The organism is Deltaproteobacteria bacterium, from assembly GCA_016933965.1.
In the GTDB taxonomy this organism is placed as follows: domain Bacteria; phylum Desulfobacterota; class Syntrophia; order Syntrophales; family UBA2210; genus JAFGTS01.
Genome location: JAFGTS010000042.1, coordinates 1 through 114,832, shown reverse-complemented (window position 1 = coordinate 114,832; position 114,832 = coordinate 1). Strand labels below are relative to the sequence as shown.

The window sequence follows — 114,832 nt, the reverse complement described above, 5'->3', positions numbered from 1 at the left end:
CGCTCCCGCATCCGCCACCGGCGGCTCGTTGACCCAGGATACCGTTATGACACACTCATCCCGATCGGTGGCACCGCCGTCATCGGTAACCGTCAAACGGAAGGTAAGAAGCTCTCCATCGGGTCCCACGGCGGGTGCCGTGAAAGATGGCTGAAGGCTATGCTCATCAGCAAGCAGTATCTCCGACCCCTGAGAGGCTTCGACACATTCCCAGAAGCTTGAGACAATCGTTCCGTCCGGGTCGTATGAACCGGAACCATCGAGGGTCACTTGCGTGCCTTCGGGAACCGTTTCATCATCTCCCGCGTCCGCTACAGGCGCGAGATTGTCAAAATCGACATGAATAGTATGGTTCGCGGATACAGAGGCAAAGGTATAGGTTGTTCCCGTACCTGCCGATATACCGTCGACAAGAACATCGGAAATATGAAATCCCTCATCGGGCGTCATGGTAAAGACCCTGTCCGAACCATGTTCAACGGGAACGATGCCGCTCGGGCTGATGCCCCCTCCCGCACCGGCCGATGCCGTAATAGTATAGACGTTAACGGCAAAGGTCGCCTCAATGGTATGATCCTCCGTCACGTTCACGAAGGTATGGGACGTCACGGGCCCCACCGACGCACCGTCGACCACTACATCGTCGATGTGATACCCCGTTTCGGGCGTGATCGAAAAGCTCTGATCAGAGCCGGTTGTTACGATGACATGCCCTTCGGGGCTGATGCTGCCGCCGGAACCGGCGCTTGCCTCGATCATGAACGTCTGAAGGGCGAAGAAGGCATAGACAGTATGAGTACCGGTAACGCTTTCAAAGGTATAGGATGTCACGGGCCCCAGAGAACCGCCGTCCACGATCACATCCGAAACCTCGTAGCCTTCATTGGCCGCAATCGTAAAGGTTTGATCGGTCCCTTCTGCAAGAGAGACCATGCCGGCGGGTTCTATGGAACCTCCCGTGCCCGCCTCGGCCTGGATGACGGCTGCATCAGGCATGATATTCGTGACTATTACCTGAGTACTTGCATCCCAGGTATAGGACCCTGTCGTAAAGTTGTATGTCACGTCATAAAAACCGTCATAGGATCCCGACCAACCGAGGTTTATATGAATCCTGTTGGTATCGCCGATCTGATAGCCATCAGCGACCACTTCATGACCACCCCTGCCCGGACGGGCCACCCAGATGGACAGGACCACAACCCGGGGCGGAACGGCATCGAACTCAGTCCTGTAAAGGTTGAAAAAGGAGGCGGCATCATAATCGTCCCGGTAATGACGGTTTGTTGCCGCGGTAATTTCCTGATACCTGAAATATTCGTCGAAGACTTCATCGCCATAGGCATAACTTCCTGAACTGGAACAGCCGTAATCCATGTCGGCGGCAATGCCCACGTCTGCGATAAGACGGGCCACGGCCTCCTTTTCGATGTCTGAACTGTCGACCGTCAGATGGTCCGGCATCTGCTCCCAGTCATAGGTACGCGCTGAAAAATCCGCCGAGAGCTCTGTATCCGGTTGTCCATCATAATTCGAATCCCACAGGTATGAATGACTTCCCTCTCCCCTGTCGGGCCAGTTCCAGTATTTCAGGACCTGCGACTGGGCAGTGGCGACACATCCCGTGATGCACTGGCACCCATTGGCATCGATGGGGCAGAAGATATTATAGGGATAATCCTGGTCCCAGGCGGTGCTCAACAGTGGCCCTACCTGTATCAACGTATCTGCTTTCTCTCCATTGGTCTCTTCGTCGGAAATATATTCAGTAACCTTGTCCAGTCGACCCCATGCCCGCGCCACTCTGGTCCGGCGGTAATCGATGGTCTTATCGATCTCCTGTCGCTTTCCTTGCATATCCCGGTAAGCGGCATACAATTCCGGGATGATCCATGATTCTATGGAACGGGGATCCGATACCCGTTCCGGGTCGAATTCCGATGTGGTCGAATAGAGCAGGACGGGGCTGAATTCATCCCAGCGGGGAACAAGTATATGTCCCCGGGGAGAGGTCCTGAAATTATAGGCTACAAGAAGATCCTGGCAGGTTATTTCCTCACAGAGGTAGATCCTCCCGGCCGGTGCTTCACCCCAGGAGCCATACTGTTTATGATGGTCGGCAAGAAATTCTTCGGCCACAAGCAGGGCCCGCTGCCGCGATACAGGAGCTGAAAGGCAGCTCGCGTCGAGAATGAAAAAAATAAGAAATACTATCGAAAAACCGGCCAGATATATCCTGGTTCCCAGCCGGAAATCACCCGTACACCTCATATGGTTATCCGCCCGATAATACCGTGCTGCGTGCGTTCCTGTCAGTTTTTACGGCCTGCCGTTCGAAGAAGTTCCGGCAAAGTACCTTCCACTCTATATATCATAAAGCGGACCCTCGTCGGAACACTTAATAATCAGGCCCGTTCATCTTTTCCCGAAGAGAACCCAACATACCATTATTCTTCCGGAAACGGCCCGATTTATGTATTGACATTCCCCGGCAATTCTGATTATCTCCCACAACTTGACGACTTCGTAAAAATCCGGATGCTTCTTCATGTTTCATTCCTCGTTGTTGCGAGGCATATTCGGGGAGATCAGAGCAACCTCGGTGTTTTCGCCTTGCGCTTCAAGTTTTTTACAGAGCCGTCCCAACCTCTTCGGTCTTACGGCTGCGACGGAGGCATCAAAGGTACCCATGAAAACAGACAGTTTTTATTACGAACTACCCGATTCACTGATAGCTCAGCATCCCGCGGCCGAGCGGGCCCATTCACGGATGATGGTCATAAACAGGAGTGAAGGAACGGTAACATGCCGTCATTTTTATGATATTGTAGAATATTTCGGCAATGACGATACGCTTGTCATCAATGATTCCCGCGTGATCCCTGCACGATTGACGGGAACGAAGGAAACGGGGGCCTCGATAGAGATCCTGCTTCTCACGAAACTGGAGACACCTGAAACATGGGAGGTCCTGCTCAAACCAGCGAAACGGGTCAGACCGGGAACAAGGATCAATTTTGAAGGGGGGCCCTGGGCGGAAGTTCGTGACCGCGTCTCAGAGAAGAAATGGACGGTCGCCTTTCAGGGGGTAACCGATTTTCCGCATTTCATCGAACGGCATGGACGAACGCCACTTCCCCCCTATATAAGACGGCGAAAGGGCGAATCCCTGTTCGAGGGGGGTGACCGCGAACGCTACCAGACCGTCTATGCACAGCGACCGGGTTCGGTGGCGGCACCCACGGCGGGACTCCATTTCACCGAGGATCTCCTCGCCGCGCTCAGGGATGGAGGCACCGGCATCGTTCCCGTTACATTGCATGTGGGATACGGGACCTTTCTTCCCATCACATCCGAGCGGATAGAAGAGCACCGGATGGAACGGGAGTATTTCGAACTCTCTGAAGAGGCGGCCCGGCGGATCAGCGACGCCCACCGCCTGACGGCCGCGGGGACCACATCGACCAGGGTGATCGAAACCTGTGCTGGCGGGAACGGCAGGCTCCGGGCTTCCCGGGGATATACGGACCTGTTCATTTATCCGGGATATCGGTTCAAGCGGGTCGACCGTCTCCTGACGAACTTTCACCTCCCCCGGTCATCGCTCTTTCTGCTGGTCTGCGCCTTCGCCGGGACGGAGCTGATCCGCAAGGCCTATACCATCGCCGTGGAAGAGCGGTTCAGGTTCTACAGTTACGGTGACTGCATGCTCATTATATGAAACATGGAGGATTTTGAGTTCATAAGTTATTAAGTGGCACGGAAACGAAGGATATGTGAATGATAATGCATTCCACTTCCCGCAGTTTATGTTCCATGTTTCCCACTCTGTCGCTTTGTCGCTTTGCCACTTTTTTTAACTGGAAATGAAACGGTATGACCTTCGACCTCATAAAAGATGACCCCACCTCCCTGGCCCGTCGGGGAAGGATAATGACACCTCATGGCACAGTGGAAACCCCCGTCTTCATGCCCGTGGGGACCCAGGGAACGGTGAAATCCCTGACGCCGGAACGTGTCCGGGAACTGGGGGCGGAGATGATCCTCTGCAACACGTACCACCTCTATCTCAGGCCCGGTCATGCCCTGATCCGGGACCTGGGGGGGCTGCATCATTTCATGAACTGGCGTGGGCCGATCCTGACCGACAGCGGTGGATTTCAGATATACAGCCTCAGCACGCTGCGAAAAATGACCGAGGAGGGTGCCGAATTCCAGTCACACATAGACGGATCGCTTCATTTTCTGAGCCCCGAGAAATGCATTGAAATACAGGAGGCCATCGGGTCGGACATCATGATGTGTCTCGACGAATGTCTTCCCTACCCCGCGGACCATGCCCATGCCCGGCGGTCGCTTGAGCTGACCCTTCGCTGGGCCCGCCGCTGCCGGGAAACGCAGAAGAACTCCGACCAGGCGCTCTTCGGGATAATCCAGGGCGGCATGTATGACGACCTGCGCCGAAATGCCCTCGACGAACTGCAGGAGATCGGGTTCGACGGTTACGCCCTCGGTGGATTGAGTGTGGGGGAACCGAAAGAGGTCATGCGTTCCGTCGTGGCCGATACGGCGCCCCTGATGCCCGCCGACAGGCCACGGTATCTCATGGGAGTGGGAACGCCGGAGGATATCGTGGAAAGCGTCGCCCGGGGCGTCGATATGTTCGACTGTGTGCTGCCGACGCGAAACGCAAGAAACGGAATGTTATTTACAAATCAGGGAAAGATTGCTATAAGAAATGCCCGTTACCGCACGGACGATGCGCCGCTTGACGGGGATTGTGATTGCTATACCTGCAAACATTATTCACGGGCCTATTTACGGCACCTGTATATCGCCAGGGAGATCCTGGCGATTATTTTGAATACGATCCACAATGTCCGTCACTTCATGCGCCTCATGGAACAGATCAGAGAGGCCATCGAGGGTAACCGGTATGAGCGTTTCCGGCAGGAATTCGGGGAACGCGTACAAGACCAGGAACCGGTGCGGGAATAATACTGTACAGACCGGTACACTCCGGGAAGGAGGATCGATATGATGACAAGCCTGGCTTTTGCAATGGGAAGCGCCGGACAGGGCGGTGCGGGGAACCAGGGTGCCGATGTCCACTTTATCATTGTGATGGTGGCCATCTTCGCCATATTCTATTTTCTTCTCATCCGCCCGCAGCAGAAACGGCAAAAGCAGTTGAAGGAAATGATAGACACTCTCACGCATGGAGATATGGTCGTCACCACGGGCGGTCTTCACGGGAAGATCACCGGCATCACCGAGCAGGTCGTCACGCTCGAAATAGCCGACAAGGTCCGTGTCAAGGTATCACGGGGCAATATTGCCGCCGTCACGCAGAAAGCGGCGAAAGAATAGCCTTTCGAAAGGGGTATCACGATCCATGTTTGACAAGAACATTCAATGGAGGGTCATCATCACGATAGTCATCGTGGTGGTATCGTTTTTCTATCTGACACCCTCGTTCGTTGACAGCCTGCCGTCCTTCTGGAAGAACAATCTTCCCTCCGACAAGATCCACCTCGGCCTTGACCTTCAGGGAGGCATGCACCTGGTCCTGGAAGTGGAAACGGATAAGGCCGTCGAAAGTGCAACGGAGCGGGTGGGCAACGATCTGAAGGAAGTTCTGATGAAAAAACGGGTGAAGTTCAGAAATTTCGACCGCGTTAACGGGACGACCATAACCCTTGAAGTCCCCGATAAGGAGGCGAGCGACCTTTTCATTTCCGTCCTGGACAGCAGCTTTCCGGCATTGACGGTGATCTCCTCCGAGGCGCATGACGGAAGAGAGACCTTTTCCCTGAAGATCAACGACAAGCAGGCTGAATCCATAAAAAAATTCGCCGTCGATCAGAGCCTTGAAACCATCAGAAACCGCGTTGACCAGTTCGGGGTGACCGAACCGGAGATCATACCTCAGGGCAAAGATCGCATCCTGATCCAGCTCCCCGGCATCAGCGACCCCGAGCGTGCCATCAACCTCATCGGGAAGACGGCCCTTCTGGAATTCAAGCTGGTCGACGACGAGCACAGCCTCGACGAGGCCCTGCGGGGCAATATCCCCCCGGGAAGCGAGATCGTTTACGGGTATCGGATCAACAGCGACACCGGCCGGCGCACGAAGACGCCTTACCTCTTGAAGCAGAAGACCCTTCTCACCGGCGCGGCCCTTGAAGACGCGAAGGTGGCCATCAGCAACAGGTTCGGCGAACCCTACGTGGCCATCAAGTTCGACTCTCAGGGAGCACGTGATTTTGACCGGATAACGGCGGAAAACGTCAAGAAACGGCTTGCCATCGTCCTCGATGACGTGGTGCATTCAGCCCCGGTCATCCAGGAACGGATACCGAGCGGGAACGCTCAGATAACCGGGATATTTACTATGGAGGAAGCCCGGGACCTGGCCATCGTACTGCGGGCCGGCGCACTCCCCGCGCCTGTTTCGATCCTCGAGGAACGGACGGTGGGTCCCTCGCTGGGCCAGGATTCCATCGACAAGGGATTTCTGTCGATCATCATCGGTTCCATACTGGTCGTCATTTTCATGGTCATCTATTATAACTACTCCGGAATCGTGGCGAATGTCGCGCTGATCCTCAACATCGTTCTTATTCTGGGCGCTCTTGCGGCATTCAAGGCCACGCTGACCCTTCCCGGCATTGCCGGTATCGTCCTGACCATCGGCATGGCCGTTGACGCGAACGTTCTCATCTTCGAGCGCATCCGGGAGGAACTGCGACTGGGGAAATCGCCCCGGGCCGCCATCGACAGCGGGTATTCGAAGGCACTCATCACCATTATCGACGCGAACGTGACGACACTGATCGCCGCGCTGGTCCTGTTCCAGTTCGGAACGGGTCCCGTCAAGGGCTTCGCCGTCACCCTGAGCATCGGTATTATCTGCAGCATGTTCACGGCCATATTCGTGACCCGCATCATATACGACTACTTCATCTGGTACAGAAAGATCAGAACTGTAAGCATATAGGAGATATCGATGGAATTGATCAAACCGGGAACCACCATCAATTTCGTAGGAGTAATAAAGGTCGCCTTTCTGGCATCCCTGGCGGCCATCATCATCAGTATCGCTTCCCTTGTCCTCCATGGCGGGCCGAACCTTGGTATCGATTTCGCCGGCGGAACCATGGTCCAGGTCAAGTTCAAGGACAAGGTCACCGTTGACGAAATCCGGAAGGCCCTCGCGACAGTGGAACTCGGGAAAAGCGTCATCCAGCAGTTCGGATATGCGGCGGACAGAGAATTTCTGATCAAGACGGACCGTTCCAGTTCGGAGATCAAGGGGTTGACCGGTTCCATAAACGAGGCGCTCGGCGAACGATTCGGCGATGGGAATTATGAGATCCGCCGGGTGGAGGTCGTGGGCCCGAAAGTGGGGGAAGACCTGCGGAAAAAAGGCTTTCTCGCCATATGCTACGCCATGATCGGGATACTCATTTACATCACCTGGAGATTTGAGTTGCGCTATGCCCTTGGAGCCATTATCGCCCTTGTTCACGATGTCACCATAACCGTGGGAATATTTTCCCTTTTGAGCAAGGAATTCACGCTTCCGATTATTGCGGCGCTCCTGACAATCATCGGATACTCATTGAACGATACCATCGTCGTCTTCGACCGGATCAGGGAGAACGTCAAGAAAGTGAAACGGCAGAGTCTCCGGGAAATCGTGAATGCCAGCATTAATGAAACCCTCAGCAGAACCCTTCTCACGGCGGGGACGACATTGCTCGTCGTGGCGGCCCTCTTTTTCCTGGGCGGCGCCGTCATTCACGACTTCGCTTTCGCCCTGCTGATCGGAATCATTGTCGGAACATACTCGTCCATATACATAGCGAGCCCGACGATTCTGACATGGGAACGGATATGGCCGTCGAAGACCAAGAGGAAGGGGTAGTGTGACGACTGTTGCGAGTGCGGGATTGAAAGTTCTCATCTTTCTGATCTTTGCCGGAACCTTTTCCGCCATCTTCAGCTTTCCGGGCACACTCCTGATATTTTTCCCCGTCCTGGTGTATGCATGGACAACGGGATTTGAGATAATCACGGTACCCGCTGTTCTTGTCCTGGCAGGGATAACCGTCGCGGCCGAGGTCGGCGACTTCCTGCTGGGATTGAAAGGGGTGAAACAATTCGATCTGTCCGTCCGGGGAATTGCGGCCGCCTTTGCGGGCGGCCTGATCGGCGCCGTGCTCATGACGCCCCTTTTTTTCGGCCTCGGCATGCTGAGCGGGCTCTTTCTCGGCGGTATGGTCGGAGTTGCCATCATGGACATGAATGAACAACAGAAACTGAAACCGTCACGCAGGATGGGGTATCGTGATCTGCTGGCACGAAGCGGCAGAGTGCTGCTGAAGGGGTTTCTCATCATTACCATGGCCTGCATCACTATGTCGGCCATCTATTCCTGAGGATCAAGCATAATGGAAACCGGCAAGAAGAGCCTCGTCAAGGAGTATGCTGAAACAATCATCATAGCGATTCTCATAGCGCTTTTTATCAGGACCTTCATCGTACAGGCCTTTAAGATCCCATCGGGGTCCATGAAGGAAACCCTTCTGGTGGGAGATCACATTCTGGTCAATAAGTTCATATACGGCGTCAAGATACCCTTTCTCAGGAAGACCATCGTCCCTCTAAATGACCCACAGCGGGGTGATATCGTTGTCTTTATTTATCCCATGGACCGCTCGAAGGACTTCATCAAGCGTGTCATTGCCGTTGGAGGCGACACCATAGAGATCCGGGACAAAAGGATCTATATCAATAGTGAACCCTATCAGGACGGCCACGGCTGTTATCAGGACAACCTGATCATCCCCCGTTCGATACAGCCCCGTGACAACTTTGGACCCGTTACCGTACCGGAGGGGTCCCTGTTCGTCATGGGAGACAATCGGGACCAGAGCCTCGACAGCAGGTTCTGGGGATTCGTGGAGCTGAAGGATGTCCTCGGCAAGGCCTTTATCATATATTTTTCCTGGAATCCCGACACTCACAATATCCGCTGGAGCCGATTCGGAGATATCCTGCACTGAGATCGGAACACGTGAACCGGAGAATTGAGATCCGGGATTCGGGAACATTAATCCGTAATCCGTAATCCGCTTAATCCGTAATCCCCTAATCTCTGTTCCACATTATCCCCTTGACACCCGGAATCGACGCTGGTAAATAACACCCATGTGTGCGCTCAGAGAAACAAAAACGATTATGACCGTTTCCGAGGGCTTGTAAAACCTTCTCATATCGTGGGAAGGTTTTTTTTTGCGTGGACAATCAACAGGTGGGACGGGAACAGGTAATGAAGGGCAAAAAGGTCGTCATGGATGCCGAGGGAATCGACCGGTCCCTCACCCGCATCGCTTATGAAATACTGGAAGTGAACCAGGGCAGCAAGGACCTTATCCTGGTCGGGATCCAGAAAGGCGGCGTCGCCCTCGCCAGACGCCTGGGCGACAAGATAGCGGAAAAGGAAACCGTTCAAATTCCACTTGGAATTCTCGACATTACCCTTTACCGCGACGACGTGATGTCGGGGAACAAAAAACCGAAAATGGGTAAGACAGATATTCCCGTCAGCTTGAACAACAAAAAGGTTATTCTCGTCGATGACGTCCTTTTTACGGGAAGAACCATCAGGGCAGCGATGGATGCCCTCATGGATTTCGGACGGCCGAAGCTTATCCAGGTCGCCGTTCTCATAGACCGGGGTCATCGTGAACTCCCCATCATGGCCAATTACGTGGGCAACTCGCTCCCTTCTTCCCTGTGGGAGAAAATCAGCGTCAACCTCCTTGAAAATTCGGGGATTGATGAAGTCATAATCGAAGAAAGCTAATCCGGGGCGGAAAAATGGTGAAATTACCGAGAAAGGACGTACTGGGTCTGAAGGGCATATCGCGCGACGAAATCACGAACATTCTCGATACGGCTGAATCGTTCAAGGAAATATCAACCCGGGCGATCAAAAAAGTCCCCACCCTGCGGGGCAAGACGGTTATCAATCTTTTTTACGAACCGAGCACGCGGACACGGACCTCCTTTGAGATCGCCGCGAAACGGCTCAGCGCAGATGCGATCAATATCTCCACTTCAACCAGCAGTGTCGTGAAGGGAGAAACCCTCATCGACACGGCCAGAACGCTGGAATTCATGAATCCCGACATTATCGTGATCCGTCACGGAGCGGCCGGTGCCCCCCATATTCTCGCCCGCCTGTTGCCCCAGTCCATAATCAATGCCGGCGACGGCGCCCATGAACACCCGACACAGGCGCTTCTCGACATGCTGACGATCAGGGAAAAGAAAGGGGGCATTGAAGGACTGAAGGTCGCCATCGTGGGCGACATCGCCCACAGCCGGGTGGCCCGTTCCAACATTTACGGGCTTACCACAATGGGTGCCCGTGTTCATATCTGCGGTCCATCGATGATGATGCCCCGCGATATCCACCTCATGGGAGCGGTTGTCTCAAACTCCATGATAGAGACGCTTCGGGACACCGACATCGTCATGATGCTGCGCATTCAGCTTGAGCGGCAGAAGACAGATCAGTTCCCCTCCACAAGGGAATACGCGAAGTATTACGGACTCAACAGCGACAATATACGATACGCCAAGGATGACGTGCTGGTCATGCATCCGGGTCCCATCAACCGCGGAATAGAGATCTCACCGGACGTGGCCGATGGCCGCTATTCCGTCATTCTTGACCAGGTCGCGAACGGTGTGGCCGTGCGCATGGCCCTTCTTTACCTTCTTTCGGGAGAACAGGAATGAAACTCATACTCAGAGGCGGACGCATTATTGATCCCTCGCAGAATCTGGATATGGAAGCGGACCTCGTCATCATCGACGAAAAGGTGTCGGCGATCGAACAAAACCGGTCCGGGGACAAAGCGGATGATTCAACCACCCTTATCGACGTAAGTGGCATGGTCGTCTCGCCGGGGCTCATTGACATGCACACTCACCTCCGTGAGCCGGGGTTCGAATACAAAGAAACGATACAGACGGGAAGCAACGCGGCCCTCGCCGGCGGGTTCACCGCCTTGGCCTGCATGGCAAATACCGATCCGGTCAATGACAGCCGATCCGTTACGGAGTTCATTCTCCGGCAGGCGGCCCTCGCCGGCGGCACCCGGATCTACCCGGTGGCCGCCGTAAGCAAAGGACAGAACGGAAAGATCCTGACCGAATTCGGTGACCTTCGAGAAGCCGGTGTCGTCGCCTTCTCCGACGACGGCAGGCCCGTCACCGACAGCGGTCTCATGAGGAGCGCCCTGGAGTATGCCTTCTCCCTGGGGATTCCCGTCATATCCCACTGTGAAGATATGGGTCTTGCCGAGGGAGGACAAATGAACGAGGGGTTCCCCTCGACGGAACTGGGACTTCAGGGAATTCCATCGATCGCCGAAGACATCATGGTCCTGCGGGACATCGCCCTGGCCGAATATACGGGAACAAAAATCCATATTGCTCATGTCAGCACCGCCGGGAGCATCCGTGCCGTCGCGGACGCAAAAAAGCGGGGGGTGCCGGTTACGGCGGAAACGGCCCCGCATTACGCGACGCTGACAGATGAAGCGCTCAGAGATTATTCCACGCACTGCAAGGTCTACCCGCCCCTGAGAAACTCGGAAGACATGGCGGCGGTCAGGGAAGCGCTCCGGGACGGCACCCTGGACGTGATCGCCAGCGACCATGCTCCCCATTCGTCGATCGAGAAGGATGTCGAGTTCGAATACGCTCTACCGGGGATCATCGGGCTGGAGACCTCCCTGGCGGTCTGTCTCTCTCTGGTCCATGACGGCGTTTTGACGCTGCCGCAGCTGATAGAGAAAATGAGCACCAACCCGGCGAAGATTCTCGGAATTGCCGGGGGGGGGCTGGCGACCGGCGTCACCGCGGACGTGACGGTCATCGATCCCCTTGCTGAATGGACCGTTGATACGGCAACCTTCCGGTCAAAAAGCCGGAACTGCCCCTTTCAGGGATGGACACTCCGGGGAAAGGCAGTGATGACCATCGTGGGAGGGGTCATCAAGTTCGACACACGTTCCTGAGGAAGCACCCGTTCACATGTGTCACGAATAGGCAACGGAGTTCCACCTGTTCCTGCGGGCAGCCTTCCAGAAACACCTTTATTGAAGTATCTCTTGAGAAATTTCCCTTAAAATGATAGGTTACGACACTTTACTTTATCAACCGGGTGCATCATGAATACGGGGCGGCGGGAAGAGATCCGGCATCTGCGGGAGTTGAAGGCATGGATCAAGGAAAACAGGGAGTTCGATATCATCGATCTCTTTTCCTCGCTCCATCCTGCCGATATCGCGGACCTGATCGACAACCTCGACGAGGAAGAGCAATACCGGCTCTTCTCCCTTCTTGATGTCGAGAAAGCCTCCGACGTCATTCTTGAAATCAGTGATGAATCACGCGAACGGATCATAGAGGAACTTTCCGATGAGCAGCTGACGGAAATCATCGACGAAATGGAATCGGACGATGCCGCTGATTTCATCGCCGAGCTTCCCCGGAAACAGGCACAGGCCGTTCTGGACGGAATAGAACCGGAAGAATCTGAGGGAGTCAAGGAGCTGCTCAAGTATGAGGAGGATACCGCCGGAGGCCTCATGCAGTCGGAACTTGTTTCCGTCCGGTCGGAAGCCTCCATCAGTGAAGCCCTTCAGGCCGTCGCGCAGGCATCGGAAGATATTGATCACATATACAATATTTTTGTCGTCGACACGGAAGACAGGCTGATCGGGACCGTTCCTCTCCAGAAGCTTATTACCACAAGGCGGGGAAACCCCGTTGTCGATTCGATCGACCCGGTCATACCGAGCGTGACGGTTCATATCGACCAGGAAGAAGTGGCCAGGATGTTCGAAAAATACGACCTGGTATCGCTTCCCGTTGTCGACGACGATAACAGACTGCTGGGTCGGATCACCATCGACGACATTATCGACGTCATGGAAGAGGAGACGTCCGAGGACCTTTATCGTATCGCCGGCCTTGATGAGGATGACAGTATCTTCAATAATCCCATGCAATCAGTCAAGAAACGACTCCCCTGGCTGTATATAAACCTGCTCACGGCCCTTGTTTCCGCCCTCGTCATCGGATTCTTTGAGGACACGATAAAAGTGATGGTGACCCTGGCGATTTTCATGCCCGTCGTGGCGGGACTCGGCGGCAACGCCGGGAGCCAGACGCTGACACTTATCGTCCGCGGTCTTGCCCTGGGTGAGGTCACCTTTGAAAACTCAAAACGGGCCCTCTATCGGCAGATCCTGGTCGGCGTAGCGAACGGCGTCGCCGTCGGTATCGTTATCGGCGTCATTGCCTATTTATGGAAGGGAGATTCCCTGCTGGGCATCGTGCTGGGCCTTGCAATGATCATCAATATTTTTGTGGGAACACTGATCGGGACGCTCATACCTTTGAGCCTGAAGTGGATAAAATCCGATCCTGCTCTCGGCTCACATATTTTCGTAACGGCCTTTACCGACGCCTTCGGTTTTCTTTCGTTCCTCGGTCTGGCGACATTATTTTTAAAACTGATGACATGACCAGACGGCCCGTCCACGACACATCCGCTTTCGTACTTCGTTGCATGGATTATGGAGAATCCGACCGGATCGTCACCTTCTACACGGAGCGTTTCGGAAAACTGAAAGGGATCGCGAAGGGTGCGCGCCGCAGCAGGAAGCGATTCTCAAACGCCCTGGAACCCTATTCGCTTCTGAAAATTTCCTTTTCTTCGCGAAGCGGCGGTCTTTCCCTGATCGAAAACTGCGACGTCCTCAGCCATTATCCCGCTGTTCGTGAGGACCTCGAGCGGTCATTGACAGCGTCATATATCGTGGAACTGACGGAGCAGTTCTCCCTGGAAGGAAAGCGGGGGACCGCTCTTTTCAGGCTGCTTTCCCTGGCGCTCACATTGCTGGAGGAAGGGAACGGCACTGCAGAAACGGCACGGCTCTTCGAACTGCGCCTCCTCGGAACCGCCGGGTATGATCCCGTCCTCGACCGCTGCATCCGCTGTGGCCGTTCCATAGACGACATGACGTCCGCCGTCTTCAGCGTCGACGACGGGGGTATCTTCTGCGGGAATTGCAATCCCAGGGGACCCGAAACGATCACTGTCTCGGCGGGTACGGTCAAAACGCTCATCGCGGGGAAGACCGTTCAATTTTCAAAGATGAACCGGCTCGTCTTTTCCGAACGGGCCATGTCCGAAAGCCGGACGCTTCTCGGTCTCTTTATCCGCCACCTTCTGGGCAGGGAATTGAAATCGCTCAGGGTCCTCCGGGATGTGAAAAATTTGAACCTGCCATAGGTCCCTGAGGACTTTTCTCTTTCATCCCCTCCGCCTCAGGATAAAGACGTCGCCGTGAATGGGCCGGTCGTTCTCCATCCTGATCGTCTCGGCTTGTCGGACCACGACGTCAAAACCATGATCGCCGGCCGTCGTTTCGATATATGACGGAGCGTGGGCGAAGCGTCCCGTCTTCCGCAGGAGAAATCCCCCCTCGTCGGTCCGTTCCGTTGAAAAACCCAGCCAGGCGCCAGACAGAGAGGAGCGGTGGACCGCCGCGAAGAGGGGCGCCAGATCACCCGTATAAATGAGAACATCGGCGGCAAGAAAGAGGTCATATCGTTCGGTGGTCTCCTCCATGTGCGTGAGAAGGTCACCGACGAGCAGCATGTCGTATATCTCCCTCTTCCGTGCCTTGACTATCATGCCCGGCGAGATGTCGATACCGGTCAAACGGTCCGACAGGGGACGGAATTCCACACCGGCAAGACCTGTTCCGCACCCCAGGTCGATCGTGCTCGCAAACCGTCCATCGGCACCGGCGACGCGCCCAATCAGTTCTTTCAGAACAGAGGGTATCCGGTACCGCAGCGTTTCCGTCAGGTGCCGGTCGAATCCTTCGGCATACCGGTCATAGAGTTCACGAACATATTCAGGGGGTGCCGATCCTTTTCTTTCCCCCCTGAGCGCGGCAAGGAGATGTGGAACCATGACATTGCCGGGATCGAGCAGGAGGGTTTTCTCGAAACAGGTGACGGCCTCATCGTACCTGCCGGCATCCTTGTAAATATTTCCAAGACTGTAAAAGGCCCGGTGATCCGCAGGATCAAGCGCGGCTGAACGCCGGTATGATGCGATCGCCCCGGGGATATCGCCCGTTTCCCTGAGAAGCTTCCCCATGTTGAAATGGGCGGCGGCGTTGTTCTCATCATGTGTGATAGCCTGTCCGCAGCATTCGATGGCATCCCGCGTGTTTCCCTCTTCATGAAGGACATGGGCGAGGTTGATGAGGGCGCCGGCGTGTGATCCGTCAATGGCAATGACCCGCTGATAGCATTTTTTCGCTTCCCCGATGTCCTGCCTGTCACGGCAGAGATTGCCGAGATTGAACCAGGCACCCCGGTGCCGGGGATCTTTCCCGAGGACCTCCTCGAAGAGGGCGGCTGCCTCCCCCCCACGTCCCAGTTCCTTTACGACATTTGCAAGATTGAACAGGGCATGAATATGGCCGGGCTGCAGGTGCAGGGCCCGGCGAAGGATACCTTCAGCATCTTCAAGCTTCCCCTGTGCGCTGAGGGCCGCTCCCAGGTTGCAGTGAATATCCGCATCGTCGGGAACGGATGCGAGTATCCTTCGATACATAACCTCGGCCTTGTCGAATTTTCCCGTCCGTTGATATTCGACGGCCGAGCGAAGCGCGTCGTGCAGAGACCCGGGAGAAGAAGCTTTCTTCTTCTTTTTTTTAACGTCCGGCCTGCCTTTCCTCCCGGCACTCATCACAGCCTTCTCCTCACCACTCTTTACCCCGTAATCCGCTAATCCGTAATCCGCTAATCCGTTAATCCCTAATCCGTTAATCCGTAATCCGTTAATCCGTAATCCGTTAATCCCTAATCCGCCCCCCTCTATACCACAGTTGCGGCTGCCGGGACAATTCCCCCGCACAGCCGCCGCTGCCCCCTTTCCCTGAATTGACTTGACAGGGTGTGACCGTTCTGGTAGTTTCCCCGCGACCTTAGCAGGCATTTGATGATAGGAGGAGGAAGTTTTGTGACCTTTCAGGAACTGATTTTCGCCCTTGAAAAATACTGGTCCGGCCAGGGATGCATCATCCAGCAGCCCTATGATCTGGAAGTGGGCGCGGGCACGTTCAACCCGGCGACCTTTCTCCGGGCGCTCGGGCCGGAACCATGGAATGTTGCCTATGTGGAACCCTCCCGCAGGCCCACCGACGGACGGTACGGCGAAAACCCGAACCGTCTTCAGCACTACTATCAGTACCAGGTGATCATGAAGCCGTCACCGCTCGATATCCAGGACCTCTATCTCGACTCGCTGCGAAGTTTCGGTATCGACCCCCTCGATCACGATATCCGTTTCGTCGAGGACGACTGGGAATCACCTACACTCGGTGCCTGGGGTCTGGGATGGGAGGTCTGGCTCGACGGCATGGAAATAACCCAGTTCACCTATTTCCAGCAGGTGGGCGGCATTGACCTGCATCCCGTCTGCGTGGAGATAACTTATGGAATAGAGAGGATCTGCATGTACCTCCAGGAGATAGACAATGTCTATGACCTGGAGTGGGGAAGCGGCATCAAATACGGAGACGTCCACCACCGCGGTGAAGTTGAATTCTCGATCTACAACTTCGAGGAAGCTGACATGAACATGCTGCGAAGCCTGTTCGACAGCTATGAGGCGGAATCGATCCGAATGTCCGAGCGAGGTCTCGTGCTGCCGACCTATGATTACTGTCTCAAGTGTTCACATGTCTTCAACATTCTCGACGCCCGCGGAGCCATCAGTGTAACGGAACGAACAAGCTATATCGGAAGAGTTCGTAATCTGGCCCGGCTTTCCGCCGAGGGGTACCTGAAACAACGCGAAGAAATGGGATACCCGCTCATGGGGCGATGGAGCAAGAACAGATAACACCGCTCCCTTCGGCCCACCGGCAGGGGACCATCCCGGTCGGCGACGAGGGGACGGAAGAAACGATAGACATCCCGGGAGCTTCATATGGGTAAGGAACTGTTACTGGAGATCGGAACGGAGGAAATACCGGCGGCCTTCCTGCCGAAAGCGATAGCGGACATGGAACACATCATGGAAAGGGAACTTTCCGAATCGCGCATCGCACACGGCACCATACATGCCATGGCAACGCCGCGGCGACTTTTCATTTCCGTGGAAGATGTGGAGGAGCGGCAGGAAGATCAACTGGTTGAAAAGGTCGGGCCCGCCAAGAGGGCCGCTTTCGACGAGAGGGGAACCCCCACAAAGGCAGCCCTGGGTTTCGCCCGGGGACAGGGGATGGATATCGCCGATCTGATCACGGTGACCACCGATAAGGGAGAGTATCTCTGCGCACGGAAGACGATCACCGGCGGCGATACGGCGGATATCCTGACCGCCTTGCTCCCGCGGTTCATTTCCGCCATTCCCTTTCAGAAGTCCATGCGATGGATGAACCTGGATATCCGGTTCGCCCGCCCCATCCACTGGATACTGGCACTGTACGGCGGTGCCGTTGTTCCTTTCAGGGTGGAGAACATAGACAGCGGTTCGAGGAGCCGCGGTCACCGGTTCATGGCTCCTGAACTCTTCGAGGTCTCCGGCATATCCGATTACCGGGAACAACTGGAAAAGCGGTACGTCATCGTTGACCCCGAAGAACGCAGGAAACGCATCATCGATGAAGCGCGACGGGAGGCCGGCGCCGTATCGGGGACCGTGATGGAAAAGAAGGAGCTCCTCGAGGAGGTCATGTTCCTTGTCGAGTATCCCTCGACCGTCCGGGGAAGTTTTGAAGAGGAATACCTGAAGCTGCCGGCGGAAGTTCTGACAACGGCAATGATGAAACATCAGAAATACTTTCCCGTGGTGGATAACGACGGAAACCTGATGCCCTATTTCATAACCATCAACAACACGCAGGCCCGCGACCTGTCAGTCGTTGCCAGGGGCAACGAAAAGGTCATCAGGGCGCGCCTTGCCGACGCCCGGTTCTTCTTCGAGGAGGATCGTAAACTGCCTCTTGAAGAGCGGCTTGAATACCTCAGGAACGTGACATTTCACAGCCTCCTGGGCACATCATACGAAAAGGTCATGCAGTTCAAGGAACTTGCTCTCACCATCGCCGGGATGGTCAAGCCTTCCGTCTCCGCCGGGGTGGAACGAACCGCCCTGCTCTGCAAGGCCGACCTCGAATCACAGATGGTCTATGAATTTCCCGAACTTCAGGGCGTCATGGGACGTGAATACGCGCTGATCCAAGGAGAGGACCCGATCGTTGCACAGGCCATCTATGAACATTATCTCCCCACGGCGGCGGGTGGCGAACTGCCCGGGACGGACGAAGGAGCGATCGTCAGCATCGCCGACAAAGTAGACACCATCACGGGATGCTTCGGCGTGAACCTCATCCCCACGGGGACCGCCGATCCTTACGCCCTGCGAAGACAGGCCCTGGGAGTCATGAACATAATCATTGACCGGGGTTATGACCTTGACCTTGGTGATGTCATCGACAGGAGCCTGCAGATCCTGTCAAAGAAACTGAAGAGACCACCGGAAGATGTTAAGAAAGACGTTCTGGAATTCTTCAGGGGGCGGCTTGAAAATCAGCTCATTTCGCAGGGCCGCGCCTATGACGTCGTCGACGCCGTCCTCGTTTCCGGCCTGTCGAGTCCGGTCAGGACCCTGAAGAAGATAGAGGCCGTGGAGGAATTCAAGAAACACCCCGATTTTGAACCGCTCGTCATCGCCTTCAAGCGCGTCGTGAACATCCTCAAGAATTTCGAGGGAGGCACCGTTGATCCCTCCGATTTCGCGGAGGAAGAGGAGAGGCAACTTCACGAGGCATTCCTGTCCATCTGGGAAACGGCAGGGGCATTCATCGATGCCGATGATTACCCGTCGGCCCTGAGCGAGATCGCCCGTTTCAGAAAGCCGGTAGACGCCTTCTTTGAGACCGTCCTGGTCATGGCCGAGGATGAAAAGGTCCGCAGAAACCGGCTTTCGCTGCTGGAAGAGATATCTCGCCTCTTCTACCGGATCGCCGATTTTTCCCGGATCGTGACGGAGGGATAACGATTCAGCGGCCCCCCTGTTTTTTAAGGAGTCGCCCATAGAACTCAACGCGCCGGTCACCGAAGAGGTTGTTGTAGGGATTTAATTGTTTGTCGAGCGCCCGTTCCGGGTCGATGTCCACGACCCCCGCTTCGTCCGTATCTTCGCCGGCCGTATGAAGAACCTCCGTATCAGGGGCAATGATCCGGCTTCTGCCGGTGTAGGAAAGCGTCTGCCCCCCCCTGGTTTCGGTTCCCGTCCTGTTCGCCGTTATCGAGAAGACCCGGTTCTCCAGGCACCGCGTTTTCATGGACTCCTGACAATAGGGAAGGACCAGGTTCGCCGCATGACAGATGACCTGGGCCCCCATTAGAGACAATGTCCGCACCGATTCGGGGAAAATCCAGTCGAAACATATCATGATACCGATGGTGCATTCCCCGATGTCATAGACCCGGAACCCCCTGTTTCCCGGCTGAAACCATTTTTTTTCCTCTGAAAAAAGATGTATCTTCCGATAGGTGTCATGATACCCGTCCGGACCGGCAAGAACGGCGGAGTTGTAAAAGACGTCACTGTCCCGCTCCGCAAGACCGCCGATGATCCAGGCCTTTTTCCTGCGTGCCAGGTCACTGAGGGCTTCCGTTGTGCGACCGCCGGGAACCTCCTCGGACAGTTCCGCCACCTCATGGGGCGACGCAAAGAGATAACCCGTGTTGAAAAGCTCCGGAAGGACCAGCAGCTCCGCGTCGGCACTTTCCGCGAGTCCCAGCGCTTGTTCAATGTTTCCACTGATGTCGCCGAACCGTGGATTGAACTGAACGAACCCGACCTTCATCGCCTGCTCCTTTTATATGACCTTGATGTGCTGAACAACCATACTTTTCGAAGGTTGTCAAGAAACCGTTGTCCAATAACACCTCTTCATTGGTCCGGCGAAGATACAGGATCATCGCTCTGCCACTTTGTCGCTTTGTCGCTTTCCTCATATCTACGAGACGTACTTACCCGATCTCTCTCCAGACAAAGAAAGCCACGGCATTGCTGCCGTGGCTTTCTCGAACCGTCATAAACGGCAAATCTTACAGCATCTCAAAGATGCCGGCCGCGCCCATGCCGCCGCCGATACACATGGAAACGATACCGCGTTTCGCTTTCCTGCGCTTCATCTCGTGCAGCAGCTGCGCCGTCAGTTTCGCGCCGGTGCATCCCAGGGGATGGCCGATCGCGATGGCGCCGCCGTTGGGGTTGATGTCACCCTTCCAGTACCGGTCTTCGATGCCCAGCTCCCTGCAGCAATGGATCGCCTGGGAGGCAAAGGCTTCGTTGATCTCGAAAAGGTCGATGTCGTCAAGGGTCAATCCGGCGATCTTGAGAACCTTCGGAATGGCAACCTTGGGACCGACACCCATCTCATCAGGCTCGCAACCCGCCGCGGTATAGTGGGTCAGCTTCGCGATCGGTTTCAAACCCAGTTCCTTCGCCTTTTCCGGCGACATGAGAAGCGTGAAGGCGGCACCGTCGGTCATCTGTGATGAATTGGCCGCGGTCACCGAACCACCCTGTTTGAAGGGGGATTTCAGTTTCGCCATGTTCTCCAGCGATGCCGGCCAGCGCACACCGTCATCCATATCAAAGGTTTTGAACGTCCTGACCCACTGCCCGTTCTTGTCCTTTTTCATCTGCCAGGCCTCTATGGGAATGATTTCCTCTTTCCACAGGCCTTTCTGGATCGCCTCATGGGCCCTCCGGTTGCTCTCGAGACCGAACTTGTCCTGATCTTCACGGCTGACGTTATAGCGCATGGCCACGTTTTCCGCCGTGATGCCCATGGACACATAGGTCATGGGACGATCACCCCATTCGGGATGGGGACGGAATATCCACCCGCCCATGGGAATGTGGCTCATGGTCTCCACGCCGCCGCCGATCGCGATCTCCGACCATCCGGCTTTTATCTTCGCCGCGGCGTCGGCTATCGCCTGAAGCCCCGAGGAGCAGAAGCGATTTACGGTCACACCGGGAACCGACACGGGAAGTCCCGCACCCAGCGCTACAACACGGCCCAGGTTCATGCCCTGTTCCGCTTCGGGAAAGGAGCATCCGCAGACGAGGTCGTCAACATCTTCGGGCTTCAACTGGGGTACCCGGGCCATAAGACCCTTGAGCACCTGGATCCCTATTTCATCACCCCTGGTCTGGGCGAGTCCGCCCCTTCTGTACCGTCCTCCCGGGCTTCTCACTGATTCTACGATAACAGCATCACGCATAATAATCCTCCTTATCATTTAATGCCGCCCCGGCCGGTCGGCCGGGAACGGCAATAAACAGTTTTGTTCTTAGTTACGCAGCGGTTTCCCTTTGGTCAACATGTGCATGATACGATCCTGGGTCTTCTGTTCGCCGGCAAGGCTCAAGAAGGCTTCCCGCTCACGGTCGAGAATCGCATCCTCGGTAACGAAGGTGTTCTCGGGGCAATCGCCGCCCGAAAGGATCCACGCAATCTTCTTCGTCACGTGTTCATCATATTCGGACATGTAGTTACCATGCTTCATGTTGAACAGGACGGCATGGGCAATGCCTTCCAGGTTTTTCCCCATGACGGGGATCATGTCACGGGTCCTCTTCCGGTGGGTCTTTGCCATGGAGAGAACCAGTTCCTTGGCGTCCCATATCTGGTGGTCACGGTTAAGGCTGATGTTCTCGGTCTTCCTGATGTACCCGAGTTCCATGGCTTCCATGGCGCTGGTGGCCACTTTCGCCTGGGCGATGTTCATGAGGACCTTTTCATAAATGGGCTGCATGTTCATCCCGGCGTCGACGACACCATCGGGAATGCCTTCGGTGCAGCGGACCATCAGCTCCTTGCAGCCGCCGCCGGCGGGAATGACGCCGACACCCACTTCGACGAGACCCATGTAGGTTTCGCCGCAGGGCTGACAACGCTGTCCGTGGATGCTGACCTCGCAGCCGCCGCCGAGGGCCATGCCCGCGGGAGCGGTGACAACCGGTTTCTCAAGGTACTTCATCTTCATGTTGGCATACTGCAGGTCGTGCACCATCTTGTCCAGCATATCCCAATCACCCTGCTGCGCGGCAAGGAGCACCTGGAAGATGTTGGCACCCACGCAGAAATTCGTTGCCTGGTTCGCAACGACCATACCCACGAAATCCTTCATGACGATATCGCAGCTTTCATCGATCATGGAGATCATGTCGGGATCGATGGCGTTCATCTTGGTATGGAATTCGAGGCAGACGACGCCGTCACCGATATCGATAAGGCTGGCCGACACGTTTTCCTTCACGACTTTCTTTTTCTCCTTGAGATCCGCCAGGATGATGATCTTGGGATTATCCCCCATCTTGACGTAATCTTTCTTTTCGAAGTCGTAATAGTACAGGCCGTCTTCCTTCTTTGCATAGAATGATTCAAATCCGTTCTTCACCATCTCGGTGATCTTCTTGGGGACTTTCAGTTTCAGCTTCTTCATCACTTCCAGGGAATCCTTGAGACCTACGGCGTCCCACGTTTCGAAAGGTCCCTTCGCATGGTTGTATCCCCATTTCATGGTGTTGTCGACCTGATAGACGGTATCGCAGATCTCGGGAATACGGTTGGCCGAATAGATGAAGTTCTTGCAGAGATATTCCCTGACAATGTCTCCTGCCATGTCCTTATCCGAATAGAAGAGCGATTTCAGCTTATCATCGAAACCACCCTCGACCTTGGCCGCTTCGGAGACGGACTCGAACTTGGGTTTCTTGAAGGGAACATATTCCATGGTCTTGTAATCAAGGGCCAGTTTGACCTTTTTACCCTTTTCATCTTTTGTCTTCTTGTAGAAACCCTGTTTTGTCTTGTTGCCGAGCCACTTGTTCTGCACCATCTTGTCCATGAATTCCGGCGGTGAGAAGGTATCGATCATTTCATCATCAGGCACGGCCGCCACGAGGTTTTTCATGACGTGATAGCCGGTGTCGATGCCGACCAGGTCGATGGTCCCGCAGATGGCTGAGCCCGGCCTGCCAAGCACCTTGGCGATGATGGCATCCAGTTCCGGAATGGTGAGGTCGTGTTCCAGCATTGTCTTTACAGCGTTGGAAATATCGAAGACACCGATACGGTTGGCGATGAAGTTGGGAACGTCCTTGCAGATAACCACGCCCTTGCCGAGGACGTTTTCCAGGAAATAGGTCATGTAGTCGACGATTTCCTGCTTCGTTGTCTCGCCGGGGATCACTTCCACGAGCTTCATGTACCGGGGAGGATTAAAGAAGTGGATGCCCAGGAAACGCTCCTTGAACTTCGCGCTCATCGGGGCGGCGATGTCCTTGATCGGAAGGCCGGACGTATTCGTCCCGATGATGCAGTCCGGACGGACCACTTTTTCCAGTTTTGTGAAGAGGTCCTGCTTAATCTTCAGGTTTTCCACGACGACTTCCAGGAGAAAATCAACGTCTTTCAACATGTCCAGATCGTCTTCGAGGTTTCCGATGGAGATCAGGGAGGCATTCTTCTTTGAATAGAAACTTGCCGGTTTGGATTTCAGCGCACCGTTCAGCCCGTTTGATGCGAAGCTGTTACGCCATGCCTTGCTCTCCTTCTTGAGCCCCTTTGCCAGATCCTTCTCACTCGGATCGAAGGGAGGCACAATGTCAAGCATGACGCACTCGATTCCCGCATTGGTCATGTGAGCGGCGATCGTCGCGCCCATGACCCCTGCCCCTATGATGGCAGCTTTCTTGATTTCATACGACATATCACTCCTCCTTGATAGGCATACTTTAATCGCCTTGATTTACTGTAACCCGCAATAGAAATGCACCGGATCAGATGGTGAACGATTCCTCGAGCATTTCAATGGGGACCTTGCTCCCCAGCTGGATCGCCGTACACCTGCCGCCAAGGGTCGGAAGGATTGTGTCGGCAAAGTACTGCGCCGCGGCAATTTTTCCCTGGTAGAAGGCAACATCAACGTTTTCCCGTGCAAGGGCCCTCTGTTTGGCCTTGGAACCATCGGCGCCGGCTTTCGCGTACAGCTCATCCAGTTTCCCGGCCGCGATCACGGCACCCTCGACCAGCTTCCATCCCACCACAAGATCACCCAGGTTCATCAGATAGGGCCGGGCGTTCAGGACAGGAAGCAGGAAGCTCGAGCCCTTGCCCCAGTCCGCAAACTGCATGGTGAGACCGACCATCGCGTTGTAGGCTTCTTCGAGGCGGGTCCCCGCGGCGGCAAGGTCGCTTCTTCCCTTGGCCTTCTGGACCGTCCCGTTGATCTCACCGAAGAGGTTCATGGCATTCATGCCCTTGTTCTGACCCAGTTTCCTTCCCACCAGGTCGAGGGCCTGGATACCGTTCGTACCCTCATAGAGGGTGGCGATCTTGCAGTCTCTCAGGTACTGTTCCACAGGATATTCCTGGATGTAACCGTACCCGCCGTAAACGTCCATCGCGTAAGAACAGATCTCGACACCCTTGTCGGAACAGTAAGCCTTGCAGACCGGGGTCAGAAGTTCAACAAATCCCTGCCAGCGCTTCTTTTCCTCCGGCGTTGCGGCTATATGTTCCATGTCGATGCAGAAGGAAACCCAGTAGTTCAGGGCCCGCATTCCTTCCACGTGGGCCTTCATCCAGAGAAGCGTCCTGCGTACATCGGGATGCTGAATGATCGGGACCGCCGCCGCAAAGGGATCCTTCATGGCCCACACCGGCTTGCTCTGGACCCGCTCCTTCGCATACTGGACGGCATGTTCCAGGGCCGCCGTCGCATGTCCCAGGCCCTGCATTCCCACTTCGAGGCGAGCCTCGTTCATCATCTGGAACATGATCCTCATTCCCATCCGTTCCTCACCGAGAAGCTCACCCACGCAGTTTCCGTTCTCACCGAAGTTCAGTGTCGCCGTGGCGGAACCATTGATACCCATTTTGTGTTCCAGATTCCCGGTAACGACATCGTTCGACTCTCCCACCGACCCGTCTTCATTGACCTTGAACTTCGGAACGACGAAGATGGAAATACCGCCCGTCCCGGGGGGGTCTCCCTCGATCCTCGCCAGAACGGGATGAATGATGTTCTCCGTCAGATCATGATCACCCGAAGAAATGAAACTCTTTGTCCCCTCAATGTTGAAGAACCCGTCCGGACGCCGTTTGGCGACCGTCCTCGTGGCACCCACGTCACTTCCCGCACCCGGTTCAGTAAGGCACATGGTACCGCCCCATTCACCGGAGAGCATCTTGTACATGTACTTGTTCTTCTGCTCTTCCGTACCATAGTTCTGGACCAGTCCCGCGGCACCCAGTCCGAGACCCGGATACATCATGAAGGCGAAGTTCGCCGAATTGAAGAGCTCCATGCAGGCGCTCCACAGGGTGAGGGGCATGCCCTGACCGCCGATCTCGGGGTCTTTCGTTGCCATCAGCCAGCCGCCCTCGCAGAATTTCTTGTACGGTCCATGGTAACATTTGGGAGCATAGGCCACGCCGTCGGTGAGCACGGCCTTTTCCTTGTCACCGACATCATAGGTCGGCAGAATTTCCTCAATCGCTAATTTTTCTGCCTCATTCAACATCATGTCGACGAGGTCGGAGGAATAATCCGCATATTTTTCATATGCGAACAGTTTCTCAATACCGACTTGTTCATAGAGGACGAATTTCTGGTCTCTGGTATTGACTAATGAATTGCTCATGCCAAACCTCCTTCTTATAGGGATTTCTTTAATCCTTGGATGAAAATCTTCAGGCCCTCTTCGATGTTTGAACGTATCCGCTCTTCTCTCAAAGATTCCTTGCCGATATACAGGTGGAGCGAGAGCACTCCGTTCAGAAGCCCCCAGAGGGCATTTCTCGCTTTCCACATGTCTTCCTCTTTAATGAAAAACTCGCCCCTGTCTACCCCGTGCTGGAAAATCCTTTCCGTTACTGAAATGACCCTGTTCGTCTCCTGAATGACCCGCCAGTGTGTCTCTGACGTAAAATCGAGGTTATTTTCCCGGAGCATGAAATTCATCAGGATTCTGAAAAGTTCCCTGTCGGAGAGGAAAAAATTGATATATGTCGCTGAAAAGTCTTGAAGTATGTCGGAGGCGTTATCATTCTTGTCGAAAATGTCGCTTACCGCTATATGGAATTTCTCGATATCATCGAGAAGTAACTGCGCATAGATCTCCTCTTTGCTGCTGAAGTAGAGGTAGATGGCTCCCTTGCTCAACTGCGCCTTCTTGGCGATTTTTGCTACTGTTACGGGATGGCTTTCCTTTTTGAAAAAAAGTTTTCGGGCGGCTTTCAGGATCGCCCGCCTTCTCTGTTCTTTCTCTTTCTCTCTTCGCTTTCGAGGGCCTGACATCGTATCCCTTTCCCGATATTCTGACGTGTATCTGTTGTTCAACTTGAGAATAAGCGCACGCGCTTTTCTTAGGAGGACGGGTTTTCACAAACCGCGTTCATTTAACGGACATAGGTCATATTATGACTCCAGGTCACAACACGTCTAAACAAAAATGGCATCCCTTGTCAAGGAAAAAAACGTGGCCGTAACCATTCTATTTTTAAGGGATTCATAACAGATAAAACTATTGACATTCCGGGAACCTTGTGGTACGCAGAGGCGGTTTTTTTACAGCATGAATGGCAGAAGATTCTACCTAATCGTGCACCCTTGAATCGCGAAGGACAGAGCTGTGACCATCAGGGATATAGAAGAAATTTTGGATGCGGTGTTCCTGGCGGGTCACGATCAGGCCGACAGAAAAGTTGAAATTGCCGGCAGCGCCGATATGGTGAGCGAATTTCTCAAATTCGCCAGACCGGGAACCCTGATTCTCACCGGCCTCGCAAACATCCAGATCGTGCAATGCTCTCATGTCCTTGATGCTTCCGGTATCGTGGTTGTTCGCGGCAAAACACCCTCACAGGAAATGCTGGCACGAGCTGAAGGATTGAGAATCCCCGTTCTGGCAACGCGGTATACTCTCTTTGAAACGTCCGGGCGTCTTTATGCGAACGGAATCGTCGGTTGCGTCAACAAGTTGTAAAAAAACCTGATTCGGCATGAATTGAAGCGGATCCTGCCGTTATTCCCGGCGATCGGCGGCATTTTCAGCTGTTACAAAGGGGCGGTCAGGGACGAACGGAGCGGGCAGCCCGCTTCCGGTGTGTTTCAAATACGCCTTTTCACTGTGAACGGGGAGACAACCGTGACACTTCAGGAAGTTAAAGAAATACTGGATGCGGAAGTGCTGGTCGGCGGCGAGTATATGCACAGGGATGTAAAAACGGCATTCAGCGCCGACTTGATGAGCGACGTTCTCGCCTTTGCCAAACCCAAAAGCCTTCTCCTCACGGGCCTGACGAACCCGCAGGTGGTGCGGACGGCAAGCATCCTTGACACGGCAGCCATCATCATCGTGCGAGGCAAACGCCCCCCTGAAGACACATTGAAACTCGCCGAGGAACTCGATATTCCGGTGTTACTGACGCGATACATCCTCTTTGAAACCTCCGGACGGCTTTATGCGAACGGCATTGTCGGGTGCATCAAGAAACTGTAAGAGTCTCCGGGAACGGGGAGCATGAAACCCGCTCTTCATGAAGGAGCGGAGATAAAGAGCGGACGAAAATGAAAATATCAGCGCTTGTGGAGGCATTGGGTCTCACGGTTCATTGCGGTAACGACCAGCTCGACAGGGAGGTGACGGGCGGTTACGTCGGTGACCTCCTGAGTGACGTCATTGCGAACAGCAGGGGTGGTGATGTCTGGATCACCCGTCAGGGGCATCAGAATATCGTCGCCGTCGCGGTGCTGAAAGAGCATGCCTGCGTGATTCTCACCCTCGGTCAGGAACCGGAAAAGGACACCCTCGATAAGGCGTCAAAGGAAGGAATCCCCATACTGGTGACGAACCAGAACGGATTTGTGACCGCGGGAAAGATATACCATCTCCTCGGGAAATAACAGTGCCGAGCGTCAATGGGATCTGGCAGGACATCCGACCATGCACTCGAGGGGCGCGGAATCATGATACGGGGTTTCAAATGTGACCTGCATATTCATACCTGCCTTTCACCGTGTGCCGATCTTGACATGTATCCGACGGCCCTCGTTGAACAGGCGGTTTCGAAAGGTCTCGACATAATCGGGATATGCGATCACAACGCGTCGGAAAACGTTCCGTACGTTCTTCGAGCCGCCCGTGGAAGGGACATCACTGTTTTCCCGGGCATGGAAATAACAAGCAGGGAAGAAGTACACATCATCGGGCTCTTTGAAAAAATCGACGGGCTCCTCGCTTTGCAGGAACTGATATACACGTCTCTGAAAGGAATGAACCGGGAGGAACTCTTCGGCTGTCAGCCCATTGTGAATGAATTGAACGAAGTCGAAGGGTTCAACGAACGGCTGCTCATCGGAGCGACGGGCCTTTCACTCCAATCCGTCGTGAATAGGATACATGACCTTCGGGGGATCGCGATCGCCGCCCATATAGACCGGGAAAGCTTCAGCGTTCTCGGCCAACTCGGGTTCATTCCGCCCGATGCGGGCTTCGACGCCCTTGAAATATCCCGCAGGACAGGCATTGCGGAAGCCCGAAAACGCTTCCCTGAGCTGGCCCGTTTCCCCTTCATCGAATCATCGGACGCTCATTTCATAAAAGATATCGGAGGGGGATACACCACGGCATTCATGGAGAAACCGACACTGGACGAATTCATGATGGCGCTCAAGCGAATGGACGGACGATATATCAGGGAGTAAGGCATGCAGGAACTTTCCATGCACGTACTCGATATTGCCGAAAACTCGGTCCGGGCGGAAGCCGGGGTGATCCGGATAACACTCGTCGAAGACACGGGCACGGACACGCTGACGCTGGAAATCGACGACAATGGCTCCGGCATGGATGAAGAAACTCTCGGCAGAGCGCTTGATCCTTTCTTCACGACGAAGACCGTCAGAAAGATCGGTCTCGGACTTCCCCTGCTCGCCCATGCGGCTCATCTCGCCGGAGGAGACTTTTCCATTGAATCGCGGCGCGGACGAGGGACAAAGGTTCTCGCCCATTTCACGCTCAGTCACATCGACCGCCAGCCGGTGGGAAACATGGCGGAAACGATGATAACCCTGATAGCAGGACATCCGTCGGTTGATTTTCTTTATCGTCATGAAAAGGACGGTCGTGTATTCGTTCTTGACCCCCGAGAGATCAAGGAAGAACTCGAGGATATTCCCATAAATCATGCCGAGGTACTGGAATTCGTGAGAAGAACGATCATCGAGGGACTCCGGGAAATTGAATCCTGCGCATAACGGACATTCCCGTTATTTTATGCATAATTCGCTTCTATAAGGGAGGATTTGATAGATGGAATCTGAACACAATGAGTTGTTGAAGGACTTTACAGAGGAACAGATCACAAAGCTTGATGAGATAATTGAAAGATACAAGGGGAAACCGGGCGGGCTGATCCCCGTCCTCGAACAGGCGCAGGAAACGCTCGGATTCCTGCCGGTTCCCATTCAGAGAAGGGTCGGACGCGGTCTGAACATCCCCATCAGTCAGGTGTACGGCGTTGTCACCTTCTATTCCTTTTTCACCATGGCCCCCCGCGGCAAGCATACCGTCCGTGTCTGTCTGGGAACGGCCTGCTACGTCCGGGGTGGAAAGAAGATCGCTGAAAATCTTGAAAGGATCTTCGGCATCAAGGAAGGAGAGACCACCCCTGACCGTATGTTCACATACGAAACGGTCCGCTGCCTCGGCGCCTGTGGTCTCGGGCCGGTCGTGGTCGTCGATGAAGACGTCCACGGACGGGTCAAGCCCGAGAGGGTCAATGATATCTTAAAACAATACAACTGATGATAAAGGGGTACGGATATGCCGAAACTGAAGATTGAGGACTTAAAAAAGATCAAGGAGCGGATTCACGCAGAAAACGCCCTTCGGGAAGGGGAGCGGCGTGTAAAAGTGACGGTTCACATGGGTACCTGCGGCATCGCCGCCGGGGCCCGAGAGGTCATGAACTCCCTCATGAACGAAATCGAAGAATCCGGTGTTTCCGATGTTATCGTCACCACCTCGGGCTGCATGGGACTCTGCAGCAGGGAGCCGGAAGTGACCGTGGAAATTCTGGGTCAGGAACCGATCGTGTATGAATACATGAATGCAAACAAAATGAGACAGGTCTTCAAGCGACACATCCTCGAAGGAGAGGTCCAGACCCCCTTTGTGCTGGCGAGGGGAAGAGAAAAGAGAGACTGATGCGTTTCATTATTATATCTACTACCGACAAGGAGGTTTCCATCCGATGAAAGTTTTTCGGTCACATATACTGATCTGCGGGGGCACCGGCTGCCGCGCGACGGGAAGCATGGGTGTAAAACAGGCGCTGGCGGCGGAATTTGCCAAGCAGAAGCTTGCTGATGAGATACGCATCGTGGAAACGGGGTGCAACGGCTTTTGCGCCATGGGCCCCATCATGGTGGTCTACCCCGAGGGCATCATTTATATGATGGTTACGCCCGCGGATATACCCGAGTTGGTCGAAGAGCATTTTCTGAAGGGGCGGCCGCTGGAACGGCTCATGTACAAGGAGCCCTCCACTGAAATACGAATCCCCGAGATGCATGAAATTCCCTTTTTCGCCCACCAGGAATTGAGGGTTCTGAGGAACAAGGGTCTTATCGACCCCGAGGTCATCGACGAATACATCGCCCGCGACGGCTATGCGGGTATGGCCAAGGCCCTGACGGAAATGACACCGGAAGAGATCGTGCAGGAAGTCCTCGACTCGGGGCTTCGCGGCAGGGGTGGCGCGGGTTTCCCGACGGGGCTGAAGTGGCGGTTCGCCTCGCAGTCAAAGGGTGATGTAAAATACGTCCTCTGTAACGCCGACGAGGGAGACCCGGGGGCGTTCATGGACAGAAGCGTTCTGGAAGCCGACCCGCATGCGGTCCTTGAAGGGATGGTCATCGCCGCCCGGGCGATCGGCTCGCGCAAGGGCTACATTTACTGCCGTGCGGAATACCCCCTGGCACTCCGTCGTCTCGATATTGCCATCAAGCAGGCGAAAGAGTACGGGCTTCTCGGCGAGAACATTCTCGATACCGGATTCAGTTTTGACCTTGAAGTGTATCAGGGAGCCGGCGCCTTTGTCTGCGGAGAGGAAACGGCACTGATGACCTCTATCGAGGGGAAACGGGGGATGCCGCGACCGCGGCCGCCGTTCCCCGCCGTTGCGGGTCTCTGGCAGAAACCGAGCATCCTGAACAACGTGGAAACCTTCGCCAATGTGGCACAGATCATACTCCGCGGCAGCGGATGGTTCTCAAACGTGGGCAATCAGACCAGCAAGGGGACCAAGGTCTTCGCCCTGACCGGTGATGTAAACAATGTAGGGCTTGTTGAAGTTCCCATGGGAACCTCGCTCGGGACGATCGTCTATGATATTGGCGGCGGGATCCCCGACGGCAAGAAGTTCAAGGCGGCCCAGCTGGGCGGCCCTTCCGGCGGATGCATCCCCGTGGAACACCTCAACGCCCCGGTGGACTACGAGCATGTGGTGGAACTCGGTGCCATCATGGGTTCCGGCGGTCTCATCGTCATGAACGAAGACAAGTGCGCCGTCGACATGGCCCGGTTCTTCATGGACTTCTGCCAGGATGAATCCTGCGGAAAGTGCTCACCCTGCCGGGAAGGAACGAAACGGATGCTCGAGATACTGACCAATATCTGCGAAGGACGCGGCCAGGAGGGAGATATCGAATTGCTGGAAGAACTGGCGGCCGTCATCAAGGACTCCGCCCTCTGCGGGCTCGGGCAGACAGCTCCGAACCCCGTACTCAGCACGATCCGTTACTTCCGTGATGAATATGAAGCGCATATTAAGGACAAGTACTGCGCCGCCGGCGTGTGCTCCGCCCTCTTCAAATCACCTTGTCAGAACGCCTGTCCCATCAGTATGGATGTTCCTTCCTATCTCGCGCTGGTCCGGGCGGGCCGCTTTGATGATGCGTACAAGGTCCTTCTCCGAACAAACCCCTTCCCCTCTGTCTGCGGAAGGGTCTGCGACCACCAGTGCCAGTCAAAATGCCGCCGGGGCACGCTGGACGAACCGCTGGCGATCAAATTCATCAAACGGTTCATCACGGATAACGCCGTCCGTCCGGCCGTGGAGGCCCCCGCGGTGACACAGAAGGAAAAGATCGCCGTTGTCGGTTCCGGGCCGGCCGGTCTCACGGCCGCGAAGGATCTGGCCCTGAGAGGGTACGCGGTCATCGTCTACGAAGAGCTTCCCGAACCGGGCGGCATGCTGCGGTACGGCATCCCCTCCTACCGTCTTCCCCGGAACATCCTGAAGGGAGAAATAGACGATATCAGGTCTCTCGGGGTTGATATCATCTGCAACACCCGGGTGGGAAGAGATATTCCCTTCGAGACGATCACCAATGACTTCGACTATATCTATCTCGCGCCGGGAGCACACAAAAGCCAGAGAATGGGTGTTGACGGCGAAGACCTCCCGGGCGTCTTCGGCGGTGTGGAATTCCTGAGGGATTACAATATCAACGAGAACGCCTGGCTGACGGGTGAAAAATCTCTCGGTTCGCGTGTGGCCGTCATCGGCGGCGGAAATTCGGCCATTGACGCGGCCCGTGTTGCGACACGTCTGGGCGCTGATGTAACGATCCTCTACCGCAGGACCCGCGAAGACATGCCCGCTGCAGAGGAAGAAATTTTCGCCGCCGAGCATGAAGGCATCAAGATCGAATACTTCGTGGCACCGCTCAAGATCGTCGAATCCGATGGAAAGGTCAGTGGCATCGCCTGCCAGCGCATGAAGCCCGGCGATTTTGACCGGAGCGGCAGAAGGCGTCCCGTTCCCATCGAGGGCTCGGAATTCACTCTCAGCGTCGATGCCGTCATCGCCGCCATCGGGCAGGCACCCGATGTCTCGTTCGTTCCCGGAGAAAGCGGTATTTCCATCAATCGCTGGGAGTGTTTCGACCTGGCACAGGATATGAAGGCCAAAACAACGAACGATGCGTTCTTTGCCGGCGGCGACGCCGTCACGGGTCCCTGGACGGTGGTAGGGGCCATTGCGGCGGGTCACAAGGCGGCCGAGGAAATGGATACCTGGATCCGTGAGAAGAACGGTGAGGCTCCCTACGTGGCACCGGAAGAAGAAAAGATCGACATACCCTTTGAGATAGACGAGGAATCGGAAGAGCGGCCGCAGGCAGCAATGCCGGAACTGGAAGCCGCACTCAGAAAGACCAATTTCGACGAGGTAGAACTGGGATACAGCATCGAAGAAGCGATCAAGGAGGCTTCGCGGTGTCTGCGTTGCGACGCGGAAATATAACGACTTTTTACAAAGCCGTCCCCATGTGCTCCGGGTTGAGCTGCGGGGCACATCATAACGACCGATGAACGGGAAAGCCCCCGGCGCTGCCGCCGGGGGCTTTTTTGTTCTCTCTCCGGAATGAAGGCGCCCGTTAAAAACCGGTCACGGGCTCGAGGGGTTTCAGGGGATATATCTGTCCCGGCGTTGGCGGCATTGAGTTATAGACCCAGTCGATATCGACGGTCCCCAGGGCCGCCGGCCCGAACCTCGCCGGTCCGCGGAAGACCCCGCGAACAAGAATATCCTCCATATCCATGGTGAGTCCAAACACGGCGACGGGACATCCCTTGCGCAGGTCCCTCAGTTCCTTCCCGTATGCGATGGGTGAAAAAGCAAGGCGACTGCTGCTCGCCGCCTGGCACTGAATAAGGGGAACGAGAAGCGGAAATCCGTCGTCACCCACCCAGGAGATGAATTTCAGTGAATCGAGCCTGTTGAAGAGACCTTCGGCCCATGTTTTCAATACCGGATGATCAGGTTTCACACCCGCCGCCGATTTTGCGGCCTTTGTCAACAGGGAAGAAATCACGATGGAGAAAAGCGGCAGTTTTTCCCGCCCACCCGTTTTGACCAGGTCCATGTAATGCACCGTGTGAATGCCGAAGTAGGAGTTGTAACGGAACATGGGTTTATTGTTGAACATCTCAAACTCCGCCCCTTCTTTCCTCTTTTCTCTCCACAACGCCGTACCGCGCCAGAGGCTTTTGTCCAGGGTCATGATCAGAAAGGCCGTCCGGGGGTTGTTCAAAACATGCTTCTTGCTCAGCCCCTCGGAAAACTGGCCCCAGATAAGCTCCTTCGGCCCCCGCGCCTGAATGGCCGTTATCAGGGTGATGTGCGGTAATCCCTCCTGATTGACGGTGGCGATGAGCCCCACCTTGGCCTCCGGTTCAAAGGCCTTCATGTCCGAGTCAGTGAATTCGGTGAACCTTTCCATGCATACCCCTCCCCATGGTTATGTCTCCATCCCGATGCGTCTCTCCGCCTTCTTCGAGGCGGGTTCCGCTTCACCTTCCGGCTCCGGGGCACTCTCGAATTTCGTCGGACCGCTCCAGTGGACCAGGGCCGGATCGATTCCCGAGTCGCGGGCAATGGCAGCGATCCGTTCCATGAACTCCGCCGTCAGTGAATCATGATCCCTGAAAAACCACTCCCTGTTCAGACGCACATACTTGTCCCTGCACAGCGTGTTGAAGGAACACAGCTCCCACCGTTGAACCGCCGGGTGGAGGTTGTCGGCGATGAATCTCCCGATGCCCCTGATGTTCTCCTCACGGGCGGTCGCATCGGGTATAACGGGAGTTCGTATCCACAATGATTCCGGTCTCCCCAGTTCCTTCATGTGGCGCGCAACTAAGATGCTGTTCTCAAGAATACGCTCATTGGAACTGCCCGTGAATCTCCTGTGCCATTCGGGGTCGATGTCCTTGATATCATAAAGGACCAGGTCCGCATGGGGCAGCAGGATTTCCAGCGTGCCCCGCGAGCAGTGACCACAGGTATCGAGGGCTGTATGGATGCCCCGCCGGTGCATCTCGGCAAGGAAATCGGCGGCAAACTGCGCCTGCATCGCCGGTTCTCCCCCTGAAAGCGTTATCCCTCCACCGGATTTTTCAAAATAGACCCGGTCCTTCTGCACCTCATCGGCCAGGGCGTCGAGAGACCACTCTCTGCCGATAAGGTCCATCGCCGTGGAGGGACATTTTTCCGTACAGAGACCGCACCGGTCACAGAGGTTCCTGTCAATGACGATCCCCGCATCATCGGCCGAGAGGGCTCCCTTCGGACAGACGTGAACGCAGGTGAGGCATCCGATACACCGGGTCCCCATCCATTGAATTTCAGGTTTCATGGATATGCTCTCGGGATTCTGGCACCACAGACAATTCAGGCTGCATCCCTTGAAGAAGACCGTGGTTCTGATGCCCGGGCCGTCCTCCGTCGACATCCGCTGTATCTGGAGGATGATGGCTTTCTGGTCACAAACGGTGTTTTTCGCTGCTTTCATGTATAGAAATCTTTCTTCCGCCCGGCGCTCAATAGCGATTGTGACTTTCTCTGGCTATCAGTTCATCCTGCAGTTCCCTGCCGATGCTGGTAAAGTAGGCATTATATCCCGTGATCCTGACAAGCAGGGTGCGATAATCTTCGGGGTTTTTCTGCGCATCACGAAGCATGTCGGCATCAACTATGTTTATCTGCAGGCAGGTGCCGCTCTTCTCCGCATAACTTCTCAGAAACGCCTTGAACTTTTCCATGTGTACGGGATCGCGGAGCAGCGCCGGGCTGAGAGTGATCGTATGACTCGCGCCGTTGGGCAGATAATTGACATAGGAACCCCAGTCCCCCGATCCGTCGGTCACGGTACCGCCCAGGACGGTACCGACAGAATTGATGTTTGCGGTGGGACCATTGATATCCGCCCCGTTCGACGGGCAGATCGCATTCGACAGGAACTGTCCCCGCGGCCTGCCGTCGGCGCTCGCCGCCATGATATACCCGTCACTGACCCAGTAATTCCAGCTCAGCATGCCGGGACGGAATTGACGGTGTGTCGATCTGGTACGATATTTCCAGGTTTCGTTCGTCCAGAACTCCATGACCCTGCGTGCCATTTCATCGGCTTCCACATCGTCCCTGCCGTATTTCGGCGCCCGGTACTTCGCCTTGGCCTGCAGGATTTCATGCCCTTCCCAGTTATCTTTCAGCGCTTCCACCAGTTCCGCCATACTACATTCATGGGTGTCGAAGACGAGATACTTGATCGCGAGGAGCGAGTCGACGGTGGTGGCGAAGGTAACCCCCTCAAGGGTGGTGAAACTGAGTTCGGCCCCGCCCTGGGTAATATCAAGGCCCTTTTCGGCACACCCCTTCACGAGGCAGGAGAGATACGGTGTGGGTGAGAATCGCGCCCGTACTGATTCTGATGCTTCGTAGGTCTCGACACATTTTTCCATGATATAGCGCGTCTGATCCTCATAGGCACGCCAGAACTCTTCCCAGTTTTTGAACTTCACCGGGTCACCCGTTTTCGGGCCGTCCTGTCTGATCTTCTCCTTCTCCCCCGTGATGGGATCAACGAACTGGAGCATGTCCCTTCCGCCGGTGAGGGCAAGTTCCACCGCTTTGAGAAGGTTCAGGTTATTATCGACGGTCCCGGACCGGTCGTTGCCGACCATGGTGTTCTCGAGACACCCCACCGGTGCGTAGTCATAGACGTTGTCTTCGGTTATCAGATCACCGCACCGCGCCATTCTTCCCTGGCGCATCATCCCGGCCATGGACCGCTCATCATAGTTCAGCAGAAATGGTGAGCCCTGGCTCGACGCGACCATCTCGACCACACGGTCAAGAAGCTCGTCGGGGGAATCACGGTGAAGCCGGATGTTCGGTTTCGGTTCGAGGATCGGGGACAGTTCATCGATCACTTCCATCATGACGTAGGTCAGTTCGTTGGTCATATCCTTTCCGCCTCTTCCGAGGCCCGAAAGGGTGAGAAGCTGACCGTAGCCCGAGGTGATCCCCTGGTTGCCGCCCACTCTGATCATGGCATCATAGGCGGTGTTGGCATGGATCCAGAAGCACTCGAGAATTTCTTTCCCGAACTCGCGATCCATCCCCTGGTCCACGGATGCCCGCCAGTAAGGCAGAAGGTATTGATCGATCCGCCCGAAGGATACACCGGGACCTGGGTAGTTTTCATCGCTCATGATAAGCATGTGGGTAAGCCAGAGTGACTGTACGGCCTCCCAGAAGGTCTCGGCCGGTTCCCAGGGGACCCGTTCCAGATTGTGGGCCATCATGGTCAGTTCCTTGCGCCGCTGGGAATCCTTTTCCTTTAACGCAAGCTCCTTGCACAGGCGGCAATATTCCCCGGCAAGTTCGCGGGGCATGGTGGCCGCCGTCATCATGGCACGCAATTGTGCCCCCTTCTGCCCCTTCTGCTCACGCTCGGACAAAAGGTGGTAACGTGCCTGCAGATCGGCGTGAATGCCTTTCCAGCCCATTTTCAGGACCCGTTCATAGCCGGGGATCACATGGCCGCTCGTGGCACCCGAATTTCCATAGCCATGATCATGAAACCACTTCATCATCCGCCGGGCGCCTTTCTTTCCGTAGATGAGACGGTCCCGCTGTTTTGCCTCTTCTTCGGTCCAGCACATGGATGTCTGAATGTTGAACCGCGATCCGGCGATCAGGTCGCCGGGAAGGATCTCCTGCGGAACGTAATTCATCATGACTTCCTTTACAAACCAGGTCTTTCTTTCAGGAAGGCTCCAGGACCAGAAGTCACCATGGAGCTTGACGGGGCGGGCCGCCTGCATCATGGAGGACCGGAATGTCTGCAGGAAGGGATAGGTCTCCGGAACAATGTAGAAGGTTATCTCGTCAAATATGATGTCCCAGGGCGTTGCCGTGGTCCAGGCCGTGAATTCATTGTTCCAGGGACGTTTAGTGCCCCGGTAATAATAATCCCGCAACCACGTGATGCGTGGCGAGAGATTTTTCGGTTCCTTGAGTCTTACCTGATGTCGTTCCGCTGTGTTCATGCTCATACCATTACCCTCCTTGTCACAGGGCCTTCTTCTTTTTCAGGCCTTCCCCACGGCTTCACGCCATCGCTCAAGGGCGCTCTGCCGTTCCTCGTCGCTCCACCGGGGAGCAAAGGTCCTGTCTTCCTTCCAATTCCTGACGATATCCGCTGTATCGCTCATGATTCCGGCTCCCAGGGCGGCGAGAAAGGCCGCCCCCAGGGCGGTGGTCTCGACCATCCGCGGCCGGACGATACGGCACCCAAGAAAATCCGCCTGCATCTGCATGAGAAGATCGTTCGCGCTGGCGCCGCCGTCGACCTTGAGGGCGAGCAGGGACCTTCCGCTGTCCGATTCCATCGCCTTCAGGATCTCCGCGTTCTGTAATGCAATACCCTCGAGTGCCGCCCGGGCGATGTGCGCCCGTGACGTACCCCGTGTCAGCCCCGTAATGATTCCCCGGGCGTCACTTCTCCAATGAGGCGCTCCGAGTCCCACGAAGGCGGGTACCAGGACAACACCGCCCGAGTCGGGAACGGTCAGGGCCAGTTCCTCAACCTGAGGGGCGTTCTCGATGATCCGCAATTCATCGCGTAGCCACTGGACAACGGCACCGGCAATGAATGCCGACCCTTCAAGAGCATAGGTCACACTATCACCCAGTTTCCAGGCGACGGTCGTAAGGAGCCTGTTCCTGCTCGGCACCGGGGTTTCTCCCGTGTTCATGAGGAGAAATGCTCCCGTCCCGTAGGTACACTTCGCTTCCCCGGGCTGAAAACAGGCCTGGCCGAACAGCGCTGCCTGCTGATCCCCGGCGCTGCCGCATATGGGAATGCCGTCCGGCAGTCCGGGGACCTGTTCCGTGTATCCCAGAATATCCGTGCATCCCCTGATCTCCGGAAGAACCTGCCGGGGGATGTCGAGGACGGAGCACAGTTCCTCATCCCACTGCAGAGTCTTCAGGTCCATCAGCAGTGTCCGCGATGCGTTTGATGCGTCGGTGACGTGGCTCTTGCCGTTTGTGAGCCTCCAGATGAGATAGCTGTCGACGGTCCCCGCCCGCACCCGCCCCGCGGCCGCCTCGTCACGAAGGCCGCTCACATGATCGAACTGCCATTTCAGTTTCGTTCCGCTGAAATAGGGATCGAGAACGAGGCCCGTCCTTTCTGTAAACATTTCCTCAAGCCCGCGGTCCTTCATGTCCCGGCACAGTTCGGCCGTTCGGCGGCATTGCCAGACCACGGCATTATGGTAGGATTCTCCCGTTTCGCCGTTCCAGACAAGATCGGTCTCCCGCTGGTTCGTGATACCGATCGCCCTGATATCGCCCGCTGAAACCGAACCGTTCGCGAGCGCGTCGTCAAGGGCCGTGATGAGTGATGTCCAGATATCCTCCGGATCATGTTCGACCCACCCGGGTTTGGGATAGATCTGCCTGAATTCCCGGTATCCCCGCGAAAGAACGTTCAGTTTCCCGTCGATGAGCACTATGGTGGTCCCCGTCGTTCCCTGGTCGATCGACAGAATCACATCGGGCATGTTTCTCCTCCCCTGGTATTATCACTCACACCTGCGCCGGCCGGATAATTGTCTCCCCCTGCGTCCCGCCGCAACGCTCCGTCTGCCATGGCCCAGGGTGCTCGGAGCACCCCGCTATCCAATTTCCTCAATGCCGAGAGGATAGAGGGAAAGCGGCTCGCATCCCGTCGCTTTTATAACGATGGGATTCTCGTACCTGAAACCGATATCTTCATCCGGACAGGCGTACTGCATGGCACAGATGAGGACCTCGTTCTCCTGATAGACATGATCCGGGTTCGTCCAGTACGGGAAAGGCCCGTCGTTCAGGCCGATACGCCACTCATCACCCAAAAGGCCGATACCATGTTCAAAACCGGGCACCATGTAATCGGCAAAACCCCGTTCATCGGCGAAATTTATCATTTCTTGCGCGAGCCGCGAGGGCGTGATGCCCGCACGATAGGTCTCGAGGGTGCGCCGGACGATATCCACGAAATTGTTGGCATGCCACCACTGCCGGTCCGTTACGGGTGCTATCAGGTAATTGTGCGCATGGTCTCCCAGGGCCAGTTTGAACATGGCATGGATATCAACCATGAGCGGTTCACCGGCCTTCAGTTCCCGCCTGGATGCGGGCGTGCAGGCGCCACCGGCAAGGCCTGTCCGGTATCCGCTGGCGATCTCGTTTCCGCCGGTGAACGACCATTCCCACTCGCTTCCCGCTTTCCTCATGGCATAGGCGGCAAGACCGCCGATCTCCGTTTCCGTCATCCCTTTCCAGCCGCCGTCCTTGATGGCCTCATAGACGGCCCTGTGTCCCTCGTCCACGATCCGTGACGCCTCCCGGAAGCGATTGATCGTTCCCTCGTCCTTTATCAGGGCAAGACGGTCGATCAGCGTATGGGCGTTCACCAGTTCCGCGCCCGGCAATGCCGCCTTGAACTGTTCGTATTCGTAATGGGTCAGATTCCCCTCGGGCAGGTAGTTCGACATGCCGCTTTCAATGCCGACCCTCCCCTTTCCGTTTTTCAGGCACTCCTTGATGAAATCCGATATCTGCTCGATCTGGTCCTGCCCCCCCATGGGCGCGAACCCCATGACATGCTCTTCGTCGAGCCATGAATCATCAGCGACACGCGCCGCATCGATCACGAAGGTAAAGGCCATCGGCAGCCCTTCGGCGGGGATGACCACGTAACTCCTCCAGGGGCAGAAGGCATCGAGCGTCCATGACAACGTTCTGAGGCGGGAGCCGAGATAGACATCGATGTTATCTTTCGCCATTGCTGCCTGTATGTCCCTGATCCGTTTCGGGAAATCGATGAAATAGGGATCCTGTTTTCCGGAATTTGCTGTCATTTCGGCACCTCCTTAATATTCCGCCTGTATGGAGGCAAGGACTTTCTGCACCCGGTCTGACACGGCAGCCAGTTTCAGTGCCTTCACCATGTTCCCCTTCAGTTTCAGCTTACCCGTCATCAGTGCTCTCTGGGAACCCAGTTCGGTTTTTGTTACCTTCGCAAATATTTCGTAATTACCGGTTATGATGAATTCCGCCTTCGGCGGCTCACCCTCCCCCACCAGCAGGTCCTTCAGTTTACCCTTCTCAAAGTTGAAGTGAAGGAAGCGTTCTCTTCCGTCGGGACAGTTCTTGTAAATGTTGGTCATGGACGATGTTATGAAGTTCATCCGTTCCGGAGAGAGCTGCTCGTTCAGGCGCTTTTCAGCCTCGTCCCTCCACTCGGGGCTTAGATAGACGACTTTTTCACTCATACCCAGTCCTCCTTGCTGGTGCGGATCGTTCAATCACCGAAAGGGCTTCCCTCCCGGCACGACCGGTGAAGGCCCCCCTTCTGAAAAACCGGAAAAACAGGCTGCAGCGGACACCCGAATATTCCGGCCGTCGATGCACAGGGAAGGTATTTTTTCACGATTTGTTTCTAATATCAAACAAATTTGAAGATATCCAGCCCTGTGACGGCATCGGGATCCGTGATTCGAGATTCGAGATTACCATAATAAAAGGTCGTTACGGAGAATGACTTCGTGAGACGTTAAGCGATAAGCATGAAGCGAAAAAATGCGGTCGTATTGTTTCCGGATCACGATTCCCGGTTCCCGAATCCCGAAATCAGGCCATCCTGGGCGCTTCTATCTGTTTGTCCGGTGAATATTTGAGCTCCAGCCGCCGTGCCACGTCGCTCATGCCGTAACAGCAGAGAAAATAGAGGACGGCGATGGTCGTGTAGATCTCAAAGGGATAGATCATGAGGCGGTTGTTAACGGTCTGGGCCACGGTGGTCAATTCGAAAACGCCGATGATATACGCCAGCGAAGTGTCCTTGAAGAGAGCGATAAACTGTCCCACGATGGCGGGTATCATGATCTTGAGCGCCTGAGGAAGGACAACGAACCGCATGGTCTTGAGATAATTCAGGCCCGATGACGTGGCCGCTTCGACCTGGCCGTAGGGTATTGCCGAAACACCGGCCCTGACGATCTCGGCGAGATAGGCCCCTGAAAATATGGTAAAGGCGATCAGGGCGCTCCAGAACACATTGATCTGCATTCCCGTTACGATCGGGGAAAAGAAATAGACCCAGAAAATGACCATGATGAGAGGGTTGCCACGGATCAGTTCTATATAGAGAATGCTCGGCGTACTGATCAGTGAATTCCTGCTCAGGCGCCCCAGTCCAGCCGCAAGACCGATACCGAAGCTGATCGTCAGCGAGATGAGCGCAAGAATGATACTGAGAGCAAGCCCCCCCAGGCCGTGGAAGATCTCACCACCACCGCCATGGGGAAAGGTCCAGATGAGCAGGGCCCGAATATTATCTGCTATGACCGTCCAGTTAAAATGCCACACACCGTACCCGACGTAGATCAAAAAACCGCCGAAGAACAGGACGAACAGGGCTTTTCCCGCCGCTGTCAGAACTTTCAGCAGCCGCTCAAACCACTGTGTACCGCTCGAAACATAGAGCTCCTTCGTCTTGTCGACCGGGGCCCTTCCGCTGATGGCGAGTCCGGTAAGCTTCCCGCCACCGGCACATATGAGTTTTGCGGCATATATGAACGGTCTCACGATGCCTTCAAAGACACGGTCGAGGGCGTTCAATTCCTTTTCACCGATCTTCAGATGATGATTGATGCTGTTCATTATGACACTGATGATCAGCGAGAGACTGAGGTATATCAGGGTTGCCGCGGTCGTTGCCTCAAAGCCCCTGAAGGTAAATGACTCTATCTGCTGCGCCTGCCAGCAGAGGTCTGCGACACCGACCACCATGGCAAGGGAGGAGTTTTTCATGTTGTTGAGAAACTCGCTGCCCAGGGGAGGAATAATGACTCGAAACGCCTGAGGCAGAATGACGAACCGCAGTGTTTGTATCCTCGTGAGACCCGAAGAATCGGCGGCCTCGAGATGACCGCGGGGAATGGCCTGTATGCCCGCGCGGACTATCTCGGCGATAAAGGAAGCCGTATATATGCTCAGCCCTCCCGTCGCGGCCCAGAACTCATAATTGTGATCATATAAGAACTGCCTCACCCCCTCGGGTACGGCCATGGGAAACGCAAAATACCAGAAAAAAAGCTGTACCAGAAGCGGTGTGTTGCGGAAAAATTCAACATATGCCGTGGAAAAATAATAGAGCGGCTTGAATTGCGACAGCCTGGCGATACCGAAAAAGGTTCCCAGGACAAGAGCCACGAGGGCGCTGATGAGGGATATTTCTATGGTAACGACAAGTCCCCGGAGAAGCCATTTCCCGAAAACCTCATGATAGGTGGGATTTTCCTCATAGAGGACCGCCCAGTGAAAATCATAGCCGAAATCTATCTGGGTGAATATGATAAGGATGAGTACGGCCAGTCCGGCCACTACGGATAATTGCTGTAATCGCTGCTTCCAGGAATTCATTTATACCATCTTCGCATATATCGTTTCATCCGGGGGGGACACGAAAAAACTGCGACCCGGGGATCCGGGCCGCAGTCTTTTCGATTCATGGTAATGTTCTCCCACCCCTCAAAGGTCTTACGGCCACATCTCGATCTTTTCAGTCATCGGGAAGAAGTAAGGAGTATCGGGACCGTACCACTTGTTATAGATATTCATGTAGGTACCGTCCATCCACATATCCTGCAGGGCGAAATTGATCGCATCACGCCAGTCGCTGTCGTCTTCGGGAACGCCTATCCCATAGGGTTCGTCGCTGAAGAAGTCGCCGACCAGCTCATATTTCCCCGGCTCCTTGGCGGCATAGCCGAGAAGAATGGTGCTGTCCGTCGTCCAGCCGGCAACTTTGCCCTGCTGGAGCGCCAGGAAGCAGGACGGTTCATCCTGGAAGCTGATGACGTGTTTTTCCGCATCGGGATCACCCAGTTTCTTGAGCAGATTGATGGCGTTCTTTTCACTGGTGGTACCCTGCATGGAGGCAAGTCGCTTTCCGATGAAATCCTTGTGGTCCTTGTACTCACCCTTCTTCGCCAGGATCTTCTGGCCATCGAAGAAGTAAGTGATTGAGAAGTCTATCGTCTTATCCCGTTCCCGTTTATGGGTCATGTTCGCAGTGCTCATGTCGATCCGGCCCGAGGTCAAAAAGGAGATACGGGTCTTGTTATTGACCTTCACTTTTTCCATCTTGAGCTCTTTCCCCATCTGCTGCCCGATCCTCTTGACCACCTCCTCGGCGATATCAACGTCGAAACCGACCCATTCATTCTTATCATTGAAATATGCCGCCGGGATGCTGTTATACATCAGCCCCGCCTGAACGACGCCTGCCTCATTCACCTTGTCGTATGTTGCCCCGGCGAAGCAGAAGCTGGGAACCAGTAATGCGGCGACCACAACCACCAACGAAAACTTCCACACATGCCTTTTCATCAGAAACCTCCTTGCTGTCTAATGTTCAATACCCTTCCCTCGGCGTCGAGCGAACAGACGCCGACCGAATAGACATCAATGCGACAAAATCTTGCTCAGAAACAGTTTTGTACGGTCATGCTGCGGATTATAGAAAAACTCATTCGGTTCCGCCGTCTCCATGATCATCCCCTCATCCATGAACACGACACGGTCAGCCACCTCGCGGGCGAATCCCATCTCGTGGGTGACGACGATCATCGTCATCCCCTCGCGGGCAAGATCACGCATGACATCCAGAACCTCGTTTATCATTTCCGGATCAAGGGCCGACGTCGGCTCATCAAAGAGCATTATCTTCGGGCGCATGGCCAGACCCCTCGCTATGGCCACCCGCTGTTGCTGACCACCCGACAGCTGGGCCGGATAGGAATGGGCCTTTTCGGTTATACCGACCTTCTTGAGAAGCTGCATCCCCAGGCCCTCTGCCTCGTCATGTTTCAGCTTCCTGACGTTTATCGGGGCCAGGGTTATGTTTTCAAGCGCGGTCATATGTGGATAGAGGTTGAACTGTTGGAACACGAAGCCGATCTCGGCCCGAAGGTGGGTGATATTGATGCGGGCATTGTGAATGGGAATGTTATCGACAATTATTTCACCCTCCTGGATAGGTTCCAGCTTATTGATACAGCGGATCAGGGTGCTCTTTCCGGAACCGCTGGGGCCGCACACAACGACAACCTCGCCGGATTTCACATGAAAATTGATGTTATTCAGAACATGGAGTTTTCCGAACCACTTGTTCACACCCCTGAAGGTTATCACTCAATTTCACCTTTCAATTTCAAATCTCACAACATTCCGCCTTATACTTCCTGCACATTTCATTGTCAACCGTGAAGTTTTTTTAATTAACATGTTGACAGCGTATGGGCGTCCCGCTATGCTCCCTGAACCATACCGGGTATAATCAAAAAGTTCATATCAAGGATGCGCCATGAATTCAGGGCTTGACTCGTCGAAGATCGCCATTATCGGACCGGGAAGACTGGGAACCGCCTTTGCCTACAAATTCGCCCGTGACGGGAAAAAGATACAGCTCTATTACCATGATGCCGGCCTCTGCCGGGAAATCAACGCGACCGGCCTGAATCCGAAACATCTCACCAATGACCTGTCCGCGATCTTCGGCGGCATTGAAAACGTCCCCCGGCTCGGCAAGAACGTGCAGGCGACCCATAACCTGGAACAGGTGATCGAAGAGAACAGCTTCGTCATGCTTGCGATCACCATGCGGGGTCTGCCTGAAATACTGAATTACATAAAACCGATCTTGGAAAAGAAAAAGGGCGCGACCTGCCTGATATCACCGATCAAGGGACTTACCTCTGATGAAAAAACACGGGGGCTGGTGACGCCCTCGCAGATGATCGAAAATCACCTTTTTGATCTGCTGCACAAGCATGACCTGGTCTGTGTCGGCGGCCCTTTTTTCGACATCGATCTGGCCGCAGGAAAACCGGTCTGTGTAACCGTGGCAGGGAAACGAAAGATTACGCGCCTTGTCAGGAAAAAATTTTTCAGTGTCAGCCGGCAGGAATTGAACTCGTATTACAACGTGGACACCGTGGGGATAGAAGCCTGCGGCGCCCTTAAGAACATCGTTGCCAATATCAAGGGGATCATCGATTGCCTGGACCTGGGGAATTCCATGCCGGGGACCCTTTTCGCCCGTTCTGGTGTTGAGATCAGAGCGCTCTCGAAGATTCTCGGTGGCGGTTTTCAGGCATTTCACAGCCAGGCCGGGGTGGGCGACATGTACGTCACCCTTTCATCGGTGGCCAGCAAAAATTACCGATACGGCAGGTACTATTATGAACTGTTCAACGGGAACCCCATTGAAACCCACCGACAGGCGCTCGAACGGATCGACGGCACCCCGGAGGGACCGGATACTATGAAAAACGTGCACCGGTTTCTCGAAAAGAAGAACATGTACAGCCCGCTCTTTCATGCTGCGTACAGAATATTCAACGAGGGAGGAACACGGGAGGATATCAGGGAACAGATCATCCAGGCCTGCCAGTTCGATAAACGGGAAAAAGAGTACATCACCACATCCTCGCGGGTCCTCTACCGGCTGCTGCCGAACCTGTGGTACCGGCGACAGAAAGGGATCCTCACGAGACTTGGTTTTTAGGACTTTCCTATCCTCCGGAGCACCGTAAGGTATCTGTCCCGGTATTCCAGTCCCTGGAACTGTGACATGTCGTCCATAAGGAGATCGATACGGGGTTTGAGAGCGATGCCGTAATGATTAAGGTTTTTCCTCTCCGCATGGTCGACGATCAGGATAGCGTAATAGGTTATCAGCATCCTGACCTTTGAATCTCTCCGCATCAGATAGGACCTGCCGCCGAGCGTGTTCAGAAAGAAAGCGGCATATTCGTAGAGTTCCTCGAACGAATCGGCCAGCCCCCCTTCACCGGTATTCATCTGGACCATGGCCCAATCAAAGAAGAGGTCCATGGCCGATTCCATGATCTCCTCCTCCTGGGACAGGACATCCTTCACAAAGGCGATATCCTCCTTTCCAATGACCCGGCAGAAATGGGCGAGATTCCCGGCGAGGACGAAAAGGTCCTTTGTTTCACCGGAGACGATGGGCGGACGGGCGAAGAGTTTTGACAGGAGGCCCAGCGAATGCCGGTAGGTCCCCTGGGGGAAATGATATTCCCTGACATAGTCCTGCTGATCAAGGTAGTCAAAAAACAGGACGACCTCTTCCTGAAGGCGCTTGTAAGCCGCCTCGGCCTTCTCACCGGCCGGTGCACCGGCGGAGTGAGGAGGCGGCGGCATGATTTTCTTTTTGACCATTGTTCCTGTGGATTCATCAGCGGCTGACGGTCTCCCCTCGCCGATGGGACGAACGGAAACGGTATCCTCCAGAACCGTCTCGCCGCGGTCACCGGGCATGATCAGGTCCCGGTTCACATACAGAACCAGGACGAGCAGGAGAAACAACAGAATCGTTACGGAGGAAATCAGGAGGTTTCTTGTCTTCATTACACACCCCAAGCAGTTCTTGACACTTCTCCCGAATAGAACCGGACACCATTCCCTATTACATCACCCCGCGGTTGTCAAGACGGTCGCCGTCCGGCACCCTCTCGGGATCCGGGATTCGCGATTCGTGAATCGTAATCCGTAATCCGTAATCCATAATCCATAATCCGTAATCCATAATCCGTAATCCGTAATCCGAAAATTATGCGACCGTACTTTCTCCTAACGCCATTCCTGATATCACCTTTTGAAGCGGCCATTGAGATGGTTTTCTGAGGTTCAAGGGTTTTTCTCCTTCCTTTGTAACGCCTCACGTTTCCACCAACCCCCCACGTCATTACAGCAGTTCAATGATCTGGGCCAGATCGGTTACCACCAGGTCCGGTGTTACATCGCGGCACCGGGCATCACCTTCCCGCAGGTTCAGCGACCGGGCATCGCCGGCGAAAAGGGCGGTGCCGAAACCCGTCATCGAGGCAGGGTAGATATCTTTGAGCATGTCATTTCCCACGTAAAGCGCGTCTTTTACGGAGACACCGTGTTCTCGAAGCTGTCGGGCCGCCTTTTCAAAGACCGCGAGCGACGGTTTCCCATATCCCAGTCGATAGGAAAAAAAGGTCAACCGCTCATCGAAACCGATCTTTCGAAAGGGTTTTTTCAGGTACGCCGAGAACAGACGGGGTGTATAGAACTGGGCGTTCGATATGATCCCCATGGCAACCTTCTTCTTACGGCAGGCATCGAAGAGTTTTTCCATGTGCGGCATGGGAAAGACGGGATTCACGATAAGCTCGTACTCAACGGCGATCCGGCGCACTTTCCCCAAATCGTCGAGGGTGAGGACCCGCATCCATATTTTCTCGATGACCACCTCGGGATACTCAATTCCTTTTCCGGCCATTTTTTCCTTTTCAGCGGTGATCTCCGCAAAGAAACGATCCAGTATCTCACCGGGGTCCGCACCGATCCCATATCGTTCGAACATCGCTGCTATGCGCGACCGGTTGCGGCGGGCCTCCTCCACAGCGACCCCGATGTCGCCGGCCTTGCTGATGAAAAGAGTCCCGTATACATCAAAGAGAATGGCGGCTGGACGGATCCGCCGGTTCACCCGCGGCGGCAATCCCGTCGGAACCGGTTCCATGGGCTTCGAATATTTCGTGATCAGCGACGCAAAGGTCATGGTGTTCCTCCCGACACACACCATAAAGAAAGCGCAAGGACCTGTCAAGACGTCCCTATTTTGATTGACAGCCCCGCCGGTTCGCGTTAAAGAAACTGCCGATATCATAGAAAGAACACGAAAACATTATGCAAATACAAAATCTCATGGTCACCGGCGGTTGCGGGTTTATCGGCAGCAATTTCATTCGTTTTCTTCTATCCCGGACGGATTTCACGGGTCGGATCATCAACGTCGACAAACTCACCTATGCGGGAAATCCTGAAAACCTCCCGGACATGGCCGAAAAACATACCGGCCGCTACGTGTTCGAGCAGGCCGATATCTGCGACTTCCAGCGAATGCAGGATATCTTTGCCCGTTATGACATCGACGGCATCTGCCATCTCGCGGCAGAATCTCACGTTGACCGCTCCATCAGGGGACCCGCCGCTTTTATTCAGACAAACATCAACGGGACCTTTCATCTTCTTGAGCTCGCACGCGGACGATCGGAGCGCTTTCTCCTCTTTCATCACGTCAGTACCGATGAAGTATATGGCAGTCTCGACACCGAAGGACGATTCACGGAAACGACCCCATACCGCCCCAACAGTCCCTATTCGGCTTCAAAGGCGGCCTCGGACCACCTTGTCCGCGCCTATCACAGAACCTACGGTCTCCCCACCACCATTTCAAATTGTTCGAACAATTACGGTCCCTATCAGTTTCCCGAAAAGCTGATCCCTCTGATGATCCTGAACGCCGCCGAGGGAAAGGCCTTACCGGTCTACGGCGATGGAGGGAACATCCGTGACTGGCTCTTCGTTGATGATCACTGCAGCGCCATATGGGCCGTCATGCAGCGAGGCACCCGCGGTGAAACATACAATATCGGCGGGGACAGGGAGATCGAGAACATCCGCATCGTTGAAATGATATGCGACAGGCTCGATGAAATACTTTCCCCATCGGATCAGGGTCCCCGGAGAAACCTGATCACCTTTGTTACCGACCGGCCCGGGCACGACCGGAGATACGCCATCGATTTTTCGAAACTTCGCAGGGAACTCGGCTGGAAGCCCTGCGAATCCTTCGAAACGGGCCTTGAAAAGACAATCCACTGGTACCTGGAAAACACCACGTGGGTCGACCGGGTAAGGAGTGGAGAATATCGGGCCTGGATGCGCGAACACTACGGCCCGCAGGATTGAAGGCACGCGTTTCCTCGGCGGAACATTCCCCACCGATGCGGCGAAAGACCCCGCAGACACGGACCGGTTATGAAACCCGGTGTTCCTTCCTCAGGAGGTCCTCAACGGTCTTCACGGGATTGAAGGTTATCAGCGGTACCTCTACGAAAACCGTGTTCCATCGCGACATCGACCCGTTCCACAGTCCGGGCAGTTCCAGCGCCTTGAGGTCCCGCCCTTCCAGGGACTTTTCCGATATGAGACAGGCTTCCCTGTCGACATAGTTCTCAAGATCATATTTCCGTCCTTGATGGTCCCTTACGGAGCAGACAATGTCCACGGGATTGAAGTACGTGGAGGATTCCCAGATGTCTTTCTGTCCCTTCGACCCAAAATCGACCTGGGCTCCCTCCACGATCTGCAGTGACTGCCTCCCGTCCTCTTCTCTCACCCAGAAGGGGCCTCCTCCCGGCTCTCCCTCGTTTCTGACCACCCCGCACACTCTCAGCGGCCGGTTCAGAACGTCATACACGTATTCCCTCCGATGCTCCCGGGAACGGGCCGCGAGATCGGGTGGAAACCGGACGAATAGTTTTTCGCGGCAGAAGGACACGGCCCGGTCCAGTTCCGCCTCGTTCCCATCCCCTCCATCAAGGACACGAAGAAAGGTGAATATCTCGTCCCGCAACGATACCATAAAGCCGCCGAGAATTTTTTTACTGCGGGCCGTTTCTTCCTGCAGCGATTCGGGAACGACGTTGTCGATATTCTTGAGAAACACACCGTCCCCACCAAGACTGTTGAGGTTCTTCAACAGTGCGCCGTGGCCCCCGGGCCGGAAAACCAATTCTCCCCGGGCATCTCTGAAGGGTTGATTGGAGGCATCAACGGCGATAGTATCCGTTTCGGGAAGCTGCTCAGACAGGCTTACTTCGTATTGCACGCCGAACCGAGCCTTATATTCGGGTACCGCTGACGCCAGGTACGCAGCCGCATCATATCGATGCTCCGGCGAAAGGGTAAAGTGGATCCGGCAGGTCTCCGATCCGTCCCGAACATACCTGGCCGATTCGCTCAGATGCTCCTCCAGCGGGGTCCTGCTCACCCCGCCGTACCGGTGAAATTTCAGAAGCGCCTTGGGAAGATCGGCATAGTTCAGTCCCTCGGAAGTCAGAACATACCTAAGGATACGGGAATATCGTTTCTCCTGCAGCAGTTCGTCAAGGCTTTCTCCTTCGCGTTCGATCACCCGCTCCAGATCATCATAAAAGGCGAACCCGGGCAGTTCCCGGGCAAAAAGATCTCCTTCTTCCGACCCATCAAAATCCTTTTTCTGCATGAACTGATGCCACCGGCGAAACATGCGGCTCGCGGCACCCGAGGCGGGAACGAACACATAAAAATGCTCCGAACACACCGCATCCTCATACCGGTCCTTCAGGAGCTTCATTTCGGCATTTTCCAGGACCACGACCCCGTCACCGGCACTGCACGATCGGTCGAGGACAATGAACCGCGGACCTTTTTGAAACAGGGCAAGTTGCTCTCGGATACGCTCAACCGATCGTCCCTGTTTTTCGATCCTCCGAAGATCGTTATCACTGAACCCGGCCTGCATCATCATCCCTCCTTTTCGATTTCTGCGCTTGATCTATATCTCCCGCGCCGTCCCCCGGTCATAGGGCCTCTGATTCCTGTCCTCTTCTTACTTGACAATTGCCGTTACATCCATCACAATCCACCTAATTTTCACATTTCGGCAAAGGCATAGGGGACTGGTCTTATCCGCGTATCAGGATACATAGCCTATAACAACGATATGATATTAAGAGGAGTTTGATTATGGCAAAAATAGATGCATTTTTCAAACTGATGAATGAGCAGGGAGCATCGGACCTTCACCTCGTCGCCGGACAGCAGCCGGTCATCAGGCTCAGGGGGGACCTGGAACGGGTCAGATACGATGAACTGACCAATGACGATCTCAGGGCGATGCTCTACGAGATCACCCCGGAGCATAAGATCAAACAGTTCGAAGAAACGGGTGATATTGATTTTGCTTACGAGGTACCCGGTCTCGCCCGGTACAGGGCGAATTTCTTTCAGCAGAAGAACGGGCTTGGGGCCGTGTTCAGAGAGATACCCAGCAAGATTCTGACGGGACAGCAGTTGGGACTTCCGCCGGTCATTACCAAGCTCGCATCGCTTCCCCGGGGGCTCGTCCTCGTTACGGGGCCGACGGGCAGCGGAAAATCGACAACCCTGGCGGCGATCATCGACGAAGCGAACCGGACCAGGAAGGATCATATCATCACGATCGAGGACCCTATCGAATTCGTCCATGAAAGTCAGAGCTGTCTGGTCAACCATCGTGAAGTGGGGATCCATACGAAATCCTTTTCCGCCGCCCTTCGCGGCGCCCTTCGTGAAGACCCCGACATTATCCTGGTCGGTGAGTTGCGTGACCTTGAAACCATCTCTCTCGCCGTCGAGGCGGCGGCCACGGGGCACCTTGTTTTCGGAACGGTGCACACCACCAGCGCCGCGAAAACGGTTGACCGCATCATCGAGGTGTTCCCTCACGAAGAACAGATGCAGATACGTTCCACCCTGGCCGACGGAATCAGGGCGGTCATATCCCAGACCCTCTTCAAGCGGGTTGACAAGCCCGGCCGGGTTGCAGCCCTCGAAATCATGATCGCCACTCCGGCGGTGCGGAACCTCATTCGTGAATCAAAGACCTTCCAGATACCCTCCATGATCCAGACGGGGAAAAAATACGGCATGCTGCTTCTCGATGACTCGATAATGGAACTGCTCAACCGGGGCACCATCGGTTCCGACGAAGCCTACATGAAAGCGAACGACAAACAGAAATTCAGGGCTTTTTTGAAAGCGGCTCCCGCCGATTTCACCGAGGTGTAACGAATCATGCATCAATCTATGGAGAGGTAAGGCCATGATAAGACAGGAAATCGATTACATTCTGGGAAAAATGCTGGAATCCCAGAGAAATGTTTCCGACCTGAATGTAACGGTGGGAAAACCGTTTCAGGTGGAAAGCGACGGGCAGCTCAAATCGGTCGAACTGGATCCCCACTTCGAGAAGCTGACGCCCTTTCAGAGTGAAATATTCGCGCTGAACCTGTTAAACGGCGACCGCCGCCTGACGGAATTTCTCGTTCATGAGGGTTCCTGCGATCTGTCATACGAACTGCTGGGCAAGGCCCGTTTCAGGGTCAACGTTTTTTCACAGGCCGGAAACTACTCGGTCGTTCTGAGAAAACTCGAAACAAAGGTGCCCACCTGTGAGGAATTGAACCTTCCTCAGGTATTTCAGGAAATAGCCCGGGAGAAAAACGGCATCGTCTTCGTGACGGGTGCCACGGGAAGCGGTAAATCAACATCTCTCGCAGCCATGCTGGACATCATAAACAACGAACAGTCGGTTCACATCATCACCCTCGAAGATCCCGTGGAATACCGGCATTCACATTACCAATCGACCTTCAATCAACGGGAACTGGGCATTGACTTCGACACCTTCGCAAACGGACTTCGAGCAGCCCTGCGCCAGGCACCCAAGGTCATCCTGGTCGGGGAGATGAGGGACCGCGAAACCGTTGAAATCGGATTGAGCGCGGCCGAGACGGGTCACCTGGTGCTGACGACCCTCCATACCGTGGATGCCGGTCAGACGGTCAACAGGATCCTCGGCATGTTTTCAACCGAGGAAGAAAGGCAGATCCGCATCCGTCTCGCCGACACGGTCCGATGGATCGTATGCCAGAGACTGCTTCCGAAGGTCGGAGGCGGCCGTGTCGCGGCCTTTGAAATACTGAGATCGAATCTCCGTGTCAAGGATACGGTCGTCAATGGAGAGGAAGAAGGAAAAACCTTCCGTGATATCATCGACGCGGGAACGGCATTCGGGATGACCAGCTTCGATGACTTCATCGTCGACCTCTACGCCAAGGGTGAGATCACCGAGGAAACCGCCCTCGCCTATTCTACAACAAAGGGAATTGTGGGCCGCGGTATCGATGCCGTGAAGAGTGAACGGGGTGAAGCAACAACGGAAATCGACCATCTTGAGGTCGATAAGGATTATGGACGATCAAAGCGAAAGTACTAGGAAGCAGGTAAGGAGCCTGGAATGGAAGAAGACAAATCATTGATGGAAAAGATCGCCACGGAATCTTATGACGCCGCGGGAAAACCCTTCGATTACGTGGAAGAAGGGACCGATACGGCCCTCATATGCGAAATGGATGCCGCGATCAAGGATACGGTCAAAGAGAACCTTGAAACGGTTGGATATCTCTGCTCAGAAGCACATACAGGTCAGGAAGCACTCCGTTTCATGCGTTTTCACGTCTACCAGCTGATCGTGGTCAATGAAAACTTCGACGTACAAGGAACGGGTGTCAACGAGGTGATTGCGTACCTCGAGTCCCTGCCCATGTCGATCCGACGCAATATTTTCGTGGTCCTGCTCAGCACCAAGCACCGGAGCAACGACTCCATGACCGCGTTCAACAAAAGCGTCAATCTTATTGTTAATGTGGAGAACATCAATGATGCAGCCGTGATCATCCGCAAGGGCATCGCGGAAAACGAGGAATTCTACCGGGTCTACCGGGATACAATGAAAAAATTCGGCAGAATATAGAGGGCCGTTCAGACCCCGGCGGCCGCTTCAGGGAGACACAGGCCGCCGGCGTTTCCATAACCTTTTCCATCTTCCCCGTCATCGGGATCTGTCACGGGCCGCCCGGTAGGCCCTCGCCAATCCCGTATTGACATGCACCACGCCTTTATTCATGTTCTTCAGCGGGTAGTCGTCCGTAATTTCCGGTAACGCGTCGGCTTTCACCTGGTCTCTGACAATGGACCCCGCGGGAACGTATCTCCCTCCGGGAACCGAAACCCCCATCAGGATGACACCGGGTTCCACCACACACCGCTCACCTACGGAACTCTTGAAAACGAGGGACTTCATCCCCACAAAGGTGTCATCCCCGATGAGTGCCGGTCCGTGAACCTGGACCTGATGGGCCAGTGAGACCCGTTTCCCGATATAGACGGCGTATTGTTTGCCGGCGACCTCATAGAGATTAGCCGCCACGGGAACTCCGTCCTTCTCGGTTTCCAGGGCATGGATCACCACGCCGTCCTGGATATTGGATCCGTCACCGACGAACAGTGGTTGTCCCTCGTCACCCCTGACGGATGCCATGGGTGACACCATGATATCCTTCCCAAGGATGACCCTGCCGATCACCGATGCAAGGGGATGAACATATGCCGTGGGATCTATTTCAGGTTCCGACACGCGAGAGCTGAAATCCGTCAGCACATTCCTTTCGATCATCTGTTGTCTCCCTCCTGAACATTCACTGCGTCAATCAGCCGGTTGACGCTTCTTTTTTTGCAGCTCCAAGAGCTCCTTCCAGACGGCATCCACCTGCCGTTGTGTCTCGTCAAGATCACCCTCGTTACGTATCACAAAATCACAGAGATGGACCTTGTCGTCGATATTCATCTGCGCCCGGAGCCGGTCTTCGGCTTCCTCCCTGCTGTAACCGTTTCGGTCCATGATTCTCCGAACCTGCACCGCCGGCGACGCATAGACCAGGATGGTGGCGTCCATGTGCCGTTGAAGCCCCACTTCTATCAAAAGCGGTATATCCGAAATGATCACTGCTTCCCCGACTTCCCTCTGGATCGCCGCGATGTCCTCCATCCACTCCCTGAAGATGGCCGGATGGACAACGCCGTTCAACTTCTCACGCTGCTCCCGGTCCCGGAAAACCCTGGTAGCCAGCGCTTCCCGGTCGATCCGGCCCCCGTCATCGATCACGTCATCTCCAAAGTGATCAACGATCTCTTTCCAGGCCGGTTGTCCCGGTTCCACCACCCGCCGCGCCAGAACATCAAAATCAATAATGCGGGCGCCTTTTTTTTCAAAGAGCCCGGCTACGGTCGATTTGCCGCTTCCAATTCCGCCGGTCAGGCCGATATTGAGCATAGATCCCATCTCCATTGATGATCACCCCCCGCCGGGGGTCTTGACAGTACGTAAAGAAAAAGAGTAATTAAACACCACATGCATCACCGAAGCACACGCGGTTTCATCATCTACCATCCACCGGACCGCGGGGAGAAATCGATGACCATTGAGAAGCTCCTTGAACAGGTAAAGAAGTTTGAAATAGATGTGTACAAAACATCAGCCGACTTCAGGGCCAACACGATCTCCTTTACCGGTGCGCCGGAAAAACATCCCCACGATACAAAGAAGCTCATCCTCATCACCGATCCCTTCAGCGATACCATATCATATTACGAGTTCAACATCGGCGACGTCTTGGGGGCGGAAGAGCTCCCCAGCCTGGCGACGATGGAAGGGAAATCGGTCGTCATCTACCGCATATGGGTGCGCCGGGGCAGTATCGGGATCCTTTCAACACCCTTTATCGTCGAAAATACGAGAGAGGCAAAACCGTGACCGCCTTTGTGAGAAAGGTGTTCGGCGGCTGACATCCCGGAAAGACACGAAAGAGCATTGGAGGAAACCCGTGCCGTTCCCGGCAAGCCGGAATGCGTCACGCAAGTCCGTCCTCGATGATACGGCGTACCCGACTCATCAGTTTGTCCCGAGTGTCATAACTGTATTCATCGACGAACAGGGGATCATGAATACAGATGATCATTTCTCCGGGCATGATCTTTATGCTGTTCTTGGGAAGGATTTCCCGCCCGCCCTTGACCGATATCGGAAGAATGGGCATTCCCGTCGCCAGGGCAATAACAAATCCCCCCTTTTTAAAGGGGAGCATCTCCTTACGCGGACTCCGGGTCCCCTCGGGGAAAAAGAAGAGCGACGCCCCGGCCCGCATCTTCTCCCCGGCTACCTGAAGGCTCTCCCGGGCCTTCTCCGAATCACCCCTGTCCACATAGATATGTCCCATCCGGTCGCAGCAATATCCGAAAACGGGCACCTTTCTCAGTTCTTTTTTCATCACCCACCGGAGCTGCAGGGGAAGGAAGGCTATGAGAGCCCATACATCGAAGTGGCTCTGATGATTCGACATGACGATATAGGATTGGTTCCTGTCTATCTTCTCCAGTCCCTCCACTTTCACGGAGACACCTGAAAGCATGAGGTTGAGCCGTGACCAGAACCTTCCGACAATGAAGTAGGCGATGTTGCCTTTATGGTCGAAAATGCAGGTGATCGCGGAGATCAGGCCGAGTGCGGCGGTATCAACGGCGATCAGGGTAAAAAGGATCGGACGATAGATGTAAAAAAACAGATTGATGAATCTCTTCCACATGGCTCATACGTCCTTAATAAATAGAGTGAGATTATGAAGACCCTTACCCGGAGGGGCATTATAAATGAGCACTGACTTATCTGTCAACGACATGTTTCCCGGAACACATATTTTGAAGCGGCCATAGAAGCGTTTTTGCAATACATCCTAGCGAAGCGTAAGGAAAGCGATTTCAACTGTCTGAGCCGAAGGCGATTTTTGAAATCGCCTGAAGCAAGCCGTTAGATGTATCAAAAACGATTCGGGCCTGTGAAAAAGGGATTCGGGGGTCGTCGGATATGATACGAACGGAGTTTTTCGTCTCACGCTTCACGTTTAACGTCTCACGCCCCGTCAGATCATGAGCTCCGCTGTTTCACCCCGCACCGCGGGATGTACCGTTATTTCCACGGAGGATTCCGCCTGTGTCACCACCGCCGTGACGGCCCTGTCCCCGGGGGCATCACTGTACAGGGCACAGATGGCCGCGGCGCGTGATAGAACGGTTTCCGAACAGTCGCCGGGTATCAGAACGGTCGGTCCCGGGAAATCCCTCATTCTGACCATGCAATCGCCCGGCAGAAAGTGACGCTCAATAATACTGTTCTCTCCCTCTTTTCTTCCCACGATGATCTTGTGATCATCATCGATCCTGAGATGACGTCCTACCTTGAGCAGCTCCACATCCCGTATCCTCACATTTTCCTGATGCTCGAAGAGGTCCTTCAGCCGGCGTGAAAAAACGGGTTCCGTCAGCAGACATCCCCCGGCGGGATTCGAATAACTTTTGACCCCGTATCGTTCCGCCATCTCGATCTGCCGTTTCCGGGATCTTCCCTGGATATCGCAGAGCCGGGCGCGATCAACCTTCCCCTCTCTCTCCGGCAGCGTTTCAGGAAGCAGCCGTGCGCTCAGGGGCCTGATTATAAAATCCCCGTAACCCGATCGGGAAGCCACGATGTGGAGAGACTGTTTGTTCTGCGACATGGGCCTCTGCCCGAGCACCTCGCCGGTCGACACAAAATCGGTTCCCTTCTCTTCCATCGCCTCGCCGGCCTTTTTCAACATCAGGATGTGGCAGTCTATACAGGGATTCATATGTTTTCCATATCCGTACCGAGGCGCCTGAAGCATGAGAAGATGCTCTTTGGTAATGTTCTTCACCACCAGAGGGATATCGATCTCCCTGGCGGCCTTTCTCGCCGCCCGGGCATTAAAAAAGGGTGTCTCGAAGGAGAGACCGATCACGTTGATCCCCTGCTCCTGAAGGACCTTCACCGCCAGAATGCTGTCCAGCCCCCCCGATACCAATGCTATACCCGTAACCATGAGAAATTCATTCCCTCGCAAAAAGTCACAAAGCGGTAATGGATGACACGCTTTCGTAAAACGGTTGATCTCATGAACTGAAAAGGGGACAGCGTGAGACGTTAGACGTTAAGCGTCAGGTGTCAGTCGAAAAACTCTGTTCTTACCATATCTGAATCACGAATCCCGATCCCCCGATGAACCAGTTTCAAGGGATGCACGCCCGGGCAACGACCCGTCAATATTGAACCACCCTGATATTCCAGATGTTCTTCAGCCATCCGCACACATCCCGGTCAACCGCATAATCGACCAGGCACAGGTTCTCTTCCCCCCGCTCTATTCTGAACCCCGTCAGCAAGACCTCGCCCTGTTCCTCTCTGTTCACTACCAGAGGAAAGTGAAAGGTGTCGCGGGTGTACAATATTCCGACCGCTTCAAGCAGGGAGGCGATCGCCTCGTCCCGGGATGCCTCACCGGGGATCACGGTAACCCGCGTCCCCCGCCCGGCCAGGATCTCCACGAACTGCTCCGGGATCGCATTAAAGCAGAGAACGACATCCCTGTCTTCAGCCTCGAACCTTATATCGGCCTGTATCGTCAGGTTGAACCCATCATTCTCGATGCTGAATACCTGGACCCGGGAACCGGTCGTGTATTCGTATCCCAGGAGGCCCAGAAACGATCCAAGGGTCTCGGGGATTCCACCCGTCTTCAGCAGGACTGCGTCACAGGGCGGAGCGGTCTCGCTGCTTCCGGTGACGCCGATACCCTCGGCGATCTCAATAACCTCAAAGCCCTCCTTCCACATGAAATGACGGATGTTCGCGGGAATGGAGATCGCGGGATCATCAAGAAAATTTATTCCGAAGGACGCCGGGGAAGCACCGGCTCCCGGAGCGGGACGTATCGACCAGTTTACGGAGACCTTCACCAGGTCCCCGCCGCCGAAGGTCATGACCTGCGCATGTTTATTCAGCCGGTATCCACCGGCGGCCTTTACCACGTCTTCAATGAGGGCGGGAACGGCATCGGGCGCTTCCATTTCAATGAAGTGATAATTCTTCCATGTCGATTCGACGACCTTTTCAAGTTCTCCCGGCATCCGGTCCTCCAGATCAATGAGGAGCATACGCCCTCTATCAAGCTCGATGACCGGGATCTTTGACGTATCAACCGCCACCTGGCCCGATGGCGGAAGGGGTATATACAGACTTCCACTGTCGATGAACGTACCGTCGATACAGGCAGCGACACGGGCGATGACAGGGAGAAGCGACGTGGAAGGAACTGAGAAGGTAACGGGTTCTCCTTCTTCCCGGCGGGGCTCCTCCGTTTCGGTCTGTTCCTCGTTCCGACCGACCGCTTCCTCCATAAGGGGAATCCACAACCGCTGTCCCGGATATATCCTGTTCAGATCGGAAATCTCGGGATTGAAACGGCTCATTGATTCCAAGATGGCGAGGCTCTCACGGACCGATTTCCCAAGCTGTTTCTGAAGGATGGCAACAACCGTGTCACCTTCCCTGACGACGTAAGGAACCGCCTTTCCCGTTTCACCGCCTTCCAGTACAATTTCCCTGATCTCCTCTTTAGCAGCCTCGATCGGAGGAAGCTCCCGGGGAAGCAGGATCTTTTCTCCGGGGTAGATAAGGTTTATATTCATGATCTGCGGATTGAGCCTTTTTACCTCTTTGAGAACCTCCATCGTGTCACCCGCCGACAGGTCGAACCGTTCCTCGATTATCCTGATAAGCCGGTCTCCGCGCTTCACCACGTAGGTTTCAAAGGATTGCTCCGATTTCTTCCGAAAGGTGAGGTGCACCGTGTCTTCTTGTGGGAGGCAGGGAACTGCTCCGAGGGCCGTCACGATAAAAATAATCCCGACCAGACCTGGTATTGTTCCAAAGCGGGTTTTCATCGGTCCCTCCTTTCGGTCGAGCATTGAGAAGTGGAATCATACGTAAGGCGGCTGGTATTGTCAAACCATTATATGGAAAAGAGCAATGCCCGGCACGGGACATCGATATTTGACACATCCTTCGACTTCATATATGAGAATCGTTGTGAGCGGTTCGCCTGCGAGCCGCGGGAGTGAGGAACTCATGAAAGAAACACGCTTCGGCTGCATTCACTTCATTGCGGGAGCCAACGGGAGCAGATATCCCTTCTGCAATTCGCTTTTCATTGAAGACGATATCAGGGCCATCATCGATCCCGGCTCCGATGCCGCCATACTGCGGAAAATAGCCGGTGACGGAGGTGTTGATATCATCATCAACTCTCATTATCACGAAGATCATATCTCAATGAACTACCTCTTCGAAGGGGCAAGCCTTGCCGTTCCCCGGGAAGAAGCCCCCTGTTTTTCCTCTATCGACAGCTTCTTCGATTTCTATGGATTACATGACGAAGACTACCGGCGCTACTGGCAGCAGCTCATGCTCAACGAATTCAACTATCGCGAGCGGGTCCCGGACCGCCCCTTCGCGAACGGTGATATCTTTGATTTCGGAAACACCATTATGGAGGTCGTCCATACGCCGGGACATACCATCGGGCATTCAAGCTTCTATTTCCCCCGGGAAGATATCCTGTTCCTCGGAGACCTTGACATGACCCGCTTCGGTCCCTGGTACGGCGACCGGGTGTCCGACATCGACCAGACGATCGAATCCGTCCATCGCCTCCTCGATATCGAGGCCGGCATTCACATCTCCTCTCATGAAACGGGAATCATCGAAGGAGACCTGCGGGGCATGGCCGAGGAATATCTGGCCGTGATCGACACCCGCGAACGGGCGCTCCTGGATTTTCTGGATAAGCCACGCCTTCTTGATGAGATCGTTCATCAATGGATCATTTACAAGAAACCCCGGCAACCGGAGGCATTCTTCGAACTGGGTGAACGGGGAATGATACAAAAACATCTCGAACGCCTCATCAAGAACGGGACCGTTACCGGCGAGAACGACCGTTACTGTCTTCGATAGCCACGGTGCTTCCCTGCCGACGGATATTCTTTTCGGCAACAACCCGTTGAAACTCGACGATGCATGATATATAACAATCACTGTCAGTAACATCGTAAAGGGGGAAAAACCATGAACCGGACGGGAAGCGATCAGGATTTCATACGTGAATATCAGGCACGGTTCGAAAAAAAGATGCGGGAAAATGAAATTGCCGTCGTGGAGTTCTGGAAAACGAAGCTCGACAAACTGATCGCATTGAAACCGGAAGGTATCGCTGCACTCCAGTTGGAAATGAAGAAACTCTCCACGATGATGGAAAACAGAATGGAAATACTGAAAAAGGGATGACATGAAGAATATAGCGAATTTTCTTTTTGAAGTGGGCATGCTGCAAAAAACACCGCGATCGGGTTTTCAATTTCTCGGTTCCGGCTCGGAATCCGTCGCCGAGCATGTTCTGCGAACACTCTTCGTCGGGTATGTACTGTGCAAGCTCGAAAAAGAAGCTGATGAAACAAAAGTATTGAAACTGTGTCTCCTCCACGACCTCCCGGAAGCACGAACGGGAGACATGAACTACGTCAATAAAAAATATGTCCAGGTAGATGAAGAAAAGGCGGTACGCGAATTGGCGGTAACCCTTTTTTTCGGAGAAGAGATCATGGAGAGTATCGCCGAGTTCAACGGAAAAAAAACACGGGAATCACTGCTCGCCCATGATGCAGACCAGCTTGCCCTTATTCTGCAGCTGAAGGAACATGATGACCTCGGGAACCAATACAGCAAGGAATGGATCCATTTCGCCGTAAAGAGGCTTGTCACGGAAACGGGGCGCAAGCTGGCGGAGGTGATACTGGATACCGAATTTTGCGATTGGTGGTTCAAGGACAAAGGTGATTGGTGGGTAAATGCAAACAATAATGACAAAGACCACTGAACGGAAAAAGACCGGGCTGCCTGCCATTCTCCTGCTCGGGGCGGTCATCCTCGCTTTCATGACCTCCTGCGCAACGATGGAACACAGGAAAGAGGATGCGCAACGACGCACGGCCATGGGGATCGCCTACATGAAATCCGGCGAATACACCGATGCGCTCAAGGAGTTCATAGAAGCCGACCGCATGTATCAGAGTGACCCGACCGTGTATTACTATATGGGTGCCTGTTATTACGCAAAGGGTATGACCGACAGAGCGGCGGACGAACTCCTCCGGGCGATCGCCCTGGACCCTGATTATGCCGAAGCCCACAACTACCTTGGAATGATCTACCTGGAGCGGGGTGATGCCGATGGGGCGATCAGTGAATTTGAAAAGGCCCTTTCGAACGTTCTGTACAGGACCCCCGCCCTTGCTCTCAACAACATCGGTATCGCTTACTACAACAAAAAGGACTACAAGAACGCACTGGACCACTATTTCAGGGCGCTGGACCGGGAACCGAACACCATCATCCTGCCCCTCATATACAACAACATCGGCCGGGCTTTCATGGATGACGGCAACATTGACAGTGCCCTGGTGTACTTCAGCAAAGCATCGGAAATAGCGCCGACTCTTGCGGAGCCCCACTACTTGCAGGGCCTGTGCCATCTCAAGAAGGGTGATTTTAAGGCCGCACTCCAGGCATTACGGAAAGCGGCGGGGACACAGCAGGGCACGGAATATTCAACGAAAGCCTCGGAATGCCTGAAAACCCTCACGGGATCACCCTGAAACCCACCTCGAACCGGTACGAAAAACGGGATCAGCAGACCTGGCAGCGTCTTCACCAGAAGCGTCACGTTCCAGTGAGGCCCGGCAAGGGGAGTTTTGTCCCGGGAGCCATTGCCTGTCCCCGCGGGCTTGACGGAACGGAAATCATGTATATCTTATCATCAAACATGACGCCCTCGTAAAAAGTCGCAAAACGGGCATGGAGGGCACGGCAGGCCGCGCGAACATCGAGGAATCATAACAGATGTTGAGAGACGCAATGCTGCATATGGACTTTTTACAGAGCCGTCAATGAAACCCTCAAAGGAGGTTAAGATAATGATGACACGCATGTTACAGTTACGACCGGTAACGGGAACCATGGTTCCGATTATGAACATCATGGACCGGATCCTTGACGAAGGGATGTTCTCCCTGTTGGGCCGCGGGGAACAATCCTGGATACCTGCTTTTGACATTGCTGAAAATGAGAAGGAATACCTCATCAGCGCGGAACTTCCCGGGCTGGAAGAGAAAGATCTGGATATCACTATTTCCGACGGCATACTTACCGTCAAAGGTGAGAAGAAGCGGGAAAATGAAAGCAACGGTGATACCTATTACTGGTCCGAGCGGTATTACGGGTCCTTCGAGCGCCGTCTCAGGATCCCCGAGGCGGTACTGTCCGACAAGGTCGAGGCCGCATACAAAAACGGGGTTCTGACGCTGAGCATGCCGAAGGCCTTGGAAAAACAGGTCAGAAAGATAGAGATCAGTAATAACTGATAACGATGACACTCGAGCAAAGGGCACCCGTCAGTGCCCTTTGCTCATTCATCCCAGAGAATATCCAGTATGACATCCATGGGAACGGCCACGGAATACCCGGAATTCGAAAGGGTAAGATTCGAATATCCATGCGGCTGGCTTACCCATGTCTCAGCAAAGGGTACAAACTGGATCACCATGCCGATCACGCGAAAGGTCTGTTTGAAGGCGCTTACCTGATCGACCTCCAGGACCGGCCCCCCGCTGTTTCCCGGGTATATGGGGCAGTCCAGGATGATGGTTTTTTGTGACTCGTTCTTTCCCGCGATGATTCCCTTCCTGAGGAGCGGCATTCGATAATCGATCTGTGGTATCGCCTTGATGCCGAGGGATGTGGGGTACCCGAAGATGAAGACCTCATTTGAGATCATGACTTGGTCGAAACCCTTCACCGCCGAAGCCTCCACGGCAAGGATGCCGGAAGGCGCACGCTCAACGACGGACACACCTTCTATGAATTTCAGGGCGTCCCGGGAACCGCTGGTCACCACCTGAGCGATACGGACCAGCGCGGCGTCGCCCTGCGCATGATACCGTATCTGACCACTCTCGGAAAGACGCTGAAGATCGAGCCTGAGGATGTTCCGTTCCCGGTCGGTACTGTCGCGGGGATAGGAAAGCAGAGTGGCTCCGCCGCTGGTGGGGATGTTCTTCGTCTCATCGATGAGCACGTGACGGGCCGTGACAAAATAGGCATGGCGATCCGTTTTGAGATAGAAGCCCGAGGCCGATACGTTTGAGTCAAGAGTGACCAGAACGGGATAGGCAAGATTGTCATCGGGAATGTCACGGGCCGCCCCCGCATCGACAGCAATAGTAAGTAACAGGATGACAACAAGCCATAACGCAAGGAATACAGGGCTGAAACCTGTGCGGCGCATCATTCAAACCTCCCGTCGGAGCCCCGGTCTCTTTTCCCGGCCGGGGTTCCTTCAAAACATCCTTCCCGAAGCAGTAATGACGCCTCCCGGGTGAGGCTCCAGCGGTATTTTATAGACAATCCTCTGTAATATGACAAGAAGGATTCCATTTCCCCGACCACGTCCGGGTCCACAGGCAGCATTTCACACATATCCTTTCCGGCTCTGTGTTTCAGGGGCCGTTCATTCACTTTCTGGTCTTGACACCATGTCAAATATACCCTACATTTAGCGGGCTTTCCGCAAGGAGACGGAATGGTATGGCAACGAAGAAACAGAGAAAAGCAAAAGAAATCAAGGCAAAGAAAAAGAAGCAGAGCCTGCGGTTGTTCATTTTGTCGCTGATCATACTGGTCGGCGTGGGCTTCCTCGTCTTTTTCTTTCTCACCCTTTTTGAATACATGTTTCCCGCAGGACCGGGAACAGGGGAAACTCCCGCAACCCGGGAAAAACAGAAGGTGACCCTCTATTTCGCCGACGTCAACGAACGGTTCCTCATACCGGAGACACGATATATTCCAAAGGCACGGGCACCTGAAGACCAAGTACGGGAACTTGTTGAAGCACTGATAAAAGGACCAAGCACGGACCTGATCGAAACAATACCTGAAGAAACCAGGGTGACGGCCGTAACGATAGAAAAGGATGGAACGGCCCGTATCAGTTTTAATAATGACTTCATAGTGCGCCACCCCGGGGGAAGCGCCAGCGAGATGATGACCGTGTATTCCCTCGCGAACACCATCACCCTCAATCTTCCCGGGGTCAAGAGGGTTCAGATCCTGGTGGAAGGAAAAGAGATCGAGACGATAAAAGGTCATATCGATACCCGGTATCCCTTTGAAAACAACAAGGAACTCATTGTGGAATCATCGGCTTAAACCGCAAAGCAGCGGCAGGGAACAGGATGTCATCGAAGAAACTGTCAAAAATCCGGAATATCGGCATTGTCGCCCACATCGACGCCGGCAAGACGACCGTCACGGAGCGGATACTCTTCTACACGGGGAAAACCCATAAAATGGGCGAGGTCCATAACGGTGAAGCCGTCATGGACTGGATGCCCCAGGAGCAGGAGCGGGGTATCACCATTACCTCGGCCGTCACCACCTGTGCCTGGCGTGATACGGAGGTGCAGATCATCGACACCCCCGGACACGTTGATTTCACCATAGAGGTGGAACGTTCCCTGCGGGTGCTTGACGGCGTTATCGTCGTCTTCTGTGCCGTCGGCGGTGTCGAACCGCAATCCGAAACGGTCTGGAGACAGGCGGACAAATATCACGTTCCCAAGATAGCCTTTATCAACAAACTGGACCGGATCGGGGCCGACTATACCGGGACTATTCAGATGATGAAGGAGCGATTTCACTCGACGCCGCTGATTCTGCAACTTCCCTATTGGGAACGGGACACGCTCACGGGGGTGATCGACCTGCTGTACGACAGGGTCATCACCTGGGACGACCGGACCCTGGGGCTGCAGTTCAGCGTTGCCGACGTCCCCCCTGACCGCGGAGAAGAAACCCGGAAGCATCGTGAAACGCTGATCGAGACACTTGCCGACCTGGATGATGAGATAGCCGAGCAGTATCTGAACGGCGATGAAATACCGGTCCAGGATATCATGAAGGCCATCAGGAGGGCGACCATTTCACTGAAAGGAGTGCCGGTACTCTGTGGCGCGGCCCTCCGGAATATCGGTATCCAGCCCATCCTTGATTCGGTCGTCGATTACCTCCCCTCTCCCGCGGAGGTCCCTCCCATAGAGGGGATCAACCCCGTCACCGGTGAAAAGGAAAAACGTGTCAGCAGCAATAAAGAACCTTTTGCCGCCCTTGCCTTCAAGATCATGATGGACGAGGGGCGGAAGGTAACCTACACACGCATATACGCGGGAAAAATGAAGGTCGGGAACGAGGTGTACAACGCCAACAGGAAGATCAAGGAACGGGTGGCCCGCCTTCTGAAAATGCACGCCAATAAACGGGAGCGGATCGAAGAAGCCGGGGCGGGCAGCATCGTCGCTGTGGCCGGTCTGAAGGAGACCTCGACGGGGGAAACTCTCTGCGATGAGGCCCATCCCCTGATCCTTGAACCCATCGAATTCTATCAACCGGTCATCAGTCAGGCCGTGGAAGCAAAGACACCGCAGGATCAAGAAAAGCTCGCGACCGCCCTGGCCAAGCTGACTGATGAGGACCCCACCCTGAAGGTCACGTACGACGATGAAACGGCACAGACCATCATTTCGGGAATGGGTGAGCTTCACCTTGAAATAGTGATAGACCGGTTGATGAGAAGTTTCAATACACGGGTCAACGTGGGAAAACCGAAGGTCGTCTACCGGGAAACGATCGGGTCGACCGTCGACATTGAAGGTGTCTTTGATCGGGAACTGGGTGACAAAAAACATTACGGCCGCGTCATGCTCCATCTGGAACCGAACGAGCGGGGTGGCGGCTTTCGTATCATCGATAACGCTGCTGAAGGTTCCATACCCATGGAATACCGGGAAGCGGTCAGGGAAGGGATCTCCGATGCCGCCCTCAGCGGGTGCGCGGCAGGGTATCCCGTAACGGACATCATTGTCACGATAACGGGGGGTTCCTGCCGCGACGGCGAATCGTCGGAGCTCGGATACCGGATAGCCGCAACAACGGCCTTCGCCGACGGATGCGGAAAGGCCGGCGCCTTTCTGCTCGAGCCGATCATGGTCGTGGACATCATCACCCCCAGTGAATTCATGGGAGATGTCATCGGAAACATCAATGCACGAAAAGGAGATATCCAGCAGATACACCACAAGGGTCCCATCAGCGAAATACAGGCGAAAGTACCTCTCAGACAGATGTTCGGCTATTCCACGGATCTTCGTTCGGCCACACAGGGAAGAGCGACCTTTTCGATGCAGTTTCTGAAGTTTGACAGAACATAAAAGCGAGATATTGATTCCGACCCATGTCACTATTTCTGTCGATCAAGAAAATCCTTCGGCTGCTCAGGAATGAACACTTCTTTCTCATTAGGAAAAACAACCGTCTTGCAATTTCCTCCCGTTCCGGCTATTATTCCCACCCTTGAAATCGAAGCAGTCGAGCCCCGGCAAGGACAGTGCAACATAAAAAAATGGGCTCACCTCCGAAAAAGTTGCTGTTGAACCCTCGAACCCTTTTCTGCAACTACAGGGGAGAAGAACCAGAAAATGAGATCACAGTCTGAATATTCCGCGGAACGGCTTCTTGAAAGCTTTTTCCGCATCAGCAATCTGATAACGACACCTCTGGGTTTCGACGATATTCTTCAGAAAATCCTTGATGAAGTCGTTGAAACCGTTGGGTTTCATCGGGGAATCATTCTTCTCCTCGACGAAGAACGGGAGAATCTCGTAACCAAGGTCGTCAAGAACTACACCCCCGTAGAATCGAAACGTGCCTTTTCGGTCAATCTCAACCTGAACCGTCACCAATGCCTCGAAACCCTGGTGGCGAAAACGGGACAATACCTCGCCCTGGAAGATTCGGCAACGGACCCGAGAATAACCGAAACCGATAGGAAAATCACTAATTTCTATAAAAGAGGCTCCACCTTCTATGCCCCTCTGAGGATCGAGGATGAGATCGTCGGCATCATCAGTCTCTGGTCAAAGGAACGGTCCCAATTTTCACCGGAACAGGTCAACATCCTTCTGACCTTTGCGAACCAGGTCAGTGTTGTCATCCAGATCGCCAAACTTTTTGAGGAGAACAGTGACAAGATAAAGAAACTGCTCGTTCTGCAGGAAGCCGCCTCTCAGCTCAACGCCATCTATGATCTGGACCGGATGCATGAGCTCACGATCAACAGCGCCCTGAAAATCGGGAACGCCGATCATGCACTCATGTACTTTCTCGATGTCGAGAAAAACAATTCACTCATCAGTGACGGTGAGAAGGTCTATACCGATAAGAAAAACGAATGCTTTCTGAAGATCCAGAGCAGCATCGTGCAGAAATCCCTGGAAACACAGAAAACCATCATTCAGGACCATGCCCAGCGCTTTGGGCTCCCCCCGCTCTTTGAGGGGTTTCCCGTGGAAATCGCCATCCCCTTCAAGATAAAAGAGAAGTTCAAAGGCGTTCTGTACCTGAGCAAACGTTACGGCATCTATACCAGCGATCAACGGAATTTCCTGGACATTCTCGCCATCAACGCCGCCACATCTTACGACAGCGCCATCATGCACTCCCTCCTTTCACGAGAGGCCAAATCGCTTAAATCCGAGATCGCGGTGCTCAAAGAACGGGAGTACAAACTTCTCGGGTTTCACAACATAATCGGCAGCTCGCAGAAGATGCTGGAAATTTTCCGCATCATCGAGGAGGTTGCCGGGCACAACACCAGCATTCTGGTCCAGGGAGAGAGCGGAACGGGAAAGGAGCTCATTGCCCGGGCGATACACCGGCAGAGCAACAGAAAATCAAAACGATTCGTTGATGTTAATTGCGCCGCCATTCCCGGCACACTTCTGGAAAGCGAACTCTTTGGATATGAGGCGGGTGCCTTTACGGACGCTCGCAAACGCAAGTTTGGTCTGATCGAACATGCCTCAGGCGGCACAATGCTTCTCGATGAGATCGGGGAGATGAGTCTTTCCGTTCAGGCAAAATTCCTTCGCATGATCGAGGACGGATATATCAGGCGTCTCGGCGGGACCGAGAATATCCCTACTGATGTGCGGTTCATATTCTCCACGAACAGGGACCTCAGCCAGATGGTGAGCAAGGGAACATTCCGGGAAGACCTGTTCTACCGGATCAGCGTCGTCCCTATCAATATTCCACCGCTCAGAGAACGCGATGAAGACATCATTATTCTTGCATACCATTACATCGAGGAATTCAACAACAAGTTCAACAAACACGTGAAGGGCTTTTCAAGCAAGGCCGAAACAATTCTGCGCCAGTATCCGTGGCCCGGAAACGTCCGGGAACTGAAAAATATCGTCGAACGGGTCATGATCATGCAGAATGTAAAAAGCGTCATAACTCCCGAGGACTTTCCGGCTGAGATCAAGAAAACGGCTCCCCAGGAACTTGATCTCACCCTGGTAGACACGCTTGAACTCGACAAGACCCGTTTGGTTGATTATAAAAGCCTGACGGACCAGCTTATCGGCAATATCAAGGGACGAGTTCTCAGAAAAGCCCTTGAGATCAACAGGGGTAATAAAACGGCGGCGGCCCGGCAACTGGGAATATCCCGGTACACGCTGATCCGTGAGCTGAAAAAAGTTGAAGACTATGATGATTCCACCTTTGATTTTCTTCCCCCTCACTAATGTGTGCGAATATCAAACAGCATGTTCTATAATAGCACACCTCTCCTGCTGCATATATTCAGCGAAGAAGAGCCGATAGCCTCATAATAGTGCGCATATCGCACAGAAATGCAGCCCCTTGCAGGCATTTCATGTTCCCTCCCGACAAATCCGCTGCGATCTCCACCGTCACTGAAAGGTTATTCTTTTATAACCTACCGTTGTCACTTACATTTTTATTTTTTTGAAAAAAATAAAAACGATTTTCCGGATAATGGCATCGTTATTGCGAACACATAGAACAAACAGCTTCTTCAAGTTCTTTCAAGATTGCTAGACCGGGTTATTTTCAAAGGCGGTGTTTGGAACGGGTTTTTAGGTATTTATGAAAAAGGCAAGCAGGAAAGAAAGAACAAAACGAACTACAAACGTAAGCAAAAGCGATCTTTTAAAAGAAGAAGAGAATCGAGAACAAAGCTTCTTCGTATCAACAAATGAAGAATTGAGCGACGGGATTACGGAAGAAAAGAAGAATTCCATAACGAAGGAAGCAAGCTCAGAGTTTTTTCTCTCAGATTTTCAACAGGACGAATAAGGTTGTCGGCAATCCACACATCCCTCCTTAAGTAGCCCACCGCCAACCGGTCCATGAGGATCTGCGAGTATTGAGGCACTCAATCCCCCTCAATTTATACTGCCGGCGGGTGGTTTTTGGTTCCCTCCTTTCCATCCGCCGGCACCCCCCCCTCGAATCTGAGAGGACTGCAACGCCTCTTGGTATATATACGGATTACGAACGGCCGCAGCTTCTGCTGCGGCCGTTCCTTTTCTCACGATACCCGCCTGCACCATGCATCACGGTAAAGTTCGCAATTTTCAACAAGAAGGCTCATATAGTCAAGTTCAAGAGAAACCATATTCCTATCCCCTCTTCTCAGCCAATCTGCAAGCCAGGCAAAACGAACGGCAAGGACGAACTCGGGCAGAACGCTTCCGCTTCGGTTGCCAGGTTCCATCAGTTCCGATCCGCTGAGTCCCGAGAGAAATGCATTCACAAGACCGCCCGTCAGTGCCTCCGGATCCTCAATGCCCACACAGCCTATCAGAAGCGCGACATCGTACATGTTCGGTTTGAACCCGGAAAATTCCCAGTCGATGACTGCTTTTATACCGGAGGCGCCCCAGATAACATTCATCACATGGTAATCGCCATGACAGAAACCCCGGGGGAGATCATCGTGTATATCCATGAAAGATCGTTTCAGAAAATCGAACAATGGTGAAACCCTTTGTTTCATGTCGGGATCATGCCGCTCCAGTACCATCATGAAATGATGGATATAGGCCGCGATAGAAAAGGGCTTCAGCGGGTTGAAAAATGGGATATCTCCGGCAACCACCCGCAATCGGACAAGGAAGTCCGCGAGCAGTCTCCCCCGCCACTCATCGTCAACATAAGACGGCCGGCGCAGAGGGACCCCCTGGACATACGGCATGACCTGCCAGTACTTTCCTTCAGTTTCGGTAATGAAATCCCCCCGCCGGTTCTTCAGACAGGGCTGTATCGGGGTTAATCCCGCCGCACGGAGGTAATGGAGAGCTTCCGCGATCTTCCGTTTCCGGTACAAGCTCCCGGGGGAAAGCTCCTCAAGGATATACAGCCCACCCAGTGCTTCCTCAAGAACATACCTGTTGACCGAACGTTCGGGACTCCCGGCAAGGGGGAGGTCCTCCCGAACCTTCTCGAATGAAAAGCCCCAGAAGCGACCTAAGTCTCCTATGGATTGCTGCTTAGTCACAACCGTTCAAACCAGGTGCTTTTTTTTAAAGTAAGATTTATTGTGCCATACATCCCGGCAAAGCACAAGAACGGCTGCCACGCCGAGCATGAGAGGGCCGGGAATGACGTGGGGAAAGGATTAGAGGGGTCAAGGGGTCGTTTTTTCGTATTGTACTTTTATATAGTGCTCGTATTCATTCATGTTCGGCGTGATGTCCAAGATAGATTCACATTCTTGGACATTCCCGGTTTTCCACTTGAACCCTTGAAACCTTGGCACCTTGAATCCTGAAAATGACAGAAATTTTCTTGGAGGTGAGCTGAAAAGGAAATACTGCCCTCTGTGGAATGACGAAGGATGTTACAGAAACGGATCGGAATTTGAGGAAGGGTCTTGCTTGTTCCCTTGGTGACCATTTCGGGGGTTTCTGCGGTTAACAAGCAAGACCCTGTCTCTCCCCCCCCACCACGTCCAGCGTGACCGTTGATCCTGAACGAGGAGACGCTTCCCGCAGGAAACGTAAAACAAACCTTTCTGCAATTACACTTACAAATAAAGGAGAAAGCACTATCGGTGAAACCGTCCATGGAGCATCATACAATCACGATTCCGGCGCCCTGACAAGAATGATTTTGCTGAGCATGAAATGGGTATATGCAGTACCCATTTTCTACCTGGAAACGAGGTCTGTATTCATTTTCCGAAAATTTCTCAAGGAGATCGATGAGAGGGTTTTTACACTTTGAAGCGGTAAAAAATGATATCTCCGTCCCGAACGACATAATCCCTTCCTTCGAAACGAAGCACTCCCTTATCTTTCGCTTCGGTCATGCTTTGAAGCCGAAAAAAATCTTCATAGGCAAGGACCTCGGCACGGATGAACCCACGTTCCATGTCCGAGTGGATTCTGCCGGCCGCCGCAGCGGCCCTGGTCCCTCTTCTGATCGTCCATGCCCTCAGTTCCGTTCCGGCCGTGGTATAGAACGTTATCAGGTCAAGCATCTCGTATCCGGCCTTGACCAGTTTCTGGAGACCCGATTCATCGAGACCAAGATCATCGAGAAAATCCCTTCTCTCTTCAGGCGGCAGTGCGGCTATTTCCGATTCCATATCACCACAAATCACAATTGCTCTGGCTCCCTCGCTTCGGGCTGTTTCCAGGACATCCGCAATATACGGGTATCCGTTCCTGAGAACGGTTTCACTCACGTTCGCCACGTAAAGGATATTCTTAGCCGTGAGTAAATGGAGTTCCCTGAGCGTGTTCTCATCCTCCTCATTCTCAATGACCGCAAGCCGGGCGGGTATCCCTCTGCCAAGCATGTCCCTGATATTCCCGCAGGTGTTCAGCTCTCTGACGAACGATTTGTCCCCCGCTTTTGACTGCCGCTCGACCTTGGCGATCCTTTTCTCCACCGTCTCAAGGTCGGCAAGGATCAGTTCAGTATTGACGACCTCAATATCGCTCCGCGGATCGATCTTACCATGTACGTGGGATATGTTCGGGTCATCAAAACATCTCACTATGTGGACGATCGCATCCACATCACGGATATTACCGAGGAATTTATTCCCTAATCCCTCTCCTTTGCTTGCACCGCGTACCAGTCCGGCAATATCGACGAACTCCATTGTTGTGTAGGTGAATTTCGGCGGTTTGATGATGCCCGCTATGAATTCAAGACGCTCATCAGGAACAGGCATAATGCCCACGTTCGGATCGATCGTACAGAAGGGGTAATTCGCCACCTCCGCGCCGGCTGCCGTGAGCGCGTTGAAGATCGTCGATTTTCCCACGTTCGGAAGTCCGATTATCCCGCACCTGAATCCCACTGGTTCTCCCCTTTCCTCACGGTATATCCGGGACCGCTTCAAACACCACCGGTATTGCAACCGAAGGTAGATTGTTTCGGCGATACTGTCAAGGAAACAGAAAAAAAGGGGTGGAACTGATTCCACCCCTTTTCATACCAACTCTGCTGTGAACTGTTAGTAAATCATCTGGTACATCACGACGATCGCCGGAGCGGTAACCAGCGAAACAACCGACATCAGCTTGATCAGAATGTTCATCGAAGGACCGGAGGTATCCTTGAAGGGGTCGCCGACGGTGTCACCGACAACGCCCGCTTTGTGGGCGTCGGAACCCTTGCCGCCGAAGTTGCCCTTTTCGATGAATTTCTTTGCATTATCCCAGGCGCCACCGGCATTCGCCATGAGAAGACCGATGATGACACCTACCAGCGTCGCGCCGGCCAAAAATCCACCCAAGGCATGGGGACCGATCAATATCCCGACAAGCACCGGTGCCAGAACGGCGGAAACTCCGGGAAAGATCATTCTCTTGAGGGCCGCCGTGGTGGCGATATCAACACATCGGTTCGTGTCGGGAGGTGTCGTGCCTTCCATGATCCCAGGGATTTCCCGGAACTGACGCCTGATCTCATTGACCATGTCAAACGCCGCATCACCGACGGCGCTCATGGTCAGGGCCGCCACCAGGCAGGGGAACAGGCCGCCGAGAAAGACACCCGTAATGACATGGGCTTCCGTCAGGTCGAGAGCAAAGTTCTCAAAACCGGGGAAGGTCTTGATCGTCGCTGTATAGGCGGCGAACATGGCCAGGGCCGTCAGCGCGGCAGAACCGATGGCGAACCCTTTTCCAATGGCCGCCGTGGTGTTGCCGACTGCATCAAGACCATCGGTGATCTCACGTACCTGATGGGGCATATGTGCCTGCTCGGCGATACCGCCGGCGTTATCCGCGATGGGACCGTAGCTGTCGACGGACATGGTCATACCGACCGTGCCGAGCATCCCCACGCCGGCGATCGCAATACCGTAAAGACCGCAGGCGATATAGGCCAGCCAGATCGCTATGGCGATAAAGAACACCGGGGCAACAACACTTTCAAGGCCTACGGCGAATCCCGTGATGATGTTCGTCGCCGGACCCGTCTGGGAGGCTGCGGCGACCCTCTCGACAGGACCGCGTGCCGTGTAGTATTCTGTTACCGCACCGATAAGCATACCGGCGATGATACCGAGAAGAACGGCCCAGAAGGGGCCCAGTTTTCCGATCATGCCCAGCTCTTTCAGGTGCTCGATCGGAATGTTGGCCGTCGAATATTTCACAACGACAAATGCCGCAATGATGAAAAGAATTCCGGCGATATAGAGAGAATTGCTCAGGGCGGACTGTGGTTTCATGTTCTTCAGGAAGTTGAAGAGCCCGATCCCGATAACCGAGGCAAGAAGTCCCACAACGATGAACAGCATGGGAAGCATCATCCAGACACTCTTGAATTCCCCCATGGTGGCCCCGATGGCAATGGCCGCGACAACCGAACCGCAGTAAGATTCGTACAGGTCGGCGCCCATACCGGCGATATCCCCGACGTTGTCACCGACGTTGTCGGCGGTCACACCGGGATTTCTCGGGTCGTCCTCGGGAATACCGGCTTCAATCTTACCGACCAGGTCGGCGCCGACATCGGCCGTCTTCGTGAAGATACCACCGCCGACACGGGCAAAGAGGGCGATCGAGGAAGCACCCATGGCAAAACCGTTGATGACGACCGGGTCTTTCTCCGAAAAATAGTAGAAGAATATACCCAGTCCAAGGAGACCGAGGGAAGCAACGGACAGCCCCATGACCGAACCGCCGAAAAACGCCACCGTCAGCGCCTTGCCCTGTCCGTGGGTATTTGCGGCTTCAGCGGTCCTTGCGTTCGAAAGTGTCGCCGCCTGCATACCGAAGACACCGGCCAGCAGTGAGCCGATGGCACCCGAGAGGAAGGCCACCGCCGACATACTGTTCTCGAGGGCGAAGAAAAGAACGACAAATACAATGACCACAAAAATCGCGATTATTTTATATTCCCGTTTCAGAAACACCATGGCACCGGCATGAATCCGCTCCATGATTTCAACCATAACTTCATTACCGGGCGAAAATGACGTTACATACTTATAGATAAGAAACGCCAGAATCAGCCCGATGAGGCCCCATAACCATGCATAATTTACTAAAAATTCCATGATCCTTGACTATACCTCCTTACCTGAATTGTTTGTAATCCTTACATTGAATCTGTTCATCGCCGCCTGCGCTCCCGATGCAATTATCTCCAGCACCGCCTGCGTGGCCCGTGTGATAACGCCGGGCACCACCGCCTTTTCGGCCGCGGAAAAATGTTTCAGGACGTAGGACTCAACCATATCATCCGCGGGGGGTCTTCCAATACCCAGACGAACCCTGATGAATTCCGCCTCACCCAGGTGATCGATGATCGACATGACTCCTTTATGCCCTCCGTCACCTCCTCCCTGTTTTATCCGAATATCGCCAAGAACGATATCCAGATCATCATGAAGAACAATGACATCTTCGCAGGGCACCTTGAAATATCCAACCAGCTTTTCAAGGGAAATCCCGCTGAGGTTCATGAAGGTCTGAGGTTTTGCTAAAATAACCGGTGTCCCTTCAAGAACCCCCCTTCCCATGAGAGAATCAAACCGCCTTTCACTGACCGGAATATTGTTTTCCCGCGCAAGATTTTCAAGAACCATAAAACCAAAATTATGTCGGCTGTGCAGATACCGGTCACCCGGATTGCCAAGACCGGCAATGAGCTTCAGGGGAAGCATTGTATAAACGCTACTCGCCTTTCTCCTCACTGCCCTCTTCGGCTGCGGCTTCTTCAGCGGCTTCCTCAACAGCGGACGCTTCCTCGGCAGCCTCGGCGGCTTCGGCTTGCTCCATCTCTGCAGCGGTCAGGGCCCGCCGTGTCGCGACGACGGTGGCAATCACCGAATCCTCCGAATCAAGGGCGGTAATTCCCTCAGCCAGTGCCACATCGGCAACCCGCAGGGAATCGCCGAGTTCCAGATGGCTGACATTCACCTCGACCGCCTCGGGCAGTATCGAAGGGAGTCCGGAGACCTTCAATTCCCGCTTCGACTGGGTCAGCTCACCCCCCTGTTCAAGACCGGCCGGTTCTCCGACCAGACTTATGGGAAGTTCTATGACCACTTCTCTATCCATCTTGATTTCATAGAAATCGGCATGAACAAGATGCTTCTTGACCGAATTCACCTGGTAATCCTTGATGATGGAGAGTTTTTCATGAACGGTATCATCGTCGCTGATGGCAAGGTTGACGAAAAGGCTTTCAATGCGCGCCATCTCAATAAGCCTGATCAATTCCGCATCACGCACAGACAGCGAAACAGGGTCCGCCTGATACCCGTAAAAAACGGCCGGCACACGTCCCTCGGCCCGTAATCTTCTGCAAGCACCCTTCCCGGTATCCTCGCGGCGCCATGCTTCCAACGTCATCGTCTTCATGCAATTCTCCTATACAAACAACGAACTGATTGATTCATTATAATAAATGCGCTTGATCGCCTCGCTGAGCGTATCAGCAATGGATAAAATGGTTATCCGCGAACAGGAATGCGCGTTCTCTCTGAGAGGGATGGTGTCGGTAACCACAACCTCCGAGATCTCCGATGCTTCGATCCGTTCAATGGCAGGGCCCGACAGGACGGGATGCGTACAACACGCCGTGACCTCCAGCGCCCCGTTCTCCTTCAAGGCCTCCGCGGCCTGCACCATGGTTCCCGCCGTGTCGATCATGTCGTCGAGGATGATAACGTTCATGTCCCTGACAGACCCGATGATATTCATAACCTGCGATTCGTTCGGCGTATCCCTGCGCTTGTCGACGATCGCCAGTGATGCACCGAGCCGTCTGGCAAAGGCCCGGGCCCGGACGACGCCACCCGTATCGGGTGATACGATCACCATGTTTTTCATCTGCCTGTTTCGTATGTAGTCGAGAAGGAGCGGCGTTGCGTAAAGATTGTCCACGGGAATATTGAAGAAGCCCTGGATCTGGCCGGCGTGCAGATCAACGGACAGGATGCGGGTCGCGCCGGCGGTGGTGATCAGGTCGGCCACCAGCTTGGCCGTGATCGGCGCCCGGGGAACCACCTTTCTGTCCTGCCGGGCATAGCCGTAATAGGGAATAACAGCCGTGATCCGATCAGCCGAGGCCCGCTTCATGGCATCGATCATGATGAGCAATTCCATCAGGCTGTTGTTCACGGGGGTACAGGTGGATTGAATGATGAAGACATCCATTCCCCGGACATTTTCATCGATCTCGACCCGGGTCTCTCCGTCGCTGAAGGTGGTCACCTGGGCATCTCCAAGCCGCACGCCCAGTTTCCTGCAGATACCTTCCGCCAGGTGAATGTTTGAATTTCCCGAAAATATCTTGATTCTCTCAAGCATCTGATTATTTCATTCTTCCGTTATAAATGGCTGGGGCGGGAGGATTCGAACCTCCGAATGCAGGAACCAAAATCCTGTGTCTTACCACTTGACGACGCCCCATTACATCAAAAATCATGGGATGGATTGTGCCCTGAACACAGAACCGACCTGCACCTTTGCTACTTCCCGTTCAGCCGCAATTGTATCTTCCTCATTCCTGAAGATTCCGAAAACGGTAGGGCCACTGCCGGACATTAATGAACCGATTGCCCCGTGTTCCATGAGAAGCTTCTTGATCTCCGATATAACGGGGTGCAGCCGTATAGATACCCTCTCCAAATCGTTATACAATCCTCTAACAACCTGGGTCAGTGTTTGGAATCGCGGCATATTATATTGTATTACCCCGTTTGTCAATCCCATTTTTAAGCCTTCATACACCGTACGTGTGGACAATTCAAAGCCCGGATTGACCAGGAGGAACGACAAAGCGGGAATATCTCCGGCGGGTTCGAGACGCTCGCCGATACCGGTCGCCCAGGCCGTTTTCCCGAAAATGAAAAAGGGAACGTCCGCCCCGATACGGGCACCGATCTTCATCAGTTCTTCCCCGGAACAGCCGAATTCGAACATTTCATTCAGCGTCAGGAGGGTCGTTGCAGCGTCGGAACTCCCGCCTCCAAGACCGGCCGCTATGGGAATGTTCTTTCCTATGGTTATCTCCACGCCGGGGGATCGTGACACGTGCTCAAAGAGAGACCGGGCCGCCCGATGAACGATATTCCCTTTGTCTTCAGGAAGTTCGCTTCCGGGACATCGAACCGCCAGTCCGTCAGATCCGGGGGAAAAGGTCAATTCATCATAGAGACCGACGCGCTGCATCAGGGTCAAAATATGATGATAGCCGTCCGCCCGTTTACCGAGAACTTTCAGATACAGATTCACCTTCGCCGGCGCAAGTCTGGTGATCACTCCTTGGCCTCTTTCACATAACGCATCCTTAATTCATAGAGGACCCCGTCGATCAGGTGCTGTTCCTCCTCCTCGAGATTCCCCTGTGTCTTTTTCTTCAGCATGTCCACAATATCGATGGTCTGTTTCGCGGCCGCAATATTCTTCCGGCGTTCGTTCGTCACGGGATCCGGCAGTTCACCGAAGTGAAAGAGGGCGGAGGTGTGCAGCGACAGAATAAAGGTGGCGAAATTCACCTCGGGAAGCACATAGTCTTCCTCTTCGCTCTCCTGCGCCTGTTCACCGGGGCCGGGTTCCCTCCGCTCCCGTCCCCCGGACTGCTCTTCAGGTGCTTCTTCTTTCGCCGCCTTCTGCTGATCTGTTATCTTTTCAGCAGGCTTTTCTTCCGTCCCGGATTCTGCCCGGGCCTCGCCCTCCCCGCTGAAACGCCTTCTGTCCTTAATGACAAACCCCTTTTCTTCGTCATTCCCTTCGGTCATATTACCCTCCTGATTTCAATTCTTTAAACATATAACCGACGGTCAAGATTTGTACCACAAAGCAGGCTCCATGTCCACCATCATCGTGATTCGGGATACTGAATTCGTGATTCGTGATTCGGGAATCGGAAATCGGGAACATTTTTTTGATCTACCCACCCTAATCCGTAATCCGCTAATCCGTAATCCGCATAATCCTTCTTATCCTCATCCCGCACCCAGGCACTTGCAAAAAAAGCCACCGCCCGGTACCGGCACGGTGGCTTCCGTGATCGACAGTTTGCAAATTGCTCGTTACTACGCTATCTTCATGTTCCTCAATCGCTCCACCCTCTTTTCAACAGGGGGATGGGTGCTGAAGAGGGCGGCGAAGGATTTCGCCGTCAGGGGATTGACGATAAAGAGATGCGCCGAAGAGGGATTTGCCCGCATGGGCATGGCCTGCGAGGCCCGCGAGAGTTTCTCGAGGGCGTTTGCCAGTCCCTCGGGTTTGCCTGATATCCTGGCTCCCCCCTCGTCGGCGAGGTACTCCCGGGACCGTGAAATGGCCATCTGGATCAGCATTGCGGCTATGGGCGCAAGGATGGACATAAGGAGGAGGCCGACAATGCCACCCCCTTCATCGTCATCACCGCCGCCGAACCCGAAAATGGCCGCCCACCGCGCCATGCCGGCAAGGACCATGACCGCACCGGCAATGGTAGCCGCGATGGAACCGATCATCATGTCCTTGTTCTTGATATGGGTCAGTTCGTGGGACAGAACACCCTCAAGCTCATCACGGTTGAGGACCCTCAGGATCCCTTCCGTTACCGCCACGACGGCATGTTCCTGATCCCTGCCGGTGGCGAAGGCATTCGGAGTACCGCTGGGAACGATGCAGACCCGCGGCATGGGAATACCCGCCCGAAGAGCGAGATCCTTTACGATCGCATAAAGTTCCGGGGTATCACTCTCGGATATTTCCTGCGCGCGGTACATGGACAGGACGATCCTGTCGGAGAACCAGTAACTCCCGAAATTCATGATCACCGCAAAGAGAAAGGCAATGACCATTCCCTGCGTCCCGCCGAAATATCCCCCGATCAGGATCAAAAGCCCCGTCAACGCGCCGAGTAGAATGACGGTTCTCATGGTATTCATTGATATACCTCCATAATCACATGTTACCGGTATGTTACCGGTACGTTGCCCGTATTTGTATCCCTTTTGAAGCGGTCATCAGACCCTTATTTTTTCGTAAACACGACCGACCCGTTTTCGTCAATATCGACCAGGATGCGGTCTCCCTCAACGAATACGCCTTCGAGGATCTCCAGCGCCAGACGGTCCTCGACCAGTTTCTGAAGTGCCCGCTTCAGCGGCCGGGCTCCGTAAGTCGGGTTGAATCCGATCTCTGCAATATGCTGTTTTGCCTTTTTGGTCAACTCAATGTCCATTTTCCTGCCGGACAGCCGTTTCCTGAGCATCTTCATCTGGATGTCGACGATATGGGCGATATCACTCAGGGTCAGTGCCCTGAAGGTAATGATATCGTCGATCCGGTTCAGGAATTCCGGCTTGAATGTCGCCCGCAGGGCGTCCATCGTCCGTCGATGCTGTTCCTCGCTCTCAAGAGTGGGATCCTGCAACCACTGGCCGCCGATGTTCGACGTCATAATATTGATGGTATTCTTGAAATCGACGGTACGGCCGTGCCCGTCCGTCAGCCTGCCGTCATCGAGTATCTGAAGCAGGATATTGAAGACATCGGGATGGGCCTTTTCAATCTCATCAAAGAGCAGGACCGAATAAGGCCGGCGGCGGACCGACTCGGTCAGGTACCCGCCCTCTTCATACCCCACATACCCGGGAGGGGCACCGATAAGCCGGGCGACGGAATGCTTTTCCATGAACTCCGACATATCGATCCGCACCATGGCGTGCTCGTCATCGAACATGAATTCCGCGAGGGCCTTGCTCAACTCCGTCTTTCCCACACCGGTAGGTCCCATGAAGATGAAGGAACCGATCGGCCGGTTCGGGTCCTGGAGCCCCGACCGCGCCCGGCGAAGGGCATTTGAAACGATCCGTATCGCCTCGTCCTGTCCCACGACCCGGAGCTTGAGGCGCTCCTCCATGTGGAGCAGTTTCTGGATATCGCTTTCCATCATGCGGGCCACGGGAATACCCGTCCATTTCGCCACGACCTCCGCGACATCCTCTTCGTCCACTTCTTCCTTCAGGGTTTTTGCATCCTGCTGTAACTGTGCCAGCTCTCCCGTCTTCTGAGCCAACTCCTTTTCGAGACGCACCAGTGTGTCATACCGTATCTCGGCCGCCTTCGCCAGGTCACCGTCACGCATGGCATTCTGTTCAGCCGTCTTGCACTCCTCCAGGCTTTCCTTGATGGTCTGGATCGCCTTGATGGCGTCCTTTTCCCGGGTCCAGTGCAGCTTCATGCCGTCCCGGGATTCTTCAAGCTCCGCCAGTTCCCTGTTCAGTTTATCAAGGCGCTCCCTCGACGAGGTGTCGCTTTCCTTTTTCAGGGATTCCCGCTCTATCTCGAGTTGCATGATCTTTCTCTCGACCGTGTCTATTTCCGCCGGCATGCTGTCCAGTTCGATCCTGAGACGGGATGCCGACTCATCGATGAGGTCAACTGCCTTGTCGGGCAGAAACCGGTCGCTGATATAACGGTCCGAAAGGGTTGCCGCCGCAATGAGCGCCGCATCGGTGATCCTCACACCGTGGTGAACCTCGTACCGCTCCTTCAGACCGCGCAGGATCGCAATGGTATCCTCCACGGTCGGTTCCTGAACGATGATGGGTTGAAAACGCCGCTCAAGGGCCGCATCCTTTTCGATATACTTCCGGTATTCGTTCAGTGTCGTTGCGCCCACGCAGCGCAGCTCACCGCGTGCGAGGGCCGGTTTCAGCATGTTCGAAGCATCCACGGCGCCTTCCGCGGCCCCGGCCCCGACCATGGTATGCAGCTCGTCAATAAAAAGGATGATCTCTCCCTGCGCGGCGGTCACTTCCTTGAGGACCGCCTTCAGCCGGTCTTCGAACTCGCCCCGGTATTTCGCTCCGGCCACAAGGGCCCCGATGTCGAGACCGATGACCCTCTTGTCCTTCAGGCTTTCCGGCACGTCACCGTTGACGATCCGCTGCGCCAGGCCTTCCACGATCGCCGTCTTACCCACACCGGGCTCACCAATCAGAACGGGGTTGTTTTTCGTTCTCCGCGACAGGACCTGCATGATCCGTCGAATTTCATCATCCCGCCCGATAACGGGATCAAAACCGCCTTTTCTGGCTATTTCGTTGAAATCCTTCGCGAACCGTTTCAGGGCCTGGTATTTTTCTTCCGGGTTCTGATCGGTCACCCGCTGGCCGCCCCGGATATCGACGAGAACCTGGAGTATCGCGTCCCGTGTCACGCCGTTCTTTTTCAGGATCCGGCCGGCCTCTCCATCGTCCTCGGCAATGGCGAGCAGCGCATGCTCCACACTCACATATTCATCCTGGAACTGCGAAGCCTCCGAGAAGGAGCGGTCAAGGACCTTCTTCAACCGGGGGCTCATATATCGTTCGTCGGCACCGGAAACAGAGGGAAGCCGTTTCAGGACCCTTGCAAGTTCCCCCTCGATCTGCACCGGATCGGTGCCGAGCTTTTTCAATATCTCCGGAACGATCCCTTCGGGCTGCTGAACCATGGCGAGGAGCAGCTGCTCCGCATCAACACCCTGGTGGCCGTAGTTACCGGTAATGGTTTCAGCATTCTGAAGGGCTTCCTGAAGTTTCAATGTTAATTTATCAAATCTCATATGTCCTCCTTTTCACAAAAAAGCGACAAGCCTCGAGCATCACACCGCTCATACTCCATCCCGGCCGGGATGCCCGCCGGCGGGACGCTCTCACTCCCGTTGTCGGCCTATCGCCTCATTGCGACCCTCACGCTTTTTCAATATCAACAAACATCTTTCCTTTCTTGAAGATTCTCACCGTGCCCGTCGATTCGGAAACGACGATGGCAATGGCGTCGGTAACGCTTGTAATTCCCGCGGCCGCTATATGCCTGCTTCCGAGACCCTGCGGGAATTCCTTGCTTTCCAGGGCAGCGCTCAGATGCCTTCCCGCCGTGACCAGAACACCGTTTTCCTTGACGATGAACGCCCCGTCAAGGGCCGAGAACTCCTTGATCGTTTCCCGCAGGTTCTGATCGAGGATGTTTCGCTCTTCCTCTTTATAGCCCATGAAGGGATTGATGATCATCTGCCGCGACAACTGCATGACCCGTTCATGGTCACCGAGGATGAAAATGGTCCCGACCTGGCGGCCTTCCCTGCCCTGAGCACCGAGCTCAAGGGCGATGTTGAGGACCGTTTCAAAGACCTCAGGGTATATACCTTCAAAAAAATCCGAAATATCTTCCGAGGTGAGTATTTCAAATTCCTTACCCACATCGATGATGAAGATGCTGTCTATGTACCCGAACCGGGTGATCCCTGTCAGGCAGACCAGTTTGTCCCCCTTTTCAAAAAGACCCGTGGCTATGCCCTTTGTAACGGCTATTTTGATCTGGCTCAGACGGGTGAACTCCACATCGGGAATGGTGATCGTCTTTACGCCTCCGTCCGCTTTCGTTTCTCCGCCATCCCGGGTGATCAGGATCGTCCGGTAATATCCGTCCTTGTCCTGATCGAGAACGATATCCTGGGCCACGTCACCGTACACCAGTATCGCTTTCGCCTTTATCTCCTTCGCGAATCTGCCGGCGAACTCCATGATCGACGTATTGACTGATTTCACGGGACCTCCTGTAACGGGTTTTTTCATCATCCGCTTTCGGTGTTAATCTAACCATGGCCGCGAGCTCTGTCAAGGAAAGCAAGAGGTTAAAAAGCCTTGACTGCAGGACCTCATATCGTTAGAATGTTAAATTTGAAAATTGACAGGGGGTTTATCACAGACAGACATGCAGCTTCCGGCAGTAACCGACACACTGGACCTTTACATATCCGAGATCAACCAGTTTCCCATTCTGACGGCCGAAGAGGAATTCAAACTTGCCGTCAGCTTCGTCAAGACGAACGACATGGAAGCGGCGGAGAAACTGGTCACGTCAAACCTGCGGTTCGTCGTAAAGATCGCCCACGAGTACAGGAACTACGGGATAAAACTGATAGACCTGATCCAGGAAGGCAACATCGGGCTCATGCACGCCGTAAAAAAATTCGATCCCTACAGGGGTTACCGCCTGATCTCCTATGCCGTGTGGTGGATCCGGGCCTACATGCAGAATTACATCATGAAGACATGGAGCATCGTGAAGATCGGCACGACGCAGGCCCAGCGCAAGCTTTTCTTCAAGCTCGCCCAGGCAAAACGCAAGCTTGAGGGAATATCTGAAAAAAATCCGGAATTCAAAGAAATAGCGGACCTGCTCAACGTCAAGGAAACGGAAATAGAGGAAATGGACCTGCGGTTGATGAACCGCGATGTCTCTCTCGACGCTTCCATCGATGATGAAGGCGATTCAATGTACATCGATCAGCTCGCCGATGAGGGGATCAGCCAGGAAGACGCCCTTATCAGGAAGCAAGAAACGGCACTGGTCAAGAAAAACATCGACGGGGCGCTCTCTCATCTGAACGAGCGCGAATATTACATCATCAAACACAGGACAATGGCGGAAAAACCGGAAACCTTGCAGGAGATCGGCGATCGCTTCAACATCACGCGGGAACGGGCCCGCCAGATCGAAAAGGAAGCCCTGAGAAAGCTCCGGACGGCCCTGCCCTATCTGGGAGAAGAACGGGGGCTTTTGCCGGAGCGGTAGACGGTCAGTCCTCGAAACCGACGGCGAGATTTTCAAATCGCGTATATTCTTTCAGAAAAACAAGGTTCACCAGGCCAGTGGGCCCGTTTCTCTGTTTGCCGACGATGATCTCGGCTTTTCCCTTCTCGGGATTATCTTCCGATTTGTTATAGACCTCATCACGGTAGATGAACATGATCACATCGGCATCCTGTTCGATCGCCCCCGATTCCCTGAGGTCTGCGAGCTGTGGGCGTTTGTCCGCCCGCGCCTCGACCTGCCGGTTCAGCTGTGAGAGGGCCATGACGGGAATATCCAGTTCCTTTGCCAGGGCCTTGAGTGAACGGCTGATCTCGGAGATCTCCTGTTCACGCGGCAACGACAAATCCCGGCCCCGCATCAACTGCAGGTAATCAAGGACGACCAGGCCGAGTCCCCTCTCGGCCTTGAGCCTTCGCGCCTTGGCCTTCATTTCAAGGACGGAAATAGCCGGTGTGTCATCGATGTAAATGGGGGCCTCCGACAATTTTCCCGCAGCCGTTGTCAGCTTCGGCCAATCCAGGTCCCCCAGAAATCCCTTTCGCAGGCGTTGCGAATCGACCCGTGCCTCGGATGCAAGCATGCGGAAGGCAAGCTGTTCCTTGGACATCTCAAGGGAGAAGATGGCCACGGGGATGTTGTGCTCTATGGCCGTCTGCTGTGCTATGTTGATGGCGAAGGCGGTTTTGCCCATGCTCGGTCTCCCCGCCACGACGATCAGGTCGGCCTTCTGAAGACCCGAGGTCAGTTCATCGACCTTTTGAAATCCCGTGGGAACACCCGTTATCAGGGATTTCCGCTCGTACAGGGCCTCTATGGACCGGAAACTATCCTTGATGATCTCTTTTATCGGATAGAAAGCCGGCTTTATCTTGTTCTCGGAGATCTCAAATATGGAATGTTCCGACGCGTCCAGGATACTGTCTATGTCCGTACCTGAATCGTAACTCTGCTGGATTATCCTGGTCGCGGCCCCGATCAGTTTCCGCAGGATCGCCTTCTCCTTGACTATTTTCGCGTAATACACGATGTTCGCCGCAGAGGGAACCGAGTCAACCAGTGACGCGAGGTAGGCCTCACCGCCGACCGTGTCAAGCTCCTTTCTGTCCCTCATGATGCTGCTCAGGGTTATCAGGTCGCAGGGCTCGTTCCTGTCCGAGAGGGCGATAAGAGCGGTGTATATCTTCTTGTGCGCCTCACTGTAAAAATCCTCTACCTCCAGGACCTCGATGACGTTGTTGACGGCAATATTGTCCAGAAGGATGCCGCCCAGGACGGACTGCTCCGCTTCGAGATTCTGCGGTGGAACTTTATAGAGAGTAGCATCGCCCTGTTTCATGGGATCGTCCTATTCCTCGGCCTTTACGATAACCGTTATCTCCACGGAGATCTCGCGGTGAAGCTTCACCTTGACGGGAAATTCACCGAGACTCTTGATCGGCTCTTCAAGAATGATGTTTTTACGGTCCATCTCGATATTCTGCTCGCTCAGCGCCGTTTCAACATCCTTTGTGGTCACGGAGCCGAAAAGTTTTTCCTGTTCGCCGACCTTGCGAAAGACGGTAATCGTCATACCCGCAATCCTGTCGGCCTGAAGCTGTGCCTTTTCTTTTTCTCTCTCCACTTTCTTCGCGATCAGGCGCTTTTCGTGCTCGAGCGTCTTCACGTTCTTGTTGCTCGCCTCTATCACCAGTCCCCGCGGGATAAGGAAGTTCCGGGCATAGCCGTCGGACACATTGACCACATCTCCCGTTTTTCCGAGGTCCTTTACGTTCTCCTTCAAAATAACCTTCATGCAATCCTCCTTCACCGGATTCATTGTTGACGACTTCGTAAAACGTCCATATGCAGCACCCAGCTCCTCCTTCGTCATTGCGACGTACGAACACGTACGTTTCATTCCTCAGGATCCGCGCGTCCTGCCTCCGGAGCTTTTTACAAAGCCTCCCCATCTGCATGGGTATTGCGGCTTTTTACGAGGCCATCATTGTTTGTGAGCATCAATATTCGTTGTGAGGGTGAATGTTCATAACAATACAACGAATCAAAACAAAAAGGTACTCAAACTTGCGATGAGCGGTTCAGTTTTCGAAAATCGGCCCAGATATCGACAATTCCCAGCCCGATGACAACAAGCAATAGGAACTGCTGGGCAAAAATCATAAAATATGCAAACCCCCGGAAAAACAGGGGGATGTTTTTCTGTTGAAAATAATATGAGACGATCGCCACCCCCTGAAGCAGATAGACTAAAAATAGAACGATCATCATGTTGAATCCGACGACCCGTATCCACCAGAGCGGGATTATGATAAAAACGCCCGCACCGATGAGCAGCCAGACAACACTGTCCGGGGCCTTCCACCGGGAAAGGGTACCGAAATCGGGGTACCACATCCTTCTCATTGTAAAAAGAACTCTTCCTTCAAGGATGTTCACCCAGACGGAAAAGGCCGTGGCCGCTATGACAAGGCCGGGGAAGAGGTGGGTCACGGCTTTCGCGATGAGGGGAGCATTTTCCCTGATGAATTCAATCTGCCGTGACATTTCCCCCGCCGGGTAGGCATCAAGATTGTAACGGACCATTTCCAGGATGGACGTTTCAATGAGCCGCCAGGGACTGAAGTCGCGGACGACACTTTCATAAAGAAGCACAGAGCATCCGGCAAGCAGAATTATACCCGTGGTCTGTACCACGGTTCGTTCCACCGAATAGTTTTTCCTGAGCGTTTCAGAAAGAACGGGACCGATCAGGGCGGACAGAATGAGAAAACGGATGTCGGGAGCCGACCCTGTCAGGGGTGATACGATCACCGTGATCAACAGGGCAAGACCAAAAACGATCACACCTGGCGCTCTGCCGAACCGGGAGTAATAATACAGCAGGGGAAGCGGCACAAGAACGGCGCTCAGGGACCCCATCACCGGAACCACTGATACGGTGACGAACATGAGAGAGGTAATGGCAACAGCAAAAAAATATTCCCGAATCGGGACACCTCCACCATTATGAAAACCGGATTTCCTCTTATTCGGCCGTTCCCCGGAATATACCCACGGACATTACCCGCTCGTCGCGCAAAGGACGGTACGCCTCCTTTCTGCGGTCGCACGCGGTGTCGAACCATTCAGTGCCGGAAACGTCTCAGGACCCGCTATGTTTCTATGCCTCGGAAACAACATAGGGAAGCAATGCCAGTGATCGCGACCGTTTGATGGCAACCGTCAACTCTCTCTGATGCTTCGCGCAGGTTCCGGTGATCCGTCGTGGAATGATCTTCCCCCTCTCGGTCAGAAAATTCCTCAGGATCGCAGGATTTTTATAATCTATCTTTAATTCGGAGTCGACGCAGAACCGGCATACTTTCCGTCGGTGAAAGAACTTCTTGCCGCCCCGCGACGCGGAAGCGCTTCTTCCCCCCGGTCCCCGTCCTCCCGGACCCCGTGTGACCGGTCCCCGTGTGGCCGGTCCCCGTCCTCCCGGGGCCCGTGTCCCGGTTGTTCTTGTTTCTCTCTCTTCAGCCATCGTTATTCATCCCCCGTCTTTTCTTCTGTATCCGTTTCAGCACCGGGATCCGACGGTTTCACTTCCGCCGCACTCTCCTCGGGTGCCGGCGATTCAGGCGCAGGTTCCTCCTCGACCGGGGTCTCAGAGTGCGTTTCGCCCTCGGCGGCCGATTCCTCCAGTACCTGGGCCGCTGCCTGAGCCTGAGCCTGAGCCTCGCGTTTCGCCGCGGCCGCCGCCAGTTCCTCCTCAAGCTTTACGGGATCGACATGATCGCTGAGCTTGACCGTCAGGTACCGCATGATCCGTTCATCGATCTTGAAATTTCTTTCCATTTCGAAAACGGCATCATTGTCGGAAGCGAACTCGACGAATATGTACGTACCTTCCCGGCGCTTCTCGATGGGGTAGGCAAGCCTTCGCTTTCCCCAGTTATCGAGCCTGATGATGATCCCCTTCAGCGATGTTATGATTGATTGGTAGCGCTCTACCAGACTGTTGAGTTCATCCGATGACAGGTCGGAGTGAACGATGAAGACAGTTTCGTATCTTCTCAAATGAACACCTCCTCACGGCTCTGTAGCCCGGATTCCCGACCCGGGCAAGGAGTCCAGTATTTAATTATAGGTTTCGACAAATCCGCGATTCTTTACACCATCATCCGGCGAAAAGCAACTTTTTTCTCCGGCAATGGTACGTTTTTCTATACTAATAACATGCACACTGTCAATACTCTTTCACTTTCAAAGCATTCAAACCTTCATTATGAAAAGAAAAGACCGGAGGCTGGTATCCCCCTATTTCCCGCTTGAAAAGTGGTAGGAAATAGGATATGGTCCCGACGGTTTTTTGACAGCACTTACAAGGACACATGCCATCGACCGTATCCCCTTCCCGGAGGCCCGGAAAAGGAAACTTCTCACTCTTCACTGAATAAACTTTCAGAAGCCGCGATGCTGAAAAGATTTCCACACCTCTGCAAATCGAACATCGGTTCTCTGTGGCCGCCGGCGCATACGTGAAAGGTGACGGCATGATCATTTATTGAAACCGGGAACCGATATTCCCGGGAGTTTTTGTCCTTGACTTCAATTTGTCGATTATCATAACGAATCAAGTATGTTGTAAAAAGACAATCGATTTTCGAATCCCTGCGGTGAATGATATGTGACAAATCCCACGACAATGGGTCCACAGTAAAAAAGGACCATTGTACCTGATCAGAATCTCGATCTTCCGCTCCAGGGGTTATCGATAGACAATTAGAAAAGGAATATCTAAACAGACAGGAGGTAACAATGGATACGATCAGTTTGACCATTGACGGCAAAGTGATAGAAGCATCGCCGGGCCAGACCATTCTTGAAGCGGCACGAGCGAACGGCATATATATCCCCACCCTCTGTTACTTCAAGGGGACGACGAACGTGGGCGCCTGCAGGGTGTGCATGGTCGAAGTCGAAAACGCACGATCGCTCGTGGCGTCCTGCGCCATGCCCGTGAGCAAGGGAATGGTCGTAAAAACGAACACGGAACGGGTCCTCAACGCCCGGAAAATGATCGTCGAACTCCTGTGGTCGTCGGGAGACCACAACTGCCTGCAGTGCGAACAGAACGGAAATTGCGAGTTGCAGGACCTGGTCTATCAGCTGGAAATCGAAAAACCCCGCTTCGACATCGAGCCGCCTGAGCATGAGATCGAAGAAACGAACTCGATGATATGCCGCGACATGAACAAATGTATCCTTTGCGGCAGGTGCGTTCGTGTCTGCAATGAGATCCAGGTTCACGAGGTACTTGACTTCTCCATGCGCAGTTCAAAAGCCAGCGTCGGCCCTGCTTTCGGGGAGGACTACATAGACTCCGATTGCGTCTTTTGCGGTGCCTGCGTCGACGCCTGTCCTGTCGGTGCCCTGACATACAAGAAGGCCCGTTTCAAGGGACGCCCCTGGGAAATCGAAAAGGTCAGGACCACTTGTACATACTGCGGGGTGGGATGCCAGCTCGACCTGAACGTCCATGACGGCAGGATCGTCAAGGTTACAACGAACGTCGATCACGGTGAGCCGAACTTCGGGATGCTCTGCTCCAAGGGCCGGTTCGGCATGGAATTCGTGTCCAGCCCGGACCGGTTGAAGACACCACTCATCAGAAAGGACGGTGAGCTTCAGGAGGCAAGCTGGGACGAGGCACTGGGCTTCATCGCGGAAAAGTTCTCCGGTATCAAGGAACAATACGGGCCCGACAGCATCGCCGGTCTTTCATCGGCCCGTTGCACCAACGAAGAAAACTATCTCTTCCAGAAATTCATGCGCGCGGTGATCGGCACCAACAATGTCGACCATTGCGCCCGTCTCTGACACTCCGTAACGGTGGCCGGTCTGGCCGCCACATTCGGAAGCGGAGCAATGACGAATTCGATCGGAGAGATCGAATATGCCGACGCAATTCTCGCCATCGGCACGAACACAACGGAAAATCATCCTGTTATCGGTTCCGCCGTGAAGCGGGCGATCCGGAGACGGGGTGCAAGCCTGATCGTCGTCGATCCCCGGCGTATCGATCTGGTGAAGTATGCGAGCATCCACCTCCAGCCCCGGCCGGGAACAAATGTCGCCGTTCTGAACGGCATAATGAACGTCATCATCGCCGAGGAACTGCAGGCACAGGAATATATACGGGAGCGGACGGAAGGGTTCGACGAATTCCGCGCGACCATTGAAAAATACACCCCCGAATATGTCGAAGAGATCTCAGGTGTGCCCGCCGGCGATATCAGGAAGGCTGCCCGCCTGTATGGGAAGGCCGAAAAGGCATCGATCCTCTATGCCATGGGACTCACCCAGCATACACACGGAACCGATGCCGTGAAGTCCTGCGCCAATCTCGCCATGCTCTGCGGGAACGTGGGGATCGAAAGCGGTGGTGTCAATCCCCTTCGAGGCCAGAACAACGTCCAGGGGGCCTGTGACATGGGCGCTCTTCCCAATGTTTTTACCGGGTACCAGCAGGTCGCCAGTGAGGAAGCAAGAAAAAAATTCAGTTCGGCATGGAACGCTCCCCTGTCCTTGAATCCAGGACTAACAGTGGTCGAAATAATGAACGCTGCCCATGAAGGAAAGGTGAAGGGGCTTTATATCATGGGGGAGAATCCCATGCTCAGCGATCCCGACCTGAAACATGTGAGAGAATCACTGGAAAATCTCGATATCCTGGTGGTCCAGGATATCTTCCTGACCGAGACGGCTGAACTTGCCGACGTGGTCCTGCCCTCTGCGTGTTTTGCGGAGAAGGATGGCACCTTCACGAACACGGAACGGCGGGTCCAGCGTATCAGAAAGGCCGTCGAGGCGCCGGGAGAAGCGAAGGCGGACTGGGAGATCATTCCCGATCTGGCAACACGCATGGGATACACCATGACATATGATTCCTCGCAGGAAATCATGGAAGAGATCCGCGCTCTCACCCCCAGTTACGGCGGTATCACCTATGAACGAATCGAAAAAGAAGGGATCCCGTGGCCTTGCCCGGACACGGATCACCCCGGCACGAAGTTCCTTCACAAGGACAAGTTCTCCCGCGGTCTCGGGTTGTTCTCTCCCATAGACTACCGGCCGTCGGACGAACTGCCCGATGCGGAATATCCGTTGATCCTTACCACCGGCCGCGTCCTCTATCATTTCCACACGGCAACCATGACCCGGCGCAACGAGGGACTTGTTGAGCGGTTCCCTGAGAGCCTTGTGGAAATACATCCCGATGATGCCCTGAAATTCGGCATCAGCGATGGTGGCATCGTCAAGGTCACATCCCGCCGCGGCACCGTATCCGCGAAGGCCTTGGTCATCGACCGGCCTCCTGCGGGCACGATCTTCATGAATTTCCATTTCAGAGAGGCCGCCGTCAACCTGCTGACGAACCCGGCTCTCGACCCCATCGGCAAAATACCGGAATTCAAGGTCTGCGCGGTCAGGGTCGAAGCGGCAGCGTGAGGTACGAAAATACAATGAGGAGGTAGTGCAATGCCACGATGGAAGTACAAATCAAGTATCATCGATCTTGACGCCGTGATCCCCCCCGATGCAATCAGTTGCGATGAATCGGGCTCCTGCGTCATCGACGGCATCCCCGGAGGTCTTGAATACTTCAAGGGTATCCTTGACCAGGAGGGAGAAAGTGAATGGGAGCTCGTCCAGTGCCAGTCTCACGGTGGAAAGCTTCTGTGCATCTGGAAAAAGGAAGTCAAGGAAGCCTTTGCAAGTTGAACAATGGCTTCCGCTCACGGGCTGCCGTATCCCGAACTGGATCTGACGGATGATGGAAGAGCGCGGTGGGCGGTGTCCGTATACTGTCCTATATATTCATTGAAATGGAGGTATCATTATGGCTTTCAATGCCCCGGCAAAAATGGTGGCTCTTGTCGGTAACGCAGGAGTCTACAAATCAAAGTTATCGGTCTTTCAACTTCTGCTCCGCGGCTTTATGGCTGGTGCCTATATCGCTATCGGAGGAGCGCTCTGCACGGTTTGCGTGACCGGCACGGGCGCCGTGCTCGGCGCCGGAATAGCCAAGCTGGTGGGCGGCGCCGTGTTCCCCGTCGGACTCATCGCGATCGTCCTTACCGGAATGGAGCTCTTTACGGGCGACTGTATGATCGTTCCCATGGCGGCGATGATGAAACGCGCCACCTGGGGTTCCGTTCTGAGAAACTGGGTGTGGGTCTATATCGGAAACGTCATCGGTTCGTTCTTTTACGCCTACCTGATGGCCATCGGTCCTTTCATCACTGGTCAGGCCGACGGGACAATGGCCGTCAACGCCTTTGGAATGTCCGCCATCGGTATCGCCACGGGCAAAATTCTCACGTACAAGGCTGTCGGATCAATAGGGCTGTGGTCCTGTTTCATGAAGGCCATCGGCTGTAACTTTCTCGTCAACATCGCCATTCTGCTTGCCATAACGGCCGATGACATCATTGGAAAGTTCTTCGGCATCTGGTTCCCCATCATGGCCTTCGTCGCCTCCGGTTTCGAGCACTGTGTCGCGAACATGTATTTCCTCCCGGCCGGAAAATTTCTCTGCGACTGGTATCCCGCGGTTATCGAAAAAACGGGTGGACTGCTGGCGGCAAACGGCGGCCTGAGCTGGTCGGATGTGTGGCTGTGGAATATCTTTCCCGTCACCATCGGTAACATTTTCGGCGGATTCCTCTTTATCGGCGTGGCCTACTTCCTCATGTTCAGAAAGGAAGTACCCACTGAATAGGAACATACCGTGTCGGCCCTTGCATGGATAACATTCATCATATGCGCTGTGGCGGTGGCGCTCCATTACCACGCCACCGGGGATGAGAGGTTCCTGCTCTTCGCCATACCCGGTCTCGTCATGCTGATCGTAATACCCTTCACGCTCGCATGGATGAGCCGCAGGAGCTACGTCAGGGCTGCCGAGAACGTCGGCGGTACTGCCCGGTTCATCAAGATGGACCGGATCAACCGGGGGATGACCGGAACGGTGTTGCGGACAGCGGGACGGGTGGAACGGATCACCTTTCGATGGCTGAACAGACCCCACTTCCACCTCAGGGAGGGCTCAGCCGGAATTCGGGTGATCATGTTCACGTCGCCGGAACAGAATATCAGGGTGGGTGACCGGGTCGCGGTGCTTGGAATCGTGATGAAGAACCTGTTTTCAGGGAAAGACCCGGTTATTTCCGCCGTCAGCATAGAAAAGACAACAGATTGACAACAAGGAGGATACTATGGACTCAAGAGAGGCACGTTTCGCCTTTGGTTTTCTTCTTTTAGGCATTGCACCCATCATCGCGACTGCCGGTGGTGCCGGTCTCGGGGCGGTCATTTTTGCGGCCGGTCTGCTGATCTCAGTATCAACCGCCTTTGCCTGAGTTGTTCTCAAAAGGGGACGGCGGAAACAGACACCGCCGTCCTCATTTTCTTTTTCCTGCTCCATCCATGGGGTTACCGGGGAAACCGCAACAGGAACGTCGACCCTTCGCCTTCCTTTGAAGTCACCTCTATCATGCCCCGGTGCGCTTCCATTATCCGTTTGCAGAAGGTCAACCCCAGGCCCGACCCCCGGTAGTTATCCTCATTTCCCTTTGCCCGGTAGAAGGGCTCAAAAATAAAGGGGATCTTGTCCTGTGGAATGCCGATACCCGTATCGGTGATTGCCACGGTGACGTACAGCTCGTCATGATCGGCGGCGATCGATATGGTTCCTCCGCTCGGCGTGTATTTTGTCGCGTTTCCGATTATATTGATGAGGACCCGGATGAGGCTTTCCGCGTCGCCGATCACCTTCGGCAGATCAGGCGGGATCGTACTGTGAAGAACGATACCCCTCCGTTCGCTGAGCGGCATCATTTCATCCACGCTTCTCTGGATGATCCCGGCGAGACTGACGGGTTCCTTCTGGATGAGTGTCCCCTTCTCTATCCTGCTGATATCAAGCCAGTGCTCGACAAGGTCCTCGAGGTTCTGGATCCGTTTCTCGATACGATCAATGATCTGCCGTTCCTGCTCCCCCAGGCATTCTCCGGCGACGACCTTCAGTGATTCTATGTACTGCTGGATTGTGACGAGGGGCGAGCGCATCTCGTGGCTCACGAAAGTTATAAAGTTTCGCTGTATCTCTTCCTTTTCCTCCTTCAGCTTCAGTGCCTCGACCTTCAGGTCGCGATGCTCCAGAGCACGACGCGTTACCGCCCTGAGTTGGTCCGGCGTGAAGGGTTTCGGCAGGTAATCATAGGCACCCTTTTTCATGGATTCCACGGCAGACACGATCGATGCATACCCGGTGACAACGATGAGCACCAGGTCGGGCAGTTCCCGCGAGAGAATTTCGATGATGTCCATCCCCGATATACCGGGCAGCTTGAGATCAACATAGGCCACATCAGGCTGTTTCTCGCGGGCAAGTTTGATCCCTTCCTGTCCGTCACCGGTGCTGATCACGGAGTAACCCATCTTTTCAAGGGCCTGCCGGCATCCATCCCGTATCGATTCCTCATCATCTATGATGAGGATCAGATCATGTCTTGTTTGTTCGGTCATAGGCTCAATCCAGAAGTTCGGCTGCGAATTTCAAAAGGTCATCGGCCTTGACCGGTTTGTGCAACACCATATCGACTTTCGGCGATTCATCGGACGGTTCATAGGACTGATAGGGGCCCTGGAGATCGACGGCGCTCAGCACTATCAGGGGCATGTCCCTACCCTCTTTCATCTGGCGGATCTTGGAAACCACGGCGAATCCCTCTCCCCAGGTTTCCATCATCATGTCCGTGATCGTGAGATCCGGCGCGACCGACGCCACCATTTCCAGACCTGTCTTTCCATCCTCGGCGAGGTGGACCTCATAGCCGCCTTTTTCGAGAATCAGTTTGGTCGCCATCAGAAAATCCCGGTCATCGTCGATCAAGAGTATTTTCTTTTTCGCTGTCATGGTCTTCACCTCCATTATCGATGTATGACAACTGGTATTGCAAAGTCGATGCCACATCATAATGCTTTGTTTTGATTAGATATTTCTGAATATTCCGGTGAGATGCCGAAAGCAGATGGAGAAGAATTCCCCGTCAATGGGGAGGATGACCCCGTGATACGGATTATGGATTACGGATTACGGATTATGGGATTACGGATTAGGGTTCCCGAGTCACGAATCCCGAATCACGAAATACACACTCAGGCACTCAGCCTCACCCCTTCTTCCCCCGCCAGGGTTTCGTGTTGTCCAGCATGTAGTCCGAGGGGCAGTTCACCATGCATTCGTCGCAGATATGGACCATCTTTAGGTTTTCCGCGTGGCGGACGACAAAGAGCTGCCCGTTGTTCCGGCAGCAGAGAAAGCAACGATCGGCCCTGTCGTCATCATGAAACTGATAGGATTCATCATCATAGATACTCATCGAGCCACCTCAAACTGTCACGCATACCGGAGGACATGACTATTTTTTTCTATCGATACCGTAGTTTCGTATCTTCGTTCGCAGCGTCTTACGGTCTATTCCCAGAAATTCGGCCGTTTTGCCGATCTGATTGTTGAAATGCGACAGGGCCTTCTCAATGTGTTTCTTTTCCACGTCTACAAGTGTCATTTTCTTCGACGGGGAATCGAAGACGGGCACCGGTGTGTGCTCATGCTGGCCGTAATAGAGAATATCCGACAGGTCCACCGTTTCGGTATCGCAAAGTACACAGAGACGCTCTATCGTGTTCCGCAGTTCCCGGACATTTCCCGGCCAGCTGTATGACAGGAGGGAACGGCGGGCCTCCGACGACAATTTCCCGACAGGGCTTCCGTGCTTTCTGCTGAACAGGGTCAGGAAATGCTCCGCGAGGGGGATCACGTCTTTCCGGTGTTCCCGAAGAGGCGCAACATGGATGGGAACAACGGAGATCCGGTAGAAGAGATCTTCCCTGAAATTGCCCGTCTCAACTTCCGCCCGGAGATCCCTGTTCGAGGCGACGACAAGGCGCACGTCCACTTTTTCCGGCACCGGGCTTCCCACGCGGGGGACTTCCTGTTCCTGGATGACCCGAAGCAGCTTTGCCTGCACGTGATAACTGATATTCGAAATTTCATCGAGAAAGAGAGTTCCCCGGTCCGCTGCCTGAAAGCGTCCGTCCCTTTTTTCAGTGGCGCCGCTGAAGGCACCCTTCAGATGACCGAAGAGTTCACTTTCCATCAGGCTTTCAACGAGGCTGGAGCAGTCCACGGGAATGAAGGGCATCCGGTGACGCCTGCTGAGGCCGTGGATCGTCCGCGCAACCAGCTCCTTTCCCGTACCGCTTTCACCGGTGATGAGAACGGTGCTCTCCGTTCGGGCTATGCGGCTGATCATCCGCTTGAGGTCCTTCATGTAATCACTTTCACCGACAAGAACGGCAAGCTCTTCTTCCCTATCCTGCAGTTCACGCCCTTCCAGCGCATTGGCAACCGCCTTTTTCAGCTCTTGAGCGCTGAAGGGTTTTGTCAGAACATCCGAGGCCCCGCGACGCATGGCCTTCACAGCAAGCTCCACCGTACCGAAGCCCGTTATGATGATGATCGGCGTCTCACTGCGATCGTCCTCCTTCAGGCGCCTCAGGATTTCCATCCCGTCAAGTTTCGGCAGGCGCACATCAAGCAGGATCAGGTCATAGGCGTTTTCCCGGGCCATCTTCAGCCCGCTCGGGCCGTCGGCGGTACTGTCGATGCTGTGTTCAGCCCGCAACACCTGCGTACAGGCGTCTCGAATGGCTTCCTCATCGTCGATTATCAGTATCCTGACATTCCTCTCGCTCAACGGTCCGTTGTTCCTTCCTGTGTGAGGCTCCCCGACGGGTCGGTCTCCCTGTAGGCGGGGAGGGCTATGATGAAGCTTGTTCCGACACCGGGTTCGCTCTCCACGTCGATAAAACCGCCATGGCTCTGGATGATGCCGTAAGTGATGGAGAGACCGAGGCCCGTTCCCTGTCCGGGGTCTTTCGTTGTAAAGAACGGTTCAAAGATATGCGGGAGGTAGGCCTTATCGATCCCCCTGCCCGTGTCCGATATGGTGATCTTTACCGTCTGATCGCTGCCCAGAAGGCATATCTTCTCATCGTGAAAGGACACATCCTCAGTGTCGCCGGCATATCTCGTGAGCACCTGCGAACTGATCGTGATGGTCCCCTTTCCGTTCATTGCATCGGCGGCATTGATGAAAAGGTTGAGGAACACCTGTTCCAGGCGGGAACGGTCACCCTTGATGTCGGGAAGGTTCCCATCGAGATTCTTCACCACCTCGACGGACTGGAACATTGACTGGTCTTCAACGAGGGCGAGGGATGTCTGGATGACATCATTCACGTTGAAGGGCATCAACTCACCCGCCGGCGTACGGGCGAAATCGAGCAGGTTCTGGACTATCTGCTTGCACCGGTTGGTCTGATATATGATCTTTTCAATGTTCGCGCGGGCCCTGTTCGCTTCTGGCAGTTCCTCATAGACAAGGTTACTGTACAGGAGAATGCCCCCGAGGGGATTGTTGATCTCATGAGCGACCCCCGCCGCTATCTGCCCCAGCGCGGCAAGCCGCTCGGTCCGCGTCAATTGTTTGAATACCTTCTGCAGGCGATCGTCACGGTCACGAAGGGACCTGGCCATATTATCAAAGGCATCATCAAGAATGTCGAAGCCGGAGAACTTTCCCCTCGGCAGTTGGTAATTAAGATCGCCCGAAGCGATCCGGTCGGTCGCTCCCTTCAAGACCTGGATCCGCTGAATGATGGAATGACCGAAGAAATAGGAAATGAAGAACGCTATGATCATGCCCGCGAAGGTGATACCGAGAAAGATCATCATGGTTATCAGCTTCATGTCCCGGTATTTTGCCTCGAGGATACCCGTATAAAGCATGCCGATGATGTTCCTGTTCATATCGTATATCGGAGAATAGGAACTGAGGTACCAGTCATCAACGACGAAGGCCCTTCCGATCCAATCCTCACCGCGGGTTATCACCTTATCGTAAACTTCCCGGGATACGATCGTTCCGATGGCCCGCTCGTTGTTTTCGTTCATGACGTTCGTCGATATGCGGACACTTCCCTGGAAGATCGTCGCGAATCCCACGTCGAGCCCGCGGTAGGTTTCGTCGTGATAGACGGTTTCCCTGATCTTGTCGACGATCGTGTAGTCCTTGTTCAGAAGAGTCCCGCCCACCAGGGCGCCTATGAGGTCACCCTTCCCGTTGAACAAGGGATGGGCTACCCGCAGGACCATGCCATCCGGGAGTCTTTCAGGAGCGAGTTCCACGGACTGAGGTGTCTGAATGATCGGGGTATCGACCCGTTCCGACAGATCGGGATTTTCCAGCAGGATCAGCGAAACGGGTATCAGTTCCGGGGCCGATTGAACCTTCCCTTCCTGCAGGCATTTTCTCACCACGGTGTCCCAGAGCATGTTGTCGCCGACGGCAGCGGGATTCGATCCCCTGAACACGACGGTACCACCGGCATCCACGAGGGTGAGCATATCAAGGCAGGAACACCGCTCGGGCAATGAGACCGCCGATTTGATCGATGCCTTGAGATTTTCCGCGGACACATCCTTTTTTGTATAGAGATCATCCTGGAAAGAACAGCTCTGGCTGATACACTGAACCTGTGATCTCAGGCGATCCATATTGTAATTGAATATGAGCCTCGCCGTGTTGATGTCCTGCTGTACTTTCCGTTGGGCCTCCCGGATGGTGTTTTCATTGATAAGGCGGATCCCGACAACGGTGGCCACCATTCCGGTCAGGCAGGTCGCCACCAGGAACCCGACAATGAGCCGGCTCCGAATATCAATGCTGAAGAGCATCGAAATGATATGTTTTATATATCCCATGGCATTCGAACAAATCCGCCGCAGCCCCGAGAACCGGCAGCCCCATGCTGCGCTTCCTCTTCATACCAAAGAGGGGAGCGGATTATGGCAGCAACCTCCGCCCCCCTCTACCAGTTCCTCCATCCGGCCGGTTCCCGGTTATTTGATGATCCGATATTCGCTGGCACACTGGTAGCCGGCCGTCTCAAGTTCCCTGCACAACTCTTCCGGGTTTTCCGTGTCGACCCTGATCAGGGTGGTCCGTGAATCGGGTGATTTCCTGTCAATAGTTGAAATGATGGACAGTATGGTGCGTCCCTTGCTGTTAACGATACCCGCCACTTTTCCGATCTCACCCATGTTGCTGGAGAGTTTCATTTCTATGCGTGAACTGGGCATGCCGACGCCCATGAAATCAACGAGCACATAGAGCAGGTCGCAGGTCGTAATGATCCCTACGAGCTCATCACCGGCAACGACGGGCAGGCTGTTCACCCGTTTTTCGTTGATGATCAGCGCTGCTTCTTCGATCGGGGTACCCGGCGTAACGGTGAAAACGGATTTCGTCATCACATCTTCCACTTTCATCTGGGAAAGGAGGTAGTTCAGCTCGTGGATCGAAAGTGTCGTCGCCGGCGAGGCCGAATTTTCACGAATATCACTATCGGTGATGATACCGACAAGTTTTTTCCCATCCACAACGGGGAGCTGATCGATATTGTGTTCCCGCAAAAGATTCCGTGCTTTCAGAATGCTTGTCTTCCTGTCGACCGTTATGAGGTTTCTGGTCATTCTCTTTCCAACAAACATGGCTCCTCCCCGAATCTCGGCCCGTTATGAGGCGGTATGGGCCATTCTCCTGGTCCGTTTTTTAAGCCGGCTGATCCTTCTCCTGAGTCGTGCGACTCCTGTCTTGTCGCCCTTCTCGCGGAGGTCCGCCCGCTTCTCCCTGAGTATCTTCATTTTTTCTTTCAGTTCAACAACTGTGGCTATCTTCTGTTTCTCCACCTTGATCGGTATGCCCCTCGCCTTTTTGATAGCCGTCAGCAATTCCTCTTTCTTCATGGCGCTCACGCCCTGTATCTCTTCGATCCCGAGCGCGACTTCCTTGAGCTCCTTTACGGTCATCTTGTCCAACGGTTTCTCTTCAGCCATTTGATTTCCCTCACTTTTATCTTTCTCACGCTCAGCGCGAACTGCGCAGAAAATATAACAAAGGGGTTTGAGAAAAGCAAATTGAAATATCCCGGAGGCGGGGCGCCCCTGTGGAAGACCCTCAACGGGCAATGAGCACAGGTCACTCTTGACAGACGGTCACGATTCGCCTATATCAACCTGAACTATTCGAAATGGTGACATTTTTCACTGATGACGACGAACAGAGAAGAAAGAGATTCCCTTCAGGCCCGGTATCGGAACCTGCGTTCACGGATCGACGGTTCCATGGGTGCCGACCGCTACTTCCTGATGAAGGAGCTCACCACTCTCGGCAGAGCGTTGCGGGAAGAAGGGGTAACGAAGAGCAGCAAGGCCCGGCTCGCCCGGCTTGAAGTACGGGTGAGCCGGTCGGTGGACCGCAGGAAGTACCGGCAGGAGCACCTTCCCCGCCCCACCTACCCCGATTCCCTTCCGATCAGCGCCGCCCGCAATGAAATAGTCAATGCCATAAGAAACCACCGCGTTATTGTCGTCACCGGCGAGACGGGGTCGGGCAAAACCACCCAGATCCCCAAGATGTGCCTCGAAGCGGGGCGGGGCGGGGACGGCATGATCGGCTGCACGCAACCGCGGAGGATAGCCGCCGTTACCGTATCACGACGGATCGCCGAGGAACTGGGCGAACCGCCGGGCAGGTCCGTGGGATACAAGATCCGATTCGAGGACCGGACGAACCCGCTCAACTGCATCAAGGTCATGACCGACGGCGTCCTTCTCATGGAAACCCAGGCCGATCCCTTCCTGAACGCGTACGACACCATCATCGTCGACGAAGCACACGAGCGGAGCATCAATATCGACTTCATCCTGGGGATACTGAAACGGCTTTTGACAAAGCGAAGCGATCTGCGACTGATTATCACTTCGGCCACGATAGACCCCGCAAGGTTTTCACGTGCCTTTCACAATGCCCCCATCATCGAAGTGTCGGGGCGGATGTTTCCCGTGGAAGTTCGTTACCGGCCCGTGGACCCGGAACTGGAGGAACGGGGGGAGGTCACATACATCGACCACGCCGTCTCAGCCGTGGGCGAAATAAGGAAAACGTCGAGGGCCGGGGATATTCTGATATTCATGCCCACCGAGCAGGATATCCGTGAAACCTGCGACCGCCTGGCAGGCAGGAAATACCTCAACACGGCGGTGATCCCTCTTTTCGGACGACTCTCGACGGCCGAGCAGCAACGGGTCTTCGCACCCTGCCGGGACCGGAAGATAATCGTTGCCACCAACGTGGCCGAAACATCGATCACCATCCCCGGAATTCAGTACGTCATCGACACGGGTCTTGCCCGCATATCCGAGTACAACCCGGTCAGCCGGGTCAAACGCCTGCCGGTGAAGGCCGTCTCGCAAAGCAGTGCCGTTCAGCGCGGAGGGCGGTGCGGGCGGGTTCAAAAAGGCGTCTGCGTCCGCCTGTACTCCGAAGAGGACTTTCTGGGTCGACCTCCCTTTACCACCCCGGAGATCCTCCGCTCGAACCTTGCGGAAGTAATTCTCCGGATGACGGCCCTGAACATCGGCGCCATAACCGACTTCCCCTTTATCGACCCCCCGTCGCAGAAAAGCATCGGCGACGGTCTCAATATACTGAAGGAACTGGGTGCCGTCACCACCGCGGGCGCCAGGGTCAGGCTCACCGCCACGGGAAAGCGAATGGCGCAGTTCCCCCTTGATCCCCGCATCTCACGAATGATCATCGAAGCGGAAAAAGAGGGGTGCGTGGATGAGGTCCTCATCATCGCATCGGCACTCTCCATCCAGGAACCCCGGGAACGGCCCCTGGAAAACACAGAAGCGGCGGATGCCGTTCATGCCTCCTTTGCCGATCCGGCATCGGACTTCATAACATATCTTAATATCTGGAAGACCTTCAACGAGCGATGGGCGGAACTGAGGACCCAGAACCGAATGCGGAAATTCTGCAGGGAGCACTTTCTCTCCTACCGGAGAATGAGGGAGTGGAGGGACATCTATGACCAGATATCCGCCGTTCTCGATGAAATGGGAATCAAAAGAGAACGGTCAGCGGCAGGGCGCACCGCGAAATCCCTGCACGAGTGTGTCCACCGGGCCATTCTCAGCGGGTATCTTTCGAGCATCGCCGTCAAGAAGGAGCAGAACATCTATCAATCCGCCAAGGGGAAGGAGGTCATGATCTTTCCCGGGTCCGCCCTGTTCAATCGAGCCGGCACCTGGATCGTGTCGGCGGAGATCGTGGAAACATCGCGTACCTTTGCCCGGATCGTCGCAACAGTGCAGAGTGAATGGATCGAAAAGGCCGGCGGCGGGCTCTGCCGCCGGACCTACCGGAACCCCCGATGGGACAGGGGGCGTGGAGAAGTCGTCGCTACGGCCCGGATATCGCTTTTCGGTCTTGTTATCGACCCCGAGCGTACCGTCACCTACGGCCCCGTCAACCCAACGGAAGCGACGGCGATCTTCATCCGCGAGGCCCTCGTCACCGGCGACCTGAACCGTTCGTTCCCCTTTCTCGAGCATAACCGCACACTGATCGACAAAGCAGCCGCCATGGAAGACAAGCTTCGCCGCCGCAATATCCTGGTCTCACCGGAGGACTTCGCCACCTTCTATGAAGAGCGGGTCGGCGTCGTTTACGACGAGAAAACCCTTGCACGGATCGTCGCCGACCGGGGAAACACGTTCCTTACCATGCAGGAAGAAGACGTCGTGCGGCGCCATCCCGGCAGTGAACTGATCCAGTATCCCGATGCAATAGATCTGGAGGGAAAACAGCTCGCCTGTGAATATCGCTTCGCCCCGGGGACGGAGGAGGACGGTGTCACCGTAAAGGTGCCTTCATTCCTGGCCCGTAAACAGCATATGGAGGAGGTGGATTGGAAGATCCCGGGATTCCTCAAGGAAAAAATTTCCTCCCTCATCAAGGGGCTCCCCAAGGAATATCGGCGGAAGCTCGTTCCCCTCCCCCGCACGGTGGACATCATCGCGAGCGAGATCAAACCCGCAGGTGATTCTCTTCTGGCAAGCCTCGCCCGGCTGATCCGGTCACGTTTCGGCGTGGAGGTCCCCGCGACGGCATGGCCGGTCGAAGACCTGCCGGAGCATGTGAAGATCCGTTTTTCCGTCATCGACGACCGTGGAAGAGAGATCCGCGCCGGGAGAAATGTCGCCGCCCTCGAGGAGAGCGGGGATGACCATGGCCCTTCCCGGCCCCTCCGGAAGGCACGGGTACGGTGGGAACGGGAGGGTATCGTGACATGGGATCTCGGTGATCTGCCTGAATGGATCGAGGTTTCGGGGCAAAGAGACACCGGGCATCTGGCCTTCCCAGCCCTGGAGGCCGAAGACGATCGGGTCAACCTGCGGCTTTTTGAAAGCAGGGACCGGGCCGAATCATCCCATGCGGCCGGTGTCGCGGCCTTGTATCGGCTTCACTTTGCGAAGGAGCTCAGGCATCTACGCCGCTCTCTCACGCTTCCGGCGGAAATGAAGAAACCGGCGCAGTACTTCGGCGGCCCCGGGAATTTAGAAGAAATGTTGTACCGGCAGACAACGGACATCCTGTTCGCCCGGCCCGTCAGAAGGCAGGAAGATTTTTTCTCCCACGCCCGTGCCGTACAGCCTGAGATCCTCGTGACGGGACAGGAACTGCTGCGGGAGATCGAGCCGGTTCTCAGGGCCTATCATGAAACGCGCACCCTGCTGAGCGACCTTGAACAGGCGAACGCCGCGAACCGCGCAGTACGCGGCTTCATCGAGGAACTGCGGGGCCACGTGGACCGCCTGGTCCCGGAAAACTTTCCCGAACGCTACGGTCGGGAACGGCTCGCCGTCCTGCCCCGCTATCTCCAGGGCATAACCATCAGGGCCCGGCGCGGCATGCACCACCTGGAAAAAGATCGGGGAAAAGCGGAAAAACTGAAGGTATACGCGAAACATCTGGAAACCATCATGGAAACCATCCCGCCTTTCACCTCGCCGGAAAAACAGGCCGCCATCGAAGAGCTTTCATGGATGCTTGAAGAATACCGGATATCCCTCTTCGCGCCCGAGATGAAAACGCTGTACCCCGTTTCACCAAAGCGCCTCAATGAAAAAATAAAAGAAATAGAACAGATGATATGAGATAATGCCGCTGCGAACACATGGCGACACAAACACCGCGCCTCGGAGAAGCAGGAGTTCCGAAAACCATGAAAATTCTCTATTACGATTGTTTCGCCGGCATCAGCGGTGATATGAACCTGGGCGCCCTCGTCGACCTGGGCGTGGAGCGGGACTATCTCCTGGAGGGACTGAACGCGCTGAAACTGACGGGCTACGAAATCGATATTCGAAAGGAAAGCCGCAGGGACATCACCGGCACCCGGGTTGAGGTGCACGCCCGCGTGCATCATGATTCGAGAACGATCCACGATATAGAAGAGATACTGACCGCGAGCGGCCTTCCCGGCCCGGTCCGGGAAAGAAGCCTCGCCATATTCCACATCCTGGCCCGTGCGGAAGCGCGGGTACATGGAAAAGATATCGCCGACGTGCACTTTCACGAGATCGGCGCCGTTGATTCCATCATTGATATCGTCGGGGCTGCCCTGTGTCTTACCCGCCTTGATGTCGACCGTGTCTGCGCGTCACCGGTCGAGGTCGGAGGAGGTTTCGTCTCAACGGCCCACGGGACTTTTCCCGTTCCCGCTCCGGCGACCGTCGAGATCCTCAAGGGGATACCCATGCGAACGGGAGCCGTTCCTCATGAAGCGACGACCCCCACGGGAGCCGCCATCCTCGCCGCCACGGTCTCCGAATTCACCGAACGCGTCCGGTTCAGACCACGGGAGGTGGGCTACGGCGTCGGCGCACGCGAAACGGAGATACCGAACGTCCTGCGGGTCATGCTGGGAGAAGCCGGGGACGATGCCGCGGACGGGCTGGAACATGAACCGGCATTCCTGCTGGAATGCAATATCGACGACATGAACCCCGAATTCTACGATCACGTCATGGACCGGCTCTTCACGGCTGGAGCCCGGGACGTGTACCTGACGCCGATCATCATGAAAAAGTCGCGACCCGCGGTGACCCTGTCCGTTCTCTGCACGCCCGGCGACGAGGAGAAGATCCGCCGGGTGCTGTTGCGGGAGACGTCGACCCTCGGTGTGCGCAAGCTCCCCGTCGAAAGGACGATACTGAAACGGGACACCATAACCGTGGTCACCTGTTTCGGGCCGGTGCGTGTGAAGCGGGCCTTCTGGGGAGAGGACATCATAAAGTCAAAGCCCGAGTTTGAAGATGTACGGAAACTCGCCGACGAACAGGGGGTCTCCATCCAGGAGATCCTGGAGGCCATCGGTAAGCCCGAACCGTCGTAATCCGCCGGCATGAAAAAATCGCCATGATCGCGAAAAGGACATATGAACGGCTGGTGTCACTTCTTCAGGCCGAAGGTCCCTGCCTGGTCTCTTTTTCGGGGGGCGCCGACAGCACCCTGCTCGCCAGGGCCGCCCGGGACGCCCTGGGTACGGACGCAACGGCGGTCACGATCGAAACTCCCTATGTCATACCCCGGGATATCCGGGACGCGAAGAACATAGCCGCGGGTCTGAGTATTGAACATCTGACGATATCGATGGCCGTTCCCGCGATCGTCTGGGAAAACGGCCCGGACAGGTGCTATCACTGCAAGAGGGAAATGTTCCTGACCCTGCAGGAGGAGGCGTCCCGCCGAAATGGTCTTCGCATCATCGAGGGAACCAACAGCGACGACCTGCACAAAGACCGGCCCGGCCTGCGTGCCCTGAAAGAATTGAATATCATGAGCCCCCTTGCCGGACTCGGGATATCGAAGGAGGAAGTGAGGGCCATCTCGTGGTCCCTCGGCCTGCCAACCTGGAACAAGCCGGCCGACAGTTGCCTCATGACAAGGATCCCCACGGGGACGCCGGTTTCCCTTGACGGCCTGAAGCGGATCGACAGATCGGAACGGTACCTGCGCGGCATGGGTTTCAAGGCGGTGCGTGTCCGAAGCCGGGGCACATGCGCACTGATCAAAACGTCACCCGAGGACCGGAAACTCCTGTCGGGTGCATCGCCGGTCGACCTCATCACCCGGGCACTGCGCGAGTTCGGCTTCACGGAGGTGTGCTTCGAACCCACGGAACCGGAAGGAAACAGCCGTCAACCGTCAACGATCGCGAGGACGTCATGAAGGAAGATCGCCTGCAGAAGATTCTCGAAGAGATACGGGAAGGAACGCTCGCCGTCGACGAGGGGGTGCGGCGGCTGAAAGAGGGATTCTACAAGGACCTGGGATTTGCGAAGATCGATACTCATCGTGAAGAACGCGTGGGCCACCCCGAGACGATCTATTGCGAGGGGAAGACGGTGGACCAGGTCCGCGAGATTGTCCGGTTCATGCTGACGGGGGACTCAAATATTCTTGCCACACGGGCTACCCGGAAAATGTACGAGGCCGTTTCCGCCCTGTGCGGCGAGGCCGAATATAACGAAACGGCCCGGACGATAACGATCAGGAGAAAGGAGCCACCGGCGGGAACGGGCTACATCGCCGTCGTAACGGCGGGGACGGCGGACATTCCCGTGGCCGAGGAGGCGGCCGTTACCGCTGAGATCCTCGGGAACCGTGTTGAGCGCATCACCGACGTCGGGGTGGCCGGGATCCATCGCCTGATGGACAAGCTTTCCATCATCCGCGACGCCCGGGTGATCATCGTCGTTGCCGGCATGGAAGGGGCCCTTCCAAGCGTTATCGGCGGTCTCGTCGACAAGCCCGTCATCGCCGTTCCCACCAGTGTCGGATACGGCGCAAGCTTCGAAGGACTGGCGGCATTGCTCGCGATGCTCAACAGTTGTGCCGCCGGCGTGTGTGTCGTCAATATCGATAACGGCTTCGGAGCGGGATACGCGGCGAGCATCATAAGCCGCCTTCCGTGATCCCTCCTTTCAAACCATCAGATTGAGGGGCTCGATGTATTCCGGGTCCTCTTTCTCCATTATCTCCACGATTCCCTTGTGAAGCCGTTTTTTGTGCTGTTCGAAGATGGCCCGCTTCTTGGTGAACGATCTCGCGAAGGACAGGGATTCTCTCATGAGTTCCTCCCCATCGGCACAGGCTTTTACGATAACATGATTTTCCTCGAGCTCGGGCGCCGTCGCCCGTTTTCCACTCAGGATCAGGTACTGGGCTTCGTAGTAAGGTATCGCCTTCTTCACGATGGCAAGCATGGCGGGCAGAAAGGGAATACTGATATCCACTTCGGGAAAACAGAAGTATCCCCGGTCGGACCGCATGAACCTGAAATCACAGGCGCAGGCGAGCAGCGTCCCGTCACCGAAGGCATGACCGTTGATGGCCGCGATGACGGGCATGGGAAAGTAGAGGATCCTCCGGAACATTTCATTTAAACCGTACATGAAGTTCTTTATCTCCCGGAGGCGGTTCTTCTCCATGGCGCCGCCGATCCACTCAAGGTCGATCCCCAGCGACCAGTTCTTTTCATCACTTGACGCCAGGACCACGGCGTAGATTGATTCGTCCCGCTCGATCTCGTCCAGCGTTTTCAGCACTGCGGCCACGAAACCGGGGTTATGCCTGTTCTCACCGTTATTCATGGTCATGATCGCAACCGTATCATCCTTTTTCCATTCGACGATGCTCATTCCTTTCGTTCCTCCTCTTTCTTCACCGATCTCTGCCGCGCGTACCTGTCCCTTTCCACTGCAGGAATTTCAGGGAAGAACCAGCTTCTGACCCACGTAGATGCGGTTTTTTGATTTGAGATGATTTGCCTGCATGACGGCGGACACCGTGGTGCCCCGTGCCCGGGCGATCTCCGCCAGCGTATCGCCTTTTCTTACCACATAATAGGTTGACATCTTGTGCGGACGCCCCTGCATATACATATACAGTTTCTGCCCCACATAAATACGGTCTTCCGACGGTATATCATTGTTCCTCATCAGGGTGTCCACGGACATCCCGTATCGACGGGCGATAGCCCCCAGCGTGTCGCCCTTCCTGACGACGTGGACTTCCGGAATTGCAGGTGATGCGGCACCCGCGGCCGGACCGGGGACTTTCAGCTTCTGTCCCACATAGATGCGGTTTCGCGATCTGAGATCATTGAGCTGAAGCAGCGTGTTTATCGTTGTTCCATTCCTCCGGGCGATCGACGCGAGCGTGTCCCCCTTCCTGACCGTGTATATACCGGCGGGAAGCGCCGCGGGGATCTTGATCTTCTGTCCCACGTAGATGCGGTTTTTCGACCTGATGTCGTTGGCATTCATGAGCGCATCGACGGTGGCCCCCTGTTCCCGTGCTATGGACTGGAGGGTGTCACCGCGTTTCACGACATACTCGAGATAGAAGGTCTCACCCTTCGGGTATGTCGAAGCCGGTTGCGAAGCACGGTCGGTCCATTCCGCATCCGCCGTGGAGGGAAGAGGAAGAAAATTATTGACCGCCGATGCCAGGGCCCAGGCCACATCGGCCTGGTACGCGGGATCACGGAGCATCACCTCCTCCCGGGCATTGGAGATGTAGGCGGTCTCTACCAGGACGGAGGGAATGTCAGGAAGCTTCAGGACCCTGAAAGGAGCTTCCTGAATTTTCTTGAACTTCAACCGGTTGATGCGCTCGAGGTCCTTCAGGGCGCCGACGCCGAATTCCTTGGACCGGTTGATCGTTTCCGTCTGGAGCATGTTCAGGGTAATCGTATTCGATTCCCCATTGTTCTGATCGTTCTCGGCACCACCGATGATATCGGACAGGTTCTGACTTTGCGCAAGCAACTTCGCCGCCTCGCTGCTGGCTCCCTTCGTCGACAGGCAGTACACCGACGCCCCCCGTGCACCCCGGTTCCTGCATGCGTCGGCATGGACACTGATAAAAAGGTCTGCGCCATACTCCCGCGCCATCTGAAGCCGCTTGCTGAAAGAGACGTAATAATCACCGTCCCGCGTCAGGAAGGTCTCGTAGCCCCGCTTGTTCAGAATGTTCCGAAGCCGTTTCGAGATAGACAGGACGACATCCTTTTCATAGGTCCTGCGCCGCCCTACCGCGCCCGGGTCCTCACCGCCGTGACCCGGATCGATCATGACGACCCGTTTCTTTTTCAGTGTCTTGACCCGCTGCCGCTCCTCGCTCTCACGCTTCTCCACGTCGGGAAGCTTCACATCGATGACGATGCGGTGAGGCTTGTCCAGTATCTTTCCCAGGGCGAAAACGGTGTTCTCCACCCTGTCACCGACGGTGATGGAAATACGCATCCCCCGGGGTTTCAGTGTTGTGAGCTGTATTTCCCGGACGGCGGGCTTGTCGAGTTCGTATCGGAGGGGCACTGAGGGGGAACAGGAGGCATCCGGGACATCGATGACAAGTATCCCTTTTGTTTCCGTGACCGAATATCGTGCCTCGTCGCTCGTATCGACGACGACCCGTGTGTAATCAGGGGCGGTCCAGTGGCGGACAGCTCGTATGGTAACGCCGGCGAAGGCGGGAGACACGAAAAGAACAGAGATGATGATCATCAGAATAAAAGTTATCGCCCTGTTCGTTCGCATGCCGGATCCTGCGTGGCCACCCTTTTTGATGTCGGAGTCTACCAGCTTTACCCCACATTTACAACCCCGTCGGTTCAGAAAAGGGATTGACAAGAAACGCCGGGAATGACATGTATCGGTCACACTTCAGAAGGGATATGGAACATGAAGATCCGGGACATACTGGAACGGGAAAAGTTCAGTCTCTCCTTTGAGTTCTTTCCGCCGAAACGGGATGGAAACCTTGAAAATCTGTACACCGCCATCAGGGAACTGATCCTGCAAAGGCCGGTTTTCGTATCCGTCACCTACGGCGCTGGCGGAGGAACCAGGGAGAAGACCGTCGAGATCGCCTCGAAAGTGAAGAACGAATTCGATCAGGAGGTCCTGGCGCATCTCACCTGTGTCCAGTCATCGAGGGATGACATCGCCCGGGTCATCGAAGAGTTGAGCGCCCACAACATCGAGAACATCCTTGCCCTGCGGGGAGACCCGCCGAAGGACGAGGAAGCATTCAGGAGAGCGCCGGGCGGGTTCGGCTACGCCAGTGAACTGGTCGAATTCATACATACCAGGGGTGACTTTTCCATCGGCGTTGCCGGGTATCCCGAAGGACACATCGAGGCACCGAGCCTTGAGGTTGATCTCGACAACCTCAAGAAAAAGGTCGACGCGGGCGCCCATTTCATCATCACCCAGATATGTTTCGATAACAAACACATTTACCGGTTCCGTGACGGCGCCCATGCGCGGGGGATCAGGGTTCCCATCATAACGGGCATATTTCCCATCTTCAATTATCGGCAGATACAGCGAATGGCAGCACTCTGCGGGGCGAAAATACCTCCATCCCTGCATGATAAACTTGACAAGGTCAGCGAAAAGGACGAAGAAGTTCAGAAATACGGTATCGAGTTCGCCATCCGCCAGAGCGAGGACCTCCTGGCCAGCGATATTGCCGGCCTCCACTTCTACAGCATGAACAAGAGCGACCATGTGCTTGAAATTCTGAGAGAAATCCAACTTCCGAGAGAAGGCTGAGGGTCACGAAGAAATATATTGAATATTATAGGCACCCATAGTAAGGAGAAACCGGTTTTCTCAATCCACCCTCCCGGACTCCGAAACCCGGGAGCATCGTAACAACCAGAGGTTCGAGGGCGATTAGCTCAGTTGGATAGAGCGTTGGCCTCCGGAGCCAGAGGTCATGGGTTCGAATCCCATATCGCCCTCCAAGTGAAATCGGGGGTTTACGGAAATTCCGTGAACCCCCGATTCTCTTTTGTGTGCTTTACTTATACGGAAAATTCACCAGTGGGTGCTGACGCGGCGCGGTAACATTCCGCGGCAGGTCGAGTCGCCAGATATTCTATTTATTCTTTTTTATTCTCAAACAATTGTATATAAAAATAGTGCCCTGCTTCGGTCAAAGATATCGGCATCATATCTATTCTTTGTTTATAATTCCATAATAGGTCTTGACAGAACCTTTTGAGAGGGGTTACCGTAGCAGGTAAGTCAAAGTGATCGACATTTCCCGGAATTGAACGGTCTTAATTCCCCTGTGGGGAACCGGAGTAGGAATCTCCCAACCCTGTCCATTACGATGAGACGGGGTTTTTCATTTCAGGAAAGTAAAGAAGTAACAGTAGAACAATCATTAACATGTTCATCACAAGGAGTCTGGAACGTGGAAATACATTTAATCGAAGCAATGAGAAATTTTACCAAGCTGCCCGATGATCTATGGGAAAACGGTTATTGGAAACTCAATGAAGAGAAAGCCAGGGAACTGGTTGGCAGTAAAATATATTTCCACAGAAAGAGAACGGAACGTTCTTTTTATGGGGGAATCATAAAAGGATACAGAGTGGAAAAAGAGGGAGATAACCAAGGGGAGATCGTTTTCAAGTTTGAATATAGTAAAACATGCAGGAATATACGGACAGATCAGTCTGGATGGTCAAGGGGAATGAAGGTAACAACAAAAACGTAATCAATGTTACCTTTGGTCTTGCTCTTTTTCACGTATGCATTACACATGGAATAAAATGTAATAAAAAAGGCACTCCGCGGAATGCTGATACATCGAGAAGTGCCTTTCTCATACCTCTTAGACGGGCTTTACGTTCTCCGCAGACGGGCCTTTCTGACCCTGGACCACATCAAACGTCACGCTTTGACCCTCTTGCAGACTCCTGAATCCCGCGACCTGAATGGCGCTATGATGTACAAAAACATCCTTGCCGTCATCAGTTTCAATGAATCCAAAGCCTTTTCGCTCATTAAACCATTTGACTTTACCTTCTGGCATAGTAGGCATCCTCCTTTCCTTGATTTTAAAAGTCGGACTACCCATTATGAGAGAAAGAAAAAAGCCACCGCGACTTTAGAAAAGACATGGTGGCTTGTTTTGCACTGCAAAATGTCTCTATCCAACTTCTTGACACCTTATTTCATATCATCTACGGAAAGTCAAGGAATAAAGAGTATGATTTTTTGATACTGACCCAATCATCTGTAAAATGCGCATGGATTTAATTCAATTGACTTTCCATAGAGGTGAGGCTATAATGAATGTATTCATAATGTATTCCGAGCGGGCATGACCCCCGGAACACGAAAGTCTGATAAGGGCATTTAAAGCGCACACAGTAACCGCCATGCACTTTAGGGTCATGGCGGTTTTTATTTTACTGTCGGTTGTGATTCATTTTCTTCAGGGAAAAGGGTTTCGACTAAAAATAGCCGTTAAGGTGTTAAGGAATAACCAATGGCAAAATCAAGGTATACGTTCCACAAACGTGAGAGAGAAAAGGCGCGCAAAGCAAAGCAGGAAGAAAAAAGAGCACGCCGCATGGAGGCAAAGAAACTGAGGGGTGAAACCGAAGCAGGGGGATCGGAAGAAGCTTCCGATATCATCAGTGTTCAACCGGGTCCTCAACTGCTGCCTGATCGGGACGGTGAGGAAAACATTAATTCAAAAGACTTTGAAAAGGAAGGGTGATTACCATGCAAGGCAGCAAACTCTATGTAGGGAATCTCGTTATGTCAGCTACCAGTGATGATCTAAAGACCCTGTTCTCCGCTTATGGTGAGGTGAAGCAGGTAAACGTGATCGAGGGAAAAGGATTCGGATTTGTTGAAATGGAGAATCAGGCTGAAGCTGAAAAGGCGAAGAAAGAATTAGACAGCAAGGACTTCAAGGGACGTAATTTAAGGGTGGATGTGGCACGCCCTCCTAAAAGCAGATCAAAACACGGAGGCGGCAGGCGATTTTAGTCGCGTAAAACCGCCACAAATCACTCTCAACTGTATAACTTGACGACCCGTTCATACCAAAAGTAGTGGCATGGCCGAGGCAACGTGATTCTCAGGTCACTATGAAGGCAGCTTACCTTAAAGGGTGTTTGTATGTTGCTTTGCCTTTTCTTCTCATCATTTTACCCTGCGATCGTTTGTATCGATAACGAAGATTAGTTTAAAGATACGATAAGAAGAGGGAATTTCATGCACCGTTCATTTCTGTTTATTCTTTGTCCTGATCATGACCCAATCATGCTTCAGATTACACATTCGGTTTACTCGCCGTAAT

101 protein-coding genes and 2 tRNA genes are annotated in these 114,832 nt (G+C 54.4%); 51 read left to right on the top strand and 52 right to left on the bottom strand.

Features of this window, described 5'->3' with window-relative positions:
• Positions 1-2,271: C10 family peptidase (locus JXO48_10190; protein MBN2284247.1), on the bottom strand; the 2,271-nt coding region annotated here is incomplete at its 3' end.
• A 418-nt stretch (positions 2,272-2,689) separates the two neighbouring features.
• Here JXO48_10190 and queA point away from each other — a divergent pair.
• The 12 genes from queA to recO all read left to right on the top strand — a co-directional run bounded on the left by queA (position 2,690) and on the right by recO (position 14,386).
• Positions 2,690-3,721 carry a tRNA preQ1(34) S-adenosylmethionine ribosyltransferase-isomerase QueA gene (queA, locus tag JXO48_10185; protein ID MBN2284246.1) on the top strand — a complete coding sequence of 344 codons (1,032 nt, stop codon included), beginning with the start codon at positions 2,690-2,692 and terminating at the stop codon, positions 3,719-3,721.
• 155 nt (positions 3,722-3,876) lie between these two features.
• Positions 3,877-4,998 carry a tRNA guanosine(34) transglycosylase Tgt gene (tgt, locus tag JXO48_10180; protein MBN2284245.1) on the top strand — a complete coding sequence of 374 codons (1,122 nt, stop codon included), beginning with the start codon at positions 3,877-3,879 and terminating at the stop codon, positions 4,996-4,998.
• 42 nt (positions 4,999-5,040) lie between these two features.
• Positions 5,041-5,370 (top strand): preprotein translocase subunit YajC, encoded by a 330-nt coding sequence (yajC, locus tag JXO48_10175; GenBank protein ID MBN2284244.1) that lies wholly within the window; start codon positions 5,041-5,043, stop codon positions 5,368-5,370.
• A 25-nt stretch (positions 5,371-5,395) separates the two neighbouring features.
• Entirely contained in the window at positions 5,396-7,000 is a 1,605-nt protein-coding gene (gene secD, locus JXO48_10170) for a protein translocase subunit SecD (protein ID MBN2284243.1), read from the top strand.
• A 9-nt stretch (positions 7,001-7,009) separates the two neighbouring features.
• Entirely contained in the window at positions 7,010-7,930 is a 921-nt protein-coding gene (secF, locus tag JXO48_10165; protein ID MBN2284242.1) for a protein translocase subunit SecF, read from the top strand.
• Between the two features lies 1 nt (position 7,931).
• On the top strand, positions 7,932-8,444 hold the full coding sequence (locus JXO48_10160; protein MBN2284241.1) for a DUF456 domain-containing protein: 513 nt from the start codon (positions 7,932-7,934) through the stop codon (positions 8,442-8,444).
• 12 nt (positions 8,445-8,456) lie between these two features.
• Complete coding sequence (gene lepB / locus JXO48_10155; protein MBN2284240.1) at positions 8,457-9,071, top strand: signal peptidase I; 615 nt, start codon at positions 8,457-8,459, stop codon at positions 9,069-9,071.
• 266 nt (positions 9,072-9,337) lie between these two features.
• Positions 9,338-9,874 (top strand): bifunctional pyr operon transcriptional regulator/uracil phosphoribosyltransferase PyrR, encoded by a 537-nt coding sequence (pyrR, locus tag JXO48_10150; protein MBN2284239.1) that lies wholly within the window; start codon positions 9,338-9,340, stop codon positions 9,872-9,874.
• 17 nt (positions 9,875-9,891) lie between these two features.
• Positions 9,892-10,815, top strand: a complete 924-nt coding sequence (locus tag JXO48_10145) for an aspartate carbamoyltransferase catalytic subunit (protein ID MBN2284238.1) — start codon at positions 9,892-9,894, stop codon at positions 10,813-10,815.
• Complete coding sequence (locus JXO48_10140) at positions 10,812-12,101, top strand: dihydroorotase (GenBank protein MBN2284237.1); 1,290 nt, start codon at positions 10,812-10,814, stop codon at positions 12,099-12,101. Before JXO48_10145 ends, JXO48_10140 begins: the two co-directional genes overlap by 4 nt.
• A 153-nt stretch (positions 12,102-12,254) precedes the next feature.
• Entirely contained in the window at positions 12,255-13,616 is a 1,362-nt protein-coding gene (mgtE, locus tag JXO48_10135; GenBank protein ID MBN2284236.1) for a magnesium transporter, read from the top strand.
• 44 nt (positions 13,617-13,660) lie between these two features.
• Positions 13,661-14,386 (top strand): DNA repair protein RecO, encoded by a 726-nt coding sequence (gene recO / locus JXO48_10130; GenBank protein ID MBN2284235.1) that lies wholly within the window; start codon positions 13,661-13,663, stop codon positions 14,384-14,386.
• Between the two features lie 21 nt (positions 14,387-14,407).
• Here the strand turns inward: recO and JXO48_10125 are convergent, their stop codons facing one another.
• Positions 14,408-15,862: a tetratricopeptide repeat protein gene (locus JXO48_10125; protein ID MBN2284234.1), complete on the bottom strand. Its 1,455-nt coding sequence runs from the start codon at positions 15,860-15,862 to the stop codon at positions 14,408-14,410.
• Between the two features lie 273 nt (positions 15,863-16,135).
• Here JXO48_10125 and glyQ point away from each other — a divergent pair, with 273 nt between their 5' ends.
• Positions 16,136-17,020: a glycine--tRNA ligase subunit alpha gene (gene glyQ, locus JXO48_10120; GenBank protein ID MBN2284233.1), complete on the top strand. Its 885-nt coding sequence runs from the start codon at positions 16,136-16,138 to the stop codon at positions 17,018-17,020.
• An 87-nt stretch (positions 17,021-17,107) separates the two neighbouring features.
• Positions 17,108-19,180: a glycine--tRNA ligase subunit beta gene (locus JXO48_10115; GenBank protein MBN2284232.1), complete on the top strand. Its 2,073-nt coding sequence runs from the start codon at positions 17,108-17,110 to the stop codon at positions 19,178-19,180.
• A gap of 4 nt (positions 19,181-19,184) precedes the next feature.
• Here JXO48_10115 and JXO48_10110 read toward each other — a convergent pair whose 3' ends face one another.
• The 5 genes from JXO48_10110 to JXO48_10090 all read right to left on the bottom strand — a co-directional run bounded on the left by JXO48_10110 (position 19,185) and on the right by JXO48_10090 (position 26,514).
• Entirely contained in the window at positions 19,185-19,997 is an 813-nt protein-coding gene (locus JXO48_10110; protein MBN2284231.1) for an acyltransferase, read from the bottom strand.
• A 244-nt stretch (positions 19,998-20,241) separates the two neighbouring features.
• Positions 20,242-21,429: a thiolase family protein gene (locus JXO48_10105; GenBank protein ID MBN2284230.1), complete on the bottom strand. Its 1,188-nt coding sequence runs from the start codon at positions 21,427-21,429 to the stop codon at positions 20,242-20,244.
• Positions 21,430-21,498: 69 nt separating this feature from the next.
• Positions 21,499-23,922 carry a 3-hydroxyacyl-CoA dehydrogenase/enoyl-CoA hydratase family protein gene (locus tag JXO48_10100; protein MBN2284229.1) on the bottom strand — a complete coding sequence of 808 codons (2,424 nt, stop codon included), beginning with the start codon at positions 23,920-23,922 and terminating at the stop codon, positions 21,499-21,501.
• A 70-nt stretch (positions 23,923-23,992) separates the two neighbouring features.
• Positions 23,993-25,858 carry an acyl-CoA dehydrogenase gene (locus tag JXO48_10095; protein MBN2284228.1) on the bottom strand — a complete coding sequence of 622 codons (1,866 nt, stop codon included), beginning with the start codon at positions 25,856-25,858 and terminating at the stop codon, positions 23,993-23,995.
• 14 nt (positions 25,859-25,872) lie between these two features.
• Positions 25,873-26,514 carry a TetR/AcrR family transcriptional regulator gene (locus JXO48_10090; GenBank protein MBN2284227.1) on the bottom strand — a complete coding sequence of 214 codons (642 nt, stop codon included), beginning with the start codon at positions 26,512-26,514 and terminating at the stop codon, positions 25,873-25,875.
• 334 nt (positions 26,515-26,848) lie between these two features.
• Between JXO48_10090 and JXO48_10085 the strand changes: the two genes are divergently transcribed.
• The 8 genes from JXO48_10085 to JXO48_10050 all read left to right on the top strand — a co-directional run bounded on the left by JXO48_10085 (position 26,849) and on the right by JXO48_10050 (position 33,530).
• Positions 26,849-27,202, top strand: coding sequence for a transcriptional regulator (locus JXO48_10085; GenBank protein ID MBN2284226.1), 354 nt, complete (start codon positions 26,849-26,851; stop codon positions 27,200-27,202).
• A gap of 162 nt (positions 27,203-27,364) precedes the next feature.
• Positions 27,365-27,718 (top strand): hypothetical protein, encoded by a 354-nt coding sequence (locus JXO48_10080; GenBank protein ID MBN2284225.1) that lies wholly within the window; start codon positions 27,365-27,367, stop codon positions 27,716-27,718.
• A 68-nt stretch (positions 27,719-27,786) separates the two neighbouring features.
• Positions 27,787-28,122: a serine kinase gene (locus JXO48_10075; GenBank protein MBN2284224.1), complete on the top strand. Its 336-nt coding sequence runs from the start codon at positions 27,787-27,789 to the stop codon at positions 28,120-28,122.
• Between the two features lie 63 nt (positions 28,123-28,185).
• Positions 28,186-28,923 (top strand): PHP domain-containing protein, encoded by a 738-nt coding sequence (locus JXO48_10070; GenBank protein ID MBN2284223.1) that lies wholly within the window; start codon positions 28,186-28,188, stop codon positions 28,921-28,923.
• A 3-nt stretch (positions 28,924-28,926) separates the two neighbouring features.
• Positions 28,927-29,475, top strand: coding sequence for a sensor histidine kinase (locus JXO48_10065; protein ID MBN2284222.1), 549 nt, complete (start codon positions 28,927-28,929; stop codon positions 29,473-29,475).
• 55 nt (positions 29,476-29,530) lie between these two features.
• On the top strand, positions 29,531-30,025 hold the full coding sequence (locus tag JXO48_10060; protein MBN2284221.1) for an NAD(P)H-dependent oxidoreductase subunit E: 495 nt from the start codon (positions 29,531-29,533) through the stop codon (positions 30,023-30,025).
• A gap of 18 nt (positions 30,026-30,043) precedes the next feature.
• Positions 30,044-30,427 carry a (2Fe-2S) ferredoxin domain-containing protein gene (locus JXO48_10055; GenBank protein ID MBN2284220.1) on the top strand — a complete coding sequence of 128 codons (384 nt, stop codon included), beginning with the start codon at positions 30,044-30,046 and terminating at the stop codon, positions 30,425-30,427.
• A 46-nt stretch (positions 30,428-30,473) separates the two neighbouring features.
• Entirely contained in the window at positions 30,474-33,530 is a 3,057-nt protein-coding gene (locus JXO48_10050; protein MBN2284219.1) for an FAD-dependent oxidoreductase, read from the top strand.
• Between the two features lie 133 nt (positions 33,531-33,663).
• Here JXO48_10050 and JXO48_10045 read toward each other — a convergent pair whose 3' ends face one another.
• The 9 genes from JXO48_10045 to JXO48_10005 form a co-directional block, all read right to left on the bottom strand.
• Positions 33,664-34,509, bottom strand: coding sequence for a pyridoxamine 5'-phosphate oxidase family protein (locus JXO48_10045; GenBank protein MBN2284218.1), 846 nt, complete (start codon positions 34,507-34,509; stop codon positions 33,664-33,666).
• Between the two features lie 18 nt (positions 34,510-34,527).
• Positions 34,528-35,580 carry a glycyl-radical enzyme activating protein gene (locus tag JXO48_10040; GenBank protein ID MBN2284217.1) on the bottom strand — a complete coding sequence of 351 codons (1,053 nt, stop codon included), beginning with the start codon at positions 35,578-35,580 and terminating at the stop codon, positions 34,528-34,530.
• Positions 35,581-35,608: 28 nt separating this feature from the next.
• The gene (locus JXO48_10035; GenBank protein ID MBN2284216.1) at positions 35,609-38,128 is read right to left on the bottom strand and encodes a hypothetical protein; all 2,520 of its coding nucleotides are present in this window, start codon (positions 38,126-38,128) and stop codon (positions 35,609-35,611) included.
• Between the two features lie 36 nt (positions 38,129-38,164).
• Entirely contained in the window at positions 38,165-39,643 is a 1,479-nt protein-coding gene (glpK, locus tag JXO48_10030) for a glycerol kinase GlpK (GenBank protein MBN2284215.1), read from the bottom strand.
• Positions 39,644-39,757: 114 nt separating this feature from the next.
• Positions 39,758-40,984, bottom strand: a complete 1,227-nt coding sequence (locus JXO48_10025; protein ID MBN2284214.1) for an aminopeptidase P family protein — start codon at positions 40,982-40,984, stop codon at positions 39,758-39,760.
• Positions 40,985-40,996: 12 nt separating this feature from the next.
• The gene (locus JXO48_10020) at positions 40,997-41,398 is read right to left on the bottom strand and encodes an SCP2 sterol-binding domain-containing protein (protein MBN2284213.1); all 402 of its coding nucleotides are present in this window, start codon (positions 41,396-41,398) and stop codon (positions 40,997-40,999) included.
• Between the two features lie 358 nt (positions 41,399-41,756).
• The gene (locus JXO48_10015) at positions 41,757-43,550 is read right to left on the bottom strand and encodes an amino acid ABC transporter permease (protein ID MBN2284212.1); all 1,794 of its coding nucleotides are present in this window, start codon (positions 43,548-43,550) and stop codon (positions 41,757-41,759) included.
• A 117-nt stretch (positions 43,551-43,667) separates the two neighbouring features.
• A complete protein-coding gene (locus JXO48_10010; protein ID MBN2284211.1) occupies positions 43,668-44,519 on the bottom strand; it encodes a transporter substrate-binding domain-containing protein in 852 nt (283 codons plus the stop codon).
• 75 nt (positions 44,520-44,594) lie between these two features.
• Positions 44,595-45,323 (bottom strand): amino acid ABC transporter ATP-binding protein, encoded by a 729-nt coding sequence (locus JXO48_10005; GenBank protein MBN2284210.1) that lies wholly within the window; start codon positions 45,321-45,323, stop codon positions 44,595-44,597.
• A gap of 172 nt (positions 45,324-45,495) precedes the next feature.
• Between JXO48_10005 and JXO48_10000 the strand changes: the two genes are divergently transcribed.
• Positions 45,496-46,698 (top strand): hypothetical protein, encoded by a 1,203-nt coding sequence (locus tag JXO48_10000; protein MBN2284209.1) that lies wholly within the window; start codon positions 45,496-45,498, stop codon positions 46,696-46,698.
• On the opposite strand, the gene JXO48_09995 is transcribed toward JXO48_10000, so the two are convergent.
• Both JXO48_09995 and JXO48_09990 read right to left on the bottom strand, forming a co-directional pair.
• Positions 46,695-47,564, bottom strand: a complete 870-nt coding sequence (locus JXO48_09995) for a hypothetical protein (GenBank protein ID MBN2284208.1) — start codon at positions 47,562-47,564, stop codon at positions 46,695-46,697. The two genes, JXO48_10000 and JXO48_09995, sit on opposite strands and share 4 nt — an antisense overlap.
• Before the next feature lie 337 nt (positions 47,565-47,901).
• Entirely contained in the window at positions 47,902-48,747 is an 846-nt protein-coding gene (locus JXO48_09990) for an HAD family hydrolase (GenBank protein ID MBN2284207.1), read from the bottom strand.
• Positions 48,748-48,875: 128 nt separating this feature from the next.
• Here JXO48_09990 and rfbB point away from each other — a divergent pair, with 128 nt between their 5' ends.
• Positions 48,876-49,940: a dTDP-glucose 4,6-dehydratase gene (gene rfbB, locus JXO48_09985; protein ID MBN2284206.1), complete on the top strand. Its 1,065-nt coding sequence runs from the start codon at positions 48,876-48,878 to the stop codon at positions 49,938-49,940.
• Between the two features lie 67 nt (positions 49,941-50,007).
• On the opposite strand, the gene JXO48_09980 is transcribed toward rfbB, so the two are convergent.
• Positions 50,008-51,543 carry a DUF4301 family protein gene (locus tag JXO48_09980; GenBank protein ID MBN2284205.1) on the bottom strand — a complete coding sequence of 512 codons (1,536 nt, stop codon included), beginning with the start codon at positions 51,541-51,543 and terminating at the stop codon, positions 50,008-50,010.
• Between the two features lie 218 nt (positions 51,544-51,761).
• On the opposite strand from JXO48_09980, the gene JXO48_09975 reads away from it, so the two are divergent.
• The 3 genes from JXO48_09975 to JXO48_09965 are packed head-to-tail and all read left to right on the top strand — an operon-like array spanning position 51,762 to position 54,591.
• Entirely contained in the window at positions 51,762-52,844 is a 1,083-nt protein-coding gene (locus JXO48_09975) for a type IV pilus twitching motility protein PilT (protein MBN2284204.1), read from the top strand.
• A 34-nt stretch (positions 52,845-52,878) separates the two neighbouring features.
• A complete protein-coding gene (locus tag JXO48_09970; GenBank protein ID MBN2284203.1) occupies positions 52,879-54,054 on the top strand; it encodes a PilT/PilU family type 4a pilus ATPase in 1,176 nt (391 codons plus the stop codon).
• A gap of 21 nt (positions 54,055-54,075) precedes the next feature.
• Entirely contained in the window at positions 54,076-54,591 is a 516-nt protein-coding gene (locus JXO48_09965; protein MBN2284202.1) for a hypothetical protein, read from the top strand.
• Positions 54,592-54,669: 78 nt separating this feature from the next.
• On the opposite strand, the gene JXO48_09960 is transcribed toward JXO48_09965, so the two are convergent.
• Both JXO48_09960 and JXO48_09955 read right to left on the bottom strand, forming a co-directional pair.
• On the bottom strand, positions 54,670-55,293 hold the full coding sequence (locus tag JXO48_09960; GenBank protein MBN2284201.1) for a carbonic anhydrase: 624 nt from the start codon (positions 55,291-55,293) through the stop codon (positions 54,670-54,672).
• A gap of 30 nt (positions 55,294-55,323) precedes the next feature.
• Positions 55,324-55,965: a dephospho-CoA kinase gene (locus JXO48_09955; protein MBN2284200.1), complete on the bottom strand. Its 642-nt coding sequence runs from the start codon at positions 55,963-55,965 to the stop codon at positions 55,324-55,326.
• A 126-nt stretch (positions 55,966-56,091) separates the two neighbouring features.
• On the opposite strand from JXO48_09955, the gene JXO48_09950 reads away from it, so the two are divergent.
• Positions 56,092-56,430 carry an inorganic pyrophosphatase Ppa gene (locus JXO48_09950; GenBank protein ID MBN2284199.1) on the top strand — a complete coding sequence of 113 codons (339 nt, stop codon included), beginning with the start codon at positions 56,092-56,094 and terminating at the stop codon, positions 56,428-56,430.
• Between the two features lie 97 nt (positions 56,431-56,527).
• Here the strand turns inward: JXO48_09950 and JXO48_09945 are convergent, their stop codons facing one another.
• The 3 genes from JXO48_09945 to JXO48_09935 all read right to left on the bottom strand — a co-directional run bounded on the left by JXO48_09945 (position 56,528) and on the right by JXO48_09935 (position 60,467).
• The gene (locus tag JXO48_09945; protein ID MBN2284198.1) at positions 56,528-57,259 is read right to left on the bottom strand and encodes a 1-acyl-sn-glycerol-3-phosphate acyltransferase; all 732 of its coding nucleotides are present in this window, start codon (positions 57,257-57,259) and stop codon (positions 56,528-56,530) included.
• Between the two features lie 333 nt (positions 57,260-57,592).
• Positions 57,593-58,567, bottom strand: a complete 975-nt coding sequence (locus tag JXO48_09940; GenBank protein ID MBN2284197.1) for a tRNA 4-thiouridine(8) synthase ThiI — start codon at positions 58,565-58,567, stop codon at positions 57,593-57,595.
• Between the two features lie 217 nt (positions 58,568-58,784).
• Positions 58,785-60,467, bottom strand: coding sequence for a LysM peptidoglycan-binding domain-containing protein (locus JXO48_09935; GenBank protein MBN2284196.1), 1,683 nt, complete (start codon positions 60,465-60,467; stop codon positions 58,785-58,787).
• Between the two features lie 184 nt (positions 60,468-60,651).
• Here JXO48_09935 and JXO48_09930 point away from each other — a divergent pair, with 184 nt between their 5' ends.
• The 5 genes from JXO48_09930 (at position 60,652) to JXO48_09910 (ending at position 64,001) form a co-directional block, all read left to right on the top strand.
• Positions 60,652-61,539 (top strand): MBL fold metallo-hydrolase, encoded by an 888-nt coding sequence (locus JXO48_09930; GenBank protein MBN2284195.1) that lies wholly within the window; start codon positions 60,652-60,654, stop codon positions 61,537-61,539.
• 111 nt (positions 61,540-61,650) lie between these two features.
• Positions 61,651-61,869 (top strand): hypothetical protein, encoded by a 219-nt coding sequence (locus tag JXO48_09925; GenBank protein MBN2284194.1) that lies wholly within the window; start codon positions 61,651-61,653, stop codon positions 61,867-61,869.
• A 1-nt stretch (position 61,870) separates the two neighbouring features.
• Positions 61,871-62,458, top strand: a complete 588-nt coding sequence (locus tag JXO48_09920) for an HD domain-containing protein (GenBank protein ID MBN2284193.1) — start codon at positions 61,871-61,873, stop codon at positions 62,456-62,458.
• Entirely contained in the window at positions 62,430-63,236 is an 807-nt protein-coding gene (locus tag JXO48_09915; GenBank protein ID MBN2284192.1) for a tetratricopeptide repeat protein, read from the top strand. The genes JXO48_09920 and JXO48_09915 overlap by 29 nt, the downstream gene beginning before the upstream one ends.
• Positions 63,237-63,554: 318 nt before the next feature.
• A complete protein-coding gene (locus JXO48_09910; GenBank protein ID MBN2284191.1) occupies positions 63,555-64,001 on the top strand; it encodes an Hsp20/alpha crystallin family protein in 447 nt (148 codons plus the stop codon).
• Positions 64,002-64,045: 44 nt separating this feature from the next.
• Here JXO48_09910 and JXO48_09905 read toward each other — a convergent pair whose 3' ends face one another.
• Positions 64,046-64,927, bottom strand: coding sequence for a trypsin-like peptidase domain-containing protein (locus JXO48_09905; protein MBN2284190.1), 882 nt, complete (start codon positions 64,925-64,927; stop codon positions 64,046-64,048).
• Between the two features lie 296 nt (positions 64,928-65,223).
• Between JXO48_09905 and JXO48_09900 the strand changes: the two genes are divergently transcribed.
• The 3 genes from JXO48_09900 to JXO48_09890 all read left to right on the top strand — a co-directional run bounded on the left by JXO48_09900 (position 65,224) and on the right by JXO48_09890 (position 70,283).
• A complete protein-coding gene (locus JXO48_09900) occupies positions 65,224-65,844 on the top strand; it encodes a GerMN domain-containing protein (GenBank protein MBN2284189.1) in 621 nt (206 codons plus the stop codon).
• 26 nt (positions 65,845-65,870) lie between these two features.
• Positions 65,871-67,901 (top strand): elongation factor G, encoded by a 2,031-nt coding sequence (gene fusA, locus JXO48_09895; protein ID MBN2284188.1) that lies wholly within the window; start codon positions 65,871-65,873, stop codon positions 67,899-67,901.
• Between the two features lie 267 nt (positions 67,902-68,168).
• On the top strand, positions 68,169-70,283 hold the full coding sequence (locus JXO48_09890) for a sigma 54-interacting transcriptional regulator (GenBank protein ID MBN2284187.1): 2,115 nt from the start codon (positions 68,169-68,171) through the stop codon (positions 70,281-70,283).
• A gap of 809 nt (positions 70,284-71,092) precedes the next feature.
• Here the strand turns inward: JXO48_09890 and JXO48_09885 are convergent.
• The 12 genes from JXO48_09885 to JXO48_09830 all read right to left on the bottom strand — a co-directional run bounded on the left by JXO48_09885 (position 71,093) and on the right by JXO48_09830 (position 84,571).
• Complete coding sequence (locus JXO48_09885) at positions 71,093-72,061, bottom strand: phosphotransferase (protein MBN2284186.1); 969 nt, start codon at positions 72,059-72,061, stop codon at positions 71,093-71,095.
• A 717-nt stretch (positions 72,062-72,778) separates the two neighbouring features.
• A complete protein-coding gene (gene ychF, locus JXO48_09880; GenBank protein ID MBN2284185.1) occupies positions 72,779-73,876 on the bottom strand; it encodes a redox-regulated ATPase YchF in 1,098 nt (365 codons plus the stop codon).
• A gap of 156 nt (positions 73,877-74,032) precedes the next feature.
• The gene (locus JXO48_09875; protein ID MBN2284184.1) at positions 74,033-76,084 is read right to left on the bottom strand and encodes a sodium-translocating pyrophosphatase; all 2,052 of its coding nucleotides are present in this window, start codon (positions 76,082-76,084) and stop codon (positions 74,033-74,035) included.
• Between the two features lie 9 nt (positions 76,085-76,093).
• Positions 76,094-76,684 carry an aminoacyl-tRNA hydrolase gene (locus tag JXO48_09870; GenBank protein ID MBN2284183.1) on the bottom strand — a complete coding sequence of 197 codons (591 nt, stop codon included), beginning with the start codon at positions 76,682-76,684 and terminating at the stop codon, positions 76,094-76,096.
• Positions 76,685-76,703: 19 nt separating this feature from the next.
• On the bottom strand, positions 76,704-77,393 hold the full coding sequence (locus JXO48_09865) for a 50S ribosomal protein L25 (protein ID MBN2284182.1): 690 nt from the start codon (positions 77,391-77,393) through the stop codon (positions 76,704-76,706).
• Positions 77,394-77,402: 9 nt separating this feature from the next.
• A complete protein-coding gene (locus JXO48_09860; GenBank protein ID MBN2284181.1) occupies positions 77,403-78,344 on the bottom strand; it encodes a ribose-phosphate pyrophosphokinase in 942 nt (313 codons plus the stop codon).
• Positions 78,345-78,371: 27 nt separating this feature from the next.
• Positions 78,372-78,446 (bottom strand) — tRNA-Gln (locus tag JXO48_09855).
• A gap of 12 nt (positions 78,447-78,458) precedes the next feature.
• A complete protein-coding gene (locus JXO48_09850; GenBank protein MBN2284180.1) occupies positions 78,459-79,298 on the bottom strand; it encodes a 4-(cytidine 5'-diphospho)-2-C-methyl-D-erythritol kinase in 840 nt (279 codons plus the stop codon).
• Positions 79,295-79,777 (bottom strand): DUF1844 domain-containing protein, encoded by a 483-nt coding sequence (locus JXO48_09845; GenBank protein ID MBN2284179.1) that lies wholly within the window; start codon positions 79,775-79,777, stop codon positions 79,295-79,297. The genes JXO48_09850 and JXO48_09845 overlap by 4 nt, the downstream gene beginning before the upstream one ends.
• Positions 79,778-80,074: 297 nt before the next feature.
• The gene (gene htpX / locus JXO48_09840; protein ID MBN2284178.1) at positions 80,075-80,920 is read right to left on the bottom strand and encodes a zinc metalloprotease HtpX; all 846 of its coding nucleotides are present in this window, start codon (positions 80,918-80,920) and stop codon (positions 80,075-80,077) included.
• Between the two features lie 86 nt (positions 80,921-81,006).
• Positions 81,007-83,586 (bottom strand): ATP-dependent chaperone ClpB, encoded by a 2,580-nt coding sequence (gene clpB / locus JXO48_09835; protein MBN2284177.1) that lies wholly within the window; start codon positions 83,584-83,586, stop codon positions 81,007-81,009.
• Positions 83,587-83,713: 127 nt separating this feature from the next.
• Complete coding sequence (locus JXO48_09830; GenBank protein ID MBN2284176.1) at positions 83,714-84,571, bottom strand: diadenylate cyclase; 858 nt, start codon at positions 84,569-84,571, stop codon at positions 83,714-83,716.
• A gap of 166 nt (positions 84,572-84,737) precedes the next feature.
• Here JXO48_09830 and rpoH point away from each other — a divergent pair, with 166 nt between their 5' ends.
• Positions 84,738-85,601, top strand: coding sequence for an RNA polymerase sigma factor RpoH (gene rpoH, locus JXO48_09825; GenBank protein ID MBN2284175.1), 864 nt, complete (start codon positions 84,738-84,740; stop codon positions 85,599-85,601).
• A 4-nt stretch (positions 85,602-85,605) separates the two neighbouring features.
• Here the strand turns inward: rpoH and dnaB are convergent, their stop codons facing one another.
• From dnaB to rpsF, 5 genes are all read right to left on the bottom strand, one after another.
• Positions 85,606-86,958 carry a replicative DNA helicase gene (dnaB, locus tag JXO48_09820; GenBank protein MBN2284174.1) on the bottom strand — a complete coding sequence of 451 codons (1,353 nt, stop codon included), beginning with the start codon at positions 86,956-86,958 and terminating at the stop codon, positions 85,606-85,608.
• 9 nt (positions 86,959-86,967) lie between these two features.
• Complete coding sequence (locus JXO48_09815) at positions 86,968-87,414, bottom strand: 50S ribosomal protein L9 (GenBank protein MBN2284173.1); 447 nt, start codon at positions 87,412-87,414, stop codon at positions 86,968-86,970.
• A gap of 266 nt (positions 87,415-87,680) precedes the next feature.
• Positions 87,681-88,571 carry a DUF2232 domain-containing protein gene (locus tag JXO48_09810; protein ID MBN2284172.1) on the bottom strand — a complete coding sequence of 297 codons (891 nt, stop codon included), beginning with the start codon at positions 88,569-88,571 and terminating at the stop codon, positions 87,681-87,683.
• 211 nt (positions 88,572-88,782) lie between these two features.
• Positions 88,783-89,145 carry a 30S ribosomal protein S18 gene (locus tag JXO48_09805; GenBank protein MBN2284171.1) on the bottom strand — a complete coding sequence of 121 codons (363 nt, stop codon included), beginning with the start codon at positions 89,143-89,145 and terminating at the stop codon, positions 88,783-88,785.
• A gap of 2 nt (positions 89,146-89,147) precedes the next feature.
• A complete protein-coding gene (rpsF, locus tag JXO48_09800; GenBank protein MBN2284170.1) occupies positions 89,148-89,681 on the bottom strand; it encodes a 30S ribosomal protein S6 in 534 nt (177 codons plus the stop codon).
• A gap of 741 nt (positions 89,682-90,422) precedes the next feature.
• On the opposite strand from rpsF, the gene fdhF reads away from it, so the two are divergent.
• The 5 genes from fdhF (at position 90,423) to JXO48_09775 (ending at position 95,029) form a co-directional block, all read left to right on the top strand.
• Complete coding sequence (gene fdhF / locus JXO48_09795) at positions 90,423-93,116, top strand: formate dehydrogenase subunit alpha (GenBank protein ID MBN2284169.1); 2,694 nt, start codon at positions 90,423-90,425, stop codon at positions 93,114-93,116.
• A gap of 30 nt (positions 93,117-93,146) precedes the next feature.
• The gene (locus JXO48_09790; protein ID MBN2284168.1) at positions 93,147-93,389 is read left to right on the top strand and encodes a hypothetical protein; all 243 of its coding nucleotides are present in this window, start codon (positions 93,147-93,149) and stop codon (positions 93,387-93,389) included.
• Positions 93,390-93,507: 118 nt separating this feature from the next.
• The gene (locus JXO48_09785) at positions 93,508-94,389 is read left to right on the top strand and encodes a formate/nitrite transporter family protein (protein MBN2284167.1); all 882 of its coding nucleotides are present in this window, start codon (positions 93,508-93,510) and stop codon (positions 94,387-94,389) included.
• Between the two features lie 9 nt (positions 94,390-94,398).
• Positions 94,399-94,869: a hypothetical protein gene (locus JXO48_09780; GenBank protein MBN2284166.1), complete on the top strand. Its 471-nt coding sequence runs from the start codon at positions 94,399-94,401 to the stop codon at positions 94,867-94,869.
• A 16-nt stretch (positions 94,870-94,885) separates the two neighbouring features.
• On the top strand, positions 94,886-95,029 hold the full coding sequence (locus JXO48_09775) for a hypothetical protein (GenBank protein ID MBN2284165.1): 144 nt from the start codon (positions 94,886-94,888) through the stop codon (positions 95,027-95,029).
• 73 nt (positions 95,030-95,102) lie between these two features.
• Here the strand turns inward: JXO48_09775 and JXO48_09770 are convergent, their stop codons facing one another.
• From JXO48_09770 to JXO48_09740, 7 genes are all read right to left on the bottom strand, one after another.
• Positions 95,103-96,197 carry a hybrid sensor histidine kinase/response regulator gene (locus JXO48_09770; GenBank protein MBN2284164.1) on the bottom strand — a complete coding sequence of 365 codons (1,095 nt, stop codon included), beginning with the start codon at positions 96,195-96,197 and terminating at the stop codon, positions 95,103-95,105.
• A 4-nt stretch (positions 96,198-96,201) separates the two neighbouring features.
• Positions 96,202-96,588, bottom strand: a complete 387-nt coding sequence (locus JXO48_09765) for a response regulator (protein ID MBN2284163.1) — start codon at positions 96,586-96,588, stop codon at positions 96,202-96,204.
• Between the two features lie 256 nt (positions 96,589-96,844).
• Entirely contained in the window at positions 96,845-97,054 is a 210-nt protein-coding gene (locus JXO48_09760) for a hypothetical protein (GenBank protein ID MBN2284162.1), read from the bottom strand.
• A 39-nt stretch (positions 97,055-97,093) separates the two neighbouring features.
• On the bottom strand, positions 97,094-98,434 hold the full coding sequence (locus JXO48_09755; protein MBN2284161.1) for a sigma-54-dependent Fis family transcriptional regulator: 1,341 nt from the start codon (positions 98,432-98,434) through the stop codon (positions 97,094-97,096).
• Positions 98,431-100,503 (bottom strand): cache domain-containing protein, encoded by a 2,073-nt coding sequence (locus tag JXO48_09750; GenBank protein ID MBN2284160.1) that lies wholly within the window; start codon positions 100,501-100,503, stop codon positions 98,431-98,433. The genes JXO48_09755 and JXO48_09750 overlap by 4 nt, the downstream gene beginning before the upstream one ends.
• Positions 100,504-100,641: 138 nt before the next feature.
• A complete protein-coding gene (locus JXO48_09745) occupies positions 100,642-101,292 on the bottom strand; it encodes a CBS domain-containing protein (GenBank protein MBN2284159.1) in 651 nt (216 codons plus the stop codon).
• A 24-nt stretch (positions 101,293-101,316) separates the two neighbouring features.
• Entirely contained in the window at positions 101,317-101,637 is a 321-nt protein-coding gene (locus tag JXO48_09740; GenBank protein MBN2284158.1) for a Rho termination factor N-terminal domain-containing protein, read from the bottom strand.
• A 288-nt stretch (positions 101,638-101,925) separates the two neighbouring features.
• On the opposite strand from JXO48_09740, the gene hrpA reads away from it, so the two are divergent.
• The 4 genes from hrpA (at position 101,926) to larB (ending at position 108,630) form a co-directional block, all read left to right on the top strand.
• Positions 101,926-105,807, top strand: coding sequence for an ATP-dependent RNA helicase HrpA (gene hrpA, locus JXO48_09735; protein MBN2284157.1), 3,882 nt, complete (start codon positions 101,926-101,928; stop codon positions 105,805-105,807).
• Between the two features lie 68 nt (positions 105,808-105,875).
• Positions 105,876-107,048: a nickel pincer cofactor biosynthesis protein LarC gene (gene larC / locus JXO48_09730; GenBank protein MBN2284156.1), complete on the top strand. Its 1,173-nt coding sequence runs from the start codon at positions 105,876-105,878 to the stop codon at positions 107,046-107,048.
• Positions 107,049-107,071: 23 nt separating this feature from the next.
• Positions 107,072-107,884 carry an ATP-dependent sacrificial sulfur transferase LarE gene (larE, locus tag JXO48_09725; protein MBN2284155.1) on the top strand — a complete coding sequence of 271 codons (813 nt, stop codon included), beginning with the start codon at positions 107,072-107,074 and terminating at the stop codon, positions 107,882-107,884.
• Positions 107,881-108,630 carry a nickel pincer cofactor biosynthesis protein LarB gene (gene larB, locus JXO48_09720; protein ID MBN2284154.1) on the top strand — a complete coding sequence of 250 codons (750 nt, stop codon included), beginning with the start codon at positions 107,881-107,883 and terminating at the stop codon, positions 108,628-108,630. Before larE ends, larB begins: the two co-directional genes overlap by 4 nt.
• 9 nt (positions 108,631-108,639) lie before the next feature.
• Here larB and JXO48_09715 read toward each other — a convergent pair whose 3' ends face one another.
• Both JXO48_09715 and JXO48_09710 read right to left on the bottom strand, forming a co-directional pair.
• A complete protein-coding gene (locus tag JXO48_09715) occupies positions 108,640-109,356 on the bottom strand; it encodes an enoyl-CoA hydratase/isomerase family protein (GenBank protein MBN2284153.1) in 717 nt (238 codons plus the stop codon).
• A 69-nt stretch (positions 109,357-109,425) separates the two neighbouring features.
• Positions 109,426-111,258 (bottom strand): LysM peptidoglycan-binding domain-containing protein, encoded by a 1,833-nt coding sequence (locus JXO48_09710; GenBank protein ID MBN2284152.1) that lies wholly within the window; start codon positions 111,256-111,258, stop codon positions 109,426-109,428.
• A 144-nt stretch (positions 111,259-111,402) separates the two neighbouring features.
• Between JXO48_09710 and metF the strand changes: the two genes are divergently transcribed.
• From metF to JXO48_09695, 3 genes are all read left to right on the top strand, one after another.
• Positions 111,403-112,278: a methylenetetrahydrofolate reductase [NAD(P)H] gene (gene metF / locus JXO48_09705; GenBank protein MBN2284151.1), complete on the top strand. Its 876-nt coding sequence runs from the start codon at positions 111,403-111,405 to the stop codon at positions 112,276-112,278.
• 117 nt (positions 112,279-112,395) lie between these two features.
• Positions 112,396-112,472: transfer RNA gene (locus JXO48_09700), tRNA-Arg, on the top strand.
• Positions 112,473-112,927: 455 nt separating this feature from the next.
• Positions 112,928-113,233: a hypothetical protein gene (locus JXO48_09695; GenBank protein ID MBN2284150.1), complete on the top strand. Its 306-nt coding sequence runs from the start codon at positions 112,928-112,930 to the stop codon at positions 113,231-113,233.
• Between the two features lie 117 nt (positions 113,234-113,350).
• Here JXO48_09695 and JXO48_09690 read toward each other — a convergent pair whose 3' ends face one another.
• Positions 113,351-113,551, bottom strand: a complete 201-nt coding sequence (locus tag JXO48_09690) for a cold-shock protein (GenBank protein ID MBN2284149.1) — start codon at positions 113,549-113,551, stop codon at positions 113,351-113,353.
• Between the two features lie 459 nt (positions 113,552-114,010).
• Here JXO48_09690 and JXO48_09685 point away from each other — a divergent pair, with 459 nt between their 5' ends.
• Together JXO48_09685 and JXO48_09680 are read left to right on the top strand one after the other, a co-directional pair.
• Entirely contained in the window at positions 114,011-114,244 is a 234-nt protein-coding gene (locus JXO48_09685; protein ID MBN2284148.1) for a hypothetical protein, read from the top strand.
• Positions 114,245-114,249: 5 nt separating this feature from the next.
• Complete coding sequence (locus JXO48_09680; GenBank protein MBN2284147.1) at positions 114,250-114,519, top strand: RNA-binding protein; 270 nt, start codon at positions 114,250-114,252, stop codon at positions 114,517-114,519.
• Positions 114,520-114,832: the final 313 nt, after the last annotated feature.

Excerpts from the sequence above, each read along its gene's own strand:
- JXO48_09915 (MBN2284192.1), top strand. The coding sequence starts at position 62,430 with ATGCAAACAATAATGACAAAGACCACTGAACGGAAAAAGACCGGGCTG.
- larE (MBN2284155.1), top strand. The coding sequence starts at position 107,072 with ATGATCGCGAAAAGGACATATGAACGGCTGGTGTCACTTCTTCAGGCC.
- larB (MBN2284154.1), top strand. The coding sequence starts at position 107,881 with ATGAAGGAAGATCGCCTGCAGAAGATTCTCGAAGAGATACGGGAAGGA.
- JXO48_09965 (MBN2284202.1), top strand. The coding sequence starts at position 54,076 with ATGGAAGAAGACAAATCATTGATGGAAAAGATCGCCACGGAATCTTAT.
- JXO48_09745 (MBN2284159.1), bottom strand. The coding sequence starts at position 101,292 with ATGTTTGTTGGAAAGAGAATGACCAGAAACCTCATAACGGTCGACAGG.
- JXO48_10020 (MBN2284213.1), bottom strand. The coding sequence starts at position 41,398 with ATGAGTGAAAAAGTCGTCTATCTAAGCCCCGAGTGGAGGGACGAGGCT.
- JXO48_10070 (MBN2284223.1), top strand. The coding sequence starts at position 28,186 with ATGATACGGGGTTTCAAATGTGACCTGCATATTCATACCTGCCTTTCA.
- JXO48_09810 (MBN2284172.1), bottom strand. The coding sequence starts at position 88,571 with ATGTTCGTCACCGTATCAGTGGTTCCGGTGATGGGGTCCCTGAGCGCC.
- JXO48_10065 (MBN2284222.1), top strand. The coding sequence starts at position 28,927 with ATGCAGGAACTTTCCATGCACGTACTCGATATTGCCGAAAACTCGGTC.
- JXO48_10105 (MBN2284230.1), bottom strand. The coding sequence starts at position 21,429 with ATGCGTGATGCTGTTATCGTAGAATCAGTGAGAAGCCCGGGAGGACGG.
- JXO48_10110 (MBN2284231.1), bottom strand. The coding sequence starts at position 19,997 with ATGAAGGTCGGGTTCGTTCAGTTCAATCCACGGTTCGGCGACATCAGT.
- JXO48_09865 (MBN2284182.1), bottom strand. The coding sequence starts at position 77,393 with ATGAAGACGATGACGTTGGAAGCATGGCGCCGCGAGGATACCGGGAAG.
- JXO48_09685 (MBN2284148.1), top strand. The coding sequence starts at position 114,011 with ATGGCAAAATCAAGGTATACGTTCCACAAACGTGAGAGAGAAAAGGCG.
- JXO48_09740 (MBN2284158.1), bottom strand. The coding sequence starts at position 101,637 with ATGGCTGAAGAGAAACCGTTGGACAAGATGACCGTAAAGGAGCTCAAG.
- JXO48_10140 (MBN2284237.1), top strand. The coding sequence starts at position 10,812 with ATGAAACTCATACTCAGAGGCGGACGCATTATTGATCCCTCGCAGAAT.
- JXO48_09945 (MBN2284198.1), bottom strand. The coding sequence starts at position 57,259 with ATGTGGAAGAGATTCATCAATCTGTTTTTTTACATCTATCGTCCGATC.
- JXO48_09970 (MBN2284203.1), top strand. The coding sequence starts at position 52,879 with ATGATAAGACAGGAAATCGATTACATTCTGGGAAAAATGCTGGAATCC.
- JXO48_09760 (MBN2284162.1), bottom strand. The coding sequence starts at position 97,054 with ATGAGTATCTATGATGATGAATCCTATCAGTTTCATGATGACGACAGG.
- secF (MBN2284242.1), top strand. The coding sequence starts at position 7,010 with ATGGAATTGATCAAACCGGGAACCACCATCAATTTCGTAGGAGTAATA.
- JXO48_10000 (MBN2284209.1), top strand. The coding sequence starts at position 45,496 with ATGAATTCAGGGCTTGACTCGTCGAAGATCGCCATTATCGGACCGGGA.
- mgtE (MBN2284236.1), top strand. The coding sequence starts at position 12,255 with ATGAATACGGGGCGGCGGGAAGAGATCCGGCATCTGCGGGAGTTGAAG.
- JXO48_09995 (MBN2284208.1), bottom strand. The coding sequence starts at position 47,564 with ATGAAGACAAGAAACCTCCTGATTTCCTCCGTAACGATTCTGTTGTTT.
- JXO48_09785 (MBN2284167.1), top strand. The coding sequence starts at position 93,508 with ATGGCTTTCAATGCCCCGGCAAAAATGGTGGCTCTTGTCGGTAACGCA.
- JXO48_10015 (MBN2284212.1), bottom strand. The coding sequence starts at position 43,550 with ATGAATTCCTGGAAGCAGCGATTACAGCAATTATCCGTAGTGGCCGGA.
- JXO48_09715 (MBN2284153.1), bottom strand. The coding sequence starts at position 109,356 with ATGAGCATCGTCGAATGGAAAAAGGATGATACGGTTGCGATCATGACC.
- rpoH (MBN2284175.1), top strand. The coding sequence starts at position 84,738 with ATGCAGCTTCCGGCAGTAACCGACACACTGGACCTTTACATATCCGAG.
- JXO48_10050 (MBN2284219.1), top strand. The coding sequence starts at position 30,474 with ATGAAAGTTTTTCGGTCACATATACTGATCTGCGGGGGCACCGGCTGC.
- queA (MBN2284246.1), top strand. The coding sequence starts at position 2,690 with ATGAAAACAGACAGTTTTTATTACGAACTACCCGATTCACTGATAGCT.
- tgt (MBN2284245.1), top strand. The coding sequence starts at position 3,877 with ATGACCTTCGACCTCATAAAAGATGACCCCACCTCCCTGGCCCGTCGG.
- JXO48_09910 (MBN2284191.1), top strand. The coding sequence starts at position 63,555 with ATGATGACACGCATGTTACAGTTACGACCGGTAACGGGAACCATGGTT.
- JXO48_09750 (MBN2284160.1), bottom strand. The coding sequence starts at position 100,503 with ATGGGATATATAAAACATATCATTTCGATGCTCTTCAGCATTGATATT.
- JXO48_10095 (MBN2284228.1), bottom strand. The coding sequence starts at position 25,858 with ATGAGCAATTCATTAGTCAATACCAGAGACCAGAAATTCGTCCTCTAT.
- htpX (MBN2284178.1), bottom strand. The coding sequence starts at position 80,920 with ATGAATACCATGAGAACCGTCATTCTACTCGGCGCGTTGACGGGGCTT.
- metF (MBN2284151.1), top strand. The coding sequence starts at position 111,403 with ATGAAGATCCGGGACATACTGGAACGGGAAAAGTTCAGTCTCTCCTTT.
- JXO48_09860 (MBN2284181.1), bottom strand. The coding sequence starts at position 78,344 with ATGCTTGAGAGAATCAAGATATTTTCGGGAAATTCAAACATTCACCTG.
- JXO48_10125 (MBN2284234.1), bottom strand. The coding sequence starts at position 15,862 with ATGAGTGCCGGGAGGAAAGGCAGGCCGGACGTTAAAAAAAAGAAGAAG.
- rfbB (MBN2284206.1), top strand. The coding sequence starts at position 48,876 with ATGCAAATACAAAATCTCATGGTCACCGGCGGTTGCGGGTTTATCGGC.
- JXO48_09680 (MBN2284147.1), top strand. The coding sequence starts at position 114,250 with ATGCAAGGCAGCAAACTCTATGTAGGGAATCTCGTTATGTCAGCTACC.
- JXO48_10060 (MBN2284221.1), top strand. The coding sequence starts at position 29,531 with ATGGAATCTGAACACAATGAGTTGTTGAAGGACTTTACAGAGGAACAG.
- JXO48_09935 (MBN2284196.1), bottom strand. The coding sequence starts at position 60,467 with ATGAAAACCCGCTTTGGAACAATACCAGGTCTGGTCGGGATTATTTTT.
- JXO48_10115 (MBN2284232.1), top strand. The coding sequence starts at position 17,108 with ATGGGTAAGGAACTGTTACTGGAGATCGGAACGGAGGAAATACCGGCG.
- JXO48_09960 (MBN2284201.1), bottom strand. The coding sequence starts at position 55,293 with ATGATCGAAAGGAATGTGCTGACGGATTTCAGCTCTCGCGTGTCGGAA.
- JXO48_09890 (MBN2284187.1), top strand. The coding sequence starts at position 68,169 with ATGAGATCACAGTCTGAATATTCCGCGGAACGGCTTCTTGAAAGCTTT.
- JXO48_10040 (MBN2284217.1), bottom strand. The coding sequence starts at position 35,580 with ATGAAAGCAGCGAAAAACACCGTTTGTGACCAGAAAGCCATCATCCTC.
- JXO48_09950 (MBN2284199.1), top strand. The coding sequence starts at position 56,092 with ATGACCATTGAGAAGCTCCTTGAACAGGTAAAGAAGTTTGAAATAGAT.
- JXO48_09845 (MBN2284179.1), bottom strand. The coding sequence starts at position 79,777 with ATGACCGAAGGGAATGACGAAGAAAAGGGGTTTGTCATTAAGGACAGA.
- fusA (MBN2284188.1), top strand. The coding sequence starts at position 65,871 with ATGTCATCGAAGAAACTGTCAAAAATCCGGAATATCGGCATTGTCGCC.
- JXO48_09930 (MBN2284195.1), top strand. The coding sequence starts at position 60,652 with ATGAAAGAAACACGCTTCGGCTGCATTCACTTCATTGCGGGAGCCAAC.
- JXO48_09940 (MBN2284197.1), bottom strand. The coding sequence starts at position 58,567 with ATGGTTACGGGTATAGCATTGGTATCGGGGGGGCTGGACAGCATTCTG.
- JXO48_09690 (MBN2284149.1), bottom strand. The coding sequence starts at position 113,551 with ATGCCAGAAGGTAAAGTCAAATGGTTTAATGAGCGAAAAGGCTTTGGA.
- yajC (MBN2284244.1), top strand. The coding sequence starts at position 5,041 with ATGACAAGCCTGGCTTTTGCAATGGGAAGCGCCGGACAGGGCGGTGCG.
- JXO48_09790 (MBN2284168.1), top strand. The coding sequence starts at position 93,147 with ATGCCACGATGGAAGTACAAATCAAGTATCATCGATCTTGACGCCGTG.
- JXO48_09925 (MBN2284194.1), top strand. The coding sequence starts at position 61,651 with ATGAACCGGACGGGAAGCGATCAGGATTTCATACGTGAATATCAGGCA.
- JXO48_09980 (MBN2284205.1), bottom strand. The coding sequence starts at position 51,543 with ATGATGATGCAGGCCGGGTTCAGTGATAACGATCTTCGGAGGATCGAA.
- JXO48_10090 (MBN2284227.1), bottom strand. The coding sequence starts at position 26,514 with ATGTCAGGCCCTCGAAAGCGAAGAGAGAAAGAGAAAGAACAGAGAAGG.
- hrpA (MBN2284157.1), top strand. The coding sequence starts at position 101,926 with ATGGGTGCCGACCGCTACTTCCTGATGAAGGAGCTCACCACTCTCGGC.
- JXO48_10010 (MBN2284211.1), bottom strand. The coding sequence starts at position 44,519 with ATGAAAAGGCATGTGTGGAAGTTTTCGTTGGTGGTTGTGGTCGCCGCA.
- JXO48_10100 (MBN2284229.1), bottom strand. The coding sequence starts at position 23,922 with ATGTCGTATGAAATCAAGAAAGCTGCCATCATAGGGGCAGGGGTCATG.
- glpK (MBN2284215.1), bottom strand. The coding sequence starts at position 39,643 with ATGCCCGATGTGATTCTGTCGATCGACCAGGGAACGACGGGGACCACC.
- JXO48_09905 (MBN2284190.1), bottom strand. The coding sequence starts at position 64,927 with ATGATGCGCCGCACAGGTTTCAGCCCTGTATTCCTTGCGTTATGGCTT.
- JXO48_10025 (MBN2284214.1), bottom strand. The coding sequence starts at position 40,984 with ATGACAGCAAATTCCGGAAAACAGGATCCCTATTTCATCGATTTCCCG.
- JXO48_09875 (MBN2284184.1), bottom strand. The coding sequence starts at position 76,084 with ATGGAATTTTTAGTAAATTATGCATGGTTATGGGGCCTCATCGGGCTG.
- JXO48_09955 (MBN2284200.1), bottom strand. The coding sequence starts at position 55,965 with ATGGAGATGGGATCTATGCTCAATATCGGCCTGACCGGCGGAATTGGA.
- JXO48_09775 (MBN2284165.1), top strand. The coding sequence starts at position 94,886 with ATGGACTCAAGAGAGGCACGTTTCGCCTTTGGTTTTCTTCTTTTAGGC.
- JXO48_09900 (MBN2284189.1), top strand. The coding sequence starts at position 65,224 with ATGGCAACGAAGAAACAGAGAAAAGCAAAAGAAATCAAGGCAAAGAAA.
- JXO48_10075 (MBN2284224.1), top strand. The coding sequence starts at position 27,787 with ATGAAAATATCAGCGCTTGTGGAGGCATTGGGTCTCACGGTTCATTGC.
- JXO48_09710 (MBN2284152.1), bottom strand. The coding sequence starts at position 111,258 with ATGCGAACGAACAGGGCGATAACTTTTATTCTGATGATCATCATCTCT.
- larC (MBN2284156.1), top strand. The coding sequence starts at position 105,876 with ATGAAAATTCTCTATTACGATTGTTTCGCCGGCATCAGCGGTGATATG.
- JXO48_09770 (MBN2284164.1), bottom strand. The coding sequence starts at position 96,197 with ATGACCGAACAAACAAGACATGATCTGATCCTCATCATAGATGATGAG.
- JXO48_10055 (MBN2284220.1), top strand. The coding sequence starts at position 30,044 with ATGCCGAAACTGAAGATTGAGGACTTAAAAAAGATCAAGGAGCGGATT.
- JXO48_10045 (MBN2284218.1), bottom strand. The coding sequence starts at position 34,509 with ATGGAAAGGTTCACCGAATTCACTGACTCGGACATGAAGGCCTTTGAA.
- JXO48_09920 (MBN2284193.1), top strand. The coding sequence starts at position 61,871 with ATGAAGAATATAGCGAATTTTCTTTTTGAAGTGGGCATGCTGCAAAAA.
- clpB (MBN2284177.1), bottom strand. The coding sequence starts at position 83,586 with ATGAGATTTGATAAATTAACATTGAAACTTCAGGAAGCCCTTCAGAAT.
- JXO48_09805 (MBN2284171.1), bottom strand. The coding sequence starts at position 89,145 with ATGGCTGAAGAGAGAGAAACAAGAACAACCGGGACACGGGCCCCGGGA.
- dnaB (MBN2284174.1), bottom strand. The coding sequence starts at position 86,958 with ATGAAACAGGGCGATGCTACTCTCTATAAAGTTCCACCGCAGAATCTC.
- JXO48_09990 (MBN2284207.1), bottom strand. The coding sequence starts at position 48,747 with ATGACCTTTGCGTCGCTGATCACGAAATATTCGAAGCCCATGGAACCG.
- lepB (MBN2284240.1), top strand. The coding sequence starts at position 8,457 with ATGGAAACCGGCAAGAAGAGCCTCGTCAAGGAGTATGCTGAAACAATC.
- pyrR (MBN2284239.1), top strand. The coding sequence starts at position 9,338 with ATGAAGGGCAAAAAGGTCGTCATGGATGCCGAGGGAATCGACCGGTCC.
- JXO48_09975 (MBN2284204.1), top strand. The coding sequence starts at position 51,762 with ATGGCAAAAATAGATGCATTTTTCAAACTGATGAATGAGCAGGGAGCA.
- JXO48_10035 (MBN2284216.1), bottom strand. The coding sequence starts at position 38,128 with ATGAGCATGAACACAGCGGAACGACATCAGGTAAGACTCAAGGAACCG.
- JXO48_09815 (MBN2284173.1), bottom strand. The coding sequence starts at position 87,414 with ATGAAGGTTATTTTGAAGGAGAACGTAAAGGACCTCGGAAAAACGGGA.
- secD (MBN2284243.1), top strand. The coding sequence starts at position 5,396 with ATGTTTGACAAGAACATTCAATGGAGGGTCATCATCACGATAGTCATC.
- recO (MBN2284235.1), top strand. The coding sequence starts at position 13,661 with ATGGATTATGGAGAATCCGACCGGATCGTCACCTTCTACACGGAGCGT.
- JXO48_09765 (MBN2284163.1), bottom strand. The coding sequence starts at position 96,588 with ATGACAGCGAAAAAGAAAATACTCTTGATCGACGATGACCGGGATTTT.